A 111,501-nucleotide genomic window follows, 5' to 3' on the forward strand; every position below is an offset into this window, starting at 1 on the left:
AGTCCGGCGGCAGCACGAACGACGGCTCCAGGATCGCCGCGGGCTCGATCACGAGCCGGAACCGGTAACTCTCCAGCCGCGCCTCGCTGTACCAGACCGCGTCCTGGAACTTCCACCGGTAGCCGAGCCGCCGCTCGACGATACCGAGGTCCGCGAGCCGCACCAGCGCCTGCTTGATGGTCACGCGCGTCTCGTTGTAGCGCTCCATCAGGTCGCGCTCGGAGACCTCGTCCGGCAGCGACTTGCGCTGGCGGTCGTGCGCGATGCGCGCGAGCAGCTCGTCCTCGTCGGCCGGCACGGGCGTCTCCGCCTCCGCCACCGGCGGCGGCGCCAGCAGCGCCACGCCCTTGTTGCGGCGCCGTTCGACAAAGCCCTGCGCCTCCAGCTGGTCCAGCGCCGCACGGATCGGCGTGCGCGAGACCCCCAGCGACTCCGCCAGTTTCTGTTCGTTCAGACGATCCCCGGCCTCCAGCGACTCGTCGCGGATCCATTGTGCGATGCGGTCCTGCAATGCCAGGCGCGTGCGGCCAGAACCCTCCGCGGGCGTTTCGTTTGGAACGCTGTTCGGATATTCCATTGATTTTTTTGTGTCACCAAAATACACTTTGAATCCTACACACAACCATAACGCTACTCCTGACCTCTCCCGCCGCACCCTCCGACCATGACCGAAAACCGACAAGTCGCACCCGCTCCCGAATGCCCGCTGATCGAAGTCAGCGGGCCGCCGCGCGAGCGTGGCCGCCAATACGGCGAGCAAGCCGCAACGCGCATCAAGCGTGGCATTGAACATTACTCCCGCCAACTGGAGAACAACAAGCTCGGCTGGCCGGAGCTCCAGAAGATCGTGGCCACGTTCGAGCCGACCATCGCCGCATTCGACGCGAGCTATATCGACGAGATGCACGGCATCGCCGAGGGTGCCGGCGTGGAATACGCCGCCGTGGTCATGCTGAACGCCCGCACGGAAGTCCTGAAGCTGGCCGACCGCATGCGCAACAAGCAGCCGGTGCCGATCGATCCGGACGGCTGCACGGGCGTGATCGCCCTGCCGGAAGCCACCGCGCACGGCCGCGTGATCCATGCCCAGAACTGGGACTGGAAGGCCGAGTGCGCCGAGTCGTCGGTCGTGCTGAAGGTGCATCGCGAAGACGGGCCCGACTACCTGACGTTCACCGAAGCCGGCGCGCTCGCGCGCTCCGGCATGAACGCGGCGGGCATCTCCATCACCGCGAACTACCTCGAATGCGAACGCGACTATCGCACACTCGCGGTGCCGCTGGCACTGATCCGCCGCAAGGTGCTGGAGCAGAAGCGCCTCGCGCTCGCCATGCAGGCCGTGTACGTAACGGCCAAGTCCGCGGCGAACAACATCATGGTGGCGCACGCCGGGGGCGTCGCCATCAACTTCGAGTGCGCGCCCGACGAAACCTTCCAGGTCCAGCCCGAGCGTGGCGTCGTCGTGCATGCGAACCACTGGCTCAGTGCCGTCGCGCTGACCAAGCTGCGCGACCTCGGCATCCAGAAGATGCCCGATTCGCTCTATCGTGACGAACGCGTGCGCCAGCTCGTGACGCCGCATATCGGCAAGATCACCGTCGATACGATCAAGAACGCATTGTTCGACGATTTCGAGACGCCGTGGTCGGTCTGCCGTCCGCCGCGTCCCAATACCAGCAACAACCTCTCCGCCACCGTCGCGATGATCGTGATGGAGCCGGAGCTGGGTTCCATGGAGGTGTCGATGCTGCCCGCGCTGTACCCGAGTTTCACCAGGTTCCATCTGGAGATGGACATTCAGCAAGCCACCGGTCGATGACGGTCGCGGGAGGAGACAGCATGGCACACGCGACGAAGTTGATATTGGCCGCTGCGGGCCTGTTCACGCTGACTGCGTTCGCGCAGCCGGCACAGGACACGCTGCGCGTGCGGCTCAATGCCGATATCCGCTCGACCGACCCGGGCATCAACCGCGACGTCAATACCGACGCCGTGGTGGCCCATCTGGTCGAGGGCCTCGTCGCGTTCCGCGAAGACACCTCGGTCGGCCCCCTGCTCGCGCAGAAGGTCGATGTGTCCGCGGACGGACTCACGTACACGTTCACGTTGCGTCCGGGCCTCAAATTCCAGAACGGCGCGCCGATCACCTCGGACGACGTCGTCTTTGCATGGCACCGTTACATGACCCCCGCGAACAACTGGCGCTGCCTCTCGGAGTTCGATGGCCGCGGCTACGCGAAGGTGGTCAACGTGGCGGCGAAGGATCCGCTGACGGTGGTCTATACGCTCGACAAGCCGTCGGCGCTGTTCCTGAAGACGCTGGCGCGGCCCGACTGCGGCGGCACCGGTATCTATCACCGCAGTTCCATTGGCCATGACGGCAAGTGGCGCGAGCTCGTCGGGTCGGGCCCCTACAAGCTCGCGGACTGGAAGCGCGGCCAGTATCTGGAGCTCCAGCGCAATCCGTACTACCAGCCGCTGCCGGGCAAGCGCGACGGCAACACGGGCAACAAGACGCCCGAGATCGCCAGGGTCCGCTTCATGGTCGTGCCCGATCCGTCGGCGGCCAAGGCCGCGCTGCTGTCGGGCAATATCGACGTGATTCCCGACGTCGAGGACAACGACCTGCCCGACTACCGCGCGCGCAAGGACATCCTGCTGGACAGCACGCCGACGATGAGCCAGGCCGGCCTGCTGTTCCAGACGCGCGACCCCGTGCTCAAGGATGCGCGCATCCGCCGTGCGATCGCGCTGACGCTCGACGTGCCCGAGCTCGTCGATGCGGTGACGGGCGGCAACTCGAAGGCGAGCCGGTCCGTGATTCCGCGGCCGAGCCCGTTCTACGGGAAGCCGCAGGCCGTGATGCCGGGCCGCGATATCGCCGCGGCGCGCAAGCTGCTGAACGAGGCCGGCTACCGTGGCCAGACCATCAAGATCCTGACGACCAAGCGCTACAACGCGCTGTTCGATATCGCGGTGCTGACGCAGGCCATGGCGGCGGAAGCGGGCCTGCGCGTGGACGTGGAAGTGCTCGACTGGGCCACGCTGCTGGACCGCTATACGCGCGGCGACTATCAGGCCATGGCCTTCAGCTACTCGGCCCGTCTGGATCCGTCGCTGTCGTACGAGATGATCGTCGGGCCGAAGGACAAGCAGCCACGCAAGGTGTGGGAGAACCCCGAGGCGATCCGCCTGCTCAACGAGAGCATGAACGAGAGCGATCCCGCGCGGCGGCAGGCCGCATTCGACGCGCTCGAGGCCCGCATGCGGGAAGACGTGCCGGCCATCTTCGTCTATTCGGAAACGCGTACGAGCGCGGCCCGCAACTATGTGAGCAACTTCCACGGCTGGCCGCTGGGACAGCCGCGCGCGTGGCGCGTCGCGTTCGCCAGCAACAAGTAACCGGAGCCTACCCCGTGTCATCCTCGTTCCTTCTTTATCTGCTGCGGCGCGCGCTGTGGACACTGCCGACGCTGCTGCTGGTGGCGCTGCTCGTGTTCGTGCTCATGCGCCTGATTCCGGGCGACCCCGCGCAGCTGATCCTCGGCGACAGCGGCACGGCGGAGCAGCTGGCCGACCTGCGTTCGCAACTGGGCCTCGACCAGCCGATCGTCGTGCAGTTCGGCGTCTGGCTCTCGCATATGGTCCGTGGCGACCTCGGCCACTCCATCACCACCAATGAAGCGGTGCTGCCGCTGCTGATCGAGCGGTTCCAGGTCAGCGCGACCATCGTGCTCGTCGCCGTGGCGGCCGCCGCCGCGATCGCGGTGCCCGCCGGACTGTTCGCGGCGTGGAAGCAGAACTCGCTCACCGATACCGTGATCGTCGCGGGCGCCACGTTCTTCCTGTCGATCCCGAGCTTCTGGCTGGGGCTGCTGTTGCTGTTGCTGGTCGGCCTGAAGCTCGGCTGGGTACCCGTGGTCGGCTACGTGGCATTCAGCGAGGACTGGCGCGCGGCACTGAGCTACCTGCTGCTGCCGATCGTCACGCTGACGCTGATCGAGATGGGCGTGCTGACGCGCATGGCGCGGGCCAGCGCCATCGAGACCCTGCGCCTCGAGTACGTGACCCACGCGCGCGCCAAGGGCCTGTCCGAACGCCGCGTGCTGCTGCGCCACGTGCTGCCCAATGCGTTCGCGCCCACATGGACGATGATCGGCCTCGTGCTCGGCAACCTGCTGGGCGGCATCGCGGTGCTGGAAACCGTGTTCACGCTGCCGGGCCTCGGCCGGCTGCTCGTCGATGCGATCTTCGCGCGCGACTATCCCGTGGTGCAGGGCTGCCTGCTGTTCACCGCGGTCATCTACGTCGTGGTCAACCTTGTGGTCGACCTGTTCTATCCCCTCTTCGACCCGCGAGTGGCAACGTCATGAAACTTCGTCTCAATGCGGCCATCGGCGGCACCCTGGTCGGTACCGTGGTCACGATGGCGCTGCTGTCGATGGTGTGGACGCCGTTCGATCCGCTCAAGCTCAACCTGCGCATGCGGCTCAAGCCACCCACGGACCTGCACTGGCTCGGCACCGACGAGTTCGGCCGCGACATTCTTTCTCGCCTGATTGCCGGCGCGGGCGCAAGCCTGCTCGTCGCGGCGCTGACCGTGGTGCTCGCGCTGCTGCTCGGCACGCTGTTCGGCCTCGTCGCCGGCTACTTCCGCGGCCGCACCGATCGCGTGATGATGGTCGTCAACGATGCGCTGCTGGCGTTTCCGGGCATCCTGCTCGCGCTCGGCATCATGGTCATCACGGGTGCCAACAAGTACGGCATCGTGCTGGCGCTGGGGCTCGCCTATACGCCGACGGTCGTGCGCCTGGTCCGCGGCACCGTGCTGTCGCTGCGCGAGAAGGAATTCGTCGAGGCCTCCCGCGTCATCGGCAATAGCGAACTCACGACGATGCTGCGCCATATCCTGCCGAACTGCGCCGCGCCGCTGATGGTGCTGGGCACGTCGATGTTCGGCTGGGTGGTCCTTGCGGAAAGCGCGCTGAGCTTCCTCGGGCTCGGTGTCCCGCCGCCCGCGCCGACGTGGGGCAACATGCTCTCGTCGGGCCGTCCCTATATCGAATCCGCAGCATGGCTCGGCATCGCGCCTGGCCTGTGTATCGCCCTCACGCTGCTGGGCATCAATCTGCTGGGCGACGCACTGCGCGACTGGCTCGACCCCCGCATGGAGCAGGCATGACGATCGCCAACAATGCCCCCACCCCCGCGCCGCTGCTGTCGGTGCGCAACCTGACCCTCCACAGCAACGGCGGCAACGCGATTCTCAAGGGCATCTCGTTCGAGATGGCGCCCGGCGAAGTGCTCGCGCTGGTCGGGGAGTCGGGCAGCGGCAAGACCATGGCCGGCCGCGCCATCATGCGGCTGCTGCCGGCGCAGGTGAAGCAGACCGGCGGCACCATCACCCTCGACGGCAAGGACGTGGCCGTGCTGTCCGACCGCGCGATGCGCGGCCTGCGCGGACAGGTGGCGGGCATGGTCTTTCAGGAACCGATGGTCTCGCTGAACCCGGCCATGACCGTGGGCGCGCAGTTGTGCGAAGGACTGCTGCTGCACGAAAAGCTGGCTCCCAAAGTCGCGCGCGAGCGCGCCATCGAGATGCTGCGCCGCGTGCAGATCGCCGATCCCGAGACCTGCATGGCCTCGTTCCCCCATGCGTTCTCGGGCGGCATGCGCCAGCGCATCATGCTGGCCTCGGTCATGCTGCTCAAGCCGCGCCTGCTGATTGCCGACGAGCCGACCACCGCGCTCGACGCGCTGAGCCAGCGGGAGGTCATGGAAATCATGGCGGACCTCACGCGCAACAGCGGCACCGCCGTGCTGCTGGTCACGCACGACCTGCAACTGGTCGCGCACTACGCGGACTCCGTGCTCGTGCTGCGCCGCGGCGACCAGGTGGAGTACGGCAGCGCGCGCACCGTCCTGTGCGAGCCGAAGACGGCCTATACGCGCAGCCTCATCGACGCGCTGCCGCGGCGCGCGGTCGGGCGACCGGCCGTGGCCGACGCACCGCCCGTGATCGAGGCGCGCGATGTCTCGGTGGCCTATCCCGGCGCGCACCGCATGTTCTCGCGCGGCACGGACAAGCTGGCCGTCGATCGCGTATCGCTGGCCATCCGCCCCGGTGAAGTCGTGGCGGTGGTGGGCGGTTCCGGCTCGGGCAAGACCACACTGGGCCGCGCGATGATCGGCCTGCTGCCGCTGGCGGGCGGCACGCTGCAGTTCCGCGGCCAGCCCGTGGGCAGCGGCGGCCGCCAGGCGCAGCGCGAGTTCCGCCTGGCGTGCCAGATGGTGTTCCAGGATCCCTACTCCTCGCTCGACCCGCGCCAGCGCATCGGCGAGATCGTGGCGGAGCCGCTCGACCATGCCGGGCCCATGACCGCGGGCGAGCGCCGGCTGCGTGTCGATCGCATGCTCGCCGAGGTGGGGCTCGATGGACTCGCCGAGCGCTTTCCGCATGCGTTGTCGGGCGGGCAGCGCCAGCGCGTGGCGATTGCACGCGCGCTCATCCGCAATCCCGCGCTGGTCGTGGCCGACGAGCCCGTGTCCGCGCTCGACATGACGATCCAGAAGCAAGTGCTGACGCTGTTCCGCGAATTGCAGCGCACGCATGGCTTTGCCTGCTTCTTCGTATCGCACAACCTCGCGGCCGTCTCCGAGGTCGCCGATCGCATCGTGGTCATGCACCAGGGGCGCATCGTCGAGGAAGGCAGCGTCGATGACATCCTCGATCGGCCGCAGCACGCGTACACGCGCGCGCTGCTGGAGGCGGCCTACGTGGCACTGGGCCAGCGCACCCCGCTGACGATGAAGATGGAGGCGGCGGCCTAGCGTCTCCGCGCGCGCAGTCGATATACTCCGTGCCATCAACTACCTTGGGGAGCACGCGTGGATCGACTGCAGGCCATGAAGACGTTCGTCGCGGTCGTCGAGTCGGGCGGGTTCACCGCGGCCGCGCGCAAGCTCGACGTCTCGCTGTCGGTGGTCAGCCGCGTCGTGACCGAGCTCGAGGCGCACCTCGGCGTGCGGCTGCTTACGCGGACCACGCGGCTCGTGCGGCCGACCGACACCGGCTCGGCCTATTTCGAGAACTGCCGCCGCATCCTCGGCGAGATCGAGGAGGCCGAACTCGGCGCGGCCGGCACCCATGGCACGCCACGCGGCCATCTGGTCGTGACGGCGTCGACGCTGTTCGGCGCGCGGCATGTCATGCCCATCGTCGTCGAGTATCTCCAGCGCTATCCCGAAGTCGATGTCAGCACGCTGCTGCTCGACCGCAACGTCAACTTCGTCGATGAGGGCGTCGATGTGGCCGTCCGCATCGGCGAGCTGTCGAGTTCCTCGCTGCAGGCGGTGCAGGTCGGGCGGGTCCGCCGGGTCCTGTGCGCGGCGCCGTCCTACCTCGAGCAGCACGGCACACCGCGCACGCCCGACGAGCTCTTGCAGCACAGCCTGATCCACACCACGGCCGTCGCGCTGACGCCCGAATGGCGCTTCGTGGTCGATGACGCGCCCTACCCGCTGCGGTTTCAGCCGCGGCTGACCACCACGACGAACGATTCCGCGATCCGCGCGGCGGTGAGCGGCCTCGGTATCGCGCGGGCGCTGTCTTATCAGGTGGCGGCCGAGTTATGGTCCGGCACATTACGCGTCGTGCTCGCGGAATTCGAGACGACCCCGCAGCCCATCCATGTGATCCACCGCGAGGGCCGGCACGCCATGCAGAAGGTCCGCGCGTTCCTCGATCTGGCCATCGAGCGGCTTCGGGCCGACAAATCGCTGAACTAGCCTCGATTCTTCTTGTTTCAAGAAGAATACCTTCGCGATTCGCCTGTTTTTCCGCACTTCGAGTGGTCCTATGATGGTTTCCAGCACGACATTACGTGCGAAACCAACAACCGAGGACACACCATGAAGCTCTACTACCACCCGCTCTCCGGCCACTCCCACCGTGCCCGCCTGTTCCTGTCGCTGATCGGCACCCCGTTCGAGCTGATCAATGTCGATCTGGGCACCGGCGCCCACAAGAAGCCCGAGTTCCTGGCGATCAACCCGTTTGGCCAGGTGCCCGTGCTGGTGGACGGCGACACGGTGGTACCGGACTCGAATGCGATCCTGATCTACCTGAGCAAGAAGTTCGGCAAGACCGACTGGCTGCCGGAAACGCCCGCCGAATCGGCGGCCGTGCAACGCTGGCTATCGGTCGCCGCCGGCGATATCGCCTTCGGCCCCGCCGCCGCCCGCCTTATCACCGTGTTTGCCGCGCCGCTGGACAGCAAGCAGGTCATCACCCGCGCCCACGTCGTACTCAAGCGCATGGACGACGCGCTGGCCGGCCGCGAGTGGTTCGCCGCCGATCATCCGACCATCGCGGACGTCGCGCTGTACAGCTACACGGCGCGCGCCCCGGAAGGCTTCGTCGATCTGAAGGACTACGCCAACGTGCGCCAGTGGCTGCAACGCGTGGAAGCCCTGCCCGGCTTCGTCGAGTTCCAGAAGACGCCCGTCGGCCTCGCCGCCTGACAAACCCATCCCCGATGCAGGAGGTACAGATCATGTCCACGACCCGTGCGCCATGGCATGCCGGTGAACTCGCGATGCAGACGCGGGTAGGCGTTGCCGCCAGAATGGACGAGCTCGGCCGTCGCGTGGTGCGCGACTACATGCCCGACCAGCATCGGGAGTTCTTCGAGCAATTGCCGTTTGTCGTGCTGGGCGCCGTGGCGCCGGATGGCCGCGTCTGGGCCACGTTGCGCACGGGGCAGCCGGGTTTCCTGCATTCGCCGGACCCGCGTGTGCTCGATATCGCCATCGTCCGCGATGCGGCCGATCCTGCCGACGCGGGCTTCGAGGATGGCGATGCGATCGGCCTGCTCGGCATCGACCTGGCCACGCGCCGCCGCAATCGCATGAACGGCGTGCTGCGCCACGATGCCCCCGGTGTCGCGCATATCGATGTGGGACACAGCTTTGGCAACTGCCCGCGCTATATCCACGAACGCACGCTGACGCCGGTGGACGCGACGGTGGGCGATGCTGCGGGCGCCGCCTTGACCGGTCCGGTTCCGCAATGGCTCGATGCGCTCGACGATCGTGCGCGGGCGCTGATTGGGGCCGCCAGCGCATTCTTCGTGGCGTCGTATGCCGACGTGCCCGGCGAACCGCGCCAGGTCGATGTGTCGCACCGCGGCGGCAAGGCCGGCTTCGTCCGCCTGGACGCCGATGGCGGCATGACGATTCCCGACTTCGCGGGCAACCTGTTCTTCAACACGCTGGGCAACTTCATGGTCAACCCCATGGCCGGCGTGACGTTTGCCGACTTCTCCACGGGCGAACTGCTGCAGATGCATGGGCGCGCCGAGGTCATCGTCGATTCGCCCGAGATTGCCGCATTCCAGGGCGCCGAACGCCTCTGGCGCTTTATTCCCGAGCAGATCGTGCGGCGCGACGGCGCGCTGCCGCTGCGCTGGATCACGAAGACCGATGGCGCCGCCCCGAGCTCGCTGCTGACGGGCAACTGGAACGAAGCGGCCGACCGCCTGCGTGCCGCCAGCGTGGCCGACCAGTGGCGGCCGTTCCGCGTCACGCGAATCGTCGATGAAAGCAGCGTAGTGCGGTCGTTCCATCTGGCACCGGCCGACGACGCCGGCATCATCGCGCATCATGCCGGCCAGCATCTGCCGATCCGCCTGACGCTGCCGGGCCACGATGCGCCGGTCCTGCGGACTTACACGTTGTCCGTGGCGCCGTCCGATACCGGCTACCGCATCAGCGTCAAGCGCGACGGCCAGGTATCGGGCTACCTGCACGACCATGTGAAGGTGGGCGACATCATCGAGACGCGCGCGCCCGCCGGCGCCTTCACGATCGATCCGTTCGTGCGCCGGCCGGCCGTGCTGCTGGCGGCGGGCATCGGGGTCACGCCGATGCTGGCGATGCTGCGCCACCTGATCTACGAAGGCACGCGCAAGCAGCGCATGCGGCCGACATGGTTCTTTCATTCGGCGCGTTCGCTGGCCGAGCGCGCGTTCAGCGCGGAACTCGATGCGCTGGCGTTGCGCGGCAACGGCGCGGTGGAGGTCGTGCGCCTGCTCAGCGATCCGGCCGGCGCTACCATCGGCAAGGATTACGACGAGTCCGGTCGCATCACGATCGACGTGCTGCGCGCGCATCTGCCCTTCGACGATTTCGATTTCTATCTGTGCGGACCGGCGCCGTTCATGCAGTCGCTGTACGACGGTCTGCGCGCGCTCAACGTACCGAACGACCGCATCCACGCCGAGGCATTCGGCACCTCTTCGGTCGTGCGCGACGACGCGCCCGTGCTTGCACCGGTGGCGACGACCGCGGTGCCGGTGATGTTCACCGATTCGGCCAAGGAGGCCCGCTGGAGTCCCGGCGGCGGCTCGCTGCTCGAACTCGCCGAGGAACGCGGGCTGTCACCGGCGTTCAGCTGCCGCGGCGGCAGTTGCGGCAGCTGCCGCACGCGCGTGGTGCAGGGCGAGGTCACCTATGCCCAGCCGCCGTCGTTCCCGGTGCCGGTAGGCGAAGCGCTGATCTGCTGCGCAATGCCCGCCGCGGGCAGCCAGCCGATTCACCTGGCGCTGTAACCCGCGGCAACCCTAGGCCAGCGTTTCCTTGTCGGTGGTCGGCGCGTACATGACCATCAGCGCCTTGGTGGAACCGGATAGGCTGCGGCCGCGATGCGGGATGCGGGAGTCGAAGTGGATGGTATCGCCAGGCTCGAGCACGTACTTGTCCATGCCGATCTGCCACTCGAGCTTGCCCTCGAGCACGTGGATCAGTTCCTCGCCGTCGTGCTCGAAGAACACGTACTTGTCGATCTCTTCGGGAAAGCTGAACAGGAACGCCTGCAGGGCCTGGCCATGCGCGGCATTGCTGACCGACAGATAGTTGTAGCCGAACGCCGTGCCGCCCAGCACCGTGGGCCGGCGATCGTCACGCTTGACGAGGCTGACGCCGCGCCACGCGGGCGCCGCGTTGCCCGGTCCCGCGCTCTCCGCCAGCAGCGCGCCCGGTTCCACGCCGAGCACCGCGGCAATGCGCGCGAGCGTGGCGATCGGGGGCACCTTCTTGCCGTTCTCGATCCGCGACAGATACGCCTTGCCGAAGCCCGAGCGCTCGGCCACCTCGGCCAGCGTCATGCGCGCATCGAGCCGATGGCGGCGCAGCCGCTGCCCCAGCGCGCCATGCGCGGAGCCGGCGGCCGCGTCCAGGGCCGCGTCCAGGGCCGTTCCCTGCGACGATCCCACGGCCAAGTCCGCGGCCGGCGGCTCGTTGGCGGCGACCGGGGTCGGCTCCGCCTGCGACGGTTTTCTCTTGCTCCCTGAGATGCGGCTCGGTTTCATGCGTGCGATACGAGTTGCCTGATCTGCGCGCAAGTTTACCGCCTTGTGCGCCGCCTGCCAAAAATCGCGGGGGCGGGCGACCGGCGGCCTCGCATCAGAGATCGAGCGTCACCCCCACACGCGCGCGCGACACGCACAGCGCGAGCTTCTCCTGACGCTTCGACGCGTCGAGAAAGGAATCCCGATGGATGACCACGCCGTCGGTGTAATCGCAGACGCACGATCCGCACACGCCCATCTCGCACGACGATGCCAGCGGGAACCCCCGCTCCCGCAGCACGGCCAGCGCCGAGGTGTCGGCCGGCACGCGAATCGTCTCGCCAGTAGACGCCAGGCGGATATCGAACGGCTCCGGCTTGAAGTTTTCGTCGAGCGTGGGCGCAAAGACCTCGAAGTGCACCTGCTCCGCGGGCCATGCCGCCGTCGCTTCGCGCACCGCATTGACGAGGCTCGCCGGACCGCAGCAGTAGATATGCGTGCCCGGCACGGGCGTGGCCAGCATCGCCGCGTCGAAACGCTGGCCCTCCGGGTCGCGGCTGAACCATGTCCGCAGCTGTTCGGGCGAGCAGATCCGCGCCAGCTCGGCATGCAGCGGCGCCTCGGCGGCCGTGCGCGCGCAATAGTGGAGCGTAAAGTCCCCGTGCGCCGCGGAGAGGTGCCGCGCCATCGAGACGAACGGCGTAATGCCGATGCCGCCCGCGATAAGGACATGGCGCGCGGCGTCGCGCGACAGCCCGAAGTTGTTGCGCGGCACCGTGACCGGAATCTCCATGCCCGGCGCCAGATGCTCGTGCAGCCAGCGCGAACCCCCGCGGCCGTCGGCCTCGCGCTTGACCGCGATGCGGTAGCGGCCCGGCTCGGCCGGATCGTTGCACAGCGAGTACTGGCGGATCTTGCCGCCCGGGATATGCACGTCCACGTGCGCGCCGGGCTCGGCGTCGGGCAGCGTGGGCCGGCGCGGATGGCGGAACGTGACGACGCGGACGTCGGCGGTGTCGTCGATGACCTCATCGACGACGAGCTTCATGATGATGCGTGCGGACATGAGACAGGAAACGTTAGATCAGCGGTTTTATTCCAGCGGCTCGATCGGGTCGCCCTTCTCGATCCATCCGCCCTCGACAATCGAACAGTTGAGGCCCGAGCGGTTGTAGAGCGGCAGATAGAGCGGCATGCCGAGCAACTCCTCGAGGTACTTGCACGGGAAATTGAGCCGCCCGCCCTTGAGCACCACGTTGCCGACGCGAAAACGCTTGCCGACGAGGTAGTCGAGCGGCACGCCGGACACCGTCAGGTTGCGGCGATGTTCCTCGGGCTTGAGGTGGATGGGCCCCTGTTGCAGCGGCGGGTCGTTGCGCGCCAGCGCGTCGAGCACTTCGGCCGCGAACAGCGTGACCTCGCGCACGTCGGGCTTGGGCGAATACGTGCCCGTGCCGAGGAAATAGCGGTCGCCGACGATGCCTTTGCCGGCAATCAGTTCGGCGCGGTCGAGTTCTTCCATCTCGTACGACGCCGACGGCGCGATATGGATGTGGTGCAGACGCCCACCGGTCCACTGGATCATGGCTCACTCCCCGGTCTGCACGCCCGCGATCGCCTCGATCTCCACGAGCACGTCGCGCGGCAGGCGCGCGACTTCGATCGTCGAGCGCGCGGGTACGCTGGTGCCGAAGAACGACTGATACACGGCGTTCATCAGCGCGAACTGGTTCATGTCCTTCAGGAACACGGTGGTCTTGACCACGCTTGCCAGGCTCGCGCCGCCGGCCTCGAGCACGGCGGCCACGTTGGCCAGCGACTGGCGCGTCTGTCCCTCGACGTCGGCGGGAATCTCGCCCGTGGCCGGGTCGATGGGCAACTGGCCCGAGCAGAACACGAGGTCGCCCAGACGGACGCCTTGCGCGTAAGGGCCGACGGCCGCGGGTGCGCGCTCCGTCTTGAGGGGGGTGGGTTGCGGCATGATGAAGATCGGTTGTCGATGACTGTCGGAATGTCGGTGGTTTCCCATAGTTTCCCTATGGGAAACTTTAGTCTAGCGCAGCCTGCGGGCGATGTCACGCCTCGCGGATCGAATCGTTGCGCGTCTCCCGGGCAAACAGGGCCGCGACCAGCGTGACGATCGCCACCCCGATCAGCAGCATCGAGACCCCCGCGGTACCGCCGAGCTTCTCCACGAGCACGGTCGCGAAGATCGGCGTGAGGCCGCCCCCGATCGCTGCCGCCACCTGAAAGCCGAACGAAGCGCCGGTGTAACGTGCCCGCGCGCCGAACAGCTCGGGGAAGTACGTTGCCTCGATACTGAACATCATCCCCTGGCCAAGAATCAGGCCCATCGAGATTGCCGCGACGATCAGCGTCGGATCGCGGGTATCGACCATCCAGAACATCGGGTAGGCAAACAGGATCGTGAAGGCCGTGCCGATGAAGAACAGCGGACGGCGTCCGATGCGGTCCGCCAGCAGCCCGAACAGCGGCATGATGAACACCTCGATCACGGCCGCGATAAAGATCGCGTTGAGCAGCATCTTCTTGGGCAAGCCGAGGTGCGTCGTGGCATAGACAACCAGGAATACGGTCAGCAGGTAGACCCACGACACCTCGCACAGCTTGAGGCCGATGGCCACGAGGAACGACTTGCGGTGGCGCGTGAAGACTTCCTTGAGCGGATTGGCCGCAAGCTCGTTCTTCGCCTTCATTTCCTCGAACACCGGCGATTCCGTGATGCGCATGCGCACGAAGCTGCCGAGGCCCACCAGCACGATGCTCAGCAGGAACGGCACGCGCCAGCCCCAGCTCATCAGCGCTTCCTCGGGCAGCGAGGACACGGCCCAGAACACGGCGGTGGAGAGAATCAGGCCAAGCGGAAAGCCGACCTGCACGAGGCTGCCGTACAACCCGCGCCGGTGCTTCGGCGAGTGCTCGAGCACCATCAATGCGGCCCCGCCCCACTCGCCGCCGAGCCCGATGCCCTGCACGATGCGCAGCAGCACGAGCAGCACGGGGGCCCAGACGCCGATCTGCTGGTACGTCGGCAGCAGGCCGATGGCAAACGTGCCGACGCCCATCAGCAGCAGCGACATCAGCAGCATCGACTTGCGGCCGAGCCGGTCGCCCATGAACCCGAACACCGCGCCGCCGAACGGACGCGCGAGGAAGCCGACGGCCGCGCTGCCGAGCGCCGCCAGCGTGCCCAGCATCGGATCGGCGGCGGGAAAGAACAGCTTGTTGAAGATCAGCGCGGCCGCGGTGCCGTAGATCAGGAAGTCATACCATTCGATGATGGTCCCGACGGAACTGGCGAACAGCACGCGGGTGAGGTTGGATTCGTCGGTAGCGGCCGGCTGGACCGGCGTCGACATGGCTGCTGGATAGGTCACGGTGGCACTCCCCTAGGGTTTCCCAAAAAGTTTCCCGATGTTTCCCATATGCACAACCTGTGCCACCCGACGTTCTATATGGGAAACCGGGAACATGAGGCCCCGCGGACCTATGGCGCGTCACTTGAAAACGCGGGAAACAGCGGAGAAAAAGCGCAATTTGAGTGCGGAGAGCACTAGAGAAGTGCGGGCTGGCACCACGATCGCGGTGCCGGAACCCCGGTCCTGCCTTCGACGAGAGTTTTCCCTATTGGGAAACTCCCGTAGCGTCCGGTCGGCAGTCTTGCGTCCGCCAGGTCAGCGAACCCCGGACGCGGGCCCTCAATCCCCGGACAACTCGCAGAACCGCAGCCGGTTTCCGAACGGATCGGCGATCTGCATCTGCCGGCCCCAGCCCAGCGACTCGATGCCGGGGCGCGCGTAGCCGTACTGTTTTGCGATCAGCTCCTGGTGGTATGCGTCGATATCTTCCATCGGCACGAACACGGTCGAGCCCGGCGTGGCGTCGCCGTAGTGTTCGCTCAGGTGCAGCGTCAAACCCGAGCGGCGCACCTGCATATAGATGGGCAGCTCCGGCTCGAACCGGTGCTCCCAGTCGAGCGTGAAGCCGAGGAAATCGAGGTAGAACTCCCTGGCCTTCTCGACCGAGAAGATCCGGAGGATCGGCACCGCGGCGGACAGTTGCATGGCATCACAAGGGAAAGGTTTGGCAAGAGCCCGATAGTACCGAGACAAGGAGGCCAGGGACAAACGTCCGAGCCATGCAACACCCCACTTCGATGGGAGACATGCTGCAGCGGGGTGGTGCTATCGTCGCGCTTGCGCTCGCACCTTACACTTCCCTTTCATCGCCCATCTCGGGCGTACTCGTCTACGCCGCCACGCGGATCCGAGCGCGCATCGTGCCGCCGCGAAAAAAAATATTCGCGACGCGTGTAAGGAACGCATCGAAGGCTCCGACTACCGTCCAGATCGTCGCCGACGGTCGCCGCGACGGACTTCCATTCGTGTTGCCGCGCGGCAATGACACACACCAAGGAGTCTTCACCATGAACAAGCAATCCGCACTCGTTGCCGCCGCCCTCGTCGGTCTGTTCTCGGCGGGTGTCGCGCATGCCGCCGACGCCAATGCCGACAAGGAAAAGTGCTACGGCGTCGCCATGGCCGGGCAGAACGACTGCGCGAGCAGCTCGGGCAGCCACTCGTGCGCGGGCCAGTCGAAGGCCGACAAGGACCCCAAGGACTGGAAGTTCGTCGCCAAGGGCACCTGCGCGCAGATGGGTGGCAAGCTGAGCGCCGCCAAGTAAGACGCGTCGCCTGGCGGAGCCTCATCATGACCTCGCGCGTCCTATCGCACCTTCCCGTCGCGCCCGGCGATCTCGGCTTCGGCATCGGGCTGCGCACTTCGCTCTATGCCGAAGTGCTGGCCCGGCGCCACGATGCCGATCGCGTCGACTGGTTCGAGGTACATACCGAGAACTATCTTGGCGCGGGCGGACGGGACATCCGCGTCCTGGAAACCCTGCGGTCCGACTATCCGCTGAGCCTCCATGGCGTGGGGCTGGGGCTCGGCTCCGCCGGCGACGATCACTTCACGCCGCATCTGGAACGCATTGCCGCGCTCGTCGAGCGCGTGGAACCGGCGCTCGTTTCCGAGCACCTGTGCTGGAACCGTGTCGCACGGCATCAGTTCAACGACCTGCTGCCATTGCCGCTGACGGAAGACGCGCTCGCGCTGATGGCGAATCGCGTGGACCGCATGCAGTCGCGGCTGCGTCGGCGGATTCTCGTCGAGAACGTCTCCACGTTCCTGCGCTATCGCGACGACCAGATGCGCGAAACCGAATTTCTGGCAGCGCTGGCGCGGCGTACGGGCTGCGGCATCCTGCTCGATATCAACAACCTCTACGTGAATCAGTTCAATCACGCGGAGGACGCCCAATGCGCGCTCGACGATCTTGCGGACCTGCCCGCCGGCACGATCGGCGAGATCCATGTGGCGGGGCATCTCGCCGCCGGCGACGACGCTACCGGACGCGTGCTCATCGACCACCATGGCGCGCCCGTGGCGGAACCAGTCTGGGCGCTGTACGAAGCCGCCCTGCGCAAGCTCTGCTGCGGCGAAGGCGTGGCCATTCCGACGCTCATCGAATGGGACACCGACGTGCCGCCGCTCGACGTCCTGCTGGAAGAGCGGCGCCGTGCGATCGATCACGCCTGGCATGCGATGCGTCCCCATGCTGTCGATCCGCGCATCGCAAAGGAGACTGGCCATGCCATCGCCTGACGCCTTGCAGCAGATGTTCGCGCAGGCGATCGTCGCGCCCCGGCTCGACACGGAAACCGCGTCCGCCTGCCTCGCGATCTTCGATGGCGACGCGGATGCGGTACGTAGCCGGATGCGCTACTACCGCGGCAACCAGCAGGCCACCGCGCTGTCCGTGCTCGGCAATGCGTACCCGGTCGTACGCGCGCTGCTCGGCGACGAGTTCTTCGAAGCGCTGAGCGACGTGTACCGGCAAGCCCATCCGTCGCAGGATCCGGATCTGCATCGCTATGGCGGCGCGTTCGGCGACTTCCTGCGAACGTTCGATCCCGTCGCGCCATATCCGTACATACCGGACGTCGCGCGGCTCGAATGGCAGTGCCACGCCGCGTATTACGCGCCGGACGAAACGCCGCTGACCGTCGACGACATCGCGTCGCTGTCGCCGGACACCGTCGCGGCCATGCCCGTTGCACTCACGTCATGCACGCGGCCGTTCACCTCGCCATGGGATGCGGTCTCGATCTGGCGCGCCCATCAGCCCGACGGCCCCGCATTGCCCGAAGACCCGCACGTCGCAAGCGCGGGCATCGTCGTGCGCCCGGACTGGCGCGTGAACGTCCTGCCCGCTTCCGCGGCAGAGGCGGTTGCACTGGCCTCGCTGATATCGACCCACGTCGACAGCCCCATGCCGCTCGGCGCGCTATTGCAGCGTGCCGCCAGCCTCGACCGTCAATTCCATCCCGCGGCAGCACTTTCGCGCTGGCTTCATGCCGGCATGCTGCGCCGCGCGTCCTGAAAGGATCCAGACATGAACACGATGACCCAACCCTCGCCGAACGACGGTTCGCAGGCCGGCACCCTGCAGCGCACCCGCCAGTATGTGGAGCAATGGCTCGGCGACTGGGGATTGTCCCTGCTGCTGCTTGGCATTCGCGTGTACGTCGGCTGGCAGTTCTTTGCCTCGGGCAAGCTCAAGCTCATGGACTGGGGCTCGACGCTCGCCCTCTTCCACGACGAGTACCACGTGCCGCTGCTGCCGCCCGATGTCGCGGCGGTGTTCGGGACGTTCGGCGAACTCGCGTTTCCGCTGCTGCTATTCGTGGGATTGTTCTCGCGTCCGGCCGCGCTGGGCCTCTTCGCGGTGAACCTGATGGCCGTGATCTCGTATCCGGAGTTGTGGACGTTCGAATGTCCCGCGGCGATCCAGAGCCACCTCTACTGGGGCATGCTCCTGCTGGTGCCGCTGACGGCCGGTGGCGGGCGCCTGAGCCTCGACGCGCTGCGCCGCCGGCGCTGAGTCCCGGACGGCGGCCTTCAATCGCCGTCGCGCTCGGCCGGCTCCTGCTGGCCGAGCTTGCGCATGGCCCTGCGCATCAGCCGCATCTGCCCGTTGAAGTTCGTGCACGCATCGCAGATGGCCAGATGCATGCGCACGCGGGCACGCTCCACCCACGAGAGCGGCTGGTCCATCCCCTTCATGGTCAGGAAGTGCACCTCCTCGCATTTCGGGAGCAGGCGTTTGCGGGGGCCGTGCGGAAAGTCCGGCGAATCTGGCATGTGAGTCCTGTCAGCGTGACGCGCCGCGCTCCCCGAACCAGTTCAGTTCGAGGCATTCACGCAGACGCATGCGGGCGCGATACAGCATCACCCATGCGTTGGTCGCGCTGATCTTCAAATCCTGACAGATTTCTTCGGTTTCGAGTTCCAGCCACTCCCGCATCATGAAAATGCGGCCGGCCTTGGCGGGCAGCTTGTCCACGCAGACCTGCAGGATCTCGAAAAACTCGCGCCGCTCGAACGTCCGGTCCGGATCGCCCCAGTCCGACGGCGGATGCTGGTAGTGGCCATTGCGCGAGAACAACGCATCGAACGCATCGTCTTCGGACTGGGACTCGCCGTCCTCGCCGGACGCCAGCGCAATGCGCACCTCGCGCTTGCCGCTGCGCAGCAGGTCCACGATCTTGTGCTTGAGAATGCCGACCAGGTATGTCCGCAGCGCGGACTGGCCGGCGAACCGCTCGGGATGCTCGAGCGCGGCGAGGATGGTCTCCGACACCGTGTCCTCTGCCAGCGTGTCGTCACGCAGCTGCAGCCGCGCAAAACGCAGCAGGTACGGCCGGACAGACTCGAGTTCGTTGGGGTCGATACCCGCGATAGACGGTGCCATTTGCTCTTCTTCTGATTCGGCACGATCCACCCATGCCGCGACGATCGCCATGATACCCGTTAGCGATCGCGCGGTGCCACTCGCTGTCGGCGCTAGGCTACACGGCCGTCCACCACGACAACGCGGCGTACAGGACGCCGGTCGCACAGACGACCGTCAGCAGCGCTGCCTTGTAGCGAACGCCGTGCTCATGACATGGCCCGCGATAGTTGCGGGCGGAATGCTGGATATGTGGCTTCATGGCTGACCCCAGTGAAAGCGCAAAGTTGGTGCGCCGGGCGGCCCCCCGCGCGGCGTGATTTCTTTCAAGCAACTTTCAGGCCAAAGCCCGCGCGCCCGCCTCCCGTACGGAGTTCGGGGGGCGTGTGTATCGTCATATGTGTGGCGAATCGGCTAATACACGGCGATACAAATCGGCCGGGATTTGACACATGCCGCTTGCGATCGGCCGCCAGACTCCAGTTCAGTTTCATGCGATCGCCCACTGCGGCACACCCCATCAGGCACAACTGGAGAAAAACATGACGGACAAGATCGACCTGCCTCGCCGAGGCTTTCTGGGTACCGCGGCGCTGTCGCTGGCGGCCGCGCAGTTTGGCCTGATGCAGGCCGCCCAGGCGCAGAGCGCGCTCCCGAAGGCCGCGCCCGTGGCGCCGACCACGCCGGGCACGCATACGTCGCTGGGGCCGATCAAGCAGATCCAGGCGGGTGCCCTCAACGTCGGCTATGCCGAAGCCGGTCCGGCCGACGGTCCGGTGGCGCTGCTGCTGCATGGCTGGCCGTACGACATCTACAGCTTTGCCGACGTCGCCCCGCTGCTGGCCGCGCGCGGGTATCGCGTGATCATGCCGTTCCTGCGCGGCTTCGGCACCACGACGTTCCTGTCCGCCGACACGCCCCGCAATGGCGAGCCCGCGGCCATCGCCGTCGATGCGATCGCCCTGCTGGATGCGCTCAAGATCAAGACGGCCGTCGTGGCCGGCTATGACTGGGGCGGCCGCACCGCGGACATCCTCGCCGCGCTGTGGCCCGAGCGTTGCCGCGGCCTCGTGGCCGTGAGCGGCTACCTGATCGGCAGCCAGGCCGCGGGCAAGCAGCCGCTGCCGCCGGAAGCCGAACTGCAATGGTGGTACCAGTTCTACTTCGCGACCGATCGCGGCCGCCTCGGCTATGAAAAGTACACGCACCAGTTCGCCAAGCTGATCTGGCAACTGGCCTCGCCGAAGTGGAAGTTCGACGACGCGACGTTCAACCGCAGCGCCGCGGCGTTCGACAACCGCGATCACGTCGCGATCACGATCCACAACTACCGCTGGCGCATGGGCCTGGCCGAGGGCGAGGCCAAGTACGACGATATCGAGAAGAAGCTGGCCGCGGGGCCAACGATCGGCGTGCCGTCGATCACGATGGAGGGCGACGCCAACGGCGCGCCGCATCCGGCGCCCAGCGCCTATCGCAGCAAGTACACGGGCAAGTACGAGCATCGGGACATCGGCGGCGGCGTGGGGCACAACCTGCCGCAGGAAGCGCCGGCCGCGTTTGCGCAGGCAGTGCTGGACGTGGACAAGTGGGCGGCCTGAGCCTGTAGCCCGGCCCTCGCCTTCGGGTGAGGGACTGTCATCGTGCTGTGCCACAATGCGGCCCAATCCCGGCTCCGCACAGCACCCGCCCATGTCCCTCGAAGCCTTCCAGAACGTCAACCCGCAATCCCTGCTGGACACTGCCATCAGCCTCGCCTCGGCGTTCGTGCTGGGTGCCGTCATCGGGTACGAGCGGCAGTACCGCCAGCGCACGGCGGGATTGCGGACCAATGTGCTGGTGGCGCTCGGCGCGGCGATATTCGTGGATCTGGCGAACCATATCGCGGGCCATGACGGTGCGGTGCGCGTGATTGCCTACGTGGTGTCGGGCATCGGTTTCCTGGGCGCCGGCGTGATCATGCGCGAGGAAGGCAACGTGCGTGGCCTCAATACCGCGGCCACGCTATGGTGCTCGGCGGCCGTGGGGGCCTGCGCGGGCGCCGACCTGATTCTGGAAGCGGCGGTCGGCTGCGCGTTCATCCTCGCGGCCAACACCCTCCTGCGCCCGATGGCCGACCGTATCAACCGTCAGCCGCTCGACACGCCCGCGGTGGAAGTCGCGCATTCGATCCACGTCATCGCCTCCCGCGCGCGGCAGAAGGAAGTCATGCGCCTGCTCGAGGACGCGCTCGAAGCCATCGGCCATCCGGCCAGCGACCTCGAGGTGGAAGCGTTTGGCGAGCAGGACGTGCAGATCGAAGCCAGGCTGGCCGCCACGTCCGTCGACGGCGACACGCTCGACCGGATCGTCGCCGAACTGGCGGCGTCGAGCGCGGTCACGCAGGCATTCTGGAACGCCAGCACGACCGAGTGAACGCTACTTGCCGTCAGGCAGATTCACCTGCCCCGTGTAACGGGCGAGGTGGATTTCCACATCGGGCGTCTGCTGCAGACCCAGCTCCATGAGCTTGCCGATATGGTGCTGCGCCGCGGGCCGCTGCACCGAAGCGATAAACGCCTCCCATTCGGCCCCGATATCGTCGTCCGGCGGCAGGCTCGCGTGGTCGACGAGCCGCTTGATCTGCCCGATGGACTGCTTGTCGAATGTGGAGATGCGGCGCGCGAGCGCATCGACGAACGCATCGAGCTCCGCGTCCGGCAGCGATCGATTGACATACCCATAGCGCTCCGCGACATCGCCATCGATATCGTTGCCGCTCAATAGAATCTCCAGCGCGCGGCCGCGTCCCATCAACCGCGGCAACCGCGCCATCGGCCCGCCGCCGGGAACGAAACCGGCACCGATCTCGAACTGCGACAGCACGGCCTTCTCGCGGCTGGCAAACCGCATATCGGCGGCCAGCGCCAGCTCGCTGCCCACACCCGTCGCCCGCCCGCGAATCGACACGATCGACACGACGGCAGAGCGGGACAACCGCACGAGCATATCGGGCAACGGCGGTAACCCCGTGGGCCCCGGCGGCATGCGCGTGGTGGCCTCGAGCGGCGGCTTGAAATCGTAATGCGTGAGGAAGAAGCCCGGCACCGCGCTGTCGAACACGACCACCTTGAGGTTCGGATCGTTCTCGATCTCGGTGACCACCGCGTTCAACTGCGGCATCGAATCGGGCCCATAGATATTGAACGGCGGATTGTCGATCGTCACGCGCCAGTACGCGGGCGTCTCGCGCGTGATCCGGAATTGCTGCGTCATGTCGATCCTCCGTTCAACGAAGTCATCGAAGCATTGGCGCCGACAGGTCAAAAGTCAACAATCCCAAAGTCGTAGCGCGGTGTACATCACCGCCGCATCAGCTCCCGCGCGCCACGCGCAGCACCTGTCCATTGCTCAGCACATAAAGTTCGCGCGCCGCATCGGCCCCGAAAGAGAACACGGTCCCGGGCAGCGGCAGCGACCAGTCCACCGACTCCGTCACCACCCCGTCGCGATAGGCAAAGCTCTGCAACCGTCCCGTGCACAGATCGGTGTAGAAATAGCGCCCCCGCAACTCGGGCACCGCACTGCCCCGATACACATAGCCGCCAAGGATCGCGCACCCGCCATCCGCATGGCTGTACTCGAACGCGGGCGGCGTCAGCCCGGTGGTGTCGCACGTCGCGGCCCCCACGCACGCGGTGCCCTCGATGCGATCCCACCCATAGTTGAGACCGCCGGCCGTCGCGGGCTGCACGTTGACTTCCTCGCGCGCCCCCTCGCCCACATCCGCGATATACAGCAGCCCGTCGGTATCGAACGAGAACCGCCACGGATTGCGCAATCCGCGCGCCCAGATCTCGGCACGGCCGCCCGCACCATTGGCAAACGGATTGTCGGGCGGCACCGCATAGCCGGTGCCGCGCACGTCGATGCGAATGACCTTGCCCAGCAGCGATGCGGTGTTCTGCGCATTGCCGGCGGGATCGTTCGACCCGCCGCCGTCGCCGGTCGCCAGGTACAGCATGCCGTCGGGACCGAATGCAAGCTGCCCGCCGTTGTGGTTCGACTGGCCCGGATGCGGAATCGACAGCAGGACCGTGCCCGCGCCATTGGCCACATTGGCGTTGCCGGTCGAGACCTGATAGCGCGCCACGGTAATCGCCCCGTCGGCGGCCGTGTAGTAGACGTAGAAGCGGCCGTTTGTTGCATAGTCGGGATCGAACGCCATCGACAGCAGGCCGCGCTCGCCATCGGTCGTGGTCAGCGCCGAGATATCGAGGAACGGCGTGGCCAGCGGCGTAGCCGGCGCCGTACCGTTCGGCAGGATGCGGATGCGCCCCGCCCGCTCGACCACGAACAGCCGCGGATCGTTGGCCGGCGCGGTCAGAAAGATCGGCGACGTCAGGCCCGACGCCACGGTCGTCAGCGCAAGGCGGAATGTCTGCGGCGCACCATAGGCCACGGTCACCGACGGCGATGCCCCGGCGCCCACGCTCGCCGTCTGGCTCGGCTGCGCCGCGCTATAGAGCGAGGTCCCGTTGAGCACGTTGTCGCTCGCAACCGTATAGGTGCCCGCCGCCAGCCCCGTCAGTGTGGCCGAGGCCGTCAGCGCGCGAGTGAATCCGCCCGGCCCCGTCACGGACACATTGGCCGGGGTGCCGGTGGGCAACCCCGACACCGACACCGCGAGCGTGCCGGTACCGCCACCGCCGGGCGAACCGGGATCGGCCGGGCCGCCCGGCGTACCGGCGGCGCCGCCGTCGCCGCCCCCTCCGCAACCGGCCAGCCACAACACGCAGGCACCGAGAACGAGACACGAAAACTGCCGGATTACGGTAAGCATGACCGCCTCCTTGAAAAAGGATATTCCGCTGCAAAATGAAATAAATGCAGGACAGATTTACATCGAATCCAGATACAAGCGTTTAAACGTCGGCCCCGCGTGCACGGGTAGGAAGGGAGCGCTCGACTCAAGCAATTTACCGACCACGATTCGTCGAATATGGTCGCCAATTGATCTGGATTGAAATGAACGCGCGGCGCGTCTGTACCATCGTCGATATTTTCCAGACGGACAGCACACGCAATGATTCCTGACGATTCAAAGCCCGCCATGCCGCCGCACATGCTGTTTCACGGCACCGCCAACCGATTTATTCCATCGATTCTCGCGCAGGGATTGCTGCCGGGGTCACGCCGCCATGTCCATCTTGCGCAGGATCCGCATCGTGCGGCCGTGGTGGGACAGCGTTACGGACAGGGCGTCGTGCTGACGGTGCATGCGTTGCGCATGCACGACCAGGGATTTCGTTTCTATCAGGATGCCGACGGCAACTGGCTGACCGAGCACGTGCCGGCCTGCTTTATCCGCTGAGATGCGCAAAGAAAAAAACGCCGGACCCAGGGGTCCGGCGTTTTTTGGCCATGCTTCTTTGGCGATGCTTCGTTGGCGATGCTTCCTCGGCAAGCCGAGGCGGATCACCGCGTGCGCGTCACCGTGCCGCTGGCCTTTTCCTGCTGCTGCAGGCGCGCGATACGGCTCATCGTTTCCTTGAGCTCGGCCTGCGCGGCATCCTGCTGTGCCTGCAGGTCCTGCACCAGGCTGCGTTCTTCCTGGCCGCGTTCGGCCGCAAGCCGGGCCTGCTCCTGCGCAACCCCGATATCGGCCTCGAGGCGCCGCTCCACCTCGCGCGCGGCAACCAGCTTCTGCACGACCTGCGTCTTTTGCGTTTCCACGCGCGCACGCTGCATTTCCACGTCCGCGAGCCGCTCCGTCTGGCGCACGAACATCGCGTAGTTGGCGTTGGCGCGCACCTCGTCGCCGGTGCGAATCACGCGCCAGTAGTTCTGCTGCTGGAGCAGCGCGACGTAGTACTTGCCGAGCTGGCGATCGAACAGCAGCTGCGCTTCGTAGCTGCCGTTGGCGGTCTTGCGCAGCGCCGCGACGGTACCGCCGCCGATGCGCTGCTGCAGTTCCTGAGCGGTGCCGGCGCTGCTGGCATCCACGGCGACCACGACCGGTTGTTGTGCAGATTGTTGCGCCGATTGTTGTGCCGATGGATCCTTGTTCTGGGCAGCGACGCCCTGCGCGAATGCCGTCTGACCCGCCGCCAGCAGCATCGCGACGGCAAAGCCCGATACGGCCTCCGATCGACCCATGAACTTCGTCATATCCCTATTCCCCCATTCGGAAAGGCCCCGTCATCGCAGGGCAAACCACGCCGTGCAGACTCGGACTCGGCGTATTAACGGCTGGGCATTCTGATAGCTTTAGGCCCAAGGAGCGGATTTTGTCAGAAATGACCGTTCCGTGGTTGATTTTTGCAATCGCGCCACACTAGGGGAATCTGGAGGATCGGAACCGGACAGGGTTATCGGTCTTTCAGCCCGAGTACGCCGGGCAGCGCCAGCTGGCCAAGCCATTGCAGCATGGCCACCTGCGCGGCGCGCCAGCCTTCGACGTCCGCCAGGTAATTGAACGTCCCGACCACGCGGCCGCCGTGGCATAGCGGCACATTGACCACGCCGCGCAGCCCGAGCTCGCGAATCAGGGCGATATCGTCGAATACCGCCGACAGCGCTTCATCGCCCTCGCCCACGAACACTTCGCCGCGCTGCAGCAACTGCCGCGTCCACGGCGTATCGCCCTTGGCCTTGGTGCCGCCGACGGGGTAGGCGGCCGGGTCCGAGGACCAGAGCCGTTCGATCGTCGCGGCCTCGGCATGCCAGGCGTTGATGGTCAGCAGGCCGGGCCCGAGGAGCGCAAGCGTGGCCCTGCCCACCGTGTCGAACACGTCGGCCGGGCTGGCGGCGCCCCGCAACGCCTCGCACAGCCGGCCGACCTGACCGATGGTGAGCAGGACCAGCTCGTCGCTATCGTCGCGGCCGTCCGCGGCGTCACTGACGTACGTATCGACGCCCATCATGCGGCCGGCCATCATTCCGCCTGAATACCCAGCTCGCGGATCAGCTTGCCGTAGCGGTCCGCGTCGCGGCGCAGGATCTTGCCGAACTCCTGCGGCGTCGACGTCGCCGTCTCCACGCCAATCTTGTCCATCTGCGCCTTGACTTCCGGCAGCGTCATCACCTTGTTGATCTCGGCGTTCAGGCGCTTGACCAGATCGGGGTTCATGCCCTTGGGGCCGAACGCGCCGTACCAGACCGACAGCTCATAGCCGGGCAGCGTCTCGGCCACCGTCGGCACATTCGGCAGCAGCGGCGAGCGCTTGGCTTCCGTTACCGCCAGCAGGCGCAGCTTGCCCGCGTTCACGTGCGGCAGCGTCTGCGTGCCGGCCGAGAACAGCAGCTGGGTCTGGCCCGCCACGAGGTCGACCACCGCCGGCGCGCCGCCCTTGTACGGCACGTGCAGCATCTCGATGCCGGCCATCTTCGCGAACAGCACGGCGCTCAGGTGGTTGGTCGAACCCGATCCGGCCGAGGCGTACGCAATCTTGCCCGGATGTGCCTTGGCGTAGTCGATCAGCTCCTTCACGCTCTTCACCGGCACCGACGGATGCACGACCATCGTGTTGGTCACGTAGGCCAGCAGACCCAGCGGCGTGAAGTCTTCCACGCCCTTGAACGGCATCTTGGGCATCAGCGCGGGGTTCATCGCGTGCGTGCTCATCGAGCCCACCAGCAGCGTGTAGCCGTCCGGCTGCGCGCGCGCCACGAATGCCGAGCCGATATTGCCCGACGCGCCCGGCCGGTTGTCGACGATCACGGGCTGGCCCAGCGACTTCGTCAGGTGTTCCGACAGCACGCGCGCGAGGATGTCCGTGGACCCACCCGCTGCCCAGGGCACGATCAGCGTGATCGGCTTGGTCGGATACGCATCGGCCGCACCCGCGGCGGTGGCCATGCACATTGCCATCGCGGCCATACCGCGCAGCAGGCTCTTGACTACGGACCTCATGTTTCAACTCCCTGTCGTGTTGCGGCACGCCTTGCTTGTATCGACGGATTGCCGCGGGTTTTCTCTGAGTTGTCTCTTGTTGTCGTTATGTGCTTCGCGCGTCCGGCTCACCGGCCGACCGCGTATCCCTGCATGCCGCGCGCATTCGCACCCGCGCGCAGCACCAATCGTCCCCGGGCGTCACGCTCGCGCGTGGCGGCCGACATGCGGCCCTCTGACCAGTCGTCGCCCACCCGCACCTCGTGCCCGCGCTCGCGCAGGCCGGCGATGGTTTCCGCCGGCAGCCGGCCTTCCACGCTCAGGCGGTTGAGCACGGTCTGGCGCGGCCAGAACGAGCCCGGGAAATGGTCGATATGCCAGGCCGGCGCGTCGATCGCTTCCTGCAGATTCATGCCATGCACGGCATGGCGCAGGAAGAATGCCAGCGACCACTGATCCTGCTGATCGCCACCGGGCGTGCCGAACACCATGTACGGCTCGCCGTCGCGCAGCGCGAGCGACGGCGACAGCGTGGTGCACGGCCGCTTGCCCGGCGCCAGCGAATTGGGCAGGCCCGGCTCGAGCCACGTCATCTGCAGGCGCGTATTCAGGGCGAAGCCGAGCGACGGAATGGTCGGGCTCGACGACAGCCAGCCGCCCGACGGCGTGGCCGCGACCATATTGCCGTGGCGGTCGATCACGTCGATATGGCAGGTGTCGCCGACGAACAGTTCGCGTTCGGCCCATTCGCTCACCGGGGGCAGCGAGGCGAAGGTCGGCTCGCCGATGCCAAAGCGCACGTCGGCCGTGGCCAGCGTGCGCTCGGCCACGCCGAGGTCCGGCAGGCGCGGCGCAAGGCCGTTGAGCAGCGTGCCGGCGTCGATGGCCGTCGCGGCGTGGATGCCGATGCGCGCCGCGCGCGCGGCGAGGTATGCGGGGTCCAGCAGCGCGGCCAGTTGCGAGGGGACGAAGTCGGGGTCGCCATACCACGCAAGGCGGTCCGCCATCGCGAGCTTGGCGGCTTCCGCCACACGGTGCACGAACTCGAGCGAGGTCGGCGGATGGGCTTCCAGTCCCGCATGGCGAAGCATGCCGAGCTGCTGGAGGAACACGGGGCCCTGGCTCCAGATGCCGCACTTGGCCACCGTGTAGCGGCCGAAGTCCATCGTGGCCGGCGCTTCGACGGTCGGCGCGAAGGCAGCCATATCGTCGTAGCGGAGCAGGCCCTTGTGGCGCTCGCCCGTCGTGTCGCGCACCGGCGTGGTGCGGCAATACGTATCGATTTCCTGGGCGACGAAGCCGCGATACCAGCAGTCCATGGCCGCGTCGATCTGCGCTTCGCGCGTGTCGGCCGCGCCCATGGCGGTTTCGACGATGCGCGTGTAGGTGCCCGCGAGCACGGGCAGCGTGTGGAGGCTGCCGGGGCGCGGCACCTTGCCGTCGGGCAGCCACGTCTCGGCCGAGCTATGCCACTCGTCGCGGAACAGCGACTGCACGGCGAGAATGGCCTGCGAGATGCGCGGCACGAGCGGGAAGCCGTTGCGCGCGTAGCCGATCACAGGCTCGAGCACCTGCGCGACGGTCCACGTACCGTGGTCGCGCAGCATCGTCATCCAGGCGCCGAATGCGCCCGGCACGGTGGCGGGCATCAGCCCGATGCCGGGCATCATCTCGAGGCCCATGGCGCGCATGGCATCCGGGTCCGCGAGGGCGGGCGCCGGGCCCTGGCCGCAGACCGAACGCACGGCGCGGTCGCGTTCGCTCCAGAACAGGATGGGCACCTCGCCACCCGGGCCGTTCAGATGCGGCTCCACCACCTGCAGCACGAAACCCGCCGCGACGGCGGCGTCGAACGCATTGCCGCCGCGCTCGAGCACGCCCATGGCGGTCTGCGTGGCCAGCCAGTGCGTGGACGCGGCCACACCGAAGGTTCCGACGATTTCCGGGCGGGTAGTGAACATGGGCGAGATGTTTCTGTATGAATGTCTCGAGTATAGGACTAGCGAATAACCTGTTCGTGCGATCTTCTTATTGTGGTATTACTATTTGGTTATGCCGCCCCGTTCCGCACCCCATACCTCCGACCAGTTGCTGCACAACGTCGTCTCCCGGCTCAGACTGCGGCATCTGCCGCTGCTGCTCGCGCTGGAGCGGCAGCGCTCCGTATCGCGGGTGGCGGCCGAACTCGATCTTTCGCAACCGGCGGTCACCAAGGCACTGCGCGAGATCGAGGACATCTTCATGACGCCGCTGTTCGAGCGCACCCGGCGCGGGCTGGAACCGACGGCCACGGGCAGCGCCGTGCTGGCGCACGCGCGCGTGTCGCTCGCGGAAGCGGAGGCGCTCGGGCGCGAGCTCACGGCGATCGAGGCGGGACTGCGCGGGCGGTTGCGGCTAGGGGTCATTCCATACGTGTCGCGGCCCGTGCTCGATGCCGCGTGTGCGTATGGGCTCGATCAGCAGCCGAGGCTGTCGGTACTGGTGCGCGAGGGCACGACCGACGAACTCGTCAACGCGCTGCGGCTGCACGAGCTCGATTGCGTGATCGTGCGGTCGTTCTATGTGCCCGGCGAGGATATCGTGCAGGCGCCGCTCTACCGCGAGGAACCGGTCCTCGTGGTCCCGGCCGGCGCGGCGGAACGGCTCGCACGCGGGGCGCTGGACTGGCACCGGCTGGCGGCGCTCGACTGGATTCTGCCGCCGCCGCATACGCCGGTCCGCCGCACGATCAACACGATGTTCGCCACGGCGGGCGTCGCGCCGCCGCTGCCGACGGTGGAGACCTACTCGATCAAGACCACCGCGACCCTGCTCCGCAGCCAGCCGTCGACGATCACGATCGTCCCCAAGTCCGTCGCGGCGGAACTCGTCGATGGCGGCGGCGCGGCGGTGCTGCCTTATACGCTGAGCTGGGACTTGCCGCCCGTGGGCATCATGTGGCGACGGCAGGCGGAGCAGAACGAGGTGGTGTCGGCGCTGGTGACGGCATTACGGAAGGTCGTCGCGTAGACATCGCGCATATACTGCCGCATGGCCTACGATCTCACCGACAAACTCGTCATCGGCATCTCCTCCCGCGCGCTGTTCGACCTCGAGCTCGAAAACGGTATCTATCAGCGCGACGGCGTTGCCGCCTACACCGCCCACCAGCGCGAACACGAAGACGAACCGCTGCGCCCCGGCACCGCGTTCCCCCTCGTCCGTGCCCTGCTGAAGCTCAACGCCGCCATCCCCGGCCGTCGCCTCGTCGAGGTGGTCGTGATCTCGCGCAACTCGCCCGACACGGGCCTGCGTGCGTTCAATGCCATCGAAGCGCACAAGCTCGATATCACCCGCGCGGCGTTCACGGGCGGCGAGGCCATCGACCGGTATCTGCATGCGTTCAAGGTGGACCTGTTCCTGTCGCGCGATGCCGCCGACGTGCAGGCCGCCATCGACGGTGGCGTGGCCGCGGCGCAGCTGTACGACGTGCCGCCGGACTACCAGGCCCCCGACAACCAGATCCGCATCGCCTTCGACGGCGACGCCGTGTTGTTTTCGGACGAATCCGAACGCATCTACAAGCAAAAGGGTCTGGAAGCCTTCGTCCGGCACGAACAGAAGCACCGGCACGAGGCCATGGCCGAAGGGCCGTTTGCCAAGCTGCTGCTGCGGCTGGCCGAAGTCCAGCAGCGCTTTCCGTCCGGCGAATGCCCGGTGCGCATCGCCATCGTCACGGCCCGCAACAGCCCCGCCCACACACGCGTCATCCATACGCTGCGCACGTGGAACGTCGAGATCGACGAGGCGTTCTTCCTCGGCGGGCTGCCCAAGGATCAGGTCCTGCGCGCATTCGGCGCGCATATGTTCTTCGACGATCAGAAATTCCATGTGGAAAGCGCCGCCACCGTGGTGCCCGCCGGTCACGTGCCGTACAAGGGCGGCCAGCTGCTCGCGCCGCCGCGCAAGCGCCGCACGGTCAAAAGCGCCATGGCCGACGCCGACCTGCTGACGCAGGCCGAGTCCGCACCGGACGCCGCACCCGACGCTCCCACCGACGCCGCATGAAGACCGTCCCGCTGTATGTGCTGACCGCCCTCGCGGAAATCCTCGGCTGCTATCTGCCCTACCTGTGGTTACGCCAGAACGGCAGCGCCTGGCTGCTGGTGCCGGGCGCCGTATCGCTCGCGGTATTCGCATGGCTGCTGACGCTGCATCCCGATGCATCGGGACGCGTCTATGCCGCGTACGGCGGCATCTATATCGCGGTGGCCATCTGCTGGCTATGGCTCGTGGACGGCGTGCGTCCGAGCCCATGGGATATCGCCGGCGTCGCGGTGGCGGTGGCCGGCATGGCGATCATCGTGTTCCAGCCGCGCTGACGGGCGACCACAGAAAGCTCTCGTCGATGTCGTGGACCGACGTCGCGCCGAGCATCGCCATATTGCGCGAGACCTCCTGCTTCATGAGCTGGATGCCCTTGCGCACCCCCGGCATGCCCTGCACCGCCGCCGCATAGCAGAACGGCCGTCCCACGAACACGAACTTCGCCCCGAGCGCGAGCGCCTTGAGCACATCGCTGCCGCGCCGCACGCCGCTGTCGAGCATCACCGGCACGGTCGGACACGCGCGCACGATGTCCGGCAGCACGCGCAACGGCGCCACCGCACCATCGAGCTGCCGCCCGCCGTGATTGGACACGACGATGCCATCGGCGCCCGCATCGACGGCGATGCGCGCATCCCGCGCATCGAGAATGCCCTTGATGACGAGCGTGCCCGGCCACATCTTGCGAATCAGCGCGAAATGGCGCCAGTCCAGATGCCCGCGGTCCGAGAAATCGCGCTGCACGTTCTGTGAGAGAATCGGCGCGCCGCGCGTGGCGTAGTTGTTCTCGAAATGCGGCATGCCATGGCGCACCAGCGTCTTGAAGAACGTGCCGAACAGCCAGCGCGGATGGGTGATGCCCTCCCACGCCAGTCGCGCACTGGGCCGCAGCGGCGCCGAGAAACCCGCGCGCGCATAGTTCTCGCGGTTCGGGGGCACCGGCGTATCGACCGTCATGACGAGCGTGCCGAAGTCCGCCGCCCGCACGCGCTCGATCAGCGCGACGATGTTCGGCTCGTCGCCGGGCAGATAGGCCTGGAACCAGGCTTCCGGATTGACCCGCGCCACCTGCTCGAGCGGAATCAGCGACGACCCGCTCATGATCATCGGCACGTTCTCCTCCGCGGCCGCCTGCGCCAGCACGATATCGCCCCGGTACGCGGACAACGCCGCGAGACCCATGGGCGCGATGCCGAACGGCGACGCATAGGTCCGGCCGAACAGCGACGTGGCCGTGGACCGGCGCGAGATATCGACGAGCACGCGCGTGACGAGCCCGACGTCGTCGAACGCGTCGCGGTTATCGTGGAACGAGCGGTAACGTTCGGCCGCACCGGCGATATAGCCGAACACCGGTGCCGGCAGGCGGCGGCGCGCGGCCGCCTCGAAGTCATCGAGGCACAACGCCTCCGGGCTTGCCATGATGCTTATTCCGGCTTGATGCCCGACTTGCGCACGAGGTCGCCCCACTTGACGCTCTCCGACGCCATGTACTGCCTGAACGTCGCGCTATCCGAAGCTTCCACCTTCATACCCTGCGCGGCCATCTTGGCGCGCGTGTCGGGGTCCGACGCCACGACCTGCACGCCGTGCTCGAGCTTCTGCACGATATCGGCGGGCGTGCCGGCCGGCGCGTACAGGCCGAACCACGTCAGCGCCTCGAAGCCCTTGAGGCCGGATTCCGATACGGTCGGGATACTGGGCGCGCTCGGCGCGCGCTCCAGGCTCGACACCGCGATCGCGCGCAGCTTGCCGCTGCGGATATAGGGCAGCAGCGTCGGCAGGTTGCTGAACATCAGCGGCACCTGATTGCCGAGCACATCGGCAATCGCGTTCGCCTCGCCCTTGTACGGCACGTGCACCATCTGCACGCCGGCCATCGTCGAGAACAACTCGGCCGCCACGTGTTGCGGACCGCCGGGGCCCGACGACGCGTAGTTGAGCGCGCCGTTCTTCTCGCGGGCGTACTTGATGACGTCCTGCACGGTATGCAGCGGCAGCGACGGATGCACGACCAGCACCAGCGGCACCGAGGCGATCAGCGAGACCGGCACGAAGTCCTTGACCGGATTGAAACGCAGCTTCGGATACATGCCGGGCGCCACGACCATCGTCGATTGCGTGCCCAGCAGCAGCGTGTAGCCGTCGGGCCTGGCGCGCGCCACGGCCTCCGCCGCGATGGTGCCCGTGGCACCGGCGCGGTTCTCGATCACGAACGACTGGCCGAGGTCCTTGCCCAGGCCCTGCCCCACGAGGCGCGCGACCTGATCGACCGCGCCGCCTGCGGAAAAGCCGACCAGCAGCGTGGCCGGCTTGGTGGGGTAATCGGTGGCCGCATGGGCGATGCCCGCGTTGCCGAGCGTGACGGCGAGCCCCGCGCAGAGCGATGCCGTGATGAAGGTGCGGCGCGATGCCACCGGAAGAACCGCGAGCGTTTCCCCGTCGATGCGTGTCATGTCTGTCCCCTTTGATTATTGTTCTGGGGCGGCCGCGTCGGGCGCGACCGTCCCCCCAACGCGCGCGTGACGCGCGTTGTCCTGCCCTGCCGATGCCTGAAATCAGTCCTTCTGCTGCGCGCGCCAGGCCTGATAGCGCTTCTTGTTTTCTTCGTTGGGCGGATACAGGCCCGGCAGCTTTTCGCCGGCTTCCACCTGCTGCATGATCCAGCCCTCGACGCGCTCCTGCTCCTCGGCCTCGGCCACGACGGCCTCGAGCATATCGGCGGGAATCAGCACCGCGCCGTCATTGTCGAGCACCACCACGTCGTTCGGGAACACGGCCACGCCGCCGCAACCGATCGGCTCCTGCCACGCAACGAAGGTCAGGCCCGCCACCGACGGCGGCGCGGCCGCGCCGCTGCTCCACACGGGCAGCCCCGTGCCACGCACGCCGTCCACGTCGCGCACCACGCCATCGGTGACGAGCGCCGTGACACCACGCTTGCCCATGCGCGCGCAGAGGATGTCGCCGAAGATGCCGGCATCCTTGACGCCCATCGCATCGACCACCGCGATGCAGCCCGCGGGCATGTCCTCGATGGCGGCACGCGTGGAAATCGGCGACGACCACGATGCGGGCGTGGCCAGGTCTTCGCGCGCCGGCACAAAGCGCAGCGTGAACGCGCGGCCGACCAGACGCGGGCTGTTGGCATGCAACGGCATCGCGCCGCGCAGCCAGACGTTACGCAGGCCCTTCTTGAGCAGCACCGTCGTCAGCGTGGCGGTGGTGATCTTCGAGAGCACTTCGATCGTGCGCGCGTCCAGCGGCAGGGATTCAACGGACATGGATAAGCCTCGATTTGGAAGTTGATGGTTCAGATGCTGGCGATCAGGCCGCCATCGACGCGCACGACCGAGCCGGTCACGTACGCGGCGCGGGCGCTGGCAAGGAATGCCACCACGTCGGCGTACTCCTGCGGCTCGCCGTAACGGCCCACGGCAATCGATGCCATGCTTTGCGCGCGGACGTCCTCCACGGGGCGGTTCTCGCGCCCGGCCTTCTGCTCGTCGAGGAACTGGATGCGCGGCGTGGCGACGCGGCCGGGCAGCACGATATTACTCGTGACGCCATCGCGGCCGACTTCGCCCGCGAGCGTCTTGGACCAGCCCACGAGCGAGGTGCGCAGGGCATTGGACAGGCCGAGGTTCGGAATCGGGGCGACGACGCCCGACGACGTGCTCGTGATCACGCGGCCGAACTGGCGGGCGCGCATGCCGGGGAGCACGCGATCGGTGATCGCGATCACGGACAGCACCATGGCCTGGAACCAGCGTTGCCAGACGGCGGTGTCCTGTCCGAAGACGGGCGTCGGCGGCGGGCCGCCAGTGTTGTTGACGAGGATATCGACCGGGCCCAGCGCGGCTTCGATGGCGGCCACGCGCGCTTCGATCGCGCCGAGGTCGGCGAGGTCCCATTGCAGCGCGAACGCCTTGCCGCCGGCCTGCCCGATGTCCGCCACCACCGGGGCGAGCGCCTCGGCATTGATGTCGGCCACGGCCACCTTGACGCCTTCGCGCGCCAGGGTCCGCGCAATCGCGCCGCCGAGGCCGCCGCCCGCGCCGAGCACGAGCGCGGTCTTGCCATCGATCCCGAGATCCATGGGTGTCTCCTCCTTATTGGTCTGTTGCGCCATTGTGAGGAAGCGGAAACTCTAAGACAATTGGATTTTCTCGCGTTCAGAATGAACGTTTTGTGGATTGCCGTCGGAGAGAGGGCCCGCTTTCAAATATGGACACGCGCTTTATCGACACCTTCGTCATGGTCGCCGAATGCGGTTCGATGGCCGAGGCCGCACGGCGGATCCATATCACGCCCACCGCGCTATCCCAGCGCCTGCGCACGCTCGAGCGCGAGCTCGGCGCCCCGCTCGTGACGCGATCGGGCCGCTTCGTGCGGCTGACGGAAGCGGGCGCCCGCCTGCTCGCCCGCGCGCGAAAATTCCAGCGCGATGTGCGGGAACTGGAAATGGCCGTATCCGACGAAGGCTTCCCGGGCGGCCTGCGCATCGGCACGATCCGGACCGCGCTGACCAACGTCATGCCCGATCTGCTCCGGTATATCGCCCTGCGCCATCCAAGCCTCGATGCCACGATGGAAATCGGCACCTCGCACGATCTTTACCATCAGCTGGTCACGGGCAAGGTGGACGCCGCACTGCTCGTGGAGCCGCCGTTCAAGCTGCCCAAGGCGTACGTCTGGCACATGCTGCGGACGGAGCCGCTGGTGCTGCTCGCGCCCGCCCACCTCGCCGGCCAGGACCCCGACGCGATCCTCGCGGAGCAGCCGATGATCCGCTATGACCGCCGCACATGGGGTGGCCTGCTGGGCGAGCAATATCTGCAGGAGCGCGGCCTGCATCCGCAGGAACGCTTCGAACTGGATTCGCCCGACGGCATTCTGCTGCTGGTGAGCATGGGACTGGGCGTCTCGCTGGTGCCGGACTGCTATCCACGCGCCGCGGTACCCGATACCGCCGTGATCCTGCCGCTGCCCGAAGGCCGGCCGGTCCGGCAGCTGGGCTTCCTGTGGCCCAGGCAATCGCAATACGCGAGATTGTTCGAGGCCATGGTGAATAGCAGGCCCGAGGGTGAGGGCAAAACGCTGTAAAGTAACCCCCATCACAAACGGAGGCCCCGCATGACCCTTGCGATCGATCGCATCGACCACATCGTCCTCAACGTGAAGGACGTCGAAACCAGCGCCGCGTGGTATCAGCGCGTGCTGGGCATGCAACGCGAAGACTTCCCGTCGCGCACGGGCCCGCGCGTGTCCGTCAAGTTCGGCGAGCAGAAGATCAACCTGCGCCCGATCGACGAAGACACGGTTGCGTGGTTCACGGGCGTGAACCCGACATCGGGCAGCGACGACCTCTGTTTCATCACGCGGATGCCGCCCAATGAAGTGGTCGCGCATTTCCTCGCGCACGAGGTGCCCGTGGAGGCCGGCCCGGCGCAGCGCACCGGCGCGCTCGGCCCCATGAATTCGGTCTACTGCCGGGATCCCGATGGCAACCTCATCGAGGTCGCCAGCTATCCCCCGGCCTGAGACACCGAAACGTCAGCGATTGCCGTCCAGCAGGTCGTTGAGCATCTCGTCGAACGTCGCCTGCGCGTCTTCCAGCGCCTGCAGTGCGGCATCGAACGTTTGCAGCGCCAGCTTCGATGGCTTGCCCGCGCCCTCTGGCGGATACTGACTTTGCAAGGCGGTAAAGGCGACCTGCACCTGCCGCGTGGCGGCCACCACGCGCTCCATTGCCTGCGCCTCCTCGGCGCGCTTCTGTTCGTCCATGGCTGGCCCCCTCGGCCGTGTAATGCCTCAAAGCGCGTATCGTACAAGAACTTGCGCACGAACTTGCGTCAACCACCTGCTGTCTGAATGGATCCATCACAAAAAACAGGCTTCATGTCATCGAGCCTCATGTCAACACTGATCCGCCGGACGCTCGCCACCACACTCGTCACGGCCGGCGGCTTCGTCTGCTACTGGACCTACCTCGCGGTCAATCAGGAACGCCTGCTCTTCGACGCACGGCGCCGTCCGCCCCGCGACCTGCCGGAAGGGATCCTCGCGTATTCGCATACGGTGCCCGGCGGCATGCTGCGCGGCTACCTCTATCACGCCGGCGACGACGGCGTGGACGACCTGCTGTTCTACCTGCCCGGCCGGGGCGAGGACGTGCTGGACACGCTCCAGTACGTCAAATGGCTGCCCGACGGCATGGGCTTCGCCACGTTCGACTATCGCGGTCTCGGCCACTCGGACGGCATGCCCTCGGAGGCCTCGGCCGTGGCCGATGCCAGCCAGTTCCTGCTCCATATCCGCCGCGCATTCCCCGGCGTGCGCGTGCACGTGGTCGGCCGCTCGCTGGGCACCGGCGTCGCCATCCAGCTCGCGGACCTGCAGGACTTCGAGAGCCTGCAGCTGATCACGCCCTACGACTCGCTGCTGGAAATCGTGCGCAAGCGCTTTCCGCTGGTGCCGCTGCGCCAGCTCATGCGTCACCACTTCGATTCGATCTCCCATTGCAAGAAAGTGGTGCAGAGCACAAAGGTCCTGCTGGCCGAGTCGGACGCCGTGGTCCCGCACGAGTGCTCGGAGCGCCTGATTGCCGCGTGGCCGGGCCCCGTCGCCCTGCAAACCATCCCCGGCACCGACCATTTCACGATCGTCGAACGCGAGGAAACCTGGCTGGCATTGTGCGCCTTTGCACGTCAGGTGCCGTCCCAGGCACCCGCAAACACGGTCGCGGCGCCTCCCGCGGATCACACGGAGGCGGGCGAGCCATTACCGCTCGCTGCGGCGCGGTAGAATCGCGGCCATGAAAAAAATCGCAATCTGGACCGCCACCGCCCTCGGCGGGATGGCGGCCGCCGGTGTGCTGCTCGCCGGCTTCGCCGCGGTGGTCAGCCTGCGGCAACTGCCCTCGATCGACGCGTTGCGCGACTATCGTCCGGACGTGCCGCTGCGCATCTTCACCAGCGACAACACGCTGATCGGGGAATTCGGCACCGAGCACCGCGAGTTCATCCCCATCGAGCATATGCCCAAGCGCATGACCGAGGCCCTGCTCGCGGCGGAGGACGATCAGTTCTACTCGCACGTCGGCGTGGACTTCTCGGGCCTGATCCGCGCGGCGCTCGCCAATATCGGCGAGGGCTATGCGCAGGGCGCGTCCACGATCACGATGCAGGTCGCGCGCAATTTCTATCTGTCGCGCGAAAAGACGCTGTCCCGCAAGTGGTACGAAATCCTGCTGGCCTGGCAGATCGACCGGTCGCTGCCCAAGGACCGCGTGCTCGAGCTCTATATGAACCAGGTCTACCTGGGCGAGCACGCCTATGGTTTCGGCAGCGCCGCGCAGGTCTATTTCGGCAAGCCGCTCGCGGACCTGTCGATCGCGGAGACCGCGATGCTCGCGGGCCTGCCCAAGGCGCCTTCGACGATGAACCCGGCCGTGAACCTGCCGCGCGCGACGCGCCGGCAGGAGTACGTGCTCGGCCGCATGCTCTCCCTCGGCATGATCACGCAGGACCAGTACCGCGATGCGCGCGCCGAGAAGATCAGCGTGGTGACGGACGGCAACGGTCGCTATGCGGGGCACGCCGAATACGTGGCCGAACTCGCGCGTCAGCTCGCGCACGACCGCTTTGGCGACGACGCGTACACGCGCGGCCTCAACGTCTACACGACGGTGTCGTCGGTGCGGCAGACCATGGCCTATGACGCCGTGCGCGCGGGCATCGACAAGTACGGACAGCGCCATGGCGGGACCACCCCGCAGGCCGCGCTGATCTCGCTCGACAGCCAGACAGGCGCGATCGAGGCGATGATCGGCGGCTCGGACTTCCAGACCAACCGCTTCAACCATGCCACGCAGGCGCAGCGCCAGCCGGGCTCCACGTTCAAGCCGTTCATCTACTCGGCCGCCCTCGAGCGTGGTGTCTCGCCGGGCACGCTCATCAACGATGCCCCGCTCGACGATCCCAAGTGGAACCCGTCGAACGATGACGATCGCTTTGTCGGTCCGATTCCCGTGCGCGAGGCACTGGCCGAGTCGCGCAACCTGCCGGCCATCCGCACGCTGCGCGAGATCGGCATTCCATATGCGATCGACTACGCGGGCAAGTTCGGGTTCTCGAAGAGCCGCCTGCCACCGTACCTGCCGATGGCGCTCGGCACCGGCACCACGTCGCCCATGCGCCTGGCTGCCGCCTACGGCGTGTTCGCCAACCACGGGTACCGCGTGGAGCCGTATCTGATCCAGAAGATCACCGACGGCGAGGGCAATGTCCTGTTTCAGGCCGATACGGCCGTTGCACCGACGCGCGTGATCTCCGAGCGCAATGCGTTCGTGATGGACAGCCTGCTGCATAGCGTGGTCGATGCCGGCACCGGCACGGGCGTGCGCCGCTATACGAAGCGTCAGGACGTTGCCGGCAAGACCGGGACGACCAACGATTCGATCGACGGCTGGTTCGCCGGTTATGCGGGCGAGATCGTCACGGTCGCGTGGATGGGCTTCGACGACAATCGCCCGCTGGGCAAGCGCGAGTTCGGCGCGACCACGGCGTTGCCGATCTGGGCGGCGTATATGGAAGGCCGGCTCGCGGGCGTGCCCGTGTCGCTGTTCGAGGCGCCGTCGGGCGTCGCGCGGATCAATGGGGACTGGGCCTATACCGAATATCCGGACGGCGTCCACGCGGTGGCGTCCATCGGCTTCCCGCCGCCCGCGCCCGCGGAGGCCCCGCTCGACGGCGCCACGCCCGCTAACGACGGCTTCGGCCCCGCGGCCGTGCGCGATGGCAATGGCGGCGCGGCAACCCCCGCGCTGGGCATGCCCGCCACGAACGCCGCCCCGCGCGGCCCCGGTCAGCTCTGAGCATCGTGCGCGCCCGGCCCACGCCCACGTCCTTGCCCCGCCGCGTCGCACCGCCCGCGTGCGCGGCCCGCGCACCGCTCATGCCCCCTGTTCCGCTGCGCGATCGGCGCACCGGGGCGCGTTCCACCTTAACTTGACGAATCTGTGTCCGCCTGGTCTACCCCCCTGATCTGGAGCATCGCGTGCGCCGCCACGCTCGGCGTGCTGCTGCGCCCGTTCCGTCTGCCCGAATGGTGCTGGGCGATGGCGGGCGCGATTGCGCTCTGTGTCGCGGGCCTGCTGCCGCTGGCCGACGCGTGGGCCGCGGTGGCGCGCGGGAATGACGTCTATCTGTTCCTCGCGGGCATGATGATCGTCTCCGAACTCGCGCGGAAGACGGGCCTGTTCGACCATGTGGCCGCACTCGCGGTACGGCGCGCGCGGGGTTCCGCGCGCAGGCTGTTCGCGCTGGTCTACGGCTTCGGCACCGCCGTCACCATCTTTATGTCGAACGACGCCACCGCCGTCGTGCTGACCCCCGCCGTGCTGGCCGCCACGCGCGCCGCCCGCGTAAAGCATCCCCTGCCCTATCTGTTCGCCTGCGCGTTCATCGCCAACGCGGCGAGCTTCGCGCTGCCGATCTCGAACCCCGCCAACCTCGTGCTGTTCGGCGAACGCATGCCACCGCTGGCCGCATGGCTGGCGCGCTTCACGCTGCCATCGATCATCGCGATCGTCGTGACGTTCGCGGTCCTCTACTGGACGCAACGCGAGGCACTGGCCGAACGCATCGCGGAAGACGTCCCCACCCCGCCGTTGACGCTGCAGGCATGGCTGACCACCGCGGGCATCGTCATCACGGGCATGGCGTTGCTGACCGCATCGCTACTCGGCCGCGACCTGGGCTGGCCCTCGGCGCTGGGCGGTCTGATCACGCTAGGCGCGGTATCCGTATCGCAGCCGCGGCTGTTCATGCCCGCGGTACGCGAAGTCTCATGGGGCGTGATGCCTCTTGTGGCCGGGCTGTTCGTGCTGGTAGCGGGCCTGGAGCACACCGGGGTCATTACGCAACTGGCGCACTGGGTGCAATGGCTGTCCTCGCACCCGCACGATGTGGCGGGCCATATCGGAACGATCGCGGCAGGCGTGCTGGTCGGCCTCGCCTCCAATATCGTGAACAACCTGCCCGCCGGCCTGATCGCCGCGTCAGCCCTCTCCGCCGGCCACGCCTCCGAAGCCGTCACCGGCGCGGTACTCATCGGCGTGGACCTCGGCCCCAACCTCTCGGTCACCGGCTCGCTCGCGACACTGCTGTGGCTGACGGCGCTACGACGCGAGGGACATATGGTTACCGCGATGCAGTTTCTGCGAATCGGCGCAATGGTGACGCCGATCGCGCTGGTGGCGGCACTCGCGGCGCAGTTGCTGTAAGCCCCGCCGCCCGCCTCCGTCAGGCGGGCTCACCGCTCCAGACCCGAACCTGATCCACCGCGGCCAAACCGCCGGCAACCGCCGCCTCCCCAATCACCCGCCCCCAATACGCCTCCGAACCATCCGCCATCCGCCATGCATGCAACCGGCGCGTGAACAGCTGGAGGTCGTATTCCTCGGTCACGCCGATCGCCCCGTGCACCGCGTGCGCAATTGACGCCACCGCATGCGCGGCCTCGCTCGCCTGGCACTTGCCCAGCGCCGCCCGCATCGGATCCGGCAGCCATCCCTCCGCCTGACAAGCCAGCTGCGCCGCCACGCGCGTGGCGGCCACGTGCTCCGCCTGCAGCGCGATCTGATGCTGGATCGCCTGGAACTTTCCGATATGGCGTCCAAACTGCGCGCGGTCGTTCGCGTACTGCAACGTCAGGTCGAACGCGCGTGTCATCGCGCCGGCGATCAATGCCGTATGCAGCGCCGCCCCTGCCGTCCGCAACGTGCCGCGCGGTAGCGCAAAGGAAGACGCCCCCTCCGGCGCGCTTCCCGAAATCGTCACCGCGAGGTCACCGTGCGCGCCGGTCGTCGCCACAGCGGCCGCGTCCCGCGACAGCAGCATCGCGCGATCCCCGTCCTGCACAAGGAACCAGTCGGCCGTGGCCCCTTCGGCCACATACGCGCGCGCGGCGCCATCCCCCGTGACGAGCGTGATGCGGCCATCGGGCACGGGCACATTGGCCATGTCGAGCAACGCGCGCGCGACCATCGTCTGCGCCAGCGGCACCGGCACGGCATACCGCCCCATCGCCACGAGCATGGGCCCGATATCGGCCAAGGTCAGCCCGGCATCGGGCAACAGGCAATCGGCAAACCCGCTCTCTTGCAGCACGCGCCACAGCGCATCGCAGGATGCCGCGTTGCCCGCCTCGATCTCCCGCACGATCGCGGGCGTGCAATGGTCGCGCAGCAGCGCTTCCAATGCATCCGAATACTCGTTATCCATCACCGTCCCCCGTTCAGCGCAGCCCAAGCCCACGCGCGATCATTCCGCGCAGAATCTCGCGGGTGCCGCCGCGCAGCGAGTAGGTCGGCGAAATCTGGTTCACATACACGCACGTCCGATAGAGATCGGCATCGGCAGCCAATGCCGGATCGTCGCCCAGCGCGGCCTCCGCCAACTCGCCGATCGACTGCTCGAGTGCCGTGCCGAGGTCCTTGACCAGTGCCGCTTCCACGAGCGGGCTCTCGCCCGCGGCCAGGCGCGCCGTCACCGCGAGCGACATGGCGCGCAGCGTGGCCATCTTCGCCAGCAGGCGTCCCACCACAGCCGTGTCCTGCCGGACCGAGGACGACCGCCGCCATGCCGCGAGCCACGCATCGAGCAACACCACGCTCGAGTAAATCCGCTCCGGCCCGCTGCGCTCGAACGCAAGCTCCGCGTTCACCTGCTCCCACCCCGCCCCCTCACGACCGATCAACGCTTCGGCTGGCAGCCACACATCGTCGAAGAACACCTCCGAGAAATGCGCATCGCCCGCAAGATCGCGAATGGGCCGCACCGTCACGCCCGGCAGCGACAGATCGACCACCACCTGCGATAACCCCGTCTGCCGATCCCCCGGCTCGCCGGACGTCCGCACGAGCGCCAGCATGTACTGGCACCGGTCCGCATTGGTCGACCAGATCTTGCGGCCATTGAGCCGAAAGCCGCCGCCTTCCACCGCCGTCGCACGCGTCGTCACGCTGGCCAGATCCGACCCCGCATTGGGCTCGCTCATGCCGATACAGAAAAAGGCCTCGCCACGGCAGATCCGCGGCAGATAGAACGCGCGCTGCGCCTCGGTGCCATAACGCAGAATCAGCGGCCCGCTCTGCCGGTCCGCGATCCAGTGCGCGGACACGGGCGCCCCGCACGCCAGCAACTCCTCGACGAGCACGAAGCGCGCAAACGCATCGAGCCCCGCGCCGCCATATGCGCGGGGCAGCGTGACGCCGACCCAGCCACGCGCGGCCAGCGCGCGGCTGAACGCGGGGTAGAAGCCCATCCACGATCGCGCCCGCACGTCGGGCGGCAGCGCGGGCAGATGATCGCGCAGGAACGCCTTGACCTCCTGCCGGAACGACGACGCCGACGGCGGCAGCGTGGTAAGGGTGAACGTGCCAAAGATATTGGTCATGGATGCGTGCGGGATCCCGCCTCAGTCGAGCGTCACGCCCGAATCCCCGACGACCTTCCGCCAGCGATCGAGCTCCTGCGTCAGATACTTGCCATACGCCTCCGGCGACGACCCGCGCGGCTCCGCGCCCTGCAGCGCGAGACTCGCGCGCACGTCGGGCGAGGCCAGCGCTTTCGTCACGGCCGCGTTGAGCTTCCTGACGACCTCCGGCGGCGTCTTCGCCGGCACCATCATCCCCTGCCATGCGCCCGCCTCGAATCCCGGCATGCCCGACTCCGCAAGCGTCGGCACATCGGGCAGCTGCGCACTGCGCGTGCTGCTGGTGACCGCCAGCGCCTTCATGCGCTTGTCGCGGATGAAGGGCAGCGACGAATTGATCGTATCGGTCATGAACTGCACCTGTCCGCTCGCCAGGTCCGTCAGCGCCGGGGCGCTCCCCTTGTACGGCGCATGCACGGCGCTAAGGCCATTCGCCTGCAGCACGAGGAACGCGGTCAGATGCGTGACGTTGCCATTGCCTGCGGACCCATAGGTGAACTTGCCCGGATTGGCCTTCACCCACGCCACGAACTCGGGCACCGTGTTCACCGGCACCTGCGCGTTGACCTCGAGCACGAGCGGCACGTTGGCCGTCATCGCCACCGGCAGCAGGTCGCGCTTCACGTCATAAGACAGCTTCTTGTAGAGCGCGGGGCTAAGCGCGATGGACGACGTGTTGTACAGCACCGTGTACCCGTCTGCGGGCGCCTTGGCCACGATCTCGTTGCCGATATTGCCGTTGGCCCCGGGACGGTTATCGACCAGCACCTGCTGCCCGAGTTCGTCGGACATCTTCTTCGCGATGACGCGCGAGACGAGGTCCGTCGGACCGCCCGGCGGGAATGGCACCACGAGCCGGATCGGCCGGTCGGGGTAGTCCGATGCGCGCGCGGCGTGCGGCGAGAGGGCCGCGCCCAGCGCGATACCCGTCAGCGCGCGCAGCAGCGTGCGGCGCGACGGTGCGATGTGGATATGCCCGGCATTTTTGCTCTGGAATGGCATGTCGTGTCTCCTCCGGTAAAAACCGTGACTGCTATGAAGGCAACCAGACGGAGGCGCTCCCCGCGTGGTTGCCTCCCCCGTTACTCCCGTCCCGCCAGCAAGCGCCGCGCGGTGTAAGTCATCACGCATTCGCCGCGCTGGTTGAACACCTCGATCGACGAGTCCACCACCGCGCGTCCGCTCTTGGACGTCGGCCGCACGCCCGTCACCGTGACGCGCGCGCCGATGGTGTCCCCCACCAGCACGGGGCCATGGATCTTCTGCGTGAGCTCAAGCATGGCCAGCCCCGTGCCCTGGATCATCGTCTGCAGGATGAAGCCCTCGATCAGCGCATAGGTCAGCGCCGCCGGCACCGGGCGGCCCTTGATCGCACCGGCTTCGTATCCGGCTTCGATAAAGATGGCCTCGAGCATGCCCGTGACCGAGATAAAGTTGACGAGGTCGGTCTCCGTGACCGTGCGGCGGAAGGTCTCGAACACCTGCCCTTCCTTGATGTCCTGCCAGTAGAAGCCTTGTCCCAGGCGTTGCGGTTGCGTCATGTCGTCTCCTCTTTATGGATCTGCTTATCGCAGCGCATCGATCTCCGCATCGGTCAGCCCAATGCCGCCAAGCACCTCGCGCGTATGCTCGCCCAGCCTTGGCGGCACCGCGGCGTGCCCGCGCTCGCCATCGAACCGCACCGGCGCACCGGGGAAGCGCAGCGTGCCCATCGCCGGGTCCGCGACCGTATCGAAGAAACCCGTCTCGCGCAGATGCGGATCATCGACGAGCTCGTCCAGCCCGTTCACACGCGCCACCGGAATCTGCAGGTCTTCGCAGATGCCGAGCCACTCGTCGGTACCGCGCTCGCGCACGAGCTCGCCCGTGATTTCGTACAGCGTCTCGATATGCCGCGTGCGCGCCGCGATATCGGCGAAGCGCGCATCGGTGGCCAGGTCGTCTCGGTCCGATGCGCGGAAGAAGTCGCGCCAGTGCGCATCGGTGTACGGCATCATGCAGACGTACCCGTCGGCGGTCTGATACGGCCGGCGCAGCGGCGCCAGCACGCGCGGATAGCCGGCCCGCGCGCGCGGCGGCTCGAAGTGCTGGCCGTACAGATGCTCGACGAGGTTGAACGCGACCATCGACTCGAACATCGGCACCTCGACCATCGTGCCCTTGCCGCCATTGCGCTCGCGTCCCGCCAGCGCCGCCGAGATCGACAGCGCGGCCACGAGACCGCTGGTCTTGTCCGCCGCGATCGTCGGGAAATAGCGCACCGTGCCGGTCTGCGCGGCCATCAGCGCGGCATTGCCGCACAGGCCCTGGATGATGTCGTCGTAGGCGGGGCGGCCGCCGTAAGGGCCGTCTTCCGCGAAGCCGAGCAGGCTCACGTAGACCAGCCGCGGATGGCGCGCCATCACGCTGGCGGGATCGAGGTCGAGCTTGCCGAGCTTCTGCGGCCGCATGCTGTGCAGGAAGACGTCCGCAGTCTCGAGCAACCGGTGCAATGCCTGCTGCGCGGCGGGCTGCTTGAGGTTGAGCACCACGCTCTTCTTGCTGTGGTTGACGCCGAGGAAGATCGCGGACATGCCGTCTTCGGTCGCCGGCCCCGTGCGGCGCGTGGAGTCGCCGTCGGGCGTCTCCACCTTGATCACCTCCGCGCCGAGGTCCGCCAGCCACTGGCTCGCGTAGGGCCCCATGACCACGGTCGAGAGATCGACCACGCGAATTCCGGATAGGGGCAACATGCCGGGTCTCCTGTCTATTTTGTTCGAGGCCAAAGACTAGTCCAGCCGAGGGTATTCAGTCTAATATTAGTTTTTTAATAACCGATATCGTCTGGATATCACCATGGATCTGCGCCAGTTGCAGCAGTTCGTCGTGCTCGCCGAGACCGGCAACTTCCACCGGGCGGCCGAGCGCCTGCATATGGCCCAGCCCCCGCTGTCGATTTCCATCCGCAAGCTCGAGGCCGAACTGGGCACGCCGCTGTTCGTGCGCACCACACGCGGCGTGCGGCTGACGCAAGCCGGCGAGGCCGCGCTCAACGATGCCCGGCGCGCACTGTTCCACGCTGGCCAGGCCCGCGCGGCCGCGGTTTCCGCCGCGCATGGCGAGCGCGGGGCGCTGCGCATCGGTTTCGTGGGGTCCGCCACCTATGCGCTGCTGCCCAAGCTGATTCCTGCGTTTCGGGACGCCCATCCGGGCATCGAACTGATCCTGCACGAGTCGACATCGGCGTCGATCCTCGACCGCATCGAACGCGGCCAGCTCGATGCGGGCCTCGTGCGCTTTCCGATCCTGAGCAGCGGCCCGTTCACGCTGCTGCCGCTGGAGTCCGACACCTTCGTCGCGGCCGTGCCGGCCGACAGCGCGTTCGCGCAGCAATCGGGCATCGCGCTGAAGACGCTGGCCAGCGAACCGTTCATCATGCACCCGAGCGCCGACGTCCCCAACCTGCAGGCCGTGGCGATGCTGATGTGCCAGCAGGCGGGCTTCGTCCCCCGCATCGCGCAGGAAGCCGTGCAGGTCCAGACCATCGTCAGCCTTGTCGAAAGCGGCCTCGGCGTGGCGCTCGTCCCGGGCGTCACCGCCCGCTATACCAACCGCCGCGTGCGCTTTCTGCGCATCACGAGCCCTCGCCCCGCAGCCCGCATCGGCATCGCGCTGGCCACGCAGCAGGATACGGACGACCGCCATGTCCAGCAGTTTCTGGCCGCGGCTCGGCGGATCGCCGCGCAGGCGCCGTCCGGCGAGGTGCCCGCCGCGCGGTTGTAGCAACATTCGAACTGCCATATAGTGAAGCATTGCGCACGATGGCGCCTCTCCACAGACAGCGGTTTACATGTCAGATCAGGATCAACCCGCGCCCGTCCCCGTCTCCGTCCCGCCGGCAACCGAGGTTTCCGCTGCCAGCGGTGTTTCCGAGCGCATTCGGGCGCGTCTGCTGGCCGCCAACGTGCGGTTCCATGCGAACGACAATATCGCGCGCTATATCGAGCCCGGCGAGCTCGATGCGCTCCAGGGCGAAGTGCAGGCCAAGCTCGAAGAGGTGCTGCGCACGCTCGTGATCGACGTCGATCAGGACCACAACACGCGCGAGACCGCGCGGCGCGTGGCCAAGATGTACCTCAAGGAAATTTTCGCGGGCCGCTATGCGCGGGCGCCGGAAACCACCGAGTTCCCGAACGTCGAGCAGCTCAATGAACTGATGATCGTCGGGCCTCTCCGCGTGCGCAGCGCATGTTCGCACCACCTGTGCCCGATCATCGGCAAGCTGTGGGTCGGCGTGATGCCGAACCGGCATTCGAACCTGATCGGCCTGTCGAAATACGCGCGCCTTGCCGAATGGATCATGTGCCGCCCGCAGATCCAGGAAGAAGCCGTTGCGCAGGTGGCCGACCTGCTGCAGGAAAAGATGAACCCCGACGGCCTCGCCATCGTCATGGAAGCCGAGCACTTCTGCATGCACTGGCGCGGCGTGCGCGATACCGACGCCAAGATGACCAACAGCGTGATGCGCGGCTCGTTCCTCAAGGACGACAAGCTGCGGCGCGAATTCCTCACGCTGCTGCACCTCAACAAAGGCTGACCCATGCTAGTCCGACTGCTCTACGCAAGCCGCGCGAAGGAACCCCTCGACGCCGCCACGCTCGATGCCATCTTCGAGACGAGCATGGCCGGCAACACGCGCCATGGCATCACGGGCGTGCTGTGCCACGGCAATGGCATCTTCCTGCAGGCGCTCGAAGGCGAGCGTGCGACGGTGTCGCGGCTGTTCCTGAACATCGGCCGCGACGCGCGCCACGAGGACGTGGTACTGCTCGATTTCGCGGAGATCGCCGAACGCGAGTTCTCGGTCTGGTCGATGGGGCGCGTCAACGTGGGCAAGCTCAATCCCGCCACGCTGCTCAAGTACTCGGCGCAGGGCGAGCTCGACCCCTACCGCATGCCCGCGGTAGCGTCGCTGTCGCTGCTCAAGGAACTCGCGGCCGGTGCGTCGATCGTTCAGTCCGCTTCGCGCCAGGCTTAATGCGAAACCTGCCCGAATAACCCGCACTCGAGATCGCTCTCGAACTCCTCCACCCATGCGGTGCCCGGCCCCGCGTCGTAGACGCTGGCCGCGCCCGTACTCTGGCGCCTGACTGTCACCTGGCGAGCCGATGTGCCATTGACATCGGAAATCTCGAAGTCCTGCGGCATCAGTCCAACCAGTTGGACGACGGCCGCCACATCCTGTTGCTCGTTGGACGGGAATTGCTCGAATTGACGTTGCGTCATGGCACACCTCCAGGCGGGGGTAGGTCAGCGGAGCAAGCCTGCCACAAATTTCAGGCGTGCGTATGGCACGCGCGAAGACCCCAACGGCATCGCATATATTGTGCGCGCCGCGTTGCCCGTTCCTGAGCGATCAGGCCGTCACCATCCCGAGGAATTGCTGGAGTTCGGGCGTCTGCGGATTGGAGAACACGCTCTCCGGCGCGCCGATTTCGTGCACCCTGCCCTGATGCATGAACACAACGCGGTCGCACACCTCGCGCGCAAAGCGCATCTCGTGCGTGACCATCAGCAGCGTCATGCCTTCGCTGGCCAGCCCGCGCACGACCTGCAGCACTTCGTTGACCAGTTCCGGATCGAGCGCCGACGTAATCTCGTCGCAGAGCAGCGCCATCGGCTCCATCGCCAGTGCACGCGCGATGGCCACGCGCTGCTGCTGCCCGCCGGACAACTGGTCGGGGTAGGCATCGAACTTCGCCGACAGCCCCACGCGCGCGAGATTGGTCTCGGCCAGTTCGCGCGCCTTCGCCTCGGGCGTGCCCTTGACGATCATCGGCGACAGCATCACGTTGCGGCCCGCGCTCAGATGCGGAAACAGGTTGAACTGCTGAAAGATCATGCCGACCTTGAGCCGCAGCGCGCGCAGCTGCAATTCGCTGTTCGCCAGATGCGCGCCCGCCACCGTGATCGCGCCCGAGTCGATCTGCTCGAGCCCGTTGATGCAGCGGAGCAGCGTGCTCTTGCCCGAGCCGCTCTTGCCGATGATCGCGATGACCTCGCCCGGTTCCACGGACAGGGACACACCCTTCAGCACCTCGTTGGCGCCATACGACTTGCGGACATCCTCAATGGCGATGAGCGCCATGGAACTTCTCCTCGAGCTTCCTGCTGTATTGCGAGAGCGGCCAGCACAGCGCGAAGTACATCAGCGCCACGGCCGCATAAACGGTAAACGGTTGGAACGTCGCATTGACGATCATCGTGCCGGCCTTCGACAGTTCGGTAAAGCCGATGATCGACGCGAGCGCGGTGCCCTTGATCACCTGCACGCCAAACCCGACCGTCGGCGCCACCGCGATGCGCAGCGCCTGCGGCAGGATCACGTGACGCATCTGCTGCACGTACCCCATGGCCAGACTGGCCGAGGCTTCCCATTGCCCGCGCGGAATCGACTCCACGCAGCCGCGCCAGATCTCGGCGAGGAATGCCGCGGTCCAGAGCGTCAGCGCCAGTCCGGCCGCGAGCCATGCGGGCACGTCGATGCCGAACAGCGCGAGCCCGAAGAACGCGAGGAACAGCTGCATCAGCAGCGGCGTGCCCTGGAACACTTCGATGTAGACGGACATCGCGCGCCGTACCCATGCGCGCCGCGACGTGCGGCCGAACAGCACCAGCAGCCCGACCAGCCCGCCGCCGACGAATGCCACCAGCGACAGCAGTACCGTCCAGCGCGCCGCGAGCAGCAGGTTGCGGACGATGTCCCATAACGAAAACTCGATCATCGGGACTTCCTGACAAAAAGGCTCCGACCCAACGCGCGCAGCAACTGCCGCAGCAGCAAGGCGAGCCCCAGATAGATCAACGTACTGACCAGATACACCTCGAACGCGCGAAAGTTGCGGCCCTGGATAAAGTTGGCCGCATAGGTCAGGTCCTGCGCGGCAATCTGCGAGCAGACCGCCGACCCGAGCATCACGATCACGATCTGGCTCGACAGCGCGGGCCAGATCTTCTGCAGCGCCGGACGCAGCACCACGTGCCGGAACACCTGCACGCGCGACATCGCGAGGCTGGCACCCGCTTCGTACTGGCCCCGCGGCGTGGCGGCCACGCCCGCGCGCACGATCTCCGTGCCGTAGGCGCCCAGGTTGATCACCATCGCCAGCGAGGCCGCCACCATCTCGGGCAACTGCACGCCCAGGCTGGGCAGCCCGAAGAAGATGAAGAACAACTGGATCAGGAACGGCGTATTGCGGATGACCTCCACATACGCCCCCACCACGGCGCGCAGCCAGCGCGGCCCCTCGGTGCGTGCCCACGCGCCGAGGATGGCCACGGCCACGCCGAGCACCCCCCCGGTGACCGTCAGCTGCGCGGTCACCGCGATGCCCTTCGCGAGCACGTCGGTATAGCCGAGGATCGAGCCGAAATCGAACTGATATGCCATTCGCCGCGGATCAGAGTTGTGCCGGCAGCGGACGCAGCAGCCACTTGATCGACAGCGAGTTCAGCGAGCCATCCTTCTTCGACTCGGCCAGAATCGCATTCACCTTTTCCTGCAGGCGCGTCTCGCCCTTGTTCAGGCCGATGAAGCACGGCGAATTCTTGATCAGGAACTTGGTTTCCGGCGTCTTGGGCGGATGCTTGGCGATGATCGCCGACGCCACCACGTTGCCGGTCGCAATCAGTTGCACCTGGCCCGACAGGAACGCCGAGATCGTCGCGTTGTTGTCCTCGTAGCGCTTGATCGTGGCATTGGGCGGCGCGATCTTGCTGAGTTCCAGGTCTTCGACCGCGCCGCGCGTCACGCCGACGGTCTTGCCGGCCAGATCGGCGGCGGTCTTGACGGCCATGTCGGCCGGGCCGAACACGCCGTTATAGAACGGGGCATAGGCTTCCGAGAAGTCGAGCACCTTCTCGCGCTCGGGGTTCTTGCCGAGGCTGGAGATGATCAGATCGACCTTCTTCGTCTGCAGGTACGGCACGCGGTTCGTGCTCGTCACGGGCACCAGCTGCAGCTTGACGCCCATCTTCTTGGCCATCAGCGCGGCCACGTCGATATCGAGGCCCTGTGGCGCCATATCGGCACCGATCGAGCCGAACGGCGGAAAGTCCTGCGGCACGGCGACGCGCAGGACACCGGCCTTCGTCACATCGTCCAGCGCATCGGCGCGGGCCGGCGCGGAGAGCGTCAGGCTGGCGAGACAGGCGCCGGCCGCGGTGGCCAGCAGAAAGGTGCGACGGACGCGCGAAACGAAAACATTCGAAGGCATGGGCGGCAGGTCCTTTTTGTCAGGGGCGGATTGTCGATGGCCTCTGACAACGCAAACGGCATGCCAGCTTTGTATGCAATATTTGGTCTCAATCGCAGACGCCGCGCGGGCACTCCGGCCCCACAGCCGTGCATACGATCATCGCGAACGATTCGGCGGCAGCACCATGACGGTGCAAGCCCGGAGCCCGGCACCCTTGCGGGGCATCGACATCACGGCTTCCGGTCGCCGGCAAACATCGGCATATGCCGCAGCAGATGATCGAGCAGCTCCAGCGCCGCCGCCGGCAGCGGCCTGCCTTCCTTGACCAGCAGCCGCGCGTGGACGCCCTGAAACAGCGGGTGGGCAATCGGCACCACCGCGAGCGTCCCCGCGGCAATCTCCCTGTATGCAGCAAACGCGCCAATCAGCGTGACGAAGTTCTCGTAGGCGACGAACTGCTTGAGCGCGGTCAGCGAGTTGGTGACGAGCGTCGCGCGGATCTTCACGTTCTCGGCGAACTCCACCATCTTGGCCGCATGCCCGATACCGAACGAGGACGGCATCAGCGCGAGCGGATAGTCGAGCAGGTCCGCGATCCGCGCGCTGCCGCCGCGCGTCACGAGCGGATGATCGGGCCGCGCCAGCAGCACCACCGGCTGCGGCGAGCTCGCCCGGTAGACGATATTCGCGTGCGGCGGCGGGTTGTAGGCCAGTCCGATATGCGCGCGACTCTCCGCCACCTCGCCCAGCACATCATCGACGGGCAGGATCTGCATGTCGATATCGAGATTCGGGTACTGCGCGCAGAACGGCGCCAGCACCTGGTTCACGAGCGGATCGACGAACCCCTCGCTGATCGCGAGCGTCACCCGCCCTTGCTGAAGCCCCTTGAGCGCGTGCAGCTGGTCCTCGAGCTTTTCCTGATGAGACCGGTATCCCTGCCAGAACTCCAGCAGATGCAGCGCCGCCTCGGTCGGCCGCACGCCGCGCGGCAGCCGCTCGAACAATGTGACGTCGAGTTCATCTTCGAGCAGCTTGACCTGCCGCGTGATCACCGACGGCGAGGTATTGAGCGCATCGGCCGCCCCGCGAATGGTGCCGTGCACGAGTACCTCGCGGAAGTACCGCAGCCGTTGTTGGTTGATTTCCCGCATCCCCGCCCCTCCCTGTCTGCCCGCCAAGATACCGCAATTCCGGCCTGCGTTGCTCAAATCAGAACGATCCGTGAACTTAGTTGCTCTTGGTAGTCATCCAACCGTTTGCCATGATCGACAGCACACCCACAGGAGACAGGCATGCTGGCAATTTCGACCACGGGGGTCGTCGACGAGATTTCGGCGCTCTACCGGAAAATCAACTTCCGGCTGCTGCCGTTCCTGCTGGTCTGTTACCTGTTCGCGTATCTGGACCGCGTGAACGTCGGTTTCGCCAAGCTGCAGATGCAGAGCGACCTCGGGTTCTCCGACGCGGCCTACGGCGTGGGCGCGGGCATCTTCTTTATCGGCTACGTGCTGTTCGAGATCCCGAGCAACCTCATGCTGCCGCGCATCGGGGCGCGCAAGACCTTCAGCCGCATCCTCGTGCTCTGGGGCATCACCTCGGCCTGCATGCTGTTCGTGCGCGACGTGCCCACGTTCTACGCCATGCGCTTCCTGCTCGGCGTGTTCGAAGCGGGCTTCGCGCCCGGCATGATCTATTACCTGTCGTGCTGGTACGGCCCGCAGCGCATGGCGCGCGCCATCGCCATCGTGTTCCTGGCGGGCCCCATCGGCGGCATCGTCGGCGCGCCCGCCTCCGCATGGCTGATGACCACGCTCGCCGGCACCGGCAATCTGGCCGGCTGGCAATGGATGTTCCTCGTCGAAGGCTTGCCCTGCATCCTGCTCGGCATTGCCGCGCTGCGCCTCATTCCGAATCGCCCGGCCGACGCCAAATGGCTGACCGACCGCGAGCGCGTGCTGCTGGAGTCCGAACTCGGCACGCATGCGGCGCACAGCCACTCGTTCCTCGCCGTGGCCAAGGACATGCGCGTGTACGTCCTCGCGTTCGCATACTTCTGCATCATCGCGGCCATCTATGCCATCAGCTTCTGGCTGCCGACCATCATCAAGGCGCAGGGCGTCACGGACCTCGTGCAACTGGGCTGGTACGCGGCCATTCCCTATATCGCCGCCGCTTTCGGCATGTACTACATGGGCCGCCGTTCGGACCGGCTCGGCGAACGCCGCTTCCACTGCGCGCTGCCCGCGCTGGGCGCCGGCGTCATCCTCGCCTGCACGACCCTCGCGGACGGCCACCTCTACCTGTCGCTCGCGCTGCTGACCGTGGCTACCATGGGGCTGTGGATGGCCTACACCGTGTTCTGGGCCATGCCGCCCGAGTACATCAAGGGCCCGGCCGCCGCGGGCGGCATCGCACTGATCAACACGATCGGCCTGTCCGGCGGTTTCTGGGGTCCCGCGATGATCGGCTGGGCCAAGACCGCCACCGGCAACCTGCATCTCGGCGTGCTGATGATGGCCGTCCTGCCCGTTGTCGCCGCGCTGATCGTGTTCGCCAACAAACTCCCGAAGACGACGACCGTCGCCACCCCCCAATAAAGCTATCCGCGCAACAAGGAGCAACCCATGCTGTTATCTTTTTCGACCTGGCCCGAGATCGAGGCCTACCTCAAGCGCAGCCGCACGGTGGTCGTGCCGATCGGCTCCAACGAGCAGCACGGCCCCACCGGCCTGCTCGGCACCGACTGGCTGTGCCCCGAGATCATCGCGCGCGAAGCGGAAAAGAACGCCGATATCCTGGTCGCGCCCACGTTCAATATCGGCATGGCCCAGCATCATCTGGGCTTCCCGGGCACCATCTCGCTGCGTCCAAGCACCTTCGTCGCCGCGATCACGGACTGGATCCGCTCGCTGTCCGTGCACGGCTTCGAGAAGATCCTGTTCCTGAACGGCCACGGCGGCAATATCGCCTCGATCGAAGCCGCATTCTCCGAGATCTATGCCGAATCGAGCTTCGCAAGGCGCGATGCCGGCTTTGCGCTGAAGCTCGTGAACTGGTGGGACCTCGAAGGCGTGGGCGACCTCGCGCGCGAGCAGTTCCCCGAAGGCCACGGCTCCCATGCCACGCCGTCGGAGATCGCCGTCACGCAGTGGGCGTTCCCGGAACTGAAGAAGACCGCGGAATTCTCGCCTCCCATCGCGCCGAACGGTCCCATCCGCGAAGCCCGCGACTTCCGCGCGCGCTTTCCCGATGGCCGCATCGGCTCCAACCCCGCACTGGCGACACCCGAAAAAGGCGGCGCACTGGTCGAACTGGCCGCGCGCAGCCTTGTGAAGGAACTCGATGGATTCAGCAGCGAACGGAAACCTCAAGCATGAACGTCTACGACAAGCTGGCCAAACTCGGCATCGAATTGCCCGCCGCCGCCGCGCCCGCCGCGGCCTATGTGATGAGCGCCCAGACAGGCAACGTGGTGTACCTGTCCGGCCATATCGCCAAGCGCGATGGCGCCGTATGGGCAGGCAAGCTCGGCGCGACCATGACCACCGAGGAAGGCAAGACCGCCGCGCGCCGCGTCGCGATCGACCTGCTCGCCACGCTGCATACGCATCTTGGCGACCTCAACCGCGTCACGCGCATCGTCAAGGTCATGAGCCTCGTCAATTCCACGCCGGACTACACCGAGCAGCACCTCGTCACCAACGGGGCATCGGAACTGCTGGCGGAAGTCTTTGGCGAGCGCGGCCGCCACGCGCGTTCCGCGTTCGGTGTCGCGCAGATTCCGCTCGGTGCCTGCGTGGAGATCGAGGCCTGCGTGGAGGTTTCCTGACGTCCCCGGCCTAGGCCGCCGAGGACCGGCCGCGCGACGATGGCGATGCGCGCCGGCGCTTGCGCTGGGCCTTCTGCGCATACATCGCGCCGTCGGCCTCGGCCATCAGGTCCTGCACGTTCATATGACGTGCCGGGTCGAACGCGATGACCCCGGCGCAATAATCGAGCGCATAGGCGCGCGTATTGCCGCCGTTCCACGTCTCGACATGGGTGCGCAACCGCACGAGCGCATCGCCGGCGCCGTCGGAATCGGTATTGGTCAGCAGCACCGCGAACTCGTCGCCCCCCATGCGCGCGACGAGGTCCGAGTCGCGGAACGCCGTGCGCAGCGCCTGGCCGAACGCGGCCAGCGCGCGATCTCCCTCGGCATGGCCGAAGCGGTCGTTGATCGCCTTGAAGCCGTTCATGTCCATGTAGACGAGCGTCGCCGGCCGCAGAAAGCGCCGGCACATATCGAGCGCGTGCTGGGCCAGCATGGCAAATCCGCGCCGGTTGGAGAGTGCCGTCAGTTCATCGATGGTGGCCATCTGCACCGCGGCCAGTTCGCGCTCGGCCATGTCGGCGAGGTCATGCAGCAGCGCCATCTCCTCGGCATCGAGCGTGCGCGGCCGACGATCGATCAGGCACAGCGTGCCGAGCTTGGCGCCATTGGGCGCCGCCAGCGGCCGCCCCGCATAGAAGCGGATATGGGGGTCGCCCGTGACAAGCGGGTTGTCGTGAAAGCGGAGGTCGAGCGTGGCATCGGGAATCAGCAACACGTCGTCGCTGCAGATTGCATGCCCGCAAAACGATGTACTGCGTGGCGCCTCCCTGATATCGAGGCCCTGGCAGGACTTGAACCACTGTCTGTTTTCGTCGACGAGGCTGACCAGCGCGATCGGGATATCAAACAGGCGTTTGGCAAGACGCGTCAGCCGATCGAACCGCTCCTCGGCAGAGGTGTCGAGCACGTTGAGCGCGCGCAGCGTGGCCACGCGCGCCATGTCGTCCGGCAGTTTCGGGGGCACTTGCATCGGCAGCTTCCATGGGGCACGACGATGCGAACCATTCTAAGCAAAATGCCCGATCCGTACCATCGGGCCCGCCCCTCATCGCCAGAGCACCTCGAACGCGCCATTGGACTGGAGCGGCGTAGGCGATGCCACCTGACTGTTGCCGCGCGGCACCGAGGGATCGATCTCCACGGTCGCCGAGAAGCGCATGCCCTGCGCCGGACGGCCATCGATCACGGGGACGATCGCCTGGCCCGGCATGAAGCGCGCCGAACTGCCGAGCGTCGCGGGCAGCGTACCCGCGGCGGTCGCGTTGCCAAGCTGCACGGGCTGGCCATCGATCTGCGCCTCGGACATCAGCAGCGCGACCTTGCCGCTCTTGCCGCCAACGTTGCCAAACACGTAGTCGCCCCCCGCGGACGGCGCCCGGAACACGATGCCGAGCATCGATGCCTTGGTGCAGGTCACGTTCATCGTCATGCGCCGCTTGCCCAGCGACAGCTCGGTACCGCCATTGCTGGACTCCAGCCGATAGCGCGTCATCGCGCCGTACTCGACGCCGCCTTCGCTGAGCATCAGCTGGCAACGCTCCGCCGGCGGTGCCGAGACCATCGGCGCGGCTGGCGCGGCCGGGCCCGCGGGGCGCGGCGCCTGCGGCCCCTGGGGGGCCTGCGCCATCGCCACACCCGTCGCGGTCAGGGCCGCAACGGCGAGCAGGCGTGCCGTCATCGCCCGCATGGCAGCGAGCATCGTGTCATCTCGCGTCATTTGCGCGCTCCTTCCGTTGACGCGGCCAGCGGCACGCAACGTGCCTCCACCTCGTCGAAATAGGCATCCAGGTCCTGCGCCACGGGCACCGTAAATTCCAGCGCGCAGGCATTCCCCGACTGATCCACCGCTCGCAGGCCGGCACCGACGCTCGAATTCGAGAGGAAGATCGTGCCGTCGTTGAGCACCGTCGTGACGAAGTTGCCGCCGGCATCGGTCACCGTCGCATTGCGCGGCAGCGGATTGCCCGCCGCGTCGACCGTGCGCAGCAGCAGGCGGCGGACCTTGACGACATCGAAGTTCACGTAGCTCACGGACCCGCGGCCCGGATTGATCTGCATGAACGCATTGCCGATGTCGACATTGCGCGGCAGCGATCTCGTGGCCACCTCCAGCCGCGACTGCGCGTACGCGGGCGCGGTCGAGATGACCGCGCGGCCCCAGGCATCGGTCCATACCGGACCCTGCGGGGTCGAGATCTTGACGCCCGACAGATCGCTGCCGAGCGAGGCGACGCCGAACGTATCGCTGATGGGGTACGGCGCGAACGTGACGCCGTGCTTGTGCGCGAGCACGCCGCCGCTGAGTTCCGCGTTGTACGAGGTGCTGCTGGAACCGTACTGCGCCACGCCGACATTGGCACGCGTGTAGTACGGCGTGATCGACGCATTCGCCGAGGCCGACGCACTGCCCTCGCCCGGCCGCGTCTCGGCGTTGAGGCTGTAGTTGAAGACGTCGTTGACCACCTCGTTGTACGTGGCGCCGAGTCGCGTCGAACCGTCGACGCGATTGACGTATCCGCGCACGCTGCGCCTGCCGAGCGGCACCGACAGGCTGAGGTAGACGGAGTTGCCGTTGTTGGCCGAATTGCCGCCGATGCCCTTCTCCACGCTGAGGGACACCGTCGCATACTTGAACGTCTTGCCCCACGAGCCCGTCACGCGCTGCGTGGCGCTACCGACGAACAGCGTGGACCGGCTGTAGTTCAGGGAGAACGCGCCGAGCACTTCGTGGCTCCATGCCACGCCGCCCGTGTACTGCCCGCGATAGTGGCTGTTGACCCAGTCGTTCGTCGTGTCCTGCGTGGTATCGGTGATCGACCGGTAGCCAGGCGTCTGCTGCGTCGCGGTGACGTTGACCGAGAACGACGCGTTCAGCTGCGTGGACAGCGATCCCGTCAGCTGCGCGCCCCGGTTGGACTCGCGCGTGGCGTTGGAGAAAATGCCGCGCAGGCTCGCATTGGTATTGCCGAAGAGCCGCGCATCGACACCCGCCGCGGCGGCCTGGTACTGGGTGCCCACCATCACGCCGCCGGTCAGTCCCGCGTTCCGGCCGAGTTGCCACGTACCGGTACCGGTCGCCATCCACGGTTTGACTGCCGGGTCGTCACCGAGCTGCCGCAGCTTGCCGGCCGCGAACGCATAGCCGGGCGTGACGCCGAGCGTGCCGCCGCCAAGCTGCGCCGCCGGCACCACGAAGCGGCGGGACGCGCCCGTCGCCTCGATCACCGTGACCTCGAGGTCGTTGCTGCCGTTCAGCAGCGGGATATTCGTCAGCGTAAATGGACCCGGTGGCACGACTGTCGTGTAGATCACCGCGCCGGCCTGGCGCACTTCCACGCGCGCCTGCGTCTGCGCGATGCCCTCGACCGCGGTGCCGGGATTGGCGGGTCGGCGCAGTGCCATCTCGGGCATCCATTGCGCGCCGTAGATGGCCGGCCCCGGGAAGATGGAGTTGGCGACATTGATCTCGCCGCCCTGGAACACCGCCTGCTGGCTGACGAACGTGCGCTGCGCATACGCGTACAGATGCGAGAACGTCGACGTGGTGCCGTCGTTGCTGTACATGTTGCGGTTGCGCACGATCCAGTCGCCCATGTTGAAGCCGAACTCGGTGGCGGCCGAATAGTACTTCGAACTGCCGCCGGCGAACGTATTGCCGACCGCCAGCAGATCGTAGTTGAGCAACGCGGCCGTGCCGCCGCTCGTGTAGTCGGCCTGTGCCTGCGCATCGGGCACCAGCGCGTCGGTCGGAACGAGCAGTTCGACGAGCGCGGCATTGGGCTTGAGCGTGACCACCGTCTGCGGATAGGCCTCGCGGAAGCCAAGGCACTGGCCGCCCTGCGCCGCCGCGTCGAGCGCGGGCCGGCCCGCGTCGGCCCGCGCGTCCTGTGTGAGGGGCGCCTGCGCATCGCTCGGCAAACGCAGCCCCGCGCGCGTCAGGAAGCGGCGATCGAAACAGAGTTGCCCCTTTTCGTCGAAGCGCGCCATCGCGGCGCCCTTGCGCTGGCCGTTGACGCTGAGCGTTACCGCCGTCATGCCTGGCGTGAATCTGGCCTGCTGCATGAAGTACTCCGCCACCTTCGGATCGATACCGCGCGACTTCATCATCTCGAGGTCGAACTGCGTCTCCGCGGCCGGGGCCGCGGGCGAGGTGGGTGGGGAAGATTCAGGCTCGGCGGCCCGGGCGGGCTGGATGCCGCCGAGCGCCAGGACGGCCAGCGCGATCGCGGAAAGCGCGGGTACGGTGGCGCGACGCGCCACCCTCGAAGAACGATGCATGACAGGCTCCAACACGACTACTTGGCGGCCTGTGCGGAAGTCAGCGGTGCGTCATAGCTCTCCACTGCAAACCCATACAACGTCGCGGGAAACAGCCGCAGGCTGGCGGCCGCCGCGGGCGCCACCTTCGGCGCGTCCTTCGGACCGTCCTTGAGGCCGCCCTTCAGATCGACCTTGACGGTGGTCTTCGGCAGCACGTAAGGGCGGGGCAGTTCGGCGGTCTGGCCGCCGGGCTGGAACTGCACGTTCTGCGCAAGGCGCACGACATACGGGCTGTCGTTCGTCACGACCAGCTCGCCGCCGGTCACCGAGACCTTGAGCAGCTTCCAGGGTTCGCGTTCCAGCGGCAGGCCCCTGGGATGAATGACCAGCGGCAGGTCCTGGCGCACGGTCATCGTCACGCGCGCCTCGCCGGGCTTGGTTTCCTTGGGCGGAATGCCTTCGAAGACGGCGCGCGCCAGCCGCTCGGTCTTGAGCGGCGTCTTGGTACGCAACAGGAAGCGCACGACCTGCGTCTCGTTGGCTTCCACGCGCGCCACCGGCGGCGTGACCACGACCAGGTCTTCCGTGTCTTCCTCGATGTGGTTGATCGACGAGTGGAGGAGCTGCGGCACCGCGTCGCTGTTCTTGACGTTCATCGTCGTCTCGCCGTCGGCCTCGTTGAGCAGCACGACCGACGTCTCGGGAACCATGCCGGTGGCGAGCACCGAGGTGGAAAGACCCGCAAGGAGCGCGGCCCCCGCCGCGGCAACGCGGCATCGAAACATAGGAGTTCTCATCATGTTCTTCCTGTTGGATCGCCACGCGACTGTATTTGCGTGGCCATTTACTCAAAACCTAGCGATTTTCCACAACCAGATCACACTCTTAAATAGCAATATCTTTAAATTTCATTCTCACTCCTCCAAACGGGACCTCATTCGAATACTAGGAAACAACATCACGCTTTGTTTCTTTTAGATAAATTCCGATGGACCATAAATACGTCTCGCCTTAGTGTCGCCTTTCACACAACGACGAGATCTCAAATGCCAGGGAAGATCACCAAAGGAATGGAGGCAGAACTAGCTCGGCAAACCGTCATTCACACGGCACAGGCCGAGGCTGTGGCGCTGAACGCCATGTACCGCGACACCCTCGCGACGTTTCTCGCCACGCCGCACGCAGTGCCGTTACCGCGTGCGGCGCGTGCCATGTACTGGCTCGGCCGGCTGCGCCAATGGCGGGCCATCGACCTCAGCGGCGGCGAAACGCTGCCGGCGACGAACTGGCTGTCGCTGCAGCTAGGCGTTGTGGAAGGGCTTGCCGGCACGCATGCGCTCGCGCTTCACAAGGAGCAGTGGAGCGGACCCTGCCGGCGGCAGGTGTACGAGCGCGACATGGCGCTGCAGATCGCCATGCTGCTGGCGCTCGACTGGTCCGAACTGGCGGCGTTCGCGCTGGAATCCTGGTTCGAGGCCGATGGCGAGCTGTCCGGCACCCACCAGATTGGCGGCATGGCCGGCATGATCGTGGGCATTGCCGGCGAGGGACTTGGCATCCCGGTGCCGCCATCCACGTTTCAGAAAGCCGACGTGGCGCTTGCGCAGGCGCGCGAGCGCTGGCGGATGGACGAAAGCACGTTCGCCGCGACGATGCTGCAACTCGCGGAGCGGCGTATCCGGCAATGCCGCCTCGACTCGGGCGCGAACCTGTTCGACTTCGACCATCCCGTCGAACAGGCCATCCCGGTGGAGTTGCTGATGCTGATGCGCCTGCGCGGCGCCAAGACGGTTCCGCCATGGCTCGCGACCCACCCCGTGATGCAACACCCCGCTGCCGAGCTCGTGCATCCGGGCGCACCCGCGCAGTCGCAGCGATGCATGCAGTTCATGGAGCGTGTGATGCGCCTGCTGCCGCAGTACGGCGGGCTGCCACAGGCGCTGCTGCGGCAGGCGGAACGGCTCCAGACCGCCTGAGTGCCGGCCGGCGCTGGCGCCAATGGTCGTTCCCGAGCGGCATCGATAAGGGTGTCGGCTTGACGCTTGACATACGGGGCTGGGCATACGGGGCTGGGTATACGTGGCGGGACATACGTAGCGGGACATATGGGCTTACCTACCGCAGGCACGGAGCAGCCCGGGGGACACATCATCCTTCGGGCTGTTCCGTCCTGGGGCCCGAGTTTGCCGAAACCCGCCCGAAACTTAAATCGTTGCTTAGCGAAATTTAATTCTCCCGACATCACTCGATTTCTCTGATTTCGTAGAAATACTATTTCGCAATCTGATTATCACAAACACAATGACTGACTTTAGCGCATTGTCTCTTCGTCATCACAGACGCCTCTTACCTCTCTCCGATTTCCACATTCGCATGCCATTCAGACTGAGTCAGTAGATTCCTTGTATTCCTTATTCTCTTAGACGCATTAAACTTTAACGAGCGATTGCCACGAGCACGCTGCGTGACAGCGGAAAGGAATTTCAGGATGCCGGCGAAAACCCTCCGTGTGGCCTTGGCCGACGATCATCCCCTGGTAGTGGTTGCGTTGCGCGACTGCCTGCATCGAACGCCGGGATTTCAGGTGACGTGCGAATGCACGAATGGCAGCGAGCTGATTGCGGCGCTGGCCCAGAACCCGGTCGATGTCGCCGTGACCGATTTCAGCATGGGCCACGGCGACACCTCGCTGGATGGCTTCAATCTGCTGCGCCGGCTGGCGCGGCGCTACCCCGAGACGCGCATCGTCGTGGTCAGCGCGCAGATCAACCCCGGCGTGGTCACGCGGGCGATGAAACTCGGCGTGCGCGCGTTCGTCAGCAAGGAGGACGAACTCGACGAGATCGTGCGCGCATGCGTGCACGTCACGGTCAGCAATGGGCACTTCTATTCGCCATCGATCCGCGCGGTCCTCGACAGCGCCGCGGCGATGACCGCGCCCGCTACGGATCTGACACTGCGCGAGCTCGAGGTCGTGCGTCTCTATGCGCAGGGCTTCCAGCTCAACGAGATCGCGAGCAAGCTCGGGCGCTCGGTCAGTACGATCTCGAGCCAGAAGACCGTGGCCATGCGCAAGCTCAGCGTTCAGACCAACACGGACCTGATCCGCTACGCGTATGAGAACGGGCTGATCTGACGCACGCCATGCAGCAGATTCTCGACCGCACCGAGCAGGCGCTCGCGCAGGCTTTCGAGGCCCTGGCGCAAAACGCCCGGCGCCAGCGGAACCTGTACTACGCGACCATCGGCCTGCTGATCGCGATCGTGCTGGTCTCGGCGACCCTGCTCGCGGGCCTGGCCGCCGCGCGGCACCTCGACGACCGGCGTAGCCTCGTGGGCCAGCATGTCGCCGCGATCTCGCTCATGCTGCAGGGCGAGGTGTCGTTCCTGCGGCGCACGGACCTGACCGTGCGGTACAACCGCGAGACCCCCGCGCGGCAGCCCGCCGATGCCGAGATCGTGCGGCAGGTGCAGCAGACCGGCATCGGCGAGGCACTGGACCCCGGATACGCGGTGCTCGTGCCACCCGCCACGCGCGCGGCATGGGGCAGCGCCCTGCCCGAGCGGCTCGCGCAACTGCAGCAGATCGCCACTGCCGCGATCACGACGCAGCAGGCCTTCGAACTCGATCATCGCGCCTATATCGTCGACGTGCAGGCCGAGTATGCGATCGTCATCGCGCGCGATCACCCCAGCCATGGCCATTCCACGCTGCTCGCCGCGACGCTCGCGACCGATATTCGCGACCGCCTCGGGGAGGCGCTGCGCGCGCGTATCGGGCAACCGGTCCCCCGGCGCAACGAACAGGTCTGGCTGGGGCCGAGCATCGACCCCGTGCTCGGCACGCCCGTCATGACCGTGGTTTCCGCCGTCTATTCGGGCGCATTCGCGACCACGCTGATCGCGGCCGTGATTCCGGTCGAGGAATTTCTGGCGCGGCTGCAGCGCACGAGCCGGATGCAGGACCGCGCCACGCTGCTGCTGCTCAACAGCGCCGAGCAGCCGATCGACGCGTTGCCCGCGATGTCGCAGGCCGAACTCGATCGCATCGTTACCCGGGTACGCCGGGCGCCGCGCGAGAAGTTCGAGATCACGCGCGCCGGCGTCCTGCTGGTGCAGCCGTTGCGCGCGGGGTTCGGCGCCTTCGTCTACTTCGTGCCCGCGGGTGCGCTGATCGCGTCGCTGGCCAGCGATCTGTCCCTCATCGGCGCACTGGCGCTGCTGCTGAGCGCCGCGATCCTGATCACCGCGCGCTACTGGGACATTCATCTGCTCCGGCGGAGCCATGTGGAAGCGACGCGCGCGCTCGAGAACGAAACGATCAATCACGTGCTGGTCAGCACCACGCCGATCGGCCTCTGCATCGTCAGGCTGCACGACGACGCGGTGGTCAAGTCGAACCAGCTGGCCGACACGCTGCTGCGGCTCGGCGAGCCGCCACGGCTGCCCCGGCATATCGTGTCCGCGTTTCCGCCCGGGCCGCTGAACATCAAGGTGGGCCGCCTCGCGGCGACGGCACAGTTCATCGTGCCGGCCGAGCCCGAGCTGCCCCCCGAGGATCGGCGCTTTCTGCAGATCACCTATGCGCCGGTTCGCTATCGCGAGGAGGACGTGCTGTTCTGCGCGATCCAGGATGTCACCGCACAGCAGCAGCTCGAGGAACGGCTGCGGGCCGCGCAGCGCACGGCCGAGAGCATGATGCGCGCGCGCTCCAACTTCTTTGCGGCGATGAGCCACGAGATTCGTACCCCGCTCAACGCGCTGCTCGGCAACCTCGAACTGCTCGCGCGCGCGCCGGGCCTCGATGCGCATGCGTCGCGGCTGCGCGCGCTCGATGTCGCCGCCAGTGGACTGCGCCGCATCGTCAACGATATCCTGGACTTCTCGAAGATCGACGCGGGAGAAATGAAGCTCGTGATGGAGCCGTTTCATCCGATCGAGGATCTCGAGAGCCTGGCGCTGTCGTACTGCCCGATGATCGCGGACAGGCCGGTCCGCTTCTATCCGCTGATCTCGCCTTCGCTGGACACGACGATCGTCGGCGATCGCACGCGCATCATGCAGGTCGTCAACAACCTGCTCAGCAACGCATTCAAGTTCACGTCAAGCGGCAAGGTCACGCTCAGCGCGCGCCTGACAACCGATGCAAAGGACCGCACGGTACTCGTCTGCCAGGTCAAGGATTCCGGCATCGGCATGCCGCCCACGCTGGTGGCGCGCATCTTCCATCCGTTCGTACAGGCCGAGCCGAATACGGCCAGCCGCTATGGCGGCACCGGCCTCGGGCTCTCGATCTGCGCGCGGCTGTGCGAACTGATGGGCGGGCATATTGCCGTCGAAAGCGTGGAGGGCGTCGGGAGCGCCTTCTCCGTGCATGTGCCCGTGGGACTGCGCGAGGGCGATACGGTCGCCAAGGCGCCGCCGCCATCGCGGGGCACGAGCGCGCTGATCGTGAGCCAGGAGAGCGAGACCGGCGGCTATGCGGAGGCATGGCTGCAGGCGCGGGGATGGCGCACGCACGCGGTGCAGTCGATGGCCGCGGCCGAGCGCTTTCTCGACGTCAATCGTCCGCATGTGATGCTGGTATCGGGGGACTACGATCTGCCGGTCGTCTGCGCACTGCGCGCGTATCTGGCACAACGGTCCGAGGGCCATGCCGCCCATATCGTATGGGTCACGCGCGACGGCCCTCCCCACGCCACGCCGCGCGCGAGCGGCATCGTCGAGGTCGGGTCGTTCCATCACCGAGGGGTGATTGCGGCGGTGGAGACGGAGGTGGAAACCGGGGCGCGGACCGCGGGGGAAACTGCGATGGAAAGCGCGGTGGAGACCCACGCGACAACCGAGACGCACGCGACGACCGAGACGACCGAGACGGCCGCGACGGCAGCGCCATTGCCCGCCCTGGCAGCGGCAGGCGTCGCGACCACGGTCCCCGACGCCGTCCGGTCGCTGCGCGTGCTGGTGGCCGAGGACAATCTGCTCAACCAGACGCTGATTGCCGAGCAACTGGCGGTGCTTGGCTGCCGCCCGACCGTCGTGGGCGATGGACGTCAGGCAGTCGAAGCGCTCGAGCGTGGAGACTTCGATATCGTCCTGACCGATATCCATATGCCGGTCATGGACGGCTACGCGTTGCTGGCCGCGTTGCAGGTCACGCATCCGGCGCTGCCCGTGCTTGCATTCAGCGCATTGACGCATGCGGCCGGAGACGCGCCGCAGGGTGCGTCGGCCGATGACGGCAAAGACTGGCGGCAGCGCGGCTTCGCGGGGCATATCGCCAAGCCCGCCTCGCTTGGCGATATCGAGGCGACATTGCGTCGCGTGGCGCCGCGACCCGCTGCACCGGACGTCCCAGCCCCCGGGCTATCCGCCAAGCCGATCGCCTACTACGACGCGTTGCTGCGGACGCAGCTCGATACCGATCTGCCGCAGCTGGCCAGTTGCCGCGAGCGCCGCGATACCGAGGCGCTCTTCCATTGGGCCCATCGCGCGGCTGGAGCCTTCCGCATAGTGGAACAACGCGCGATCGTCGCGATGTGTCGCGAGGTGGAACGGCAGTGCCGGGAGACGGACGTGTGGACGGCCGAGATCGACAAGCGCGCGCAGGCGCTCCACGCGGCCGTCCGCGCCTATCACCAGCGGGGCGCGCCTGCCGCGGCCGCGGGCGAGACTCCGGAATCCGGCCCCGGGGGCCAGGCAGACAAATAGAGACATTCGCTGAGACATTCGACAGCGTGCCAGTTGCGTGGGCGAGCGGATTTGCGGAGTTGGGGCGCGAGGACGATAATGTCGCGGCCGTCACTCGTCCGGCGGTGCAAGATCGCGCCAGACTGACGCGCCGGTTTTTGCTCCGATCCGCTCAGCTCAGCTTCTCGCCCGCCTCGCCCCCCTCGCCCTCATGCAGCCGTATCCAGGCCTACCTAAACCCCAGCGCACCTGGGCCGTCATCACCGTGTTCTGCGGCCTGATCATGGCCGTGCTTGACGGGTCCATCGCCAATATCGCGTTGCCGTCGATTTCGCGCGACCTCAATGCGGACCCTGCGAGCACGATCTGGGTCGTCAATGCCTATCAGCTCACGGTGACCGTATGCCTGCTGCCGCTGTCGTCGCTCGGTGACATCCTCGGTTACAAGCGCGTCTATCGCGCCGGGCTCGCGACGTTCCTTATCGGTTCGCTGCTGTGCGCGGTCTCGGTCAACCTGCCGATGCTGGTGGCCGCGCGCGTGCTCCAGGGCATTGGCGGTGCCGGCATCATGAGCGTGAATACGGCGCTGATTCGCTTTATCTATCCGCCGACGAAGCTCGGCCGCGGTATCGGCCTCAACGCACTGGTCGTGGGCGCGACCATCGCGGTGGGGCCGTCGCTGGGCGCGCTGATCCTGTCGTTCGGCACCTGGCCGTGGCTGTTCGCGATCAATGTGCCGGTGGCGATCTTCGCCCTGGCGCTGAGCAAGCGCGCGCTGCCGCTTACACCGGCCCAGCCGCGCGAATTCGATTACCCGAGCGCGGTGCTTTCGGCGATCGTGTTTGCGCTGTTCATTCTCGGCGTCGATCACCTTGGTCATCCCGCACTGCGTGTGGCCGGCGCGGCCGGCCTCGTGCTCGCGATCGTGCTGGGCTGGGTGCTCGTGCGCCGCCAGCAGGGCAAACCCGCGCCGCTGGTGCCCGTGGATCTGTTCAGAAGCCGCGCGTTCACGCTGGCGGTGGGCACCTCGTTCTGTTCGTTCATGACGCAGATGCTCGCGTTCGTGTCGCTGCCGTTCTACCTCGAATACCAGCTCGGACGCGGCTTGCAGGAAACCGGGCTGCTGATCACGCCCTGGCCGCTGATGGTCGCCGTGATGGCCGCGGTATCGGGCCGGCTGTCCGATCGCTATTCCGCGAGTGTGCTGGCCGGGGTCGGCCTGTTGTGCATGATGGGCGGCCTGCTGAGTCTCGGCCTGATCTCGCATGATGCGGGCAACCTCGATATCGCCTGGCGCACGGGCCTGTGCGGACTGGGCTTCGGCCTCTTCCAGTCGCCGAACAATCGCGCGATGATCTCCGCGACGCCGCGCGAACGGAGCGGCGGTGCGAGCGGCGCGCAGGCGACCACGCGATTGCTTGGCCAGACCACGGGCACGGCCTTCGTGGCACTGCTGTTCAGCATCGACCGGTCGAGCGCGGCACGCAGCGCGTTGTTCGTGGCGGCCACGGTGGCCGCGATCGGCGCGGCAATCAGCCTGAGCCGCCTGCGCGACGAGCGCGGCGGCGGCGGTCCGCGCGACGGCCGCAAACCTTCCGCCGCCGAGGCGGCCATGACCGCGGATGCGGATGCCTGATGGAGGCCCACATGTTGCACAAGCTCGCTCCCCACTCCACCGCGCTGGTACTCATCGACCTGCAGCAGGGCATTCTCGGATTCGGAAAGGCCCCTCGTCCGGGGACCGAGGCGCTCGCGACGGCGGCAACGCTCGCGAAGCGCTTCCGTGAGGTCGGTGCGCCGGTCGTCCTCGTGCGGGTGGGCTGGAGCGCGGATTTCGGCGATGCGCTCCAGCAGCCCGTCGATCAACCCGCGCCGCGCACACCGGGCGGCCTGCCGGCGGACTGGTGGACGCAGCCGGCCGTGCTCGAAGTCAGCGAGCGGGATATCCAGATCGTCAAGCGGCAGTGGAACGCGTTCCATGGCACCGAGCTCGACCTGCAACTGCGCCGTCGCGGCGTCGACACGATCGTGCTCGCGGGAATCTCGACCAATATCGGCGTGGAATCGACGGCGCGTGCCGCTTACGAGCATGGCTACACGCTGGTACTGGCCGAGGATGCGATGAGCTGCGCCGCGGCCGAGCATCACGATGCGGCCGTGCGCTTCATCTTTCCGCGGATCGGGCTTGTGCGGCAGTCCGCAGAGGTCCTGGCGGCACTGGGAAGCGACCAGTAAAACTTGCAGTGACGCGCGATAGATTTGCATTGCATGGATGCCGCGGCAGGGATGTGCCGCGCCGTGCATGCCGCGGCTGCCTGGCATGGGGATTGCAGCACGAGAGTGCGCAGCCCCTCCACCCCGGCAACCCGAATGAATATGCAAGTCCCAGAATCGCTGACAATCATCTCGCCGCATCTCGACGATGCGGTGTTCAGCTGCGGCGCGCTGATTGCTGCCTGCCGCAACCCGTTGGTCGTCACCGTATTCGCGGGTATCCCGCCCGACGGCGTCGATGCGCCCGACTGGGATCGCGCGGCCGGCTTCCGCACTGCTCAGGCGTCGGTACATGCCCGGCGTCAGGAGGATGCACGGGCGCTGGCGATGCTGGCGGCCGAGCCCGTGTGGCTCGACTTTCTCGATGGCCAGTACGGCAAGCGCTACGACCCCGTCGATATCGCGGTGCGGCTCGGGCGGCTTCTCGCGATGCAGCCGCATGGCACGATCGTCGCGCCGCTGGGCCTGTTCCATTCCGATCATGTGCTGGTGAACGCCGCCTGCATGCTCGTGCGTGAAGCCGTGCATGCCGATGCGCCCGCTGGTGCAGCCGCTCAAGCCGCCGCCCAATCCGCCGCCCAAGCCGCCGCCCAAGCCGCCGCGCACTCCGCCCCTCTGGCGCCGCATAAGGCCCCGCCTGACGATGCCGGAGGCGACCACCCCGTGGCTGCGCCGCCTTCCGTGCAATGGCTGTTCTATGAGGACGCGATCTATCGCCGCATGCCCGGCATGATCCAGAACCGGCTGATGGCTTGGTGGCAGGAAGGCCTGCTTGCCGCCCCCGTGACGCTACCCATCGCACCGTTCCAGACGCAGAAGATGCGCGCGATCGAAGCCTACGAAAGCCAGTTGCCGCTATTCAATGCCGAGCAACTGGCCGACCTCGGCGCGCCCGAGCGATACTGGTCGCTGGGGACACCGGTGGTCGCCACCGCCGCTAGTTCCCGCTAGGCCGCACCCGGTCGCACTCAGTCAGACTCGGCCAGACCGAGCCAGCGCGCCCACGCAAGCAGCGGCAGGTCGCGCGCGGGCGTGGCCACGAGTTGCACGCCAACCGGCAACCCCAGCGGCGTCGTGCCCGTGGGCAGATGCACGCAGGGCCAGCCCAGCAGCGACCAGATGCGATTGAAGATCGACGAGCCCGTGCTGGCAAGCCCCGCCGGCGCTTCGGACGGCGCGCTCGGCGCGAGAATGACGTCGAACGCCGAGAAACGATCCTCCCAGATACGCGCAAGGCGCTCCCGCGCCTGCCGATGCTTCGCGTAATCCGCCGGCGAGATGGCGAGTCCCTTCTCGATCCCCTCGCGCGTCGCCGTCGTGATGTCTGGCGTACGCAGGCCAGCGCCGCGCGCGCCGAAGATGGGCAACATCCCGCGCGCGAACTCGGCGTGCATGATCGCGCCGTGCACGGCGAGAAGTTCGGCCTGCTCGTCGTCGCACGAGGGCTCCACGATCTCGGCGCCGAGCGCGCGCAATTTCGCAACGCCTTGCACGAGCGCGGCATCCGCCGCGGGACTCAGCGTTGCCAGCGCGCGGCTCGGCAGCACCGCGACGCGTGGCGCACGTGTGCCCTGCGTACCGATGGCCACCGATGCGTCGGGACCGAGCAATGCCTGTGCCGTGGCGATGGACTGGTCGAGCGTGCGCGTGAACCAGCCGATCGTGTCGAGCGAATCGCAGAGGACGCGCATGCCGCCGCGATGGATGCGTCCGAAGGTCGGCTTGAAGCCGATGACGCCGCAGAATGCCGCGGGACGAATGATCGAGCCGCCCGTCTGCGTGCCCAATGCCAGCTCGACATGACCCGCGGCCACCGCGGCCGCGGAGCCGCTGGACGAACCGCCGGGCGTATGGTCGAGCCGATGCGGATTGCGCGTCGGACCCGGCGACATGTATGCGAATTCCGCGGTCACCGTCTTGCCAATGGGTACCGCGCCGGCTGCGCGCAGTTGCGCGACGCAGGCCGCATCCCATGGTTGCGGCATGTCGTTGGTCGGCATATTGTTGGTGGCCGTGGCGCCGGAGCGCGTGGGCAGGCCTGCGACGTCGATGACGTCCTTTACGCCGAAGGCGACGCCCGCGAGCGATCCTCCGCCCGTCTCCCCTTTCTGCTCGATATCCCCATCGGACAGGCAGACCCATGCGCGGAGGTCCGCGTCCTGCTCGCGGCTGCGTCGCCGCGCTTCCGGCAGCGACAGGGCCCATGGAGATGTTGCCGCTTGTGCCAACGATGTCTGCGTCATTGAACGGTGATGTTCTGCTTGCGGATCAGCTGCGACCAGCGATCGCTCTCGCTGTTGATGAAGTCACGGAATTCCGAGGGCGAGCCGCCCGCGACCTCGCCGCCCTGCGCTTCCACGATCTTTCGGTAGCCGGGGTCCTTGAGCGCGCGATTGATATGGTCGTTGAGCTTGCGCACGATCTCGGGCGACGTGCCGGCCGGCGCGACGACGCCGAACCAGTTGGACATTACCATGCCCGGAAAGCCCTGTTCCTTGAACGTGGGCACGTTGGGCAGGCTCGGCACGCGGCGCTCGGAAGAGACGGCCAGCAGGCGCAGCCGCGGCGCATCGCCGGTGGCATACGGCATCAGCAGGCTCGGCAGTTCGAGGTAGAAGTCGACGTTGCCGGCCAGCAGGTCGTTCACCGCGGGCGCACCGCCGCGATAGGCGACGTGCGTGGCCTCCCCCTGCGCGACGGTCCGGAACAGCTCGGTGCCGAGGTGGGAGGCGCTGCCCGCGCCCGTGGACGCGTAATTGAGCTTGCTGGGCGTGGCCTTCGACGCCTTGACCAGTGCGTCGAGCGTCTGGTACGGCGACTGCGTGTTCACGCCGAGCACGAGCGGGCCGCGCTCGATCAGCGCGATGGGCGCGAGGTCCCTGATCGGATCGAAGCCGAGCGTGTACAGCGACTTGTTGACCGCCATCGGCGCGAAGTTGCCGAGGCCGATCGTATAGCCGTCGGGCTTTGCCGTCGCGACCTGGCCCGTGCCGATATTGCCGCTGGCGCCGGGCTTGTTGTCCACCACGACGGGCACGCCGAGCGACTTGCCGATCAGCTGCGCAAGCTGGCGCGCGCGGGTATCGGAGCTGCCGCCGGCCGCGTAGGGGACGACGAACTTGATCGGCTGGCTCGGGTAGGCGGGCTGGGCCGCCACGGGCACTGCAAGGCTGCCCGCGAGGGCGCTCAGCGTGGCGCCGAGCAGGCGCCGGCGTCGAGGGTCGATTCGTTTCATGGTGGTGCCCCGTGAAGGGAAAGATCGGTTGAAATATCGTGCTGCGATGGTACGAATCGACCGATTAGGTAGTCCAATACATTATTCTGTCGGGATTGATTTGCTGGGAAACATAATGATCTGGCCCGACAGCAAGCTGCTGGACATGTTCGCCGTGGTGGCCGAGGAGCTCCATTTCGGGCGCGCCGCCCTGCGGCTGCATATCAGCCAGCCGCCGCTGAGCCAGGCGATTCGCCGGCTGGAAACCCTGCTCGAGGTCCGGCTGCTGGAACGCACGACGCGTTCGGTGCGGCTGACGCCGGCCGGCGCCGAGCTCTACCGCCGCGTCCAGCGGCTGCAGGCCGATGCCGGCCTGGCCGTGCAGGCCGTGCGGCAGGCCAGCACCGGCAAGGTGGGCCGGCTCACGATCGGCCTTACGCCGAGCGCCGCTTACACGGATCTGCCGCAGGCGATGTTCGCGTTTCGCCAGCGCTACCCGGGCATCGCGCTGGACCTGCGCGAGATGAACTCGAACGAGATGCCGGACGCGCTGCATGATCGTCGCCTCGACCTCGCCCTGCTGCGTCCGCCATTCGCCGATGCGGACCTCGTGCCGCAGCTCGTGCATACCGAGCCCATGGTGCTGGCCGTGCGGCGCGAACATCCGCTCGCGCGGCGCCGGTCCGTGACGCTCGCGCAGGTGGCGGAGCTGGACCTGATCGGATACTCGCGCGTGTATTCGCGGTACTTCAGCCAGGTGCTGCACCGTATGCTCGCGAGCACGGGCAAGCCGCCGCGCATCGTGCAGGAAAGCATGATTCCGACGATTCTCGCGCTCGTGGAAGCGGGATTCGGCGCGGCCGTGGTACCGGGGTCGCTGTCGCGCATGCGCGCGGATGCGCTCGCCTATCTCGCGCTGCGTGGCGAGGGTCTGATGCAGGCGGAGCTGTATGCCGCGCATCTGCCCGCCAACGGCAATCCGGCCATTGCGCCTTTTCTCGAGATCATCGGCGAGCGGCCTTTCTGAACCACTTCTGAACGACCGTTCTTTCCTGCGCGGGTAAGGATTCGCGCCCGAGCTTAATTGACGTGGGCATCGGGCGTCTCCTATCGTCGTCTCCATAAAACGATTCCTAGATTCTCGGAGACAAGCCGTGTCGCAACATTTGCTATCCATCGCCGTGCTCGCGCTGATGTTCGTCGTGGCCACGGTACTCCCCATCAACATGGGGGTCCTCGCCTTCGTCGGCGCCTTTCTCGTTGGCACGTTCGTGGCAGGAATGCCCGCCAAGGCCATCTTCATGGGTTTTCCGGCCGATCTGTTCCTGACGCTGGCCGGCATTACCTATCTGTTCGCGGTGGCGCAGAAGAACGGCACCATCGACTGGCTCGTGCGGCTTTCGGTACGCGCCGTGGGCGGGCGGATCGCGGCGATTCCATGGATCATGTTCGGCATTGCGGCGCTGCTGACGTCGGTCGGGGCCGTGAGCCCCGCGGCGGTGGCCATCATCGCGCCGATCGCGCTGGGCTTCGCCGCGCGGCATGGCATCAATCCGCTGCTGATGGGACTGATGGTCGTGCACGGCGCGCAGGGTGGCGGCTTTTCCCCGATGAGCATCTACGGCGGCATTACGAACAAGATCGTGCACAAGGCGGGGCTGCCGCTCAACGAGATGGCCACGGCCTTTGCCAGCCTCGGCTTCAATCTTGCCGTCGCGGCGGGGCTTTTCTGCCTGCTCGGTGGCCTGAGGCTGATGCGCAAGCCGCGGCGCGTGGCGCAGCCCGTGGCGGCGATGGCGGGCGGAATGGCCATGCACGAGGCGTTCAGCGCGCGGGCGATGGCCGGGGCCACCGTGGTCGCGCATCTCGACGACGATGCCTCCGCGCACGATGCGCGCAAGGACGATGCGCCCGGAACGTTCTGCCAGTACCTCACGGTAATGGGGCTCGTTGCGCTGGGCGTGCTGACGCTCTACTTCAAGCTCGATATCGGTTTCGTCTCGCTGACGATTGCATTGCTGCTGACGCTGATGGCGCCCAATCTGCAGAAGGAGGCGCTCAATCAGATCTCTTGGCCCGAAATCATGCTGATCGTGGGCGTGAGCACCTACGTGGGCGTGCTCGAGAAGATGGGGACGATCGCGTTCGTGGGGAACAGCGTGGCGGGACTGACTTCACCGCTGATGGCGGCGCTGCTGCTCTGCTTTATCGGCGCGGTGGTGTCGGCCTTTGCATCGTCCACGGCCGTGCTGGGCTCGCTGATTCCGCTTGCGGTGCCATTCCTGCAGGGCGGCGATGTGAGCGCGATCGGGTTTATCGCCGCGATGGCCGTGTCGTCGACGATCGTGGACGTGAGTCCGTTCTCGACCAATGGGGCGCTCGTGCTGGCCAATGCGCAGGGCGTCGATCGGCAGGCATTCTTCCGGAGCCTGATGGTGTACGGCGCGCTGGTGACGTTGATTGCGCCGGTGGTGTTGTGGTTCCTGTTCGTCGTGCTTGGCACATAGATTGCGTCACTGCGTAGATCTACCGTGACGGAGTAACGCCATGACGATCAAACCGAACGATATGCCCGATGCACGCAAGGACAAGGACAGTCCGTGGCCCGGCTGGAAGCCGGGTACGGGCGGCACGGGCCCTTCGCGGGGCCGCAGCGAGCGAAAAGATCGCGAGGACCGGCTCGGCGAGGGCGGCGACCTCACCGCGCACGATCAGTTGAAGGATTTACCGAAGGACGAGCGCAACGATTGAGCGAACGCGGCGGACTTCATAGCGCGCCGTGGCGGGCCGGCAGCTTGTCGTTGAGGTAGTAGTTGCCGATGGCGTGGTACTTCCAACGCACGGGGTCGTGCAGCGTATGCGTGCGGGCATTGCGCCAGAAACGGTCGAGGCCCAGGCCGTCGAGCGTCGCGGCCGTGCCGCCGAGTTCGAACAGCCGGGTGCCGGCCAGCAGCGACGCGGTGGTCGTGGCGGCGCGGGCCTCGGCCACGGCGATCGATGCGGCCGCGACCGTGCGTTCGTCGGGCGCCTGCTGCGCGGCATCGACGAACCGGCCCGCTCTCCGTACGAGCGCTTCCGCCGCACGCAGGCTCACGCGAACCTCGCCGACATGATGGATCGTCAGCGGATCGTCGCTGGCGCGTGCGACGCCCGCATCGATCCAGGGACGTGCGCGATCGCGGATAAACGGCAGCGTGGCCGCGAAAGCGCCGCGGCCGATGCCGAGGTCGATGGCCGCGTGCAGGATCTGCGCGAACGGTCCGATCGTCGTCGGCGTTTCGAACGAGGCAAGGAACGGGACGACCCAGTCTCTCTCCACACGTACCTCGTCGAACGTGACCGAGCCGCTGCCCGTGACACGCTGACCGAAGCCATCCCAGTCATCGACGATCGACACACCCGCCGCCTCGCGCGGGACGATGGCCAGATAGGTGACTGGCTTCGGCTCGGCCTCCGTCCCCTCCTCCGCGACCACCAGCGTCGGAATCCAGTGCGCGAAGACCGCGCCCGTGCAATAGAACTTCTGCCCCGTGACGCGGAAACCGTCGCCATCGGGAATCAGCCGCGTGCGGCGCTTGAAATCCTTGTGGCCGATCTCGGCAAGCGCGTTGCCGAGGCGCTCGCCGGCCAGTACGCGGTCGTAGATCCATTGCTGTTGCGCTTCGGTACCGCCCGCGCGCACGACTTCGAGCGCGTAGTAGTGGTTCTGCGGAATCTGGCCGATCGAGCCGTCGGCGGCCGCGAGGATGGCAATGACCTCGGCGAGCGTGCCGGTGGAGACGTCGGCGCCGCCGAACGCACGCGGCACGGTGATCGCGAGCAGGCCGCTGGCGCTCAGCGCATCGAGTTCGGCCCAGGGCAGCCGGCGTTCGCGGTCGCGCAATGCGGCGTCCGGTGCGAACTGGTCGGCAAGCCTGTGCGCCACGGCGATGGCCTCCGCGTCGTCGCGGATACGGTCCGGCACACGCGAGGGTGCGCGCGCTGGCGCGGGGCGGCTTGCGGGGTCGTCGGCACGGGGGGCGGGGATGGACAGCTGCGTCATTTCGATTCCGGATTCAGTTCCACGAGTGCCGGGCCGGCAGGGCGCCGTTGAGGAAGTAATTGCCGATCAGATGAAGCTTCCAGCGCACCGGGTCGTGCAGCGTGTGCGTGCGGGCGTTGCGCCAGTGACGGTCGAGGTTATGGGCGGCGCGCGTGGCCGAGGAACCCGCGAGTTCGAACAGTTTTTCGCTGGCCTTCAGCGCGATGTCCGTGGTGAGGACCTTGGCTTCGGCGACGGCGACCGATGCCTGTGCGCTGAGGTCCGGATCGAGTTCCGTGTCGTTCGTCTGCCGCGTGAACGCGGCGAGGCTGTCGAGGGTTTCGGCGGCTTCCCGCAGCACGGCCTGCGCGGCGTGCAGTTCGACCGAGAGGCGGCCCACGTCCCCGATCAGATGCGGGTCGTCGGCGGCGCGTTCGACATTGGCGTCGATCCACGGTCTGGCGTGGGCGCGCACGAAGGCGATGGCTTCGTCGAAGGCGGCCTGGGCGATGCCGAGGTCGATCGCGGCCTGAATGATCTGTGACGTGGGACCGTAGAGGCCGGGGCGATCGGCGAGTTGCCAGATGGGCAGCACGTCGTCTTCCGAAACGGCGACGTGGTCGAGCTCCACGGTGCCGCTGGCGGTGGTGCGCTGGCCGAACGACGACCAGTCGTCGATCACGGTGAGGCCGGCGGCGTCTCGCGGGACCCAGACCTGCACGGGGCGATCGTCGTCGTCGAGCGCGCGCACGGGGACGCGGTGGGCAAACAGCGCGCCGGTCGAGTAGAAGCGCGTGCCCGTCAGGCGCAGGCCCTGCGGCGTGCGGCGCAAACGGGTGGTCGTTTGCAGGATGGTCGCGCTCGTGGACGAGCGGCGTTCGGGGCCAGCATTCCCGAGCCGTTGGCCTGCGAGGACTTCGCTGTAGAAGCGCTGCTTCTGCGCTGGGGTGCCGATCTCCCTCAGCACGCCGAGCAGGCCGAAGTGGTTTTGCGGGATCTGGCCGAGCGCCGGGTCCGCGGCGCAGACGATGGCGAAGACTTCCGACAGCGTCACGTACGAGACTTCGGGGCCGCCGTAGGCGCGCGGCACGGTGATGCCGCCGAGGCCGCTGGCCGACCATTGGTCCAGTTCCTGCCACGGCAGGATGCGCTCACGGTCTCGGTGCGATGCGGTGTCCTTGACGGCTGCGGCGAAGGCTTTCGCGGCGGCGATCGCTTCGGCGTCGGTGGTCAGGCGTTTTGCTGTGTGGACGAGGGACGGGAGTTGCAGCGCGTGCTGGTCTGACAGATTCGTCATGGATTGCCCGATGGCTGTCGCGTGAGATGGACAGGCATTTCAGCATGGGGGGTGCCGGGGGACGACGAATATTATCGAGGATCGATGCTCGGAATATGAGGCAGCCCCTCGCCCGCCCGACTCGGGAGGGGCTGTGTTCCCGTCAATGCGCCGCGCCTGCAAGCGCTTCCGTCGCCTGCTTCAGCGCGGCGCGGCTCGCCGCTACGGCGCCGCGCTGGGCGGTAATGGCCTCCCGATCGGCGGCCAGCGAGGCCGACTGGGTTTCCACCTGGGCGCGCACCAGCGCCGGTGCCGGGCCGCCGGCCGCGGTGCGGGAGGCGACCCCGCGGACGGGGTCGAGGCATGCCGCCACGACATGCGCGTCCAGTGCGATCGTGCGCCCCGTGTGGGCCAGTGCCGCGCGCGTCACCATCGTGCTGTCGATCTCGCATGCGGGCAGATGCCGGTCCAGCGCCTCGCGGACGACCGCGCCCACCACGTGGTGCGCCTCGCGGAACGACATGCCCGCGTCGCGGACGAGCATGTCCGCGAGGTCCGTGGCCGACGAGAAATCGCGTCGCGCGCGATTCAGCATCGTGGCCGGTTGCGGCGTCGCGTGTTCCAGCACGAGGCGAAGGACCTCCGCGCATCGCTGCGCCTCGACCATCGCCTCCCAGAAACCCCGCATCGTCTCGCGGCTGCCATCGCCCGAGTGCGTGAAGTGCGTGCCTTTGAGCGCCGCCAGCGATGCCGTCAGCAGTCCGAGCAGATGGCCGCCCTTCCCCTTCAGGTACTCGAGCGCCACGGGGTTCTTCTTCTGCGGCATGATGCTCGACGTGCCCGCGACGCTATCGGGAAAGTCGATCAGCCCGAACTCGGGGGTCGCCCACACGAACAGATCCTGCGCCACGCGCCCCCAGGTGACCGTGGCAATCGTCACCGCGGACAGGATCTCCCAGGCGAAGTCGCGCGAGGCCACCGCATCGAGCGCGTTCCCCACGTAGCCCGAGAAACCCAGCCACCGCGCCGTGGCCGCGCGATCGATCGGGAACGCGGTACCCGCCAGCGCACCGGCGCCAAGCGGACACGCGTCGAGCGTCGCCAGCGCATGGCGCAGGCGCGTCATGTCGCGCCCCATCGATTGCGCGACACCAGCAAGATAGAAGCCGTAGGTAATCGGCTGCGCGGCCTGCAGGTGCGTATAGCCCGGCATGACCGTATCGGCATGCGCGGCCGCCTGCCGCAGTACGACGCCGCGCGTATCGGCGAGCGTGTCGAGCAAACCCAGCACGGCATCGCGCGCGCGCAACCGGTCCTGCGTGGCAAGGATGTCGTTACGGCTGCGCGCGACGTGCAGGCGCCCGCCCGCATCGGCACCGGCCACCGCCATCAGGCGCGCCTCGTAGTTGAAGTAGGCATCCTCGCGCTGCGGATCGAGCGGCACCGCGTCGGGCCCTTCCTGCCCGATGCGCACGAGCGCGCGCGCGAGCGTTGCCGCCGTGTCGGCGGGAATCAGCCCCGTGCCATGCAGCATCAGCAGATGCGCCGCGTTGATGTCCGTCAGGTAGCCGAAGCCGGCGCCGAAGTCGCGCAGGCGCGGCGCGTAGATATGCGTGCAGACTTCGGGCGCCGTGGGCTGCGTGAGGCGGCGGCTGACTTTCGATTCCATGCGGTTCGCTTCCATGTGGGGAGTCCTCTCTCGATGGCACCCAGTATGAAAATCGTGACCCCATACCGTCAAATCAGTTTTTCCGGGGCAGGCATACGGATCTGATATACCATCGCAGCGATAACAAGCCGCCCCCACCCCCATGAAATTCAAGGAAATCGCCGCATTCCAGGCCGTCATGCGTTCCGGCTCGATGACGGCCGCCGCGACGGAGCTCTACACCTCGCAGCCGAACGTGAGCCGCCTGATCGCGCAGCTCGAACACTCGACCGGCCTGACGCTGTTCACGCGCACGGCCGGGCGGCTGACGCCCACCGAGGAGGGTCTGGCGTTCCTGCGCGAGGTGGACCGCGCGTTCGTCGGCATCGATGCGCTCAAGGACGCGGCCCGCAATATCCGCCAGTTCGGCAAGGGCCGCCTACGTATCGCGACGGTGCCGTCGCTTGCGCTGACGGTGCTGCCGCTGGTGCTCCAGCGTTTCCATGCCGACTATCCCGACGTCAACGTGGCGATGGAAACCGGCAGCACCCAGCTGGTGGCGGAGCGCGTCGGCAGCCGCTATTGCGACCTCGGGCTCGTGTCGTTCCTGCCGCCCACCGTGGTCACGGAAGCCATGCCCGTGGCCGAGCTCTCGGGCTGTTGCGTGCTGCCGCCGGGCCATCGTCTTGCCGGGCGCGAGGTGCTTACGCCCGTCGATCTGGCCGGCGAATCGTTTATCTCCATGGGCCACGGCGATGGCCTGCGGGCCGCGATCGATGCCGCCTTCGTGGACGACGACCGGCGCAAGATGCACTTTGAGACCCCTTACGGCGCCACGATCTGCAAGATGGTCGGCCTCGGGCTCGGCGTGGCCATCGTCAACCCGCTGGTCGCCCGCATGCATATGTCGGAGGTGGTCATTCGCCCGTTCCTGCCCCGCATCCCGTTCGTCAGCTACCTGCTGCTGGCCCGCAACCGGCCCGCCAACGTGCTCGTGGACCGTTTTACCGAGCGGATGATCGAGGTCATCGCGGCGGAGACGGCCTCGCTGCCATTGTCGCTGCCGACCGCCCCATAAGGTTTTCGTATGGACGCCTGACGCATTCGTATTTGCGCGTATAGGTCACCCTTCCGCATACTCGTTCGAAACTGACAGCCCCGTGCGGTCACGATTCTTGCGAGTACCGAACATGATTCCAGGCAGGGCCCAGGGCCCGCAAATCCCCCACGGGAGGCTCCGCTAATGACCGCGGCCTCTCCTCACCGCTATCCGCTGTTCGACGTCGCCGTGATCGGCGGCGGTCTGGTCGGTTCCGCCGTGGCATATGGCCTGCGCCGCAGCGTGGGCACCGTCGCCGTACTCGACGAAGGCGATATCGCGCTGCGTGCCTCGCGCGGCAACTTCGGGCTGGTCTGGCTCCAGAGCAAGGGCTACGGCATGGGTGCCTACAGCCGCTGGACGCTGAACTCCACACGCCTGTGGCCGAAACTCGCGGCCGATATCCTCAAGGAAACCGGCATCGACGTCGCGCTCGAACAGAAAGGCGGCCTGACGCCGCTGATGGGCGACTACGAAGTCGAGGCGCGCCTCGCGTGGGTCAACACGCTGATGGCGCAGCCGGGTGTGGAACCGTATGAGTGGAAGCTGCTCGACCATCATCAGGCCGCGTCGCTGGTGCCGGGCCTGGGCCCCGATGTGACGGGTGCCATCTGGACCCCGCACGACGGCATCGTCAATCCGCTCAAGCTGCTGCGCGCGTTCCATACCGCGTTCAGCACGAGCGGCGTCGAATACCTGCCCAATCACGGCGTGACGAACATCGTGCAGCAGGCCAGCGGCGACTTCGTGCTGACCACGCCGAACGGCGAGGTGCGCGCGCGCAAGATCGTGCTGGCCGGCGGGCTGCGCAATGGGGACCTCGGCCGCATGGTCGGCATCGACCTGCCGATGGCACCGCAGCGCGGCCAGATTCTCGTGCTGGAACGCACGCGCCGTCTGCTCGATACGCCGATGGTCACGCTGCGACAGAACGACGAAGGCAGCTGGCTCGTCGGGGACTCGCAGGAAGACGCGGGCTACGCGGACCAGATCACGACGCTGCCCGTGCTCGCCACGCTGGCGGACCGCGCGGTCCGCACGCTGCCCGCGCTGCGCGACGTGCGCACGGTGCGGGCATGGTCCGCGCTGCGCGTGCGCGCGAAAGACGGCTTTCCGGTCTACGAACAGTCGGCGACGCACCCCGGCGCGTTCATCGTCACGTGCCACAGCGGCGTCACGCTGGCGGCAACGCATGCGATGCACCTCGCCCCGATGATCGCCGCGGGTGCCCTGCCGCCCGAGCTGTCCATTTTTTCGACGCGGAGATTCCATGTTCAGACGCATTGACGCGGCGGTCCTGCAAGCGACCGAACGCAAGGTACGGGTCACCGTCGATGGCACCGTGCTCGAATGCCGCGAGGGCGACAGCGTCGCCGCGGCCCTGTTTGCCGCCAACGTACTGGCCTGCCGCGATACCGCGGTCTCCGGCACCGCGCGCGGCCCCTATTGCATGATGGGCGTCTGCTACGACTGCCTCGTACGCATCGATGGCCGGCCCAACCAGCAGGCGTGCATGGCACGCGTGCGCGACGGCATGACCGTGGAGCGCCAGCTTGGCGCGCGCGAGGTGGCCGTATGAGCGCCGACATCATGACGTGCGATCTGCTCGTGGTGGGCGCGGGCCCCGCGGGTCTCGCCGCCGCGACGCAGGCCGCTCAGCTGGGCCTGTCGACGGTACTGATCGACGAGCAGCCCGCGCCGGGCGGACAGATCTATCGCGCGATCAGCACCACGCCCGTGCAGAACCGCGAGATCCTGGGCCAGGACTACTGGCATGGCCTGAACCTGCTGGAGCCGTTCGCCACGAGCGGCGCGCGGCATCTGTCGTCCGCCACCGTCTGGTCGGTCAATGCGCGCGCGGCCGAAGCCAACAGTGCGCCGGCCGGCTACGAAGTCGCGTACTCCGTGGCGCGCCCCGGCGAAGATCCGCAGGCCGCGCTGCTGCATTGCCGCCACATCATCCTCGCCACCGGCGCGCAGGAGCGTCCGTTCCCGATTCCGGGCTGGACCCTGCCGGGCGTGATCACGGCCGGCGCCGCGCAGATCCTGCTGAAGACGTCGGGCGTGGTGCCCGAAGGCCGCACCGTGCTCGCGGGCGGCGGTCCGCTGCTCTATCTGCTCGCGTACCAGTACCTGAACGCCGGCGTGAAGCTCGACGCGATTCTGGAAACCACCGCAAGCGGCCAATGGCGCGCGGCGCTCCCGCATGCATGGGGCTTCCTGCGCTCGCCGTACCTCGGCAAGGGTCTGAAGCTGCTGCGCGCGGTGCGCAAGGCCGTGAAAATCGTCAGCGGCGTGACCGCGCTCGAGGCGGTGGCCGGGGCCAACGGGCAGGTCGCGCAATTGCACTACGAAGCCGATGGCCAGCGCCGCACGATCGCGGTGGATCAGTTGCTGCTGCATCAGGGCGTGGTGCCCAACACCAACCTGTCGCGCGCCATCGGCGCCGAGCACGTGTGGAACGAGCGTCAGGATTGCTGGGAGCCGCAGGTGGATGCATGGGGCGCGACGTCCGTGCCCAATGTGACCATTGCCGGTGACGGCGCGGGCATCGCCGGTGCGATGGCCGCCGAGCATCGCGGCCGCATCGCCGCCATGCATGCGGCCGCGGCACTGGGGCGCATCGATACGGCCACGCGCGATGCCAAGGCGGCAACGCATCTGGCGTCCCTCGAACGCGCGACGCGCGGCCGCGAGTTCTTCGAGGTGCTGTACCGCCCGCTGCCACAGTTCCGCCGCCCCGTGGGCGACACCATCGTGTGCCGCTGCGAGGAAGCCACCGCGGAGCAGGTCCGCCATGCAGCGCGCATCGGCTGCCAGGGACCCAACCAGCTGAAGGCGTTCCTGCGCTGCGGCATGGGGCCGTGCCAGGGCCGCTTCTGCGGGCTCACCGTGACCGAACTCATTGCCGACGAACAACAGCGCCATCCGCGCGACGTGGGCTACTACCGGCTGCGCTTTCCCACAAAGCCGGTCACGCTCGGCGAACTCGCGACGCTGCCGCAGACGCAGGCATCGCGCGAGGCCGTCGTGCGGTTCAAGAAGTAACGCATCAATACAAAGAGAGAGAGCGGGCTCCGGTACGCCGGTCCCGCCACGTTGGACCAGCATAGCGACGACATCCTGAGAGCACCCTTAACCTAATTACCGAGAAATCATCATGGCGTTATCCAAGATCGTCCCCGCTCTCGCACTCGCACTGGCCGCAGCCCAGGGCATGGCTCAGGATCTGCCCGCGGGCCCCCTCCGCATGCTGGTCGGCTTTGCGCCGGGCGGCGGCAACGATGTCATCGCGCGCACCGTTGCCACGCAGTTCCAGCTGAATACCAAGACCACGATCGTCGTGGAGAACAAGCCCGGTGGCGGCAGCACGCTGGCCACGGCCGAAATGGCACGCGCGAAGCCCGATGGCTCGGTGCTGCTGCTCGGCTCGGTCGGCGGCCAGGCCATCGCGCCGTCGATCTACAGCAAGCTGCCGTACGATCCGGTGAAGGGCGTGCAACCGGTTTCGCTGGTGGCCAAGTCCGCCAACGCGCTGGTCGTGAACAACGATCTGCCCGTCAAGAACGTGCAGGAACTGCTGGCCTACGCGAAGGCGAATCCGGGCAAGCTCAACGTGACGTCGCCGGGCAATGGCACGATCTCGCACCTGTCGGCTGAACTGTTCAAGAGCATGGCCGGCGTGCAGATCACGCATATCCCGTACCGCGGCGACGCACCGGCCATGCAGGATGTGATGGCAGGCCAGGCGCAGATGACGTTCGCGAGCCTGCCCTCGGCCAAGGCCGGCGCGGACTCGGGCAAGGTCCGCATCATCGCCGTGACGAGCACCGAGCGCGTGAAGACGATGCCGAACGTGCCGACGATTGCCGAGTCGGGCGTGCCGGGCTATGAGGTGGTGTCGTGGTACGGCGTCTTTACGACCGGTGGCACGCCGATGCCCGTGGTCAACCGCCTTGCGCAGGAAATTGCGGCGGTGGTCAACCAGCCTTCGATCCGCGAGTCGATTACCAAGCAGGGCATGGAGCCGGCCGCGCTCGGCCCCGTGGAGTTCACGCAGCTCGTGAATCGCGATTCGCAGAAGTGGGACAAGGTGGTCAAGAGCGTCGGCATCAAGCTCGACTGATTCCCGTCAACGTCGTACTGGCCTTTGAAGAGGTAAAGCATGACGGGAATGTCTTTTGCCCGAGGCGGCTACGTCGCGCTCGGTCTGATGGCTGCCGCGGCGATGTCCGCGTGCGGCGGCAATCAGTGGGCCGCGCCATCCACGAACGCCGCCTCGGCCGCGCCGGGCTGGCTGCATGTGGTGCGGCGCGATGCCTATGACGGCGTGACCGACGATCTGGTCACCGGCGGACTCGGCGCCGCCGGCGTCAGTGCGGCCACAACGCTGTACCGCGATCCGGCCGCGCCGACCTACGCCGAACTGCGGCGCGCGGTCATCAAGCGCCCGCCCTCCGCCGCCAATGGCTTTGGCCGGCTGTTCGGGCCGAACGTCGATCCGGCCACGGGCCGCGTCGCGGGCACGGGCCGCGTGGCGGGCGACGAAGTGCTCGCCTATGCCGACGATGGCAGCGGTACGCAGATGGCGGGATTGCTGCTGCAGGTGCCGGCGAGTTTCGACGCGCAACGCGCGTGCCTCGTCGCCATTGCCACGCCGGGCAGCCAGAACGTGCTCAGCGATATGCTGCGGGCCGGGTACTGGGGCTTTACGCATGGCTGCGCGGTGGTGTGGGCCGACAAGGCGCTCGGCGCCGGCGTGCATGACATCGATGCTGGCCGTGGCGTCGGCATCGACGGGCAACTCGTATCGCGCGGCGCGCGGCTGATGCAGCCGGACGATGCGGCCACGCGGAAGTTTGCCGCCGCGTATCCGAACCGGCTCGCGTACAAGTGGGCCGATGCGGGATGGACGCAGGAAGCGGACTGGGGGCCATCGGTGCTGCGCGCGGTGGAGTTCGCGCTGTTCGAGCTCGGCCAGCGCCAGTGGCCCGCGGGGGCGGTGGTCACGCGCGCCAATACGCGCGTTATCGCCACGGGATTCTCGAATGGCGGCGGTGCGGTGTTGAAGGCGGCGGAGCAGGATACGCGCCATCTGCTCGACGGCGTGGTCGCGATGTCGCCGCAAATCCTGCCACGCAATGCCGCGCACACGATCTTCGACAAGCTCACGTTCACGAACCTGTACAACGCCTGCGCGGCGCTGGCGCTGCCCGACACGCCCGGGGCGTCGGGGCTGACGCATGCGGCCAACCGCTGCGCGTCGCTGGCCGACGCGGGGCTGCTGCAGGCGAAGACCACGCGCGAGCAGGCACGCGAGGCGCTCGACAAGCTGCACGCTTATGGCATGCAGCCCGAAGCCGACGCGCAGATCGCGGGGGGCGCGCTGGCCGAGCAGAGCACGCTGGGCCAGGCGAGCCAGTATGGGCGCTTTACCGCGGCCGATCATCTGTGCGGGCTCAGCTTTGCATCGGTCGATGCCGCGGGGCGTCCGCGCAGGCCCACGGCCACCGAGGCCGCGCAATGGTACGTGACGCAGGCCGGCGGTACGCCCGATGGCACGGTCGTGACCGTGATCAACGACGCCGATCCGGCGGGGCCGCGGAAATCGTCGCTGTCCACGTCGGCCTCCACGGGGCGGCAGGATTACAACTTCGATGCGGCGATGTGCCTGCGCGAGTTGTCGGTCGGCACGTCGGCCAATGCGAAGCGCGTGCAGGCGGGGCTGCAATCGGCGCTCGCGACGGGCGATATCGGCGGGCTGCCGACGCTGATCGTGCATGGCCGCGCGGATCCCGTGGAACCGCCGGACTTCACGAGCCGCCCGTATGTCGGGCTGCATTCGCTGGTATCGGGCGATGCCGCGAACCTCCGCTATATCGAGGTCACGCGGGCCACGCATGGCGAGCCTGGCGCGGCGGCGACGGGGCTCGTGCCGCTGACGCCGTATCAGCTGCGCGCGCTGGAGGCGATGTGGGCGCATCTGGCGAATGCCACGCCGTTGCCGCCGAGCCAGGTCGTGCGGACATCCGCGCCGAGCGGGATGGCTGGCGGCAAGCCGCGGGTGGAAGCGGCCGATCTGCCCGCGATCGCATCGTCGCCCGCGACGGGCGATCGGATCGTCGCCGTGCGTGGCGTGGTGAAGGTGCCCGACTGACGCGAGCCGGCGTTATCGCGACAGCCTGTCCAGCAGGCTGTACCACGCAACGCCCGCGCCGATATAGCACCGTTGCAAGCCGTGGAACGGGAACGGTGCGAGCGGCGACACGGGATACGGAAACACCGCCGTTTCCCGCGTCAGCCGCTCCGCCACGTGCTTGCCGAAGCTCGTGCATAGCGCGATGCCCCGGCCATTGCAGCCGACCGCGATGGTGATGCCCGGCGCGGGTTCGTGGACATGCGGCATGAAATCGCGCGTCACCGCGATGCGGCCGGCCCAGTGATATTCGAACTGGAGCGGCCCCAGCTGCGGAAACAGCAGCGCCAGCGCGCGCTCGAGGTGGGCGAAATCCTTCGGCCTGCGCGGATCGGCGAATGCGCCGCGACCGCCGATCAGCAGCCGGCCAGTATGGTCCTTGCGGAAATACAGCAGCAGCCGCTGCGAAGTCGCCACGGTCTCGCCCCGCGCGAGGATGGCCTGCGCGGCCTGGCCATACATCGGCCGCGTGGCGACGATAAAGCTGTTGGCCGCCAGCAGCGTTTGCCGCAAACCCGGCCACAGGCCATCCGAATAGCCATTGGTGGCGATGACCACATGCGACGCCGTCACGCGCGCGCCCGTGGCCATCGTCGCGATCCAGTTGCCGTCATACCGTTCGAGCGCCGTGACCGCGGTGCGCCCATGGATCGCGGCGCCCGCACGCTGCGCGGCGGCTGCGAGTCCGCGTGCGTACGCGAGCGGCTGGATGGCGCCCGCGCGGCCATCGCACCAGCCTCCGGCGAAGGCGCGTGTGCCGACACGCCGCTCGATATCGGCGCGATCGAGCAATTCCACGGGCACACCGCGCCGCTGCCACTGCCGCGCGCGCGCATGCAGCGCGGGCACCGAGCGCGGGCCATAGGCAAGCTGCAGCCAGCCCTGCCTTACCGGGTGGCAGTCGATGCCGTGACGCGCGACGAGGTCGAACACGAGATCGGCCGAACGCGATACCGCATCGATGAGCGCCTCCGCGCGCTCGCCGCCGAGGTTCTGCACGAGCTCGTCCGGATCGTGCTTGAGCGACGGATTGACCTGACCGCCATTGCGGCCCGACGCGCCCCACCCCGGTTCATTGGCATCGACGACGCAGACATCGACGCCGCATTCGCGCAGATGCAGCGCGGTGGAGAGTCCCGTGTACCCCGCGCCGATCACGAGCACGTCCACAGCCCTGGCGTTGTACAACGGCGGCGTCGGGAGGGCGGCGGGCGCGGTGGCGGCCCAGAGCGAGTGCGTCGCGAGCACCGAGGTGCGCGGCATGCCGTGGGATGCGTGGACGGGAGAGGAAGCGATCATGGTGCGACGTGGAGGGTGACGTGCATGGCGACGTGCATGGCGACACCGACGCGGGCGGGTAAGCGAATGCCGAGCGAGTCTAATGGCAGGGGCGCGATCGGTAAACGTGCTATTTCAATCGCATACTGATTAATTTGTAACGGGTACGGGCCATTGCCTCCCCGCGCAAATCCGAAACGATGCCGCGCGTAGCGAAGCGTTCGGGGATCCGCGCGCGACGTTGCGGGCCGTTGCACACAGCTGTCATATGCGGTTCGTAGGCTCGGTCGAACCTTCTTTCGACGGGATCCGCCATGCCTCCTCCGCCGTCCGTTCACTCGCCCGCGACCAGCCGCGCGCATAGCCTCGACCACAGCGCCGAGATCCAGCCGCTGCACGACGCGCCTTCCAAACCGCCCCCCACGCGCCTGCCCGCGAAAAAGCCCGCGGCCGACGCGTCGCTGTCGGGCCTGTCGGGACCGCCGCCGCGGCCACGCGACGCCGCGACACCTTCGTTCGCGCGGCGGGCACTGGGTGGCCTCGGTTTGGCGCGCCTGGAGAAAGCCCCCGATCTCGAGGCGGGCACCGCCGGCACGGGCACGGCGCGCTCGGCGGTTGGCACCACGGTGGCGTCTTACCGCAATACCGATACGGACGCGCTGCTGGGCGACCTGCAGCGCGCGATCGGCGAATGCCGCGAACGCGACGTCGATCGTCAGCAGGCCGCGGATCTCGTCAATACGCTGCGGGTACAGCGGCAGGACGCGTCGGTGAGCAACAGCACGCTGATGTCCGGCGCCACGCAACGCAGCAACGACTGGTATCACGCGCAAGGGCTGACCGATGCGGATATCAGGCAGGTGCACCACGCGGCGTTCGTGTCGGGGCTCATCTATCCGAGCGCGGGACTGGTCTCGAACCTGCTGCAGTTCTTTGCCTCGCCGTTCCTGTCCGCGGGCACGGGCAAGCCGTGGGCCGGCACCGGGCTCGGGCTGGGTGTCGCCGGCCTTGCGCAGACGCCGATGTATGCCGCGCAGCAGCCCGTGGTCGTGCAGTTCGTCGAGCATACGGCCGAGCGCAACGGTCCCGTGATTCAGGTGGACAAGGCGAACGTGCATCACAAGGAATGGCTGCCCGAGATCGCACGCCGCGCATCCGCGCAGGCGGAGGCGCTCGACAAGGCATCGAACGCGTTCGGGCGCCAGCTCGATGCGATTGCCGCGCGCGTGCCGGGTAGCGCGGACGGCAAGACCAGCGAGCAGCTGGCTGCGTGGTTGCACGCGAACGACACGGACGCGGACGTGGTACGGCTACGCGAATCGGCGCAAGCGTTCTCCGAGGCGTTGACCGCGATGCGCGATCTCCACGAAGGCGTGCTGATGACGCAGGCCGGGCACACGCGGCAGCATATCGGCAACCGCCTCCAGTCCGTCTCTCGCGTGATGCGGCCCGTGTTCCAGAGTCTGATGGGGCTGGCATCCGGCGTGCCGAGGGATCAGGCCGCGACGATGGCCGCGCACGTCATCGGGTCGCACGTCGTCGGGTCGCACGTCATCGGGTCACATGTCATCGAGCGCGTCGCACGGCTCCATCCGATGTCGATCGCGACGATCCAGGCCATGGGGGCGCTGGCGCTGACCGGCGTGCAGCATGTGTCGGCGGGCTACGACGAGGTGGCGAAGGTCGATTACAAGAACGCGCTCAACCTGATCTATGGGGACTTCTTTACCGACGCCGGCAAGGCGCGCGTCGATGCGGGCAAGACGATCGGGCCCGAGGATATCGACGAGGGCAAGCTGCGCGGGCTGATTGCCTCGCCGGCGCAGTCGCTGGTCAAGCGCGTGACGAAGTCGCTCGACGACGTCATCAGGCAGACCGAGGCGGAGCGCGATGCGGCACCCGCGGGCAGCGAAGCGCGGAAGGGTCTCGAAGCGAAGCTCGGCGTGCTGGAAGCGGACAAGGAAAAGCTCAAGGCGAACGACTTGACCGGGTTGTCCGCCGACGGGCATGCGCGGGCGACGCTGGCGTCGAATACCGACGCGCTGCTGCCCGGCGTGTGGCGCGACAGCAAGCGCAACCTCAATGCCGACGAGATCAGGACGCAGGTGGCGCAGCGGGTGGGCCAGACCTATCACATGGGCGTGCTGGGCAGCTTTGCGTCGTCGTCGATCGGACGGGTGGCGGCGGCGGTGGTCGGTGGATCGTCGAAGCTCAAGACGTCCTATATCTCGGGATTTTCGGCACTGGGGTTCGGGCTTGGGGCGATTGCCGCCTACAGCCAGGGCACGACCACGACGATCAAGAACCATGGGAAGGAGGCGGACGACAAGCTGTCGCTGGGCCAGCAGACGTTGTATGGCGCGATGGCGCTGCCGATCGACGTCAAGGGGCGTCTGGCGGCGGCGGAAGCGAACGGGCGCGCGGCGGTGGCGATGGAGCGGGTGGCGAGGCAGATCGAGATGGCGGAGGTGGTGCTGGGATCGGGAGACCGCGGGAAGCGCGATTGATCGCTACGTACGCGGTTCCCCCAGCGCCCGCATCAGCTTCGTCACCACGCGTTCGGCCTCCGCCTGCGTGCCGATATTCGTGAAGCCCAGCAGCAGTGCGCGCCGCCCCGGCGCGCCACGGCGCCAGCCCGTCAGCGCATGGATGCCGAAACCGGCCTCATGCGCGACGCGCGCCATCGCAATGTCGTCGCGGTCCTCGGGGACGTCGAGCAGCAGATGCATGCCGCCATCCTCGAGCCGCACGCGAAAGCCGTGCGGTTCGTAGACGCGCAATGCGTCCGCCAGCAACGCCCGGCGGCGCGCGTAGAGCGTGCGCATGCGCTTGATATGCCGCGAGAAATGGCCCGCGGTGATGAACTCCGCGACCGCCGCCTGCATCAGCTCCGGACAGCCGCCGTAGGTCGCGCGCGCAATCGCGGATTCGAATGCCTCCACCTGGCTCTCGGGCACGACCACATACCCAAGCCGCAGCCCCGGAAACATGACCTTGCTCAGCGTGCCGCAGTAAATCACGCGCTGGCCCGCATCCAGACTCTTGAGCGCGGGCAGCGGATGGCCGCGATAACGAAACTCGCCGTCGTAGTCGTCCTCCACCACCCATGCTCCGTTCCGCGCGGCCCAGTCGAGCAACGCCACGCGCCGCTGAAGCGTGAGCGCCACGCCGGTCGGACTCTGGTGCGAGGGCGTCACCACCGCAAGACTGGCGTCGGGGTGACGCGCGATGCCGTACTCGACATCGATACCGCAGTCGTCCACGGGCACGAAATGGGGTGGCACCCCCAGCCTCCGCAGCAGTTGTCCCGTCGGCGGATAGCCCGGCGTCTCCACCCACGCCCCATGCGTGCCCTGCAGCGATAGCGCATTGACCGCCAGTTCGAGCCCCGCCGTGTAGGCCGGCACGACGAACACCTGCGACGCCCGCAGCGCGATGCCGCGCGAACTGTGCAGATACGTGGCCAGCGCCTCGCGCAGCGGCGCATAGCCGGCCGGTGCCGGGCGATTGAGCGTATTGACCTGCCGCACGAGTCCCGTCATCAGCCGCGTCCACAGCTTGCGCGGAAACTCGTCGAGCGCGGGCACGCCGAGCTGGAGCATGGCGGGCGCCCCGCCGCCCGATTCCAGCACGACTTCGTTGGTGTCCTTCAGCGCCGCATACCGGGGGGCACGCGGCGCCGGCAGCTTGCCGGCCGTGGCGGTTTTCTTCGCAGCCCGCGCCCGCGACGGCGCCGCCGTGATGTGCTCGGCGACGAACGTGCCGGCCGGACCGCGCGCAACCAGGTAGCCCTCCCCCAGCAACCGGTCGAACGCCACCTGGACGGTGCCGCGCGCCACGCCCAGTTCCTCCGCGAGCGCGCGCAGCGAGGACACCCGCTGGCCCGGCTTGAGCTGGCCGGTCTCGATCATGGCGCGGAACCGGCCGTAGATCTGGGCGTGGATGGTGGAGGGCTGCGGCGAACCTGGAGTGGAGGATCGGGTGGAAGGCATGGCCTAGTCGAAATAGAGATTTATGTGCCTGTCGGCTGTGCCATCGGTCGACGACACTTGAGCCTACACCAACCAGCAACCTTCAGCACCATGGCCACACAGATCACCTTGCAGCATGCCGAAACGGACGCCGAACTCGCGGCCTGTTTCGGGCTCGTGCAGCAGCTTCGCCCCCATCTGCGCTCGGCGCAGGAACTGGTCGAGCGCACCGCCACGCAACGCGCGCAGGGCTATCGCCTGCTCGTGGTGTGGAACGCGGGCCGCCCCGTCGCCGCCGCCGGCTACCGCCGCATGGACAACCTGATCTACGGTCCCTTCGTCTATGTGGACGACCTGGTCACCGACGCCGGCGAACGTGGCCGCGGCTATGGCGAGCAACTGCTCGAGGCGGTTGCCGAGATCGCGCGTGCCCAGGGTTGCGCGCAGCTCGTGCTCGACACGGGACTGGCCAACGCGCTGGCCCAGCGCTTCTACTTCCGCGCCGGACTGCTGTCCCGCGGCCTCCACTTCTGCATGGAACTGCAATGAAACCGCTCGAACTCCTGCTGCTCGATTGCAGCCCGCGCCGCGAGACCTCGACCAGCCGGCATCTGACCAACCAGTTGCTGCCCGCGCTGACGCGCCGCTTTGGCCGGCCCGTGCACGTGACCCAGCGCCATCTCGGCGTCAGGCCCCTGCCGGCGATCACCGCGGAGTACGCGGAGTCTCTCGTGCTGTCCGGCGACGAAGCGCGCGCGCGTTATGGCCACCAGCTTGCGGTGTCGGACGAACTGATCCGCGAACTCGATGGGGCCGATGTCGTGTGGATTTCCACGCCGGTGCACAACTTCACGGTGCCCGCCGTGCTCAAGAACTGGATCGACCATGTGGTGCGCCGCGACGTGACGTTCGTCACGACGGAGGCCGGCAAGGTCGGCCTGCTGCGCGACCGCCCGACGTTCGTGGCGGTGACCGCTGGGGGCGCGATGTTCCGGGAACCGGCGATCCAGCCCGATTTCTTCCGCCCCTACCTCACGGCCGTGCTGGGCGTGATCGGTCTCAAGGACATTACCTATATCCCCTCCACGAAGCTGGCGATGGTCGATGTACCGCTGGCCGCCGTGGAAGAGCATGTGCGCCGCTATCTCGCGGACGCGCAGCCCGAAGCCTGATTTTTCGTCACCCAACCTCTCTGGAGAAACATCATGAATGCACCCCGTCTGCCGTGGAACACGCTGGCACCCGTTCAATACAAGTCGCTGGCGGCCGTGAGCATGGCCAGCGCAAAGTCCTCGCTTGGCCCGGTACTGGTCGAGCTGGTTCAGACCCGCGTGTCGCAGATCAACGGCTGCGCGTACTGCCTGGACATGCACGTGCGCGACCTGCGCAAGGCTGGCGAGTCCTGGAAGCGCCTGAATGTGTTGTCGGCCTGGCGTGAAGTGCCGAATCTGTTCACGGCGAAGGAACAGGCCGCGCTGGCGTGGGCCGAATCGCTGACGAACCTGCGGGCCGGATTCGACGACCGCAATGCGGAATTCGAGGCGCTGCGCGCACACTTCACCGAGCAGGAGATCGTCGAGCTGAGCTGGACCGTGGCGGCGATCAATGCGTGGAACCGCATGGCGATCGGCATGCACCAGCCCGTGGACGACACGCCGATCGAATGATCGTATCGGGCGTTGTTACCCAGATTTCATTTTCGAACGGCGTTATGGGTGGGTAGCCGCGCGGGCCCGGGGGCGTCGCCTAGGATGAAGACGGTCCGCGGTCTGACCGCCCTTGGGAGAACGAAGATGGAACTGAGCAGCAGTGACACCGGCGTGGTATTCATCGATCCGCAGAACGATGTGCTCAGCGAGCACGGCGTCAACTGGGGAGCCGTAGGCGCGAGCGTCCGGGAGAACGGGACGATCGGCAACATGGAGAAGATCTTCAAGGCGGCGAAGACCAAGGGCTACGAGGTCTTTATCTCTCCACACTACTTCTACCCGACCGACGTCACGTGGAAGATGAACGGGCCGCTCGAGGCGATGGAGGCCGAGAACCGCAGCTTCGCGCGCGCGGGGGTGCTGAATCTGAAGGGTTTCGAAGGTTCCGGTGCCGATTGGCTGGAGACGTTCAAGCCTTATATCGACGACGGCAAGACCGTCGTGGTCGGCCCCCACAAGGTGTTCGGTCCGCAGACCAACGACCTGGTCCTGCAGTTGAGAAAACGCAAGATTTCGAAGGTGATTCTCGGTGGCATGCTTGCCAACATGTGTGTCGAGTCTCACCTCCGTCATCTGATCGAGGAGGGATTCGAGGTCGCGGTCGTGAAGGATGCGGTCGCGGGTCCCCGTCATCCCGTCTGGGGAGACGGCTACGCCGCGGCCCTGGTCAACTATCGGTTCCTGGCCCACCAGGTCCCGACCACGGACGAAGTCGTGGCCGCGATGTAACGCCAGGCCGTCAGAGCGCGCTGATCTCCTTGGCCTTCACGATCGCGCTCCAGCGGTCGTAGTCCTTGTTCAGGCGCGCCTGCATCTGCTTGCCGTCCTGGAACGACGCGATGGCGCCCGCCGTCACGAGCTTCTGCTGAAGCTCCTTGTCGGTGGTCACGATGTCGCGCGTCTCGCTGGTCAGACGCTCCACGATGGACTGCGGCGTGTCCAGCGGCACGATGAGGCCGCCCCACGAGTCGAAGTCGAAGTTGGCGAAACCCTGTTCCGACACGGTCTTCACGCCCGGCAGCAGTACTTTCGCGTTCGGCGAGCTCAGGGCGATGGCCTTCAGCTTGCCCGCGCGGATATGCGGCAGCGCGGCCACCACGTCGGCGAACATCACGCCGATCTGGCCGCCGAGCAGGTCCGACACGGCCGGTGCGCTACCCTTGTACGGCACATGCTGCATGTCGAAGCCGCCGAGGTCCTTCAACTGCTCCATGGCCAGGTGGCCAAAGCTGCCGGTGCCCGAGCTCGTGTAGTTCAGCGGCGTCTTGCTGGCCTTCGCAAAGCGGATCAGGTCGGGCAGCGTTTCCACCTTGGGCACCACCGCCGGATTGATCACGATCGCCATCGGCAGCACATACACGGTGGCCACCGACAGGAAGTCCTTCTTCACGTCGTATGCGTTGTTCTTGTACATCAGCGGCGCGAGCAGCGCGGGCATGCCGAACATCGACAGGTTGTAGCCGTCGGCCGCGCTCTTGATAAAGCCCGCCGTACCGATCGAGCCCGACGCGCCGGGCTTGTTCTCGATGACGACCTGCTGGCCAAGACGCTCCGACAGCTTCTGCGCAAGGATGCGCGCGGCGGTATCGGTCGGACCGCCGGCGGGGAACGCCACCACCATCTTGATGTACTTGTCCGGCCAGCCGGCCTTGGCGAACGCGGCGGGCATCACTGCCGCCATCGCGGCAGCCGCGCCGGCCTTGAGCCAGTGGCGGCGCTGCGCGTTGGTCATCGTGTCGGTGGTGGTGGTCTTCATGGTCTTGTCTCCTTGCTTGTTGCTTGTCGATCGTCGCTGTTCTGGTCAAATGACGCCGTCGGCGCGCAGCGCCGCGATGGCATCGTCGTCGAGCTGCAGCAGCTCGCTGAATACGGACTGCGTGTGTTCGCCCATATGCGGCGGGGGCATGCGCACGGGCATGCGCGCGCCATCCATGGCGTACGGCGGGGCCAGCACGGCCTGCGGGCCCGCTTCGCTGTCTTCGAACCGGTGCAGCAGCCCCGCCTGCGCGGTGCGTTCCGATTGCAGCGCCTCGAGCATGCCGAGCACTTCGCCGCAGGGGATGTTGGCGGCATTCAGGCGCGCCAGCAGGTCCACGCGCGAGAAGCCGCGCAGTACCGCGCGGAGTTCGGGCAGCAGCACGTCGCGATTGGCGGAGCGCGCGGTATTCGTGGCAAAGCGCTCGTCCTCGGCCCATTCCGGACGGCCGATCACTTCGCGGCAGAAGCGCTGGAACTGCCCGTTGTTGCCGACGGTGATCACGAGCGGGCCGTCGGCCGCCTCGAACACGCCGTAGGGCACGATCGACGGATGCGCATTGCCGAACTTCGGCGGCTCGGCATCGCGCAGCATCGCTTCCATGCCGTAGTAGGACGGAATCATCAGGCCGCAGTCGTAGAGCGCCATCTGCACGTGGCGGCCACGGCCCGTGGCCTGCCGCGCGAACAGCGCGGCGAGAATCGCCTGCGCCGAATACATGCCCGTGAACATGTCCACCGCGGCCACGCCGAACTTCAGCGGGCCCTGCCCCGCTTCGCCATTGGTCGCCATCACGCCGGACTCGCCCTGCACGACGAGGTCGTAGCCGGGACGCTCGGCTTCCGGCGACGCGCGCGAGTAGCCCGAGATCGAGCAATACACGATGCGCGGGTTGATCTCGCTGAGCTGTTCGTAGCCAAGGCCGAGTTTCTCGGCACCGCCCACCTTGAAGTTCTGGATCACGACGTCGCTCTGGGCGACGAGCCGGCGCACGAGCGCCACGCCCTGTTCGTTCTGCAGGTCGATGGTGACGGACCGCTTGTTGCGGTTGGCGCTGTTGAAATACGAGGTATTGCGCGTGCCGATGCGGATGCCCCAGTCGCGGGTATCGTCACCGCGCGCGGGATGCTCGACCTTGATGACGTCCGCGCCGAGGTCGGCTAGCGCCATCGCGCACATCGGTCCCGCGAGCACGCGCGAGAGGTCCAGGACGCGTACCCCCGCGAGGGGCAGCACGGCCGTCGATTGTTCGTTGCCTGGTGATTGCATTGCAGATTGTCTCCCCGAACCCACGCGGATCCAGGTGGCGGTCCGGTTGTCTTGTTCAGCAGCGATTGTGTATATGTTCTTTATGTTTGACAATTGCTACGTAAATTCACCATATACGACAACTCAGAGTTGACAATGGACCAGACCGCGCTGTCTCTGCTCGTGGACATCATCGATGCCGGCAACCTGAGCCGGGCCGCGAGTCAGCTCGGCATGAGCCGGGCCAATGTCAGCAAGCGGCTCAACCAGTTCGAGCGGCAGCTGGGCGCCGAACTGCTTCGGCGCAGCACGCGGCAGCTGGAGCCGACCGAGCTCGGCTGGCAGCTGTACGAGCATGGACGCGCCATCCGCCATCAGCTGATGGCCGCGCAGGAATCGGTGCAGAGCCTGGGCAAACGGCTCAGCGGCACGGTGCGGCTGAGCGTGCCGAGCGGATTCGGGCAGCACACGATGGCCGCCTGGTTCATGGAGTTCATGGCCCTGTATCCGGCCATCACGCTCAACGTGATCTTCGACAACGATATCGAGGACCTGATCAAGGGGGCGGTGGACTTTTCGGTACGCGTGATGGGCGAGGCACCGACGCATGCGGTCGCGCATAGCCTGGGCGACGTGGAGTACGTGGCCTGCGCCACACCGGCGCTGGCGCGCGAGAGCGGCATGCCCCGCACGCTCGACGAGTTCGGCGATCTGCCGCTGATTACGTCGGAGCTCACGGGGCAGAAGCTGCTGGCGGCCGGACGGCCCGGGACCGCCGGCGGGCAGCCGCAGATCCACCCTCGCCTGACGTCGGCGAATTTCTTCTTTCTGCGCGATGCGATCCTGCAGGGGCTCGGGGTCGGCCTGCTGCCCCGCTATATGGTCGCGCGCGATATCGAGGCGGGTACGCTGCTGCGATTGCCGCTGCCGCCGAAGGATCTGGCATTTCTGCGGACGACCATGTATCTGCTGTATCTGCCGACGCGCTACCAGACGCGGGCGGTGACCACGCTGATTGCGTTTCTGCGGGAAAAGGCCGCTGCCTAGGTCGATACCACGACACCGCGCCCGCCGATTCGGCATACCATGCGGCTTACCCCGAACTTGTCACTGGAACGGATGAAAACACTGGGCCTCATCGGCGGAATGAGCTGGGAATCCACCATCCCCTATTACCGGCAGATCAACGAAACCGTCAAACAGCATCTGGGCGGCCTGCATTCGGCACGCATCGTGCTCTATAGCGTGGACTTCCACGAGATCGAACAATTGCAGCATGCCGGGCGATGGGACGAGGCGGGCGAGCTCGTGGCCGATGCCGGCCGCCGGCTCGAGCGGGCCGGCGCGGACGCGCTCGTGCTCTGCACGAACACCATGCACAAGGTGGCCGCGCAGATCGAAGCTGCGGTCGATGTGCCGCTGCTGCATATCGCCGATCCGACCGCGCGCGCCATCCGGGCTGCCGGGCTGTCCCGTATCGGCCTGCTGGGCACGCGCTTCACGATGGAGCAGGCCTTCTATCGATCGCGGCTGGAAGAAGCGCATGGCTTGCGGGTCGTGACGCCGCAGGCGGAAGATCGCGAAGCGGTCCATCGCATCATCTACGAGGAACTGTGCCTCGGCGAAATCCGCGACGCGTCGCGCGACACCTACCTGTCCGTGATCGAGCGCTTGAGGAACGACGGTGCGGAAGCCATCATCCTCGGCTGCACCGAGATCTCGCTGCTGGTCGAGCCGCGGCATGTGGAAGGCATGCCGTTGTTCGATACCACGCGGCTGCACGCGGTGCACGCCGCGGAGTGGGCGCTGGCGGCCTAGGTCGTTGCCACGCTTTACACCCGGACCGTTTGCTGGCAGCATCGGTCATCCGATTTCGAATATCTTGCCCAACACTCGCCATGCTGGTTAGCGCAATCCAGGCCCTCGTTCATTCGATGCGCATGCCCCCGGAAGGTTATCCCCCCGGGCGGTGAGGGCTTTTGCTTTCAGAAAAGGGACGCCACGGCGTCCCTTTTTTTATTGGAGCGGCAATGACATATCGATACATCACGACGCCCATCTACTACGTCAACGACCGGCCGCATCTCGGCCATGCCTATGCGAGCGTGCATGCGGACATCATGGCGCGCTATCTGCGCGCGGCGGGGCGGCAGGTGATGCTGGTCACGGGCGCCGACGAGCATGGCGAGAAGATTGCAAAGGCCGCCATGCGGGCCAATGAAGCGCCGGCCGCGTTCGCGGAGCGCCATGCGCGTACGTTCCAGGACGCGTGGCGGCGCCTGGCTGTGGAACCGGATGTGTTCGTCCGCACGACCGCGCCCGCGCATGCGCGCGTCGTCTCCGACTGTCTGGCCCGGCTGTACGAGGCGGGCGAGATCTATCTGGCGGAGTACGAAGGGCTCTACTCGGTGGGGCAGGAGCGCTTTGTCACGGACAAGGAACTCGTGGATGGCAAGCTGCCCGAAGACAGGGAACCCCCGGTGCTGCGGCGCGAGCCCAACTACTTTTTCCGCATGGAGTCGCATCGCGCATGGATGCGCGATCTGCTGCGGGACACGCCCGACCTCATCCAGCCGGCCCAGTACCGCAACGAGGTGTTGAACCTGCTGGAGGCACCCATCGGCGATCTCAGCATCTCCCGGCCGGTGTCGCGGCTCGACTGGGGCATCCCCATTCCGTGGGACAAGGGACATGTCACCTATGTCTGGTTCGACGCGCTGCTCAGCTATGTCTCACCGCTCGGCTACCCCGATGGACAGGCCTTTGCCGATTACTGGCCATCGGCGCGGCACGTGATCGGCAAGGACATTCTGCGCACGCATACGCTGTTCTGGCTGAGCATGACCCATGCGCTGGGCATCGCGCCCTATCGGCGCCTGCACGTATCGGGGCATCTGCTCGGCGCCGATGGCCGCAAGATGAGCAAGTCGCTGGGGAACGGCGTCGATCCACTCGAGGCCGCCGATACCTACGGCGTCGATGCGTTGCGCTATGCGCTGATTCGCGAGGTCAGCTTCGGCCTCGACGGCATCATCAGCAACGCCGTGATCGCGCAGCGGCTGACGCGCGATCTGGCGGACGACCTCGGCAACCTCGCGTCGCGCACGCTGGCGATGGTGACGAAGTACCGCGGGGGCACGATACCCGCGCCCCACCGGCACGACGCCGCGGAACAGGCGATTGCCGCGCGTGCTGTCGAACTGCCGGCCATCGTGCTGGCGCTCGTCGATGAGATGAAGGTCGGGCGCGCGGTGGAGCACGTCATGGAGTTCGTGACGCAACTCAACGGGTACGTGGCGCGCAGCGCGCCGTGGACGCTAGCCAGGGATGCGGGCGCCGCGGCGCGTCTCGATACGGTCCTGCATACGTTGCTGGAAGGGCTCTACGCCGTCTCCAACCTGCTCGCGCCCGTGATGCCGGGCAAGATGCGGGAATTGCAGTCGCTGCTCGGCGCCGCGGCGGCCCCGGGGTGGGATGTGCCGTGGGGTCGGGGCGTGACGCCCGGCGATGCCATTTCGGAGGGCATGCTGTTCCGGAAGCCCGCCCTCACGAATGGCACACCAGACCGTCCTGCAACTGCGTGACCTCGAACGCGATGTCGCCGGCGCGGCGTTCGCGCGCGTGGGTCAGCGCGCCGCCGCTGCGCCAGTCGCGTACCGCGCGGTCGAGCCATGCGGCGGACGCGCGGTCGTCGGCGCGCATCGTCACCTCGGGGTTGCCCTCGTCGGCGGGCACCTTGTCGCTCAGGCGGCGGTAGAAGCGCCATTCGGGCAGGCTCAGCAGCCGCGCGATGACGACCTCGTCGTCCGCCAGTGCCTGACATTCGCCGGCCATAAAGCCCGCGACCGCGCGGATGGCCGAGGGATAGAGGCGCGGCACGGCGTTCGTGCGCTGGGACAGCGTCGAGAGGTAGGGACTCCCCTGCGGCACGCAGACCTCGCGTTGCGCAAGGTCCCCGGCGCGCGCGTACGCGCTGCCGCGCAGCACGACCAGCGCGCCGGTGCCGCCTGTGTAGGGGGTCGCCACGGCGTTGGCGCGGACCGCACGCGCGCTGGCCAGATCGAGATCGGCAGTGCCTGCCTGCCATCCCGTGACGATGCGCAGGTTCACGTGCAGGCGGTCGGCCAGATAGCGGGCCGCTGCGACGTCGAACGCGTCGGGTTCGGGTGGGGATGGCTGCCCCGGAGGCGCGGGCCGCGCATACTCGCGCACGCTGACCACGAGTTCGCCTTTGGCAAGGACAGCCTCGAGGAGCGGACCCGCCGGTGCGCGGGCGCCATGCCACAGCAGTGCGGCCGCGGCCGCCAGCGCGATGGCGAACACCGTGCCGACCGCCAGGCGGCGCGAGCGCGCGCGGGCGTTGGCGAATGCATCGCCGTGCGAATCGGGCCCCGGGTGTCGCGATGGCGGCCAGCCAATCGATGCATCAGCCATTGAGCGTCAGCCCCCGGCGCCAGCGCGTCAGCCGCCGTTCGATCAGCGCGAGCACGTAGTTCAGCGCGAGCCCCAGCAACGCCAGCAGCAGAATGCCCGCATACATCGTCGGAATCTGGAACACCTCCTGCGAGTTCAGCGTCAGGAACCCGAGGCCCGAATGCGCGCCGATCATCTCGGCTGCGACGAGTGCGGTAATGCAATACGTGCCCGCGAGGCGAATGCCGGTGAAGATCGACGGCGACGCCGCCGGCAGCACGACCTTGGTGAACACGAACCACTGCGACGCGCCCATCGAGCGGGCGGAATCGATCAGCAGCCGGTCCACCTGCCGCACGCCGCTGATCGTGCTCAGCAGCACCGGCCAGAACGACGCCCAGAAAATGATCGCCACCTTCGACGTCTCGCCGATGCCGAGGAACAGGATAAACACCGGAAACAACGCAAACGCCGAAGTCTGCCGGAACAGCTGCAGAATCGGATCGACGATGGCTTCGAAGCGCTTGAACCACCCCATCAGCAGCCCGAGCGTCACGCCAAGCCCGATGGCCGTCAACAGCCCCCACAGCGAGCGCTGCAAGCTGGCCGCCAGATGCTTCCAGAGCTCGCCGCTGCCAATCAGCTGCCAGATGGTCACGATAATCTGCGACGGCGGACTCAGATAGGCCTCGCTGACGATGCCCAGCCGCGGCACGAGCTCCCATAGCGCGAGAAAGCCGACGATGCCGAGCAGGCCGAGCGCGCGATCGCCCAGCGCGGAGGCGCCCGCCTGCTTCAGCGTCACCGGTGCCGCGGCGCGCGCAACGGTCTTCCTGTCGCGGGAAACGCCAACCGCTTCCGCTGCCGCGGACGATTCGATCGTGCTGCTCATGACGACACCTTTGCAATGGCCGGCGCCGCATTGCCGCGCTCGGCCGGATTGGCCGTAGCCCCGAGCGGACGCGGCACACTGGCCGGACTGCCCAGTTGCACCTCGTCCTTGAGAATCTCCCACACCTGCTGCCGCAGCCGCACGAACGCCTCGGAGTTGCGCACCTCGGCGGCACGCGGCCGGGGCAACGGCACGTCGATGATCTCCTTGATCGTGCCGGGCCGCCGCGTCATCACCGCAATACGGTCCGACAGAAAGATGGCCTCGTCGAGGCTGTGCGTGATGAACACGATGGTCTTGCGCGTCTGCTCCCAGATACGCAGCAGTTCGCCCTGCAGGATCTCGCGCGTCTGCGCGTCGAGCGCGGCAAACGGTTCGTCCATCAGCAGTACCTCGGGCTTGTACGCAAGCGAGCGCGCAATGGCCACGCGCTGCTTCATGCCACCCGAAATCTCGTGCGGAAAGCGCTCGCCGAACCCGGTCAGGCCGACGAGATCGAGATACTCCCCCGCAATGCGGCGGCGTTCCGCACGCGCCACCCCGCGAATCTCGAGACCGACCTCGATATTCGCGAGCACGGTGCGCCACGGAAACAGCGCATATCCCTGGAACACCACGCCCTGCGCGGGATGGATACCGCGCAGCGGCTGGCCATCGACGCTGATCGTGCCGCCCGTGCGATCGGTGAGCCCCGCAAGGATGCTCAGGAACGTGGACTTGCCGCAGCCGGACGGCCCGAGGATCGAGATGAACTCGCCCTCGCGGATATCGAGGTCGAAATCGCGCAACACGGTGAGCGCTTCGGTGCGGCCCGCATCGTTGCGCACCGCATAGTCCATGCGCACGTCGCGCGCGACGATCTTGTGATGGCGCGGATCGGTCATGCCTTGGCGGGTGACTGTGCGTACGGATTGAACGCGTTGGTATAGATATCCCTGGCCGCGACCTTGCCCTTGGCCAGCTTGCCCTCCGCTTCCAGCACGTCGATGTAATACTGGATCGGCGGCTCCGTCACCACGAGATTGTCGACATATGCATAGCGATCGACGAACTCGAGTTGCAGGTTGATGCGCTTGGACACGAGCTGGCGCGCATCCTCGGGATGGGCATTGACCCAGTTCGCGGCTTTGGCCAGCGCGGTCACGACGTCTTTCACCGACTCCGGATGCTCGCGAATGAACTTGCCGTGCGCGCTGTACGGCTGCATGCCGCCCAGCCCGCCGTCGAGGTCGAAGTCGCTCCACAGGCGCACGAGCTTGTCCGCATGGTCGGCGCGGCCCGAGAACGGCGCGTGGATGATCGCAAGGTCGGTGTTGCCGGTGGCAAGCGTCTGCTCGGCCTGATCGTCGGGAATCACGACGAAGTTGATCTTGGTGACATCGACGCCCTTCTGGCGCAGGAAGGTCTTGGTCACGAATTCCGCGCAGGCGCCAAAGCTGTTGATGCCGATGGTCTTGCCTTCGAGATCCTTCGGCGCGCGAATGCCGGAGTCCTTGCGCACGAAGTACTTCATATGCGGCGCGTCCTGCAGCGTCTTGTTGCCGGCCGCCACCACCTTGATATCGGAACCGCTGGCCACGGCCGAGATCACGAGCGGCACCATGCGCGAGCCGAAGTCGATCTCGCCGGTGCCCGTCAGCGGAATGATCTGCGGCGCGGCGACCTTGCCGATGTACCTGGGCCGCGTATTCGTGCCCTCGAAGTAGCCGAGCTGGTCTGCCAGATAGACGAGGTCGAACGTCGGATTGTCCGGATAGCGGAACTCGACCTTCTCGCCGGCCTTGCCGATGACGGCGGGCGCTTCCGGGGTCTTCGCGGCGGCGGCCTTGCCACCGTCGCCGCCATCGCCGCGCGAGCACGCGGCCAGCAACGAACCGGCGGAGCCCGCGAGCGCGAGCGATGCGAGTTGCCTGAGGGCGACGCGGCGGGTGGGCTGCGTGGAGTGAGCTTCGGACATCGACGTGATTCCTGAATGATGGGCAGCATTCAGTATCACGTGCGGCCATATGCCGCACAACGAACGGTTTCGTCTATCGATATGTCGGCCGTCTGCGCCCGCTCAGCCGGGAACCCACCACTTGTGCAGGCGGCGTGCCGCGCTATCGAGCGCAAACCCGAGCCCACCGATCACGAGCACCGTGGCCAGCAGTTCCGAATAGGCGAGCCGGTCGCGCGTGTCGAGAATGAAGTACCCGAGCCCCGCATTCACGCCCAGCATCTCGGCGGGCACGAGCACGATCCATACGATGCCGATGGCCAGACGCAGCCCCGTCAGCACGTTGCCGAGCACGCCAGGCAGGATCACGCGCCACAGCGTTTCCGCGCGCGTGGCGGCGAGGCTGCGCGCGAGCATCAGCCATCGCGCATCGAGCTGCCGCACACCGGCCGCCGTGGCCAGCAAGATCGGCCAGACACCGGCAAACGCGACCAGAAACAGCACGGGGCGGTCGCCGACGCCCAGCACCATCACCACGAGCGGCATCCACGACAGCGGCGAGATCATGCGCAGGAACTGGAAGGCCGGCGACAGCGCGGCATCCGCATGACGCGCGGCGCCGATCAGCAGGCCGAGCGGCACGCCCGCCGCAAGCGCGAGCGCAAGGCCGATGAGCACGCGCCGCAGGCTCACCCAGATATGCACGAGGAAGTCGGGCTGATGGAGCAGCGCCCAGACGCTCTCGAACGTGGGCACCGGCGCAAAGCGCGCGGCCAGGCCGTCGGCGCCGCGCGTGGCCAGCCACCACGCGATGATCAGCGCGGCGAGGCCACCGAGGCCAAGCCGCGCATGCGCCGTGCGCGACCACAGGCTGGGCCGGAGCGTTGCCGCGGTCATGCGAGCATCCTCATGCGGCAATCTCCTCCTGCCGCGTGAACGACTCGGAGACGCCGAACGACTTGAGACCGCCCACCGATTCGATGCTGCGGCGGACGAAGCGGTCATCGACGAGCTCGCGCGCGGCACGCTGCGGGTCCAGCGACGCGAGGAACGCACTGTTGCCCTCGATCATCGTGCCCTTGAGCCGGCGCACGAGTTCCTCCGTGTAGCTCGGATACGGATAAGGCTGGAAGTCGATGCGCTTCTCGTTCCAGTTCGCGTGCTTGATGGCGCCGCTGGCGAGGTAGCGGCCATGATCCGACGGATCAGGCGCCAGCACCTTGCGCAACGCCTCCAGCGAATGCGGCGTGTAGCGGTTGGCGCCCTCTTTCGACAGCAGCGAAGCCGCTTCCGCGCGGTTGTCCTGCGTCCAGCGTTGCGCCTTGACAATGGCGTTCACGACCTTCTGCGACCACTCGGGCCGCTTGTCGAGGTCGTTCTGGTGCATGAACACCACGCAGCACGCGTGGTTGCGCCAGACGTCGCCCGTAAAGCGGAGGATCTTGCCGATCTTGAGCGTCTCCGCCGCGGCGTTGAACGGCTCGGCGACGATATACCCCTCGATCTGCCGCGACGCCAGCGCGGGCGGCATGTCCGAAGGCGCCATCACGGTCAGGTTGACCTCGTTGGCGGCGATGGCGCCCGTCTTGCGCGACACCGGCGTCAGGCCGTCCTGCTTGAGCATCGTCTGCAGGACGACATTGTGGATCGAGTACCAGAACGGAATCGCCACGGTCTTGCCGCCGAGATCGCGCAGCGAATTGACCTGCGGCGCCACCGTGAGGCCCGAGCCGCCCACATGATTCCAGGCCACGACCTTGGCCGGCACCTGACTGCCGAAGCGCGCCCATACCGTCATCGGCGACAGCAGGTGCACGACATTGACCTGCCCCGAGATAAACGCTTCCACGAGCTGGGCCCAGCTGCGCAGCAGCGTGGGCTTTTCCGCGCGCACGCCTTCCTGATCGAAGTAGCCGTTGTTGTGTGCCACCAGCAGCGGTGTGGCATCGGTGATCGGCAGATAGCCGATACGTACCGGCGCGTCGGGCTCTGCCGCGGCGCGCGCTTCGAGTGCGTTGAGCAAAGGCAGCGCGCCGCCGGCCGTGAACAGCGCCGACAGCTTCAGCCACTCACGCCGGGACATTGGTACCTGGCACATGATTTCCCTCGTTCGGATGGATGGAAGACGGTGATGTCACGGCGCGGGGGCCGCCGGTTTGCACGAGCTCGCGCAGCCTGCGCACGAGGTCCACGCGCAGCGCGCCCATGGCTTCGACCTGCGCCTCGCGCGGATGCGGCAGCGTGACGTGCCATGTGTGGGCGATACGGGCCGGTTCGCCCGCATGGGCGCCAAGCAGGATGATGCGGTCCGACAGCAGCAATGCCTCGTCGAGATCGTGCGTGATAAGCAGCGTGGCGGGGCGATGGATGCGGACGATATCGCGCAGCAGCGTCTGCATGTCCGCGCGCGTGATCTCGTCGAGCGCGCCGAACGGCTCGTCGAGCAGCAGCACGCGCGGCTGACGGGCCATGCAGCGCGCGAGCGCCACGCGTTGCGCCATGCCGCCCGAGATCTGCGCGGGAAACAGGTGCTTCGCATGCGACAGGCCTACCGCGTCGAGCATGCGCGCGACGCGCTCGTGACGCTCCTTGCGCGTGGTGGCGGGCTGGCGGCGGAAGTCGAGACCGAAGGCCGCATTGTGCTCGACCGACAGCCACGGCAGCAGGCACGCATCCTGGAACGCCACCGCGATATCGGGATGCGGCCCCGTCAGCGCGGCATCGCCCATGCGCACGTGGCCCGACGATCCCGCCTGCAGGCCCGCGAGAACCCGCAGCAGGCTCGATTTGCCCGCGCCGCTCGGACCGATGATCGAGACGATCTCGCCCGCGTGCAGCGCGAGGTCGATGCCGGCGAAGATATCGCGCCCCGCGTAGGACAGCGAGACCGCGTCGGTCCGCAAGAGCGGTGCAATGGGTTGTGCCATGGGCGGTGCGATGGGCGCCGCGTCCGTCCCGCTCATGCGGCTTTCCGCTGGCTGGCCTCCGCGAGCGCCGTGCGCAGTTGCACGAGGCTCGGCGTGACGATCGGCAGGAACGACGCTTCGCGCCAGCGGCGTGCCAGCCCGCCATCGCGGCCGTTCATGTAGCCAGCGCCACCGCGAGCCTGCACTTCCAGCTGCGCGGCCGCGGTGGCCGAATCGACGAGGCCGATGCGCAGCGAGAACAATGCGCGCGGCGCGGTGACGAACGTGCCGGCTTCGATGCCCTCGCCCAGCAGGCGCGTCTGCTCGTCGAGCGTCACGGCCAGCGCATCGAGCTCGTCGCCGAGCACCGAGCGTCCGGCTTCGGCGCGTTCACGCGCACCGGCGATGCAGCGTTGCGCGAGGCCGATCGACATCCCGCATTGCATGCCGAGAAAGGCAGGACGCACGCGCGGCAGATAGTCGTGCGCGTCATCGTGCAGCAGGTAGTCACGCGCGAGCGCGGCGTCGGTAAAGCGCAGCGATGCGGTGCTGCTGCCGCGCAGGCCGACGAGGTCGAGGTCCTCGCTGCGGCTCACACCGGGCGCATCGTGCGGAATCGCGTAGACGCCCGGGCGTCCGGTGCCCGCATCGTCCGCGGCCACCGCCACGGCGAAGTTGCCCGGTATCAGGTTCGTGGCCCACGGCACCACGCCATTGGCCGTCCAGCCCGCCGGCGCGGGAACCAGTTGCGTCTGCAAGGCCTCGATACCGCCGAGGTACTTCATGGCGTTGGACAGCCCCGTCGCGCCCGCGAACGTGCCATCGAGCAACGTGGGCAGCCAGCGCGCGGCCAATGCCCGGTTGGGCGATTGCAGCAGGTATTCGATAAAGACGCGCTGGGCCCAGAACACGAAACCCGCGGTCTGCGAATGCGCGGCCGTGGCGGCGATGGCGAGCACGGCGTCGGTGGTCGTGCCACCGCTGCCCCCGTGTGCGGACGGCACGCCGACGCGGAACAGGCCGGCACGCGCGAGCGTGCCCAGCAGGTCGGACGGCGCATTGCGGCCGCAGTCCAATGCTTCCGCGTGGGTATCGAGCCAGCTTGCGAGTTCCGGAGAAAGCGTCATGGCGGAGTTCTGTCAGGCGTTGGGCGGCGTCCAGCGATACGGCTCGAGCTGGCTGTTCAGCGGCGACTGCGCGAGGTTGTTGCCGAAATTGCAGAGCGTGGCCAGGCTCACGCCGAGCACGACTTCCAGCGCCTGCTGGTCGTTGTAACCGGCTCGATAGAAGGCTTGCAGATCGGCATCGGGCACCGCGCCACGGTCGCGAATGACCGCGCGGGTGAAGTCTGCCACAGCGTTCAAACGTACGTCGTCCACCGGTGCCTGCGCACGCAGCGCGTCCACTTCCGCCTGCGGCAGGTTCGCCTTCTTCAGCGCGACGGCGGTGTGCCCGGCCACGCAGAAACCGCAACCATGCGTCGCGGCGGCGGTGATCTGCACCACTTCGCGTTCGGCCAGCGTGAGGGAACTGCGCGCATTGATACCCGAGACCGTCAGGTACGTTTCCAGCGCCACGGGCGCGTTGGACAGCGCGGCGATCAGGTTCGGCAGATAGCCGTTGTTGGCGATGGCGCGTTCGATGAACGGCCGGCTTGCTTCGGGGGCCGATTCCAAAGTCTGCAGGGGGAGGCGACTCATGGCATATCCATCAGCGATTGAACATGACCCGAGTGTGGTCGATGATCGCGCGTCCTGCCATGTGCAAACGTATGGAAATCGTGCTGTTTCGTCTGGCCTTATGTATGGGCGATGTATGGAGACAATGCGCTCAGGCGGCCTGCGCGACGGACGCGCCATCGGGGGCGTCGACGTTCGTACGCCGGCGCCACGCACCGGGCCATGCGCCCGTGGTCTTGCGGAACGCCTTCGCGAACGCGGCCTCCGAACCGTAGCCCACGCGCTCCGCCACCTGCGCCACACTGCGGCGATCGTCGAGCAATCGCGCGGCGATCTTCATGCGCAGCAGCAACAGGAACGCGGCCGGCGTCTCGCCGCACACCGCGGCAAACCGCTTGCAGAACGTCGCGCGCGACATGTGGACGCGCTCGGCCATCGTCTCCACGGACCAGCGCGCTTCGGGATGCCGGATGAGCTCGAGCACAAGCGACGAGAACTCCGCGCTGCGCAGCATCGGCCAGAGCCCGCGCGCCACATCCTCGCGCGCGGCAAGCTCGCGTACCACGTAGAAGAAGAGCAGCTCCACGAGCCGCGCGATCAGCGGCGACGGCTCGGCGCCGGCCTGCCCCCTGCCCGATTCCGCCTCGGCAACGATGAGGTCGAACAGCGCGCGCGTGCCCCGCACCGACGGATCGTCGGCACGCAGCACGAGGTAATCGGGGAATGGCGCCAGCAGCGCCTCGGCAAGGCCCGGACGGAAGTCGAAGAACCCGCAGGCCAGGCCGGTGGACCCGGCCTGCGCGCGGTCGAGCGGCTGCATCGCCGCCTCGGGCCGGCACGCCTCGGCCTGCTCCGACGGGCCCAGATGATGCGGCACATCGCGCAGGAAGAACACCGCATCGCCGGGCGCCAGCCGCAATGGCGGCTCGCGGTCGGGCACATGCAGCCAGCATTCGCCATGCAGCACGAGGTGATACCCCGCGCGTGCTCGCCCCGCCACGGACGCGCGCCAGCTGCCGCAATACTGACCCATGTGGAACAGCGTGGTCTCGAGTTCGAGACTGTTCAGGACCCAATGGATGATACGGTCGGCGCGATCGGACTGAGGCATAGTCCCGTCAGACTAGCCGACCTCCGTACCGCCGCGAACGATCAAGATGTCATGTCGATATACGGAAATCGACAGACGCGTCAGGCCTGTATGGCCATGACGCGCCGCGACGAAGACAGCGAGACCGCGTAGACCATCAGCCCGCCAATGGCCAGCACAAGGCCGACCCAGCCCGTCGACGTCCATCCATACCCCGCGCTGATCGTCACGCCGCCGAGCCACGCGCCGAGGGCGTTCGCCATGTTGAAGGCGGAGTGGTTGAGTGCCGCGGCGAGGGTCTGGGCTTCGCCGGCCACGTCCATCAGGCGGATCTGTAACGCCGGCCCGATGGCGACGATGGTGCCGATGAGCAGCACGTTGGCCGACGCCAGCCATGGATGCGGCGCGGTATAGACGAACAGGCCGAGCACTACCGCGGACCAGGCCAGCAGCCCGCCGATCGTGGGCATCAGCGCCTTGTCCGCGAGCCGCGAGCCGATCAGGTTGCCGCCGACCATGCCGACACCGAACAGCGCAAGCACGAACGGGATGCTGTCCACCGACATATGCGCCACTTCGAGCATGGTCGGCTTGATGTAGCTGAACACCGCGAACATGCCGCCAAAGCCGATGGCGCCGATACCGAGCGTCAGCCAGACCTGCTTGCGCGCCAGCGCCGACAGTTCGCGCAACGGGCTTGCCAGGCGGTCACCGGCCACGAACGGGACCCAGCGCCATACGAGCACCACCGTCAGCACACCGATGGCGCCCACGAGCGCGAACGCGGAGCGCCAGCCGAGCCATTGGCCGATGGCCGCGGCAATCGGCACGCCGATCAGCGTGGCCGTGGTCAGCCCCAGCATCACGAGCCCGACCGCCTGCGCGCGCGCATGCCGCGGCACGAGGCTCGCGGCGACGAGAGCCGCCACGCCGAAATACGTGCCATGCGGAAACCCCGTCAGCAGCCGCGCAACGAGCATCGCGCCGTAATCGGGCACCACCGCGCTCGCGAAATTGCCGATCGCGAAGACGGTCATCAGCGCGAGCAGCAGATTGCGCCGCGGCCATCGCGCGCCGAGCACCGCGAGCAGTGGCGCGCCGATCACGACGCCGAGCGCGTAGGCGCTGATCAGATGCCCGGCCTCGGGAATGGAAATCGAGAGATCGCGCGCGGCATCGGGCAGCAGGCCCATGATGACGAATTCGCCGGTACCGATCGCAAAGCCGCCGACGCCGAGCGCGAGCAGCGCCTTGCGGGAGGTGGCGCGGTCAGGCGTATCGGCCGGGGTGGCGGGGGCGTTCGAGTCTGTGTCGTTTGTCTGGTCTGGAGTCACTACCATGAGGGCGAGGAGAGAGAGATCGCGAAAACGTCTCCGTGACGTGAAGCGCGTGCCGTGGACTGCATGCTCGGGTCCGCGTGCCGGCCTCTATCGTCATATTTCCCTTGCGGGGAAGGCACTATTGTCCAACAAAACCGCGATGCCTGCCGCGCGCCACCTTCAACGCAGGCCTTTCAGCGCGCGATACACCTCCGCCAGTCCCGCATGCAGCCGCTTGTCGCGCCGGATCACCACGGCGAGCCCCCGGTGCAGGCGCGGCGACAGCGGCCGCACGACCACATCGCTGGGCGGTTGCCGCACGGCCATTCCCGGCAGGATCGCGCAGCCCAACCCTGCCGCGACCAGGGCCTTGATCGCCTCCACGCTGCCCAGCGACATCACGGGACGAATGCTCGCGCCACCGCGCGCGATCCACGTATCGGCGATGCGGCGCGTATTGCCGCCTTCGAACAGCAGCACGGGCCGCGTGGCCAGCGCGGCGGCCGTGATCCGGGCCGGCAGCGCCATGCCCGCCGGCGCGATCAGCAGGAACTCGTCTTCCATGACCGGCGTGATATGGAGGCTGCGGCCCGTTACGGGCAGCGTCACGAGCGCGATATCGAGCAGATTGTCTTCCACGGCCTTGACGATGTCCGCCGTATTGCCCACCGTCACGGCGATCTCGAGGTCCGGATGCCGCTGCCGCAGATCCTTCAGCAACGGCGGCAGCAGAAAGATGCATGCGGTAGCGCCGGTGCCGATGCGCACCGGCCCCGCCGCCACGCCGCTGCGGCGCGTCACGGCCTCCACCGCGGCCTCCACGGCCGAATCGATCGTCCCCGCGTGGGCCAGCAACTCGGCACCGGCGGCCGTCGCGCGCGCCTGCCGCCC

Annotated in this window: 109 protein-coding genes (2 of these 109 only partly in view); 52 read left to right on the forward strand and 57 right to left on the reverse strand. The window is 67.2% G+C overall.

Going from position 1 to position 111,501, the window contains the following annotated elements; translation table 11 throughout:
* Positions 1–577 carry the 5' portion of a GntR family transcriptional regulator gene (locus AAHB16_RS09815; RefSeq protein WP_150374925.1) on the reverse strand. It extends 380 nt beyond the left edge of the window, so 577 of the gene's 957 nt are visible here — the first part of the coding sequence; it begins with the start codon at positions 575–577; its stop codon lies off the left edge, out of view.
* Positions 578–664: 87 nt separating this feature from the next.
* Between AAHB16_RS09815 and AAHB16_RS09820 the strand changes: the two genes are divergently transcribed.
* From AAHB16_RS09820 to AAHB16_RS09855, 8 genes are all read left to right on the forward strand, one after another.
* Positions 665–1,819, forward strand: a complete 1,155-nt coding sequence (locus AAHB16_RS09820) for a C45 family peptidase (RefSeq protein ID WP_342050746.1) — start codon at positions 665–667, stop codon at positions 1,817–1,819.
* A gap of 20 nt (positions 1,820–1,839) precedes the next feature.
* Positions 1,840–3,402, forward strand: a complete 1,563-nt coding sequence (locus AAHB16_RS09825; RefSeq protein WP_342050747.1) for an ABC transporter substrate-binding protein — start codon at positions 1,840–1,842, stop codon at positions 3,400–3,402.
* 14 nt (positions 3,403–3,416) lie between these two features.
* The gene (locus tag AAHB16_RS09830; protein ID WP_150374928.1) at positions 3,417–4,373 is read left to right on the forward strand and encodes an ABC transporter permease; all 957 of its coding nucleotides are present in this window, start codon (positions 3,417–3,419) and stop codon (positions 4,371–4,373) included.
* The gene (locus AAHB16_RS09835; protein ID WP_150374929.1) at positions 4,370–5,182 is read left to right on the forward strand and encodes an ABC transporter permease; all 813 of its coding nucleotides are present in this window, start codon (positions 4,370–4,372) and stop codon (positions 5,180–5,182) included. The genes AAHB16_RS09830 and AAHB16_RS09835 overlap by 4 nt, the downstream gene beginning before the upstream one ends.
* The gene (locus AAHB16_RS09840; protein ID WP_342050748.1) at positions 5,179–6,831 is read left to right on the forward strand and encodes an ABC transporter ATP-binding protein; all 1,653 of its coding nucleotides are present in this window, start codon (positions 5,179–5,181) and stop codon (positions 6,829–6,831) included. The genes AAHB16_RS09835 and AAHB16_RS09840 overlap by 4 nt, the downstream gene beginning before the upstream one ends.
* Before the next feature lie 57 nt (positions 6,832–6,888).
* The gene (locus tag AAHB16_RS09845) at positions 6,889–7,788 is read left to right on the forward strand and encodes a LysR family transcriptional regulator (RefSeq protein WP_342050749.1); all 900 of its coding nucleotides are present in this window, start codon (positions 6,889–6,891) and stop codon (positions 7,786–7,788) included.
* Between the two features lie 123 nt (positions 7,789–7,911).
* Positions 7,912–8,523 carry a glutathione S-transferase family protein gene (locus AAHB16_RS09850; protein WP_150374932.1) on the forward strand — a complete coding sequence of 204 codons (612 nt, stop codon included), beginning with the start codon at positions 7,912–7,914 and terminating at the stop codon, positions 8,521–8,523.
* Between the two features lie 32 nt (positions 8,524–8,555).
* Positions 8,556–10,610: a 2Fe-2S iron-sulfur cluster-binding protein gene (locus tag AAHB16_RS09855; RefSeq protein WP_342050750.1), complete on the forward strand. Its 2,055-nt coding sequence runs from the start codon at positions 8,556–8,558 to the stop codon at positions 10,608–10,610.
* A gap of 12 nt (positions 10,611–10,622) precedes the next feature.
* Here the strand turns inward: AAHB16_RS09855 and AAHB16_RS09860 are convergent, their stop codons facing one another.
* From AAHB16_RS09860 to AAHB16_RS09885, 6 genes are all read right to left on the reverse strand, one after another.
* The gene (locus tag AAHB16_RS09860; protein WP_342050751.1) at positions 10,623–11,369 is read right to left on the reverse strand and encodes a helix-turn-helix domain-containing protein; all 747 of its coding nucleotides are present in this window, start codon (positions 11,367–11,369) and stop codon (positions 10,623–10,625) included.
* Positions 11,370–11,463: 94 nt separating this feature from the next.
* Complete coding sequence (locus tag AAHB16_RS09865) at positions 11,464–12,414, reverse strand: PDR/VanB family oxidoreductase (protein WP_342050752.1); 951 nt, start codon at positions 12,412–12,414, stop codon at positions 11,464–11,466.
* 27 nt (positions 12,415–12,441) lie between these two features.
* A complete protein-coding gene (locus AAHB16_RS09870; protein WP_150374936.1) occupies positions 12,442–12,933 on the reverse strand; it encodes an MOSC domain-containing protein in 492 nt (163 codons plus the stop codon).
* 3 nt (positions 12,934–12,936) lie between these two features.
* A complete protein-coding gene (locus AAHB16_RS09875) occupies positions 12,937–13,329 on the reverse strand; it encodes a RidA family protein (RefSeq protein WP_150374937.1) in 393 nt (130 codons plus the stop codon).
* A 94-nt stretch (positions 13,330–13,423) separates the two neighbouring features.
* On the reverse strand, positions 13,424–14,746 hold the full coding sequence (locus AAHB16_RS09880) for an MFS transporter (protein ID WP_223851755.1): 1,323 nt from the start codon (positions 14,744–14,746) through the stop codon (positions 13,424–13,426).
* A 321-nt stretch (positions 14,747–15,067) separates the two neighbouring features.
* Positions 15,068–15,433 carry a glyoxalase superfamily protein gene (locus AAHB16_RS09885; RefSeq protein WP_342050753.1) on the reverse strand — a complete coding sequence of 122 codons (366 nt, stop codon included), beginning with the start codon at positions 15,431–15,433 and terminating at the stop codon, positions 15,068–15,070.
* A gap of 362 nt (positions 15,434–15,795) precedes the next feature.
* On the opposite strand from AAHB16_RS09885, the gene AAHB16_RS09890 reads away from it, so the two are divergent.
* Genes AAHB16_RS09890 through AAHB16_RS09905 form a run of 4 tightly spaced genes read left to right on the forward strand, consistent with a single transcriptional unit; the run spans position 15,796 to position 18,312 of the window.
* Positions 15,796–16,053, forward strand: a complete 258-nt coding sequence (locus tag AAHB16_RS09890) for a BufA1 family periplasmic bufferin-type metallophore (RefSeq protein WP_150374939.1) — start codon at positions 15,796–15,798, stop codon at positions 16,051–16,053.
* Positions 16,054–16,079: 26 nt separating this feature from the next.
* Positions 16,080–17,033 carry an MNIO family bufferin maturase gene (gene bufB, locus AAHB16_RS09895; protein WP_342050754.1) on the forward strand — a complete coding sequence of 318 codons (954 nt, stop codon included), beginning with the start codon at positions 16,080–16,082 and terminating at the stop codon, positions 17,031–17,033.
* Positions 17,020–17,811 (forward strand): HvfC/BufC N-terminal domain-containing protein, encoded by a 792-nt coding sequence (locus tag AAHB16_RS09900; RefSeq protein ID WP_191002383.1) that lies wholly within the window; start codon positions 17,020–17,022, stop codon positions 17,809–17,811. The genes bufB and AAHB16_RS09900 overlap by 14 nt, the downstream gene beginning before the upstream one ends.
* A gap of 12 nt (positions 17,812–17,823) precedes the next feature.
* Positions 17,824–18,312, forward strand: coding sequence for a DoxX family protein (locus AAHB16_RS09905; RefSeq protein ID WP_223851756.1), 489 nt, complete (start codon positions 17,824–17,826; stop codon positions 18,310–18,312).
* A 17-nt stretch (positions 18,313–18,329) separates the two neighbouring features.
* Here the strand turns inward: AAHB16_RS09905 and AAHB16_RS09910 are convergent, their stop codons facing one another.
* The 3 genes from AAHB16_RS09910 to AAHB16_RS09920 form a co-directional block, all read right to left on the reverse strand.
* A complete protein-coding gene (locus AAHB16_RS09910; RefSeq protein ID WP_150374942.1) occupies positions 18,330–18,572 on the reverse strand; it encodes a zf-HC2 domain-containing protein in 243 nt (80 codons plus the stop codon).
* Between the two features lie 10 nt (positions 18,573–18,582).
* Complete coding sequence (locus tag AAHB16_RS09915; protein ID WP_150374943.1) at positions 18,583–19,182, reverse strand: sigma-70 family RNA polymerase sigma factor; 600 nt, start codon at positions 19,180–19,182, stop codon at positions 18,583–18,585.
* Between the two features lie 97 nt (positions 19,183–19,279).
* Entirely contained in the window at positions 19,280–19,423 is a 144-nt protein-coding gene (locus AAHB16_RS09920) for a hypothetical protein (protein WP_191002384.1), read from the reverse strand.
* A 280-nt stretch (positions 19,424–19,703) separates the two neighbouring features.
* Between AAHB16_RS09920 and AAHB16_RS09925 the strand changes: the two genes are divergently transcribed.
* Together AAHB16_RS09925 and AAHB16_RS09930 are read left to right on the forward strand one after the other, a co-directional pair.
* On the forward strand, positions 19,704–20,762 hold the full coding sequence (locus tag AAHB16_RS09925; RefSeq protein ID WP_150374944.1) for an alpha/beta fold hydrolase: 1,059 nt from the start codon (positions 19,704–19,706) through the stop codon (positions 20,760–20,762).
* Positions 20,763–20,853: 91 nt separating this feature from the next.
* Complete coding sequence (locus AAHB16_RS09930) at positions 20,854–21,576, forward strand: MgtC/SapB family protein (RefSeq protein WP_150374945.1); 723 nt, start codon at positions 20,854–20,856, stop codon at positions 21,574–21,576.
* 3 nt (positions 21,577–21,579) lie between these two features.
* Here AAHB16_RS09930 and AAHB16_RS09935 read toward each other — a convergent pair whose 3' ends face one another.
* Together AAHB16_RS09935 and AAHB16_RS09940 are read right to left on the reverse strand one after the other, a co-directional pair.
* Positions 21,580–22,416, reverse strand: coding sequence for an enoyl-CoA hydratase/isomerase family protein (locus AAHB16_RS09935; protein ID WP_150374946.1), 837 nt, complete (start codon positions 22,414–22,416; stop codon positions 21,580–21,582).
* A gap of 97 nt (positions 22,417–22,513) precedes the next feature.
* Complete coding sequence (locus AAHB16_RS09940; RefSeq protein WP_342050755.1) at positions 22,514–23,983, reverse strand: PQQ-dependent sugar dehydrogenase; 1,470 nt, start codon at positions 23,981–23,983, stop codon at positions 22,514–22,516.
* A gap of 243 nt (positions 23,984–24,226) precedes the next feature.
* Here AAHB16_RS09940 and AAHB16_RS09945 point away from each other — a divergent pair, with 243 nt between their 5' ends.
* Entirely contained in the window at positions 24,227–24,514 is a 288-nt protein-coding gene (locus AAHB16_RS09945) for an RNA 2'-phosphotransferase (RefSeq protein ID WP_150374948.1), read from the forward strand.
* Between the two features lie 104 nt (positions 24,515–24,618).
* On the opposite strand, the gene AAHB16_RS09950 is transcribed toward AAHB16_RS09945, so the two are convergent.
* The 4 genes from AAHB16_RS09950 to AAHB16_RS09965 all read right to left on the reverse strand — a co-directional run bounded on the left by AAHB16_RS09950 (position 24,619) and on the right by AAHB16_RS09965 (position 28,995).
* Entirely contained in the window at positions 24,619–25,311 is a 693-nt protein-coding gene (locus AAHB16_RS09950; RefSeq protein WP_150374949.1) for a DUF2968 domain-containing protein, read from the reverse strand.
* Positions 25,312–25,511: 200 nt separating this feature from the next.
* Positions 25,512–26,081 carry a GAF domain-containing protein gene (locus tag AAHB16_RS09955; protein ID WP_223851757.1) on the reverse strand — a complete coding sequence of 190 codons (570 nt, stop codon included), beginning with the start codon at positions 26,079–26,081 and terminating at the stop codon, positions 25,512–25,514.
* The gene (locus AAHB16_RS09960; RefSeq protein ID WP_150374950.1) at positions 26,078–27,055 is read right to left on the reverse strand and encodes a Bug family tripartite tricarboxylate transporter substrate binding protein; all 978 of its coding nucleotides are present in this window, start codon (positions 27,053–27,055) and stop codon (positions 26,078–26,080) included. Before AAHB16_RS09960 ends, AAHB16_RS09955 begins: the two co-directional genes overlap by 4 nt.
* Before the next feature lie 107 nt (positions 27,056–27,162).
* A complete protein-coding gene (locus AAHB16_RS09965) occupies positions 27,163–28,995 on the reverse strand; it encodes a gamma-glutamyltransferase family protein (protein ID WP_342050756.1) in 1,833 nt (610 codons plus the stop codon).
* A 91-nt stretch (positions 28,996–29,086) separates the two neighbouring features.
* Here AAHB16_RS09965 and AAHB16_RS09970 point away from each other — a divergent pair, with 91 nt between their 5' ends.
* Genes AAHB16_RS09970 through AAHB16_RS09980 form a run of 3 tightly spaced genes read left to right on the forward strand, consistent with a single transcriptional unit; the run spans position 29,087 to position 31,395 of the window.
* Entirely contained in the window at positions 29,087–30,043 is a 957-nt protein-coding gene (locus AAHB16_RS09970; RefSeq protein WP_150374952.1) for a LysR family transcriptional regulator, read from the forward strand.
* Positions 30,044–30,064: 21 nt separating this feature from the next.
* On the forward strand, positions 30,065–31,081 hold the full coding sequence (locus AAHB16_RS09975; RefSeq protein ID WP_150374953.1) for a 5'-nucleotidase: 1,017 nt from the start codon (positions 30,065–30,067) through the stop codon (positions 31,079–31,081).
* Positions 31,078–31,395, forward strand: a complete 318-nt coding sequence (locus AAHB16_RS09980; protein ID WP_342050757.1) for a YnfA family protein — start codon at positions 31,078–31,080, stop codon at positions 31,393–31,395. The genes AAHB16_RS09975 and AAHB16_RS09980 overlap by 4 nt, the downstream gene beginning before the upstream one ends.
* Here the strand turns inward: AAHB16_RS09980 and AAHB16_RS09985 are convergent.
* The 4 genes from AAHB16_RS09985 to AAHB16_RS10000 form a co-directional block, all read right to left on the reverse strand.
* Positions 31,373–32,542 (reverse strand): alpha-hydroxy acid oxidase, encoded by a 1,170-nt coding sequence (locus tag AAHB16_RS09985; RefSeq protein ID WP_150374955.1) that lies wholly within the window; start codon positions 32,540–32,542, stop codon positions 31,373–31,375. The genes AAHB16_RS09980 and AAHB16_RS09985 overlap by 23 nt on opposite strands.
* 5 nt (positions 32,543–32,547) lie before the next feature.
* Entirely contained in the window at positions 32,548–33,576 is a 1,029-nt protein-coding gene (locus tag AAHB16_RS09990; RefSeq protein ID WP_342050758.1) for a Bug family tripartite tricarboxylate transporter substrate binding protein, read from the reverse strand.
* 102 nt (positions 33,577–33,678) lie between these two features.
* Positions 33,679–34,404: a ribonuclease activity regulator RraA gene (locus AAHB16_RS09995; protein ID WP_150374957.1), complete on the reverse strand. Its 726-nt coding sequence runs from the start codon at positions 34,402–34,404 to the stop codon at positions 33,679–33,681.
* Positions 34,405–34,433: 29 nt separating this feature from the next.
* Positions 34,434–35,219 (reverse strand): SDR family oxidoreductase, encoded by a 786-nt coding sequence (locus AAHB16_RS10000; protein ID WP_342050759.1) that lies wholly within the window; start codon positions 35,217–35,219, stop codon positions 34,434–34,436.
* A gap of 128 nt (positions 35,220–35,347) precedes the next feature.
* Between AAHB16_RS10000 and AAHB16_RS10005 the strand changes: the two genes are divergently transcribed.
* Positions 35,348–36,226, forward strand: a complete 879-nt coding sequence (locus AAHB16_RS10005) for a LysR family transcriptional regulator (protein WP_342050760.1) — start codon at positions 35,348–35,350, stop codon at positions 36,224–36,226.
* A 30-nt stretch (positions 36,227–36,256) separates the two neighbouring features.
* A complete protein-coding gene (locus AAHB16_RS10010; RefSeq protein WP_342050761.1) occupies positions 36,257–36,664 on the forward strand; it encodes a VOC family protein in 408 nt (135 codons plus the stop codon).
* A gap of 12 nt (positions 36,665–36,676) precedes the next feature.
* Here the strand turns inward: AAHB16_RS10010 and AAHB16_RS10015 are convergent, their stop codons facing one another.
* Positions 36,677–36,907, reverse strand: a complete 231-nt coding sequence (locus AAHB16_RS10015; protein ID WP_109583804.1) for a hypothetical protein — start codon at positions 36,905–36,907, stop codon at positions 36,677–36,679.
* Between the two features lie 129 nt (positions 36,908–37,036).
* On the opposite strand from AAHB16_RS10015, the gene AAHB16_RS10020 reads away from it, so the two are divergent.
* From AAHB16_RS10020 to AAHB16_RS10030, 3 genes are all read left to right on the forward strand, one after another.
* Positions 37,037–37,927: an alpha/beta hydrolase gene (locus AAHB16_RS10020; protein WP_150374961.1), complete on the forward strand. Its 891-nt coding sequence runs from the start codon at positions 37,037–37,039 to the stop codon at positions 37,925–37,927.
* A gap of 10 nt (positions 37,928–37,937) precedes the next feature.
* A complete protein-coding gene (locus AAHB16_RS10025) occupies positions 37,938–39,998 on the forward strand; it encodes a penicillin-binding protein 1A (protein ID WP_342050762.1) in 2,061 nt (686 codons plus the stop codon).
* 144 nt (positions 39,999–40,142) lie between these two features.
* On the forward strand, positions 40,143–41,408 hold the full coding sequence (locus AAHB16_RS10030; RefSeq protein WP_150374963.1) for an arsenic transporter: 1,266 nt from the start codon (positions 40,143–40,145) through the stop codon (positions 41,406–41,408).
* A 19-nt stretch (positions 41,409–41,427) separates the two neighbouring features.
* Here AAHB16_RS10030 and AAHB16_RS10035 read toward each other — a convergent pair whose 3' ends face one another.
* The 5 genes from AAHB16_RS10035 to AAHB16_RS10055 form a co-directional block, all read right to left on the reverse strand.
* A complete protein-coding gene (locus tag AAHB16_RS10035) occupies positions 41,428–42,408 on the reverse strand; it encodes an acyl-CoA dehydrogenase family protein (protein ID WP_150374964.1) in 981 nt (326 codons plus the stop codon).
* 13 nt (positions 42,409–42,421) lie between these two features.
* Positions 42,422–43,582, reverse strand: a complete 1,161-nt coding sequence (locus tag AAHB16_RS10040) for an acyl-CoA dehydrogenase family protein (RefSeq protein WP_342050763.1) — start codon at positions 43,580–43,582, stop codon at positions 42,422–42,424.
* 21 nt (positions 43,583–43,603) lie between these two features.
* On the reverse strand, positions 43,604–44,623 hold the full coding sequence (locus AAHB16_RS10045) for a Bug family tripartite tricarboxylate transporter substrate binding protein (RefSeq protein WP_342050764.1): 1,020 nt from the start codon (positions 44,621–44,623) through the stop codon (positions 43,604–43,606).
* An 80-nt stretch (positions 44,624–44,703) separates the two neighbouring features.
* Entirely contained in the window at positions 44,704–45,162 is a 459-nt protein-coding gene (locus tag AAHB16_RS10050; protein ID WP_150374967.1) for a MaoC family dehydratase, read from the reverse strand.
* A 24-nt stretch (positions 45,163–45,186) separates the two neighbouring features.
* The gene (locus tag AAHB16_RS10055; protein ID WP_342050765.1) at positions 45,187–46,353 is read right to left on the reverse strand and encodes a CaiB/BaiF CoA transferase family protein; all 1,167 of its coding nucleotides are present in this window, start codon (positions 46,351–46,353) and stop codon (positions 45,187–45,189) included.
* A gap of 103 nt (positions 46,354–46,456) precedes the next feature.
* Here AAHB16_RS10055 and AAHB16_RS10060 point away from each other — a divergent pair, with 103 nt between their 5' ends.
* From AAHB16_RS10060 to AAHB16_RS10070, 3 genes are all read left to right on the forward strand, one after another.
* The gene (locus AAHB16_RS10060; RefSeq protein ID WP_342050766.1) at positions 46,457–47,383 is read left to right on the forward strand and encodes a LysR substrate-binding domain-containing protein; all 927 of its coding nucleotides are present in this window, start codon (positions 46,457–46,459) and stop codon (positions 47,381–47,383) included.
* A 67-nt stretch (positions 47,384–47,450) separates the two neighbouring features.
* The gene (gene folE / locus AAHB16_RS10065) at positions 47,451–48,197 is read left to right on the forward strand and encodes a GTP cyclohydrolase I (RefSeq protein WP_223851758.1); all 747 of its coding nucleotides are present in this window, start codon (positions 47,451–47,453) and stop codon (positions 48,195–48,197) included.
* Positions 48,198–48,200: 3 nt separating this feature from the next.
* Complete coding sequence (locus AAHB16_RS10070) at positions 48,201–48,638, forward strand: BLUF domain-containing protein (RefSeq protein WP_342050767.1); 438 nt, start codon at positions 48,201–48,203, stop codon at positions 48,636–48,638.
* Here AAHB16_RS10070 and AAHB16_RS10075 read toward each other — a convergent pair.
* From AAHB16_RS10075 to AAHB16_RS10100, 6 genes are all read right to left on the reverse strand, one after another.
* A complete protein-coding gene (locus AAHB16_RS10075) occupies positions 48,635–48,886 on the reverse strand; it encodes a hypothetical protein (RefSeq protein ID WP_150374971.1) in 252 nt (83 codons plus the stop codon). The two genes, AAHB16_RS10070 and AAHB16_RS10075, sit on opposite strands and share 4 nt — an antisense overlap.
* Positions 48,887–49,016: 130 nt before the next feature.
* Positions 49,017–49,748 carry an amino acid ABC transporter ATP-binding protein gene (locus AAHB16_RS10080; protein WP_150374972.1) on the reverse strand — a complete coding sequence of 244 codons (732 nt, stop codon included), beginning with the start codon at positions 49,746–49,748 and terminating at the stop codon, positions 49,017–49,019.
* The gene (locus AAHB16_RS10085; RefSeq protein ID WP_150374973.1) at positions 49,729–50,385 is read right to left on the reverse strand and encodes an amino acid ABC transporter permease; all 657 of its coding nucleotides are present in this window, start codon (positions 50,383–50,385) and stop codon (positions 49,729–49,731) included. The genes AAHB16_RS10080 and AAHB16_RS10085 overlap by 20 nt, the downstream gene beginning before the upstream one ends.
* On the reverse strand, positions 50,382–51,050 hold the full coding sequence (locus AAHB16_RS10090; protein ID WP_150374974.1) for an amino acid ABC transporter permease: 669 nt from the start codon (positions 51,048–51,050) through the stop codon (positions 50,382–50,384). The genes AAHB16_RS10085 and AAHB16_RS10090 overlap by 4 nt, the downstream gene beginning before the upstream one ends.
* Positions 51,051–51,060: 10 nt before the next feature.
* Positions 51,061–51,876, reverse strand: coding sequence for a transporter substrate-binding domain-containing protein (locus AAHB16_RS10095; RefSeq protein ID WP_342050768.1), 816 nt, complete (start codon positions 51,874–51,876; stop codon positions 51,061–51,063).
* 212 nt (positions 51,877–52,088) lie between these two features.
* Positions 52,089–53,012: a LysR family transcriptional regulator gene (locus tag AAHB16_RS10100; RefSeq protein WP_150374976.1), complete on the reverse strand. Its 924-nt coding sequence runs from the start codon at positions 53,010–53,012 to the stop codon at positions 52,089–52,091.
* Positions 53,013–53,153: 141 nt separating this feature from the next.
* Between AAHB16_RS10100 and AAHB16_RS10105 the strand changes: the two genes are divergently transcribed.
* The 3 genes from AAHB16_RS10105 to AAHB16_RS10115 are packed head-to-tail and all read left to right on the forward strand — an operon-like array spanning position 53,154 to position 55,690.
* A complete protein-coding gene (locus tag AAHB16_RS10105) occupies positions 53,154–54,458 on the forward strand; it encodes an MFS transporter (protein WP_150374977.1) in 1,305 nt (434 codons plus the stop codon).
* 27 nt (positions 54,459–54,485) lie between these two features.
* Complete coding sequence (locus tag AAHB16_RS10110; RefSeq protein WP_342050769.1) at positions 54,486–55,238, forward strand: creatininase family protein; 753 nt, start codon at positions 54,486–54,488, stop codon at positions 55,236–55,238.
* The gene (locus AAHB16_RS10115) at positions 55,235–55,690 is read left to right on the forward strand and encodes a RidA family protein (protein WP_150374979.1); all 456 of its coding nucleotides are present in this window, start codon (positions 55,235–55,237) and stop codon (positions 55,688–55,690) included. The genes AAHB16_RS10110 and AAHB16_RS10115 overlap by 4 nt, the downstream gene beginning before the upstream one ends.
* A gap of 10 nt (positions 55,691–55,700) precedes the next feature.
* Here the strand turns inward: AAHB16_RS10115 and AAHB16_RS10120 are convergent, their stop codons facing one another.
* The 4 genes from AAHB16_RS10120 to AAHB16_RS10135 form a co-directional block, all read right to left on the reverse strand.
* Positions 55,701–56,705, reverse strand: a complete 1,005-nt coding sequence (locus AAHB16_RS10120) for a sensor domain-containing diguanylate cyclase (protein ID WP_150374980.1) — start codon at positions 56,703–56,705, stop codon at positions 55,701–55,703.
* A 75-nt stretch (positions 56,706–56,780) separates the two neighbouring features.
* A complete protein-coding gene (locus AAHB16_RS10125; protein ID WP_342050770.1) occupies positions 56,781–57,452 on the reverse strand; it encodes a hypothetical protein in 672 nt (223 codons plus the stop codon).
* The gene (locus tag AAHB16_RS10130) at positions 57,449–60,013 is read right to left on the reverse strand and encodes a fimbria/pilus outer membrane usher protein (RefSeq protein ID WP_342050771.1); all 2,565 of its coding nucleotides are present in this window, start codon (positions 60,011–60,013) and stop codon (positions 57,449–57,451) included. Before AAHB16_RS10130 ends, AAHB16_RS10125 begins: the two co-directional genes overlap by 4 nt.
* 17 nt (positions 60,014–60,030) lie before the next feature.
* Positions 60,031–60,780: a fimbria/pilus chaperone family protein gene (locus AAHB16_RS10135; RefSeq protein ID WP_342050772.1), complete on the reverse strand. Its 750-nt coding sequence runs from the start codon at positions 60,778–60,780 to the stop codon at positions 60,031–60,033.
* 354 nt (positions 60,781–61,134) lie between these two features.
* Between AAHB16_RS10135 and AAHB16_RS10140 the strand changes: the two genes are divergently transcribed.
* From AAHB16_RS10140 to AAHB16_RS10165, 6 genes are all read left to right on the forward strand, one after another.
* Complete coding sequence (locus tag AAHB16_RS10140) at positions 61,135–61,971, forward strand: hypothetical protein (RefSeq protein WP_150374984.1); 837 nt, start codon at positions 61,135–61,137, stop codon at positions 61,969–61,971.
* Between the two features lie 512 nt (positions 61,972–62,483).
* The gene (locus AAHB16_RS10145) at positions 62,484–63,131 is read left to right on the forward strand and encodes a response regulator transcription factor (RefSeq protein WP_150374985.1); all 648 of its coding nucleotides are present in this window, start codon (positions 62,484–62,486) and stop codon (positions 63,129–63,131) included.
* 8 nt (positions 63,132–63,139) lie between these two features.
* Positions 63,140–66,706, forward strand: coding sequence for an ATP-binding protein (locus AAHB16_RS10150; RefSeq protein ID WP_150374986.1), 3,567 nt, complete (start codon positions 63,140–63,142; stop codon positions 66,704–66,706).
* 190 nt (positions 66,707–66,896) lie between these two features.
* On the forward strand, positions 66,897–68,321 hold the full coding sequence (locus AAHB16_RS10155; RefSeq protein WP_150374987.1) for an MFS transporter: 1,425 nt from the start codon (positions 66,897–66,899) through the stop codon (positions 68,319–68,321).
* An 11-nt stretch (positions 68,322–68,332) separates the two neighbouring features.
* Positions 68,333–68,920, forward strand: a complete 588-nt coding sequence (locus AAHB16_RS10160) for a hydrolase (protein ID WP_150374988.1) — start codon at positions 68,333–68,335, stop codon at positions 68,918–68,920.
* A gap of 141 nt (positions 68,921–69,061) precedes the next feature.
* Entirely contained in the window at positions 69,062–69,910 is an 849-nt protein-coding gene (locus AAHB16_RS10165) for a PIG-L deacetylase family protein (protein WP_342050773.1), read from the forward strand.
* Between the two features lie 17 nt (positions 69,911–69,927).
* Here AAHB16_RS10165 and AAHB16_RS10170 read toward each other — a convergent pair whose 3' ends face one another.
* Together AAHB16_RS10170 and AAHB16_RS10175 are read right to left on the reverse strand one after the other, a co-directional pair.
* Positions 69,928–71,187 (reverse strand): amidase, encoded by a 1,260-nt coding sequence (locus tag AAHB16_RS10170; RefSeq protein ID WP_342050774.1) that lies wholly within the window; start codon positions 71,185–71,187, stop codon positions 69,928–69,930.
* Between the two features lie 11 nt (positions 71,188–71,198).
* A complete protein-coding gene (locus AAHB16_RS10175; RefSeq protein WP_150374991.1) occupies positions 71,199–72,194 on the reverse strand; it encodes a Bug family tripartite tricarboxylate transporter substrate binding protein in 996 nt (331 codons plus the stop codon).
* Positions 72,195–72,309: 115 nt separating this feature from the next.
* Here AAHB16_RS10175 and AAHB16_RS10180 point away from each other — a divergent pair, with 115 nt between their 5' ends.
* From AAHB16_RS10180 to AAHB16_RS10190, 3 genes are all read left to right on the forward strand, one after another.
* Positions 72,310–73,200, forward strand: a complete 891-nt coding sequence (locus AAHB16_RS10180) for a LysR family transcriptional regulator (protein WP_150374992.1) — start codon at positions 72,310–72,312, stop codon at positions 73,198–73,200.
* 127 nt (positions 73,201–73,327) lie between these two features.
* The gene (locus tag AAHB16_RS10185) at positions 73,328–74,680 is read left to right on the forward strand and encodes an SLC13 family permease (protein WP_342050775.1); all 1,353 of its coding nucleotides are present in this window, start codon (positions 73,328–73,330) and stop codon (positions 74,678–74,680) included.
* A 40-nt stretch (positions 74,681–74,720) separates the two neighbouring features.
* Positions 74,721–74,924, forward strand: coding sequence for a hypothetical protein (locus tag AAHB16_RS10190; RefSeq protein WP_342050776.1), 204 nt, complete (start codon positions 74,721–74,723; stop codon positions 74,922–74,924).
* A gap of 16 nt (positions 74,925–74,940) precedes the next feature.
* Here the strand turns inward: AAHB16_RS10190 and AAHB16_RS10195 are convergent, their stop codons facing one another.
* The 3 genes from AAHB16_RS10195 to argH form a co-directional block, all read right to left on the reverse strand.
* Positions 74,941–76,215 carry an SfnB family sulfur acquisition oxidoreductase gene (locus tag AAHB16_RS10195; RefSeq protein ID WP_342050777.1) on the reverse strand — a complete coding sequence of 425 codons (1,275 nt, stop codon included), beginning with the start codon at positions 76,213–76,215 and terminating at the stop codon, positions 74,941–74,943.
* A 13-nt stretch (positions 76,216–76,228) separates the two neighbouring features.
* Positions 76,229–77,491 carry an SfnB family sulfur acquisition oxidoreductase gene (locus AAHB16_RS10200; RefSeq protein WP_342050778.1) on the reverse strand — a complete coding sequence of 421 codons (1,263 nt, stop codon included), beginning with the start codon at positions 77,489–77,491 and terminating at the stop codon, positions 76,229–76,231.
* A gap of 142 nt (positions 77,492–77,633) precedes the next feature.
* Complete coding sequence (gene argH / locus AAHB16_RS10205; protein WP_342050813.1) at positions 77,634–79,139, reverse strand: argininosuccinate lyase; 1,506 nt, start codon at positions 79,137–79,139, stop codon at positions 77,634–77,636.
* A 142-nt stretch (positions 79,140–79,281) separates the two neighbouring features.
* Here argH and AAHB16_RS10210 point away from each other — a divergent pair, with 142 nt between their 5' ends.
* The 6 genes from AAHB16_RS10210 to AAHB16_RS10235 all read left to right on the forward strand — a co-directional run bounded on the left by AAHB16_RS10210 (position 79,282) and on the right by AAHB16_RS10235 (position 86,374).
* A complete protein-coding gene (locus AAHB16_RS10210; RefSeq protein WP_342050779.1) occupies positions 79,282–80,196 on the forward strand; it encodes a LysR substrate-binding domain-containing protein in 915 nt (304 codons plus the stop codon).
* A gap of 165 nt (positions 80,197–80,361) precedes the next feature.
* The gene (locus AAHB16_RS10215; protein WP_150374998.1) at positions 80,362–81,504 is read left to right on the forward strand and encodes an NAD(P)/FAD-dependent oxidoreductase; all 1,143 of its coding nucleotides are present in this window, start codon (positions 80,362–80,364) and stop codon (positions 81,502–81,504) included.
* Complete coding sequence (locus AAHB16_RS10220; RefSeq protein ID WP_150374999.1) at positions 81,488–81,796, forward strand: (2Fe-2S)-binding protein; 309 nt, start codon at positions 81,488–81,490, stop codon at positions 81,794–81,796. Before AAHB16_RS10215 ends, AAHB16_RS10220 begins: the two co-directional genes overlap by 17 nt.
* Entirely contained in the window at positions 81,793–83,265 is a 1,473-nt protein-coding gene (locus tag AAHB16_RS10225) for an FAD-dependent oxidoreductase (RefSeq protein ID WP_446718079.1), read from the forward strand. Before AAHB16_RS10220 ends, AAHB16_RS10225 begins: the two co-directional genes overlap by 4 nt.
* Before the next feature lie 112 nt (positions 83,266–83,377).
* Positions 83,378–84,343, forward strand: a complete 966-nt coding sequence (locus tag AAHB16_RS10230) for a Bug family tripartite tricarboxylate transporter substrate binding protein (RefSeq protein ID WP_223851760.1) — start codon at positions 83,378–83,380, stop codon at positions 84,341–84,343.
* A 48-nt stretch (positions 84,344–84,391) separates the two neighbouring features.
* The gene (locus AAHB16_RS10235; RefSeq protein ID WP_342050780.1) at positions 84,392–86,374 is read left to right on the forward strand and encodes a 3-hydroxybutyrate oligomer hydrolase family protein; all 1,983 of its coding nucleotides are present in this window, start codon (positions 84,392–84,394) and stop codon (positions 86,372–86,374) included.
* A 12-nt stretch (positions 86,375–86,386) separates the two neighbouring features.
* Here AAHB16_RS10235 and AAHB16_RS10240 read toward each other — a convergent pair whose 3' ends face one another.
* On the reverse strand, positions 86,387–87,676 hold the full coding sequence (locus tag AAHB16_RS10240; RefSeq protein ID WP_342050815.1) for an NAD(P)/FAD-dependent oxidoreductase: 1,290 nt from the start codon (positions 87,674–87,676) through the stop codon (positions 86,387–86,389).
* Positions 87,677–88,005: 329 nt separating this feature from the next.
* Between AAHB16_RS10240 and AAHB16_RS10245 the strand changes: the two genes are divergently transcribed.
* Positions 88,006–90,198: a hypothetical protein gene (locus AAHB16_RS10245; RefSeq protein ID WP_342050781.1), complete on the forward strand. Its 2,193-nt coding sequence runs from the start codon at positions 88,006–88,008 to the stop codon at positions 90,196–90,198.
* Positions 90,199–90,201: 3 nt separating this feature from the next.
* Here AAHB16_RS10245 and pdxR read toward each other — a convergent pair whose 3' ends face one another.
* Positions 90,202–91,683 (reverse strand): MocR-like pyridoxine biosynthesis transcription factor PdxR, encoded by a 1,482-nt coding sequence (gene pdxR / locus AAHB16_RS10250; protein WP_342050782.1) that lies wholly within the window; start codon positions 91,681–91,683, stop codon positions 90,202–90,204.
* Between the two features lie 90 nt (positions 91,684–91,773).
* On the opposite strand from pdxR, the gene AAHB16_RS10255 reads away from it, so the two are divergent.
* From AAHB16_RS10255 to AAHB16_RS10270, 4 genes are all read left to right on the forward strand, one after another.
* On the forward strand, positions 91,774–92,211 hold the full coding sequence (locus AAHB16_RS10255; RefSeq protein ID WP_150375004.1) for a GNAT family N-acetyltransferase: 438 nt from the start codon (positions 91,774–91,776) through the stop codon (positions 92,209–92,211).
* Positions 92,208–92,834, forward strand: coding sequence for an FMN-dependent NADH-azoreductase (locus tag AAHB16_RS10260; RefSeq protein ID WP_342050783.1), 627 nt, complete (start codon positions 92,208–92,210; stop codon positions 92,832–92,834). Before AAHB16_RS10255 ends, AAHB16_RS10260 begins: the two co-directional genes overlap by 4 nt.
* A 33-nt stretch (positions 92,835–92,867) precedes the next feature.
* Entirely contained in the window at positions 92,868–93,329 is a 462-nt protein-coding gene (locus tag AAHB16_RS10265) for a carboxymuconolactone decarboxylase family protein (protein ID WP_342050784.1), read from the forward strand.
* A 126-nt stretch (positions 93,330–93,455) separates the two neighbouring features.
* Positions 93,456–94,100 (forward strand): isochorismatase family protein, encoded by a 645-nt coding sequence (locus tag AAHB16_RS10270; protein ID WP_342050785.1) that lies wholly within the window; start codon positions 93,456–93,458, stop codon positions 94,098–94,100.
* Between the two features lie 10 nt (positions 94,101–94,110).
* Here AAHB16_RS10270 and AAHB16_RS10275 read toward each other — a convergent pair whose 3' ends face one another.
* Positions 94,111–95,127, reverse strand: coding sequence for a tripartite tricarboxylate transporter substrate binding protein (locus tag AAHB16_RS10275; RefSeq protein WP_191002387.1), 1,017 nt, complete (start codon positions 95,125–95,127; stop codon positions 94,111–94,113).
* 45 nt (positions 95,128–95,172) lie between these two features.
* Positions 95,173–96,396: a CaiB/BaiF CoA transferase family protein gene (locus AAHB16_RS10280; protein WP_342050786.1), complete on the reverse strand. Its 1,224-nt coding sequence runs from the start codon at positions 96,394–96,396 to the stop codon at positions 95,173–95,175.
* Positions 96,397–96,531: 135 nt separating this feature from the next.
* Here AAHB16_RS10280 and AAHB16_RS10285 point away from each other — a divergent pair, with 135 nt between their 5' ends.
* The 3 genes from AAHB16_RS10285 to metG all read left to right on the forward strand — a co-directional run bounded on the left by AAHB16_RS10285 (position 96,532) and on the right by metG (position 99,959).
* Positions 96,532–97,422: a LysR family transcriptional regulator gene (locus AAHB16_RS10285; protein ID WP_150375009.1), complete on the forward strand. Its 891-nt coding sequence runs from the start codon at positions 96,532–96,534 to the stop codon at positions 97,420–97,422.
* A gap of 72 nt (positions 97,423–97,494) precedes the next feature.
* Positions 97,495–98,193 carry an aspartate/glutamate racemase family protein gene (locus AAHB16_RS10290; RefSeq protein ID WP_342050787.1) on the forward strand — a complete coding sequence of 233 codons (699 nt, stop codon included), beginning with the start codon at positions 97,495–97,497 and terminating at the stop codon, positions 98,191–98,193.
* A 212-nt stretch (positions 98,194–98,405) separates the two neighbouring features.
* Positions 98,406–99,959, forward strand: coding sequence for a methionine--tRNA ligase (gene metG / locus AAHB16_RS10295; protein ID WP_342050788.1), 1,554 nt, complete (start codon positions 98,406–98,408; stop codon positions 99,957–99,959).
* On the opposite strand, the gene AAHB16_RS10300 is transcribed toward metG, so the two are convergent.
* From AAHB16_RS10300 to AAHB16_RS10355, 12 genes are all read right to left on the reverse strand, one after another.
* Positions 99,922–100,809 (reverse strand): substrate-binding periplasmic protein, encoded by an 888-nt coding sequence (locus AAHB16_RS10300; RefSeq protein ID WP_342050789.1) that lies wholly within the window; start codon positions 100,807–100,809, stop codon positions 99,922–99,924. The two genes, metG and AAHB16_RS10300, sit on opposite strands and share 38 nt — an antisense overlap.
* A complete protein-coding gene (locus tag AAHB16_RS10305) occupies positions 100,802–101,680 on the reverse strand; it encodes an ABC transporter permease (RefSeq protein ID WP_342050790.1) in 879 nt (292 codons plus the stop codon). The genes AAHB16_RS10300 and AAHB16_RS10305 overlap by 8 nt, the downstream gene beginning before the upstream one ends.
* A complete protein-coding gene (locus tag AAHB16_RS10310; protein ID WP_150375014.1) occupies positions 101,677–102,564 on the reverse strand; it encodes an ABC transporter ATP-binding protein in 888 nt (295 codons plus the stop codon). The genes AAHB16_RS10305 and AAHB16_RS10310 overlap by 4 nt, the downstream gene beginning before the upstream one ends.
* On the reverse strand, positions 102,561–103,637 hold the full coding sequence (locus AAHB16_RS10315) for an ABC transporter substrate-binding protein (protein WP_342050791.1): 1,077 nt from the start codon (positions 103,635–103,637) through the stop codon (positions 102,561–102,563). Before AAHB16_RS10315 ends, AAHB16_RS10310 begins: the two co-directional genes overlap by 4 nt.
* A gap of 102 nt (positions 103,638–103,739) precedes the next feature.
* Positions 103,740–104,513 (reverse strand): ABC transporter permease, encoded by a 774-nt coding sequence (locus tag AAHB16_RS10320; RefSeq protein WP_342050792.1) that lies wholly within the window; start codon positions 104,511–104,513, stop codon positions 103,740–103,742.
* Positions 104,514–104,523: 10 nt separating this feature from the next.
* A complete protein-coding gene (locus AAHB16_RS10325) occupies positions 104,524–105,714 on the reverse strand; it encodes an ABC transporter substrate-binding protein (protein WP_150375017.1) in 1,191 nt (396 codons plus the stop codon).
* Complete coding sequence (locus AAHB16_RS10330) at positions 105,686–106,579, reverse strand: ABC transporter ATP-binding protein (protein ID WP_223851761.1); 894 nt, start codon at positions 106,577–106,579, stop codon at positions 105,686–105,688. The genes AAHB16_RS10325 and AAHB16_RS10330 overlap by 29 nt, the downstream gene beginning before the upstream one ends.
* Positions 106,576–107,649 carry an acyl-CoA dehydrogenase family protein gene (locus tag AAHB16_RS10335; protein WP_342050793.1) on the reverse strand — a complete coding sequence of 358 codons (1,074 nt, stop codon included), beginning with the start codon at positions 107,647–107,649 and terminating at the stop codon, positions 106,576–106,578. Before AAHB16_RS10335 ends, AAHB16_RS10330 begins: the two co-directional genes overlap by 4 nt.
* Before the next feature lie 12 nt (positions 107,650–107,661).
* Positions 107,662–108,222: a carboxymuconolactone decarboxylase family protein gene (locus AAHB16_RS10340; RefSeq protein WP_342050794.1), complete on the reverse strand. Its 561-nt coding sequence runs from the start codon at positions 108,220–108,222 to the stop codon at positions 107,662–107,664.
* Positions 108,223–108,352: 130 nt separating this feature from the next.
* Positions 108,353–109,312 (reverse strand): AraC family transcriptional regulator, encoded by a 960-nt coding sequence (locus AAHB16_RS10345; RefSeq protein ID WP_342050795.1) that lies wholly within the window; start codon positions 109,310–109,312, stop codon positions 108,353–108,355.
* An 80-nt stretch (positions 109,313–109,392) separates the two neighbouring features.
* The gene (locus tag AAHB16_RS10350) at positions 109,393–110,631 is read right to left on the reverse strand and encodes an MFS transporter (RefSeq protein WP_342050796.1); all 1,239 of its coding nucleotides are present in this window, start codon (positions 110,629–110,631) and stop codon (positions 109,393–109,395) included.
* 159 nt (positions 110,632–110,790) lie between these two features.
* On the reverse strand, positions 110,791–111,501 hold the 3' portion of the coding sequence (locus tag AAHB16_RS10355) for a LysR family transcriptional regulator (protein ID WP_150375022.1). Its footprint extends 174 nt past the window's final position; 711 of the gene's 885 nt are visible here — the last part of the coding sequence; its start codon lies off the right edge, out of view; it ends in the stop codon at positions 110,791–110,793.

It is taken from the genome of Cupriavidus sp. OTU4054, from assembly GCF_038440175.1.
In the GTDB taxonomy this organism is placed as follows: domain Bacteria; phylum Pseudomonadota; class Gammaproteobacteria; order Burkholderiales; family Burkholderiaceae; genus Cupriavidus; species Cupriavidus pauculus_D.

Coding starts and splice junctions, on each gene's coding strand:
- AAHB16_RS10145 (WP_150374985.1), top strand. CDS start 62,484: ATGCCGGCGAAAACCCTCCGTGTGGCCTTGGCCGACGATCATCCCCTG.
- AAHB16_RS09860 (WP_342050751.1), bottom strand. CDS start 11,369: ATGAAACCGAGCCGCATCTCAGGGAGCAAGAGAAAACCGTCGCAGGCG.
- AAHB16_RS10180 (WP_150374992.1), top strand. CDS start 72,310: ATGATCTGGCCCGACAGCAAGCTGCTGGACATGTTCGCCGTGGTGGCC.
- AAHB16_RS10225 (WP_446718079.1), top strand. CDS start 81,793: ATGAGCGCCGACATCATGACGTGCGATCTGCTCGTGGTGGGCGCGGGC.
- AAHB16_RS10105 (WP_150374977.1), top strand. CDS start 53,154: ATGCTGGCAATTTCGACCACGGGGGTCGTCGACGAGATTTCGGCGCTC.
- AAHB16_RS10100 (WP_150374976.1), bottom strand. CDS start 53,012: ATGCGGGAAATCAACCAACAACGGCTGCGGTACTTCCGCGAGGTACTC.
- AAHB16_RS10055 (WP_342050765.1), bottom strand. CDS start 46,353: ATGTTGCCCCTATCCGGAATTCGCGTGGTCGATCTCTCGACCGTGGTC.
- AAHB16_RS10335 (WP_342050793.1), bottom strand. CDS start 107,649: ATGACGCTTTCTCCGGAACTCGCAAGCTGGCTCGATACCCACGCGGAA.
- AAHB16_RS10195 (WP_342050777.1), bottom strand. CDS start 76,215: ATGACGCAGCTGTCCATCCCCGCCCCCCGTGCCGACGACCCCGCAAGC.
- AAHB16_RS09975 (WP_150374953.1), top strand. CDS start 30,065: ATGGCCTACGATCTCACCGACAAACTCGTCATCGGCATCTCCTCCCGC.
- AAHB16_RS10235 (WP_342050780.1), top strand. CDS start 84,392: ATGTCTTTTGCCCGAGGCGGCTACGTCGCGCTCGGTCTGATGGCTGCC.
- AAHB16_RS10210 (WP_342050779.1), top strand. CDS start 79,282: ATGAAATTCAAGGAAATCGCCGCATTCCAGGCCGTCATGCGTTCCGGC.
- AAHB16_RS09900 (WP_191002383.1), top strand. CDS start 17,020: ATGCCATCGCCTGACGCCTTGCAGCAGATGTTCGCGCAGGCGATCGTC.
- AAHB16_RS09990 (WP_342050758.1), bottom strand. CDS start 33,576: ATGACACGCATCGACGGGGAAACGCTCGCGGTTCTTCCGGTGGCATCG.
- bufB (WP_342050754.1), top strand. CDS start 16,080: ATGACCTCGCGCGTCCTATCGCACCTTCCCGTCGCGCCCGGCGATCTC.
- AAHB16_RS10135 (WP_342050772.1), bottom strand. CDS start 60,780: ATGTTTCGATGCCGCGTTGCCGCGGCGGGGGCCGCGCTCCTTGCGGGT.
- AAHB16_RS10240 (WP_342050815.1), bottom strand. CDS start 87,676: ATGCCGCGCACCTCGGTGCTCGCGACGCACTCGCTCTGGGCCGCCACC.
- AAHB16_RS10070 (WP_342050767.1), top strand. CDS start 48,201: ATGCTAGTCCGACTGCTCTACGCAAGCCGCGCGAAGGAACCCCTCGAC.
- AAHB16_RS10040 (WP_342050763.1), bottom strand. CDS start 43,582: ATGACCAATATCTTTGGCACGTTCACCCTTACCACGCTGCCGCCGTCG.
- AAHB16_RS10110 (WP_342050769.1), top strand. CDS start 54,486: ATGCTGTTATCTTTTTCGACCTGGCCCGAGATCGAGGCCTACCTCAAG.
- AAHB16_RS09950 (WP_150374949.1), bottom strand. CDS start 25,311: ATGACGAAGTTCATGGGTCGATCGGAGGCCGTATCGGGCTTTGCCGTC.
- AAHB16_RS10150 (WP_150374986.1), top strand. CDS start 63,140: ATGCAGCAGATTCTCGACCGCACCGAGCAGGCGCTCGCGCAGGCTTTC.
- metG (WP_342050788.1), top strand. CDS start 98,406: ATGACATATCGATACATCACGACGCCCATCTACTACGTCAACGACCGG.
- AAHB16_RS10200 (WP_342050778.1), bottom strand. CDS start 77,491: ATGACGAATCTGTCAGACCAGCACGCGCTGCAACTCCCGTCCCTCGTC.
- AAHB16_RS09885 (WP_342050753.1), bottom strand. CDS start 15,433: ATGCAACTGTCCGCCGCGGTGCCGATCCTCCGGATCTTCTCGGTCGAG.
- AAHB16_RS10285 (WP_150375009.1), top strand. CDS start 96,532: ATGGACCAGACCGCGCTGTCTCTGCTCGTGGACATCATCGATGCCGGC.
- AAHB16_RS10280 (WP_342050786.1), bottom strand. CDS start 96,396: ATGCAATCACCAGGCAACGAACAATCGACGGCCGTGCTGCCCCTCGCG.
- AAHB16_RS10315 (WP_342050791.1), bottom strand. CDS start 103,637: ATGTCCGAAGCTCACTCCACGCAGCCCACCCGCCGCGTCGCCCTCAGG.
- AAHB16_RS09965 (WP_342050756.1), bottom strand. CDS start 28,995: ATGTTCACTACCCGCCCGGAAATCGTCGGAACCTTCGGTGTGGCCGCG.
- AAHB16_RS09870 (WP_150374936.1), bottom strand. CDS start 12,933: ATGATCCAGTGGACCGGTGGGCGTCTGCACCACATCCATATCGCGCCG.
- AAHB16_RS10300 (WP_342050789.1), bottom strand. CDS start 100,809: ATGGCTGATGCATCGATTGGCTGGCCGCCATCGCGACACCCGGGGCCC.
- folE (WP_223851758.1), top strand. CDS start 47,451: ATGTCAGATCAGGATCAACCCGCGCCCGTCCCCGTCTCCGTCCCGCCG.
- AAHB16_RS09970 (WP_150374952.1), top strand. CDS start 29,087: ATGCCGCCCCGTTCCGCACCCCATACCTCCGACCAGTTGCTGCACAAC.
- AAHB16_RS10050 (WP_150374967.1), bottom strand. CDS start 45,162: ATGACGCAACCGCAACGCCTGGGACAAGGCTTCTACTGGCAGGACATC.
- AAHB16_RS09960 (WP_150374950.1), bottom strand. CDS start 27,055: ATGAGGTCCGTAGTCAAGAGCCTGCTGCGCGGTATGGCCGCGATGGCA.
- AAHB16_RS10220 (WP_150374999.1), top strand. CDS start 81,488: ATGTTCAGACGCATTGACGCGGCGGTCCTGCAAGCGACCGAACGCAAG.
- AAHB16_RS09985 (WP_150374955.1), bottom strand. CDS start 32,542: ATGGCAAGCCCGGAGGCGTTGTGCCTCGATGACTTCGAGGCGGCCGCG.
- AAHB16_RS10075 (WP_150374971.1), bottom strand. CDS start 48,886: ATGACGCAACGTCAATTCGAGCAATTCCCGTCCAACGAGCAACAGGAT.
- AAHB16_RS09910 (WP_150374942.1), bottom strand. CDS start 18,572: ATGCCAGATTCGCCGGACTTTCCGCACGGCCCCCGCAAACGCCTGCTC.
- AAHB16_RS09955 (WP_223851757.1), bottom strand. CDS start 26,081: ATGATGGCCGGCCGCATGATGGGCGTCGATACGTACGTCAGTGACGCC.
- AAHB16_RS10090 (WP_150374974.1), bottom strand. CDS start 51,050: ATGGCATATCAGTTCGATTTCGGCTCGATCCTCGGCTATACCGACGTG.
- AAHB16_RS09995 (WP_150374957.1), bottom strand. CDS start 34,404: ATGTCCGTTGAATCCCTGCCGCTGGACGCGCGCACGATCGAAGTGCTC.
- AAHB16_RS09825 (WP_342050747.1), top strand. CDS start 1,840: ATGGCACACGCGACGAAGTTGATATTGGCCGCTGCGGGCCTGTTCACG.
- AAHB16_RS10000 (WP_342050759.1), bottom strand. CDS start 35,219: ATGGATCTCGGGATCGATGGCAAGACCGCGCTCGTGCTCGGCGCGGGC.
- AAHB16_RS10230 (WP_223851760.1), top strand. CDS start 83,378: ATGGCGTTATCCAAGATCGTCCCCGCTCTCGCACTCGCACTGGCCGCA.
- AAHB16_RS10340 (WP_342050794.1), bottom strand. CDS start 108,222: ATGAGTCGCCTCCCCCTGCAGACTTTGGAATCGGCCCCCGAAGCAAGC.
- AAHB16_RS09865 (WP_342050752.1), bottom strand. CDS start 12,414: ATGTCCGCACGCATCATCATGAAGCTCGTCGTCGATGAGGTCATCGAC.
- AAHB16_RS10345 (WP_342050795.1), bottom strand. CDS start 109,312: ATGCCTCAGTCCGATCGCGCCGACCGTATCATCCATTGGGTCCTGAAC.
- AAHB16_RS10290 (WP_342050787.1), top strand. CDS start 97,495: ATGAAAACACTGGGCCTCATCGGCGGAATGAGCTGGGAATCCACCATC.
- AAHB16_RS10215 (WP_150374998.1), top strand. CDS start 80,362: ATGACCGCGGCCTCTCCTCACCGCTATCCGCTGTTCGACGTCGCCGTG.
- AAHB16_RS09940 (WP_342050755.1), bottom strand. CDS start 23,983: ATGCTTACCGTAATCCGGCAGTTTTCGTGTCTCGTTCTCGGTGCCTGC.
- AAHB16_RS10140 (WP_150374984.1), top strand. CDS start 61,135: ATGTACCGCGACACCCTCGCGACGTTTCTCGCCACGCCGCACGCAGTG.
- AAHB16_RS10035 (WP_150374964.1), bottom strand. CDS start 42,408: ATGGATAACGAGTATTCGGATGCATTGGAAGCGCTGCTGCGCGACCAT.
- AAHB16_RS10330 (WP_223851761.1), bottom strand. CDS start 106,579: ATGAGCGGGACGGACGCGGCGCCCATCGCACCGCCCATGGCACAACCC.
- AAHB16_RS09855 (WP_342050750.1), top strand. CDS start 8,556: ATGTCCACGACCCGTGCGCCATGGCATGCCGGTGAACTCGCGATGCAG.
- AAHB16_RS10080 (WP_150374972.1), bottom strand. CDS start 49,748: ATGGCGCTCATCGCCATTGAGGATGTCCGCAAGTCGTATGGCGCCAAC.
- AAHB16_RS09925 (WP_150374944.1), top strand. CDS start 19,704: ATGACGGACAAGATCGACCTGCCTCGCCGAGGCTTTCTGGGTACCGCG.
- AAHB16_RS10120 (WP_150374980.1), bottom strand. CDS start 56,705: ATGCAAGTGCCCCCGAAACTGCCGGACGACATGGCGCGCGTGGCCACG.
- AAHB16_RS09945 (WP_150374948.1), top strand. CDS start 24,227: ATGATTCCTGACGATTCAAAGCCCGCCATGCCGCCGCACATGCTGTTT.
- AAHB16_RS10125 (WP_342050770.1), bottom strand. CDS start 57,452: ATGACGCGAGATGACACGATGCTCGCTGCCATGCGGGCGATGACGGCA.
- AAHB16_RS09920 (WP_191002384.1), bottom strand. CDS start 19,423: ATGAAGCCACATATCCAGCATTCCGCCCGCAACTATCGCGGGCCATGT.
- pdxR (WP_342050782.1), bottom strand. CDS start 91,683: ATGCCTTCCACCCGATCCTCCACTCCAGGTTCGCCGCAGCCCTCCACC.
- AAHB16_RS10325 (WP_150375017.1), bottom strand. CDS start 105,714: ATGTGCCAGGTACCAATGTCCCGGCGTGAGTGGCTGAAGCTGTCGGCG.
- AAHB16_RS10310 (WP_150375014.1), bottom strand. CDS start 102,564: ATGACCGATCCGCGCCATCACAAGATCGTCGCGCGCGACGTGCGCATG.
- AAHB16_RS10275 (WP_191002387.1), bottom strand. CDS start 95,127: ATGAAGACCACCACCACCGACACGATGACCAACGCGCAGCGCCGCCAC.
- AAHB16_RS09915 (WP_150374943.1), bottom strand. CDS start 19,182: ATGGCACCGTCTATCGCGGGTATCGACCCCAACGAACTCGAGTCTGTC.
- AAHB16_RS09890 (WP_150374939.1), top strand. CDS start 15,796: ATGAACAAGCAATCCGCACTCGTTGCCGCCGCCCTCGTCGGTCTGTTC.
- AAHB16_RS10190 (WP_342050776.1), top strand. CDS start 74,721: ATGACGATCAAACCGAACGATATGCCCGATGCACGCAAGGACAAGGAC.
- AAHB16_RS10095 (WP_342050768.1), bottom strand. CDS start 51,876: ATGCCTTCGAATGTTTTCGTTTCGCGCGTCCGTCGCACCTTTCTGCTG.
- AAHB16_RS10045 (WP_342050764.1), bottom strand. CDS start 44,623: ATGCCATTCCAGAGCAAAAATGCCGGGCATATCCACATCGCACCGTCG.
- AAHB16_RS10270 (WP_342050785.1), top strand. CDS start 93,456: ATGGAACTGAGCAGCAGTGACACCGGCGTGGTATTCATCGATCCGCAG.
- AAHB16_RS10005 (WP_342050760.1), top strand. CDS start 35,348: ATGGACACGCGCTTTATCGACACCTTCGTCATGGTCGCCGAATGCGGT.
- AAHB16_RS09980 (WP_342050757.1), top strand. CDS start 31,078: ATGAAGACCGTCCCGCTGTATGTGCTGACCGCCCTCGCGGAAATCCTC.
- AAHB16_RS10260 (WP_342050783.1), top strand. CDS start 92,208: ATGAAACCGCTCGAACTCCTGCTGCTCGATTGCAGCCCGCGCCGCGAG.
- AAHB16_RS09835 (WP_150374929.1), top strand. CDS start 4,370: ATGAAACTTCGTCTCAATGCGGCCATCGGCGGCACCCTGGTCGGTACC.
- AAHB16_RS10160 (WP_150374988.1), top strand. CDS start 68,333: ATGTTGCACAAGCTCGCTCCCCACTCCACCGCGCTGGTACTCATCGAC.
- AAHB16_RS10010 (WP_342050761.1), top strand. CDS start 36,257: ATGACCCTTGCGATCGATCGCATCGACCACATCGTCCTCAACGTGAAG.
- AAHB16_RS10015 (WP_109583804.1), bottom strand. CDS start 36,907: ATGGACGAACAGAAGCGCGCCGAGGAGGCGCAGGCAATGGAGCGCGTG.
- argH (WP_342050813.1), bottom strand. CDS start 79,139: ATGGAATCGAAAGTCAGCCGCCGCCTCACGCAGCCCACGGCGCCCGAA.
- AAHB16_RS10350 (WP_342050796.1), bottom strand. CDS start 110,631: ATGGTAGTGACTCCAGACCAGACAAACGACACAGACTCGAACGCCCCC.
- AAHB16_RS10165 (WP_342050773.1), top strand. CDS start 69,062: ATGCAAGTCCCAGAATCGCTGACAATCATCTCGCCGCATCTCGACGAT.
- AAHB16_RS10025 (WP_342050762.1), top strand. CDS start 37,938: ATGAAAAAAATCGCAATCTGGACCGCCACCGCCCTCGGCGGGATGGCG.
- AAHB16_RS09930 (WP_150374945.1), top strand. CDS start 20,854: ATGTCCCTCGAAGCCTTCCAGAACGTCAACCCGCAATCCCTGCTGGAC.
- AAHB16_RS10255 (WP_150375004.1), top strand. CDS start 91,774: ATGGCCACACAGATCACCTTGCAGCATGCCGAAACGGACGCCGAACTC.
- AAHB16_RS10130 (WP_342050771.1), bottom strand. CDS start 60,013: ATGCATCGTTCTTCGAGGGTGGCGCGTCGCGCCACCGTACCCGCGCTT.
- AAHB16_RS09840 (WP_342050748.1), top strand. CDS start 5,179: ATGACGATCGCCAACAATGCCCCCACCCCCGCGCCGCTGCTGTCGGTG.
- AAHB16_RS10320 (WP_342050792.1), bottom strand. CDS start 104,513: ATGACCGCGGCAACGCTCCGGCCCAGCCTGTGGTCGCGCACGGCGCAT.
- AAHB16_RS09905 (WP_223851756.1), top strand. CDS start 17,824: ATGAACACGATGACCCAACCCTCGCCGAACGACGGTTCGCAGGCCGGC.
- AAHB16_RS10305 (WP_342050790.1), bottom strand. CDS start 101,680: ATGAGCAGCACGATCGAATCGTCCGCGGCAGCGGAAGCGGTTGGCGTT.
- AAHB16_RS10060 (WP_342050766.1), top strand. CDS start 46,457: ATGGATCTGCGCCAGTTGCAGCAGTTCGTCGTGCTCGCCGAGACCGGC.
- AAHB16_RS10265 (WP_342050784.1), top strand. CDS start 92,868: ATGAATGCACCCCGTCTGCCGTGGAACACGCTGGCACCCGTTCAATAC.
- AAHB16_RS10085 (WP_150374973.1), bottom strand. CDS start 50,385: ATGATCGAGTTTTCGTTATGGGACATCGTCCGCAACCTGCTGCTCGCG.
- AAHB16_RS10175 (WP_150374991.1), bottom strand. CDS start 72,194: ATGAAACGAATCGACCCTCGACGCCGGCGCCTGCTCGGCGCCACGCTG.
- AAHB16_RS10020 (WP_150374961.1), top strand. CDS start 37,037: ATGTCAACACTGATCCGCCGGACGCTCGCCACCACACTCGTCACGGCC.
- AAHB16_RS09875 (WP_150374937.1), bottom strand. CDS start 13,329: ATGCCGCAACCCACCCCCCTCAAGACGGAGCGCGCACCCGCGGCCGTC.
- AAHB16_RS10245 (WP_342050781.1), top strand. CDS start 88,006: ATGCCTCCTCCGCCGTCCGTTCACTCGCCCGCGACCAGCCGCGCGCAT.
- AAHB16_RS09935 (WP_150374946.1), bottom strand. CDS start 22,416: ATGACGCAGCAATTCCGGATCACGCGCGAGACGCCCGCGTACTGGCGC.
- AAHB16_RS09850 (WP_150374932.1), top strand. CDS start 7,912: ATGAAGCTCTACTACCACCCGCTCTCCGGCCACTCCCACCGTGCCCGC.
- AAHB16_RS10115 (WP_150374979.1), top strand. CDS start 55,235: ATGAACGTCTACGACAAGCTGGCCAAACTCGGCATCGAATTGCCCGCC.
- AAHB16_RS09820 (WP_342050746.1), top strand. CDS start 665: ATGACCGAAAACCGACAAGTCGCACCCGCTCCCGAATGCCCGCTGATC.
- AAHB16_RS10155 (WP_150374987.1), top strand. CDS start 66,897: ATGCAGCCGTATCCAGGCCTACCTAAACCCCAGCGCACCTGGGCCGTC.